Annotated in this window: 126 protein-coding genes, 4 tRNA genes and 2 pseudogenes (1 of these 132 running past the window's edge); 26 read left to right on the top strand and 106 right to left on the bottom strand. The window is 70.6% G+C overall.

Features of this window, described 5'->3' with window-relative positions; all coding sequences use genetic code 11:
- The 3 genes in view from JT362_RS30025 to JT362_RS30015 are tightly spaced (each overlapping or abutting the next) and all read right to left on the bottom strand, a layout consistent with a single transcriptional unit that may run on beyond the window.
- Positions 1–1337, bottom strand: partial view of an MFS transporter gene (locus JT362_RS30025; protein ID WP_260195204.1) — the 5' portion only. Its footprint begins 88 nt before the window's first position; 1337 of the gene's 1425 nt are visible here — the first part of the coding sequence; the start codon lies at positions 1335–1337; its stop codon lies off the left edge, out of view.
- Entirely contained in the window at positions 1334–2767 is a 1434-nt protein-coding gene (locus tag JT362_RS30020) for an FAD-dependent oxidoreductase (RefSeq protein ID WP_260195203.1), read from the bottom strand. The genes JT362_RS30025 and JT362_RS30020 overlap by 4 nt, the downstream gene beginning before the upstream one ends.
- Positions 2764–4791, bottom strand: coding sequence for a molybdopterin oxidoreductase family protein (locus JT362_RS30015; protein WP_260195202.1), 2028 nt, complete (start codon positions 4789–4791; stop codon positions 2764–2766). Before JT362_RS30015 ends, JT362_RS30020 begins: the two co-directional genes overlap by 4 nt.
- A 121-nt stretch (positions 4792–4912) precedes the next feature.
- On the opposite strand from JT362_RS30015, the gene JT362_RS30010 reads away from it, so the two are divergent.
- A complete protein-coding gene (locus tag JT362_RS30010) occupies positions 4913–5431 on the top strand; it encodes a hypothetical protein (RefSeq protein ID WP_260195201.1) in 519 nt (172 codons plus the stop codon).
- 19 nt (positions 5432–5450) lie between these two features.
- Here the strand turns inward: JT362_RS30010 and JT362_RS30005 are convergent, their stop codons facing one another.
- The 4 genes from JT362_RS30005 to JT362_RS29990 all read right to left on the bottom strand — a co-directional run bounded on the left by JT362_RS30005 (position 5451) and on the right by JT362_RS29990 (position 9696).
- A complete protein-coding gene (locus JT362_RS30005; protein ID WP_260195200.1) occupies positions 5451–6239 on the bottom strand; it encodes a TIGR02569 family protein in 789 nt (262 codons plus the stop codon).
- A gap of 30 nt (positions 6240–6269) precedes the next feature.
- Positions 6270–7448 carry an adenylyltransferase/sulfurtransferase MoeZ gene (gene moeZ / locus JT362_RS30000; protein WP_260195199.1) on the bottom strand — a complete coding sequence of 393 codons (1179 nt, stop codon included), beginning with the start codon at positions 7446–7448 and terminating at the stop codon, positions 6270–6272.
- Positions 7449–7628: 180 nt separating this feature from the next.
- Complete coding sequence (locus JT362_RS29995; protein WP_260195198.1) at positions 7629–8645, bottom strand: DUF3152 domain-containing protein; 1017 nt, start codon at positions 8643–8645, stop codon at positions 7629–7631.
- Between the two features lie 64 nt (positions 8646–8709).
- The gene (locus JT362_RS29990; RefSeq protein ID WP_260195197.1) at positions 8710–9696 is read right to left on the bottom strand and encodes an alpha/beta fold hydrolase; all 987 of its coding nucleotides are present in this window, start codon (positions 9694–9696) and stop codon (positions 8710–8712) included.
- 136 nt (positions 9697–9832) lie between these two features.
- Between JT362_RS29990 and JT362_RS29985 the strand changes: the two genes are divergently transcribed.
- Both JT362_RS29985 and JT362_RS29980 read left to right on the top strand, forming a co-directional pair.
- Complete coding sequence (locus JT362_RS29985) at positions 9833–10468, top strand: TetR/AcrR family transcriptional regulator (RefSeq protein WP_260195196.1); 636 nt, start codon at positions 9833–9835, stop codon at positions 10466–10468.
- Between the two features lie 16 nt (positions 10469–10484).
- A complete protein-coding gene (locus JT362_RS29980) occupies positions 10485–11186 on the top strand; it encodes a TetR/AcrR family transcriptional regulator (RefSeq protein ID WP_260195195.1) in 702 nt (233 codons plus the stop codon).
- A 13-nt stretch (positions 11187–11199) separates the two neighbouring features.
- On the opposite strand, the gene JT362_RS29975 is transcribed toward JT362_RS29980, so the two are convergent.
- Both JT362_RS29975 and JT362_RS29970 read right to left on the bottom strand, forming a co-directional pair.
- Complete coding sequence (locus JT362_RS29975; RefSeq protein WP_260195194.1) at positions 11200–11427, bottom strand: DUF3107 domain-containing protein; 228 nt, start codon at positions 11425–11427, stop codon at positions 11200–11202.
- Between the two features lie 46 nt (positions 11428–11473).
- Positions 11474–12124 carry a ferritin-like fold-containing protein gene (locus JT362_RS29970; RefSeq protein ID WP_260195193.1) on the bottom strand — a complete coding sequence of 217 codons (651 nt, stop codon included), beginning with the start codon at positions 12122–12124 and terminating at the stop codon, positions 11474–11476.
- A gap of 233 nt (positions 12125–12357) precedes the next feature.
- Here JT362_RS29970 and JT362_RS29965 point away from each other — a divergent pair, with 233 nt between their 5' ends.
- The 3 genes from JT362_RS29965 (at position 12358) to JT362_RS29955 (ending at position 16334) form a co-directional block, all read left to right on the top strand.
- Positions 12358–14004 carry a DEAD/DEAH box helicase gene (locus JT362_RS29965; RefSeq protein WP_311202766.1) on the top strand — a complete coding sequence of 549 codons (1647 nt, stop codon included), beginning with the start codon at positions 12358–12360 and terminating at the stop codon, positions 14002–14004.
- Between the two features lie 6 nt (positions 14005–14010).
- Positions 14011–15387 carry an Rv3212 family protein gene (locus tag JT362_RS29960; RefSeq protein WP_260195192.1) on the top strand — a complete coding sequence of 459 codons (1377 nt, stop codon included), beginning with the start codon at positions 14011–14013 and terminating at the stop codon, positions 15385–15387.
- 101 nt (positions 15388–15488) lie between these two features.
- Positions 15489–16334, top strand: coding sequence for an alpha/beta fold hydrolase (locus tag JT362_RS29955; RefSeq protein WP_260195191.1), 846 nt, complete (start codon positions 15489–15491; stop codon positions 16332–16334).
- 31 nt (positions 16335–16365) lie between these two features.
- On the opposite strand, the gene JT362_RS29950 is transcribed toward JT362_RS29955, so the two are convergent.
- Positions 16366–16716, bottom strand: a complete 351-nt coding sequence (locus tag JT362_RS29950; RefSeq protein WP_260195190.1) for a hypothetical protein — start codon at positions 16714–16716, stop codon at positions 16366–16368.
- A 5-nt stretch (positions 16717–16721) separates the two neighbouring features.
- Complete coding sequence (locus JT362_RS29945) at positions 16722–17546, bottom strand: RecB family exonuclease (RefSeq protein WP_260195261.1); 825 nt, start codon at positions 17544–17546, stop codon at positions 16722–16724.
- Positions 17547–17661: 115 nt separating this feature from the next.
- On the opposite strand from JT362_RS29945, the gene JT362_RS29940 reads away from it, so the two are divergent.
- Entirely contained in the window at positions 17662–18531 is an 870-nt protein-coding gene (locus JT362_RS29940; protein WP_260195189.1) for a hypothetical protein, read from the top strand.
- Here JT362_RS29940 and JT362_RS29935 read toward each other — a convergent pair.
- The 4 genes from JT362_RS29935 to JT362_RS29920 are packed head-to-tail and all read right to left on the bottom strand — an operon-like array spanning position 18518 to position 20833.
- The gene (locus JT362_RS29935; RefSeq protein ID WP_260195188.1) at positions 18518–19129 is read right to left on the bottom strand and encodes a MarC family protein; all 612 of its coding nucleotides are present in this window, start codon (positions 19127–19129) and stop codon (positions 18518–18520) included. The genes JT362_RS29940 and JT362_RS29935 overlap by 14 nt on opposite strands.
- 58 nt (positions 19130–19187) lie before the next feature.
- Positions 19188–20051, bottom strand: a complete 864-nt coding sequence (locus tag JT362_RS29930) for a PHP domain-containing protein (RefSeq protein WP_375546579.1) — start codon at positions 20049–20051, stop codon at positions 19188–19190.
- 38 nt (positions 20052–20089) lie between these two features.
- Positions 20090–20650 carry a PH domain-containing protein gene (locus tag JT362_RS29925; protein WP_260195187.1) on the bottom strand — a complete coding sequence of 187 codons (561 nt, stop codon included), beginning with the start codon at positions 20648–20650 and terminating at the stop codon, positions 20090–20092.
- Between the two features lie 18 nt (positions 20651–20668).
- On the bottom strand, positions 20669–20833 hold the full coding sequence (locus tag JT362_RS29920) for a hypothetical protein (protein WP_260195186.1): 165 nt from the start codon (positions 20831–20833) through the stop codon (positions 20669–20671).
- A 148-nt stretch (positions 20834–20981) separates the two neighbouring features.
- On the opposite strand from JT362_RS29920, the gene JT362_RS29915 reads away from it, so the two are divergent.
- The gene (locus tag JT362_RS29915; protein ID WP_311202765.1) at positions 20982–21413 is read left to right on the top strand and encodes an NUDIX hydrolase; all 432 of its coding nucleotides are present in this window, start codon (positions 20982–20984) and stop codon (positions 21411–21413) included.
- 501 nt (positions 21414–21914) lie between these two features.
- Here JT362_RS29915 and JT362_RS29910 read toward each other — a convergent pair.
- Both JT362_RS29910 and JT362_RS29905 read right to left on the bottom strand, forming a co-directional pair.
- Complete coding sequence (locus JT362_RS29910; RefSeq protein ID WP_260195185.1) at positions 21915–23030, bottom strand: DUF2332 domain-containing protein; 1116 nt, start codon at positions 23028–23030, stop codon at positions 21915–21917.
- A gap of 5 nt (positions 23031–23035) precedes the next feature.
- Complete coding sequence (locus JT362_RS29905) at positions 23036–23542, bottom strand: MaoC family dehydratase (RefSeq protein ID WP_260195184.1); 507 nt, start codon at positions 23540–23542, stop codon at positions 23036–23038.
- A 273-nt stretch (positions 23543–23815) separates the two neighbouring features.
- On the opposite strand from JT362_RS29905, the gene JT362_RS29900 reads away from it, so the two are divergent.
- The 3 genes from JT362_RS29900 to JT362_RS29890 all read left to right on the top strand — a co-directional run bounded on the left by JT362_RS29900 (position 23816) and on the right by JT362_RS29890 (position 25485).
- Positions 23816–24892: a magnesium and cobalt transport protein CorA gene (locus JT362_RS29900; protein ID WP_260195183.1), complete on the top strand. Its 1077-nt coding sequence runs from the start codon at positions 23816–23818 to the stop codon at positions 24890–24892.
- 80 nt (positions 24893–24972) lie between these two features.
- Positions 24973–25104: a hypothetical protein gene (locus JT362_RS29895; RefSeq protein WP_260195182.1), complete on the top strand. Its 132-nt coding sequence runs from the start codon at positions 24973–24975 to the stop codon at positions 25102–25104.
- A gap of 15 nt (positions 25105–25119) precedes the next feature.
- Positions 25120–25485 carry a VOC family protein gene (locus JT362_RS29890; RefSeq protein ID WP_260195181.1) on the top strand — a complete coding sequence of 122 codons (366 nt, stop codon included), beginning with the start codon at positions 25120–25122 and terminating at the stop codon, positions 25483–25485.
- A gap of 7 nt (positions 25486–25492) precedes the next feature.
- On the opposite strand, the gene JT362_RS29885 is transcribed toward JT362_RS29890, so the two are convergent.
- The 3 genes from JT362_RS29885 to eccB all read right to left on the bottom strand — a co-directional run bounded on the left by JT362_RS29885 (position 25493) and on the right by eccB (position 28828).
- Positions 25493–26746 carry a WXG100 family type VII secretion target gene (locus tag JT362_RS29885; protein ID WP_260195180.1) on the bottom strand — a complete coding sequence of 418 codons (1254 nt, stop codon included), beginning with the start codon at positions 26744–26746 and terminating at the stop codon, positions 25493–25495.
- The gene (locus JT362_RS29880) at positions 26746–27063 is read right to left on the bottom strand and encodes a hypothetical protein (RefSeq protein ID WP_260195179.1); all 318 of its coding nucleotides are present in this window, start codon (positions 27061–27063) and stop codon (positions 26746–26748) included. Before JT362_RS29880 ends, JT362_RS29885 begins: the two co-directional genes overlap by 1 nt.
- 85 nt (positions 27064–27148) lie before the next feature.
- On the bottom strand, positions 27149–28828 hold the full coding sequence (gene eccB, locus JT362_RS29875; RefSeq protein ID WP_260195178.1) for a type VII secretion protein EccB: 1680 nt from the start codon (positions 28826–28828) through the stop codon (positions 27149–27151).
- A 563-nt stretch (positions 28829–29391) separates the two neighbouring features.
- Between eccB and eccE the strand changes: the two genes are divergently transcribed.
- The 4 genes from eccE to JT362_RS29855 all read left to right on the top strand — a co-directional run bounded on the left by eccE (position 29392) and on the right by JT362_RS29855 (position 33769).
- Complete coding sequence (gene eccE / locus JT362_RS29870) at positions 29392–30582, top strand: type VII secretion protein EccE (protein WP_311202764.1); 1191 nt, start codon at positions 29392–29394, stop codon at positions 30580–30582.
- On the top strand, positions 30579–31313 hold the full coding sequence (locus tag JT362_RS29865) for a hypothetical protein (protein WP_260195177.1): 735 nt from the start codon (positions 30579–30581) through the stop codon (positions 31311–31313). Before eccE ends, JT362_RS29865 begins: the two co-directional genes overlap by 4 nt.
- A gap of 248 nt (positions 31314–31561) precedes the next feature.
- Entirely contained in the window at positions 31562–33124 is a 1563-nt protein-coding gene (locus tag JT362_RS29860; RefSeq protein ID WP_260195176.1) for a S8 family peptidase, read from the top strand.
- 141 nt (positions 33125–33265) lie between these two features.
- On the top strand, positions 33266–33769 hold the full coding sequence (locus JT362_RS29855) for a hypothetical protein (protein ID WP_260195175.1): 504 nt from the start codon (positions 33266–33268) through the stop codon (positions 33767–33769).
- Here the strand turns inward: JT362_RS29855 and truA are convergent.
- The 43 genes from truA to JT362_RS29640 all read right to left on the bottom strand — a co-directional run bounded on the left by truA (position 33760) and on the right by JT362_RS29640 (position 59376).
- On the bottom strand, positions 33760–34533 hold the full coding sequence (gene truA / locus JT362_RS29850; protein ID WP_260195257.1) for a tRNA pseudouridine(38-40) synthase TruA: 774 nt from the start codon (positions 34531–34533) through the stop codon (positions 33760–33762). The genes JT362_RS29855 and truA overlap by 10 nt on opposite strands.
- 62 nt (positions 34534–34595) lie before the next feature.
- Positions 34596–35342, bottom strand: coding sequence for a 50S ribosomal protein L17, sunset domain variant (rplQ, locus tag JT362_RS29845; RefSeq protein WP_446014141.1), 747 nt, complete (start codon positions 35340–35342; stop codon positions 34596–34598).
- The gene (locus JT362_RS29840; RefSeq protein WP_260195174.1) at positions 35342–36400 is read right to left on the bottom strand and encodes a DNA-directed RNA polymerase subunit alpha; all 1059 of its coding nucleotides are present in this window, start codon (positions 36398–36400) and stop codon (positions 35342–35344) included. Before JT362_RS29840 ends, rplQ begins: the two co-directional genes overlap by 1 nt.
- An 89-nt stretch (positions 36401–36489) precedes the next feature.
- Positions 36490–37095, bottom strand: a complete 606-nt coding sequence (gene rpsD / locus JT362_RS29835) for a 30S ribosomal protein S4 (RefSeq protein WP_260195173.1) — start codon at positions 37093–37095, stop codon at positions 36490–36492.
- A gap of 23 nt (positions 37096–37118) precedes the next feature.
- On the bottom strand, positions 37119–37526 hold the full coding sequence (gene rpsK / locus JT362_RS29830; RefSeq protein WP_260195172.1) for a 30S ribosomal protein S11: 408 nt from the start codon (positions 37524–37526) through the stop codon (positions 37119–37121).
- An 18-nt stretch (positions 37527–37544) separates the two neighbouring features.
- The gene (locus JT362_RS29825) at positions 37545–37724 is read right to left on the bottom strand and encodes a hypothetical protein (RefSeq protein WP_260195171.1); all 180 of its coding nucleotides are present in this window, start codon (positions 37722–37724) and stop codon (positions 37545–37547) included.
- On the bottom strand, positions 37721–38101 hold the full coding sequence (gene rpsM / locus JT362_RS29820) for a 30S ribosomal protein S13 (RefSeq protein WP_260195170.1): 381 nt from the start codon (positions 38099–38101) through the stop codon (positions 37721–37723). The genes JT362_RS29825 and rpsM overlap by 4 nt, the downstream gene beginning before the upstream one ends.
- Before the next feature lie 162 nt (positions 38102–38263).
- Positions 38264–38377 carry a 50S ribosomal protein L36 gene (gene rpmJ / locus JT362_RS29815; RefSeq protein ID WP_010148647.1) on the bottom strand — a complete coding sequence of 38 codons (114 nt, stop codon included), beginning with the start codon at positions 38375–38377 and terminating at the stop codon, positions 38264–38266.
- 19 nt (positions 38378–38396) lie between these two features.
- Positions 38397–38618 carry a translation initiation factor IF-1 gene (gene infA / locus JT362_RS29810; protein ID WP_005166804.1) on the bottom strand — a complete coding sequence of 74 codons (222 nt, stop codon included), beginning with the start codon at positions 38616–38618 and terminating at the stop codon, positions 38397–38399.
- A 230-nt stretch (positions 38619–38848) separates the two neighbouring features.
- Entirely contained in the window at positions 38849–39079 is a 231-nt protein-coding gene (locus JT362_RS29805) for a DUF397 domain-containing protein (RefSeq protein ID WP_260195169.1), read from the bottom strand.
- A complete protein-coding gene (locus JT362_RS29800; protein WP_260195168.1) occupies positions 39033–39893 on the bottom strand; it encodes a helix-turn-helix domain-containing protein in 861 nt (286 codons plus the stop codon). Before JT362_RS29800 ends, JT362_RS29805 begins: the two co-directional genes overlap by 47 nt.
- A 92-nt stretch (positions 39894–39985) precedes the next feature.
- A complete protein-coding gene (map, locus tag JT362_RS29795) occupies positions 39986–40753 on the bottom strand; it encodes a type I methionyl aminopeptidase (RefSeq protein WP_260195256.1) in 768 nt (255 codons plus the stop codon).
- A 35-nt stretch (positions 40754–40788) separates the two neighbouring features.
- Complete coding sequence (locus JT362_RS29790; RefSeq protein ID WP_260195167.1) at positions 40789–41349, bottom strand: adenylate kinase; 561 nt, start codon at positions 41347–41349, stop codon at positions 40789–40791.
- A complete protein-coding gene (gene secY, locus JT362_RS29785) occupies positions 41346–42647 on the bottom strand; it encodes a preprotein translocase subunit SecY (protein WP_260195166.1) in 1302 nt (433 codons plus the stop codon). The genes JT362_RS29790 and secY overlap by 4 nt, the downstream gene beginning before the upstream one ends.
- 183 nt (positions 42648–42830) lie before the next feature.
- Positions 42831–43619, bottom strand: coding sequence for a hypothetical protein (locus JT362_RS29780; RefSeq protein WP_260195165.1), 789 nt, complete (start codon positions 43617–43619; stop codon positions 42831–42833).
- 94 nt (positions 43620–43713) lie between these two features.
- Positions 43714–44163: a 50S ribosomal protein L15 gene (gene rplO, locus JT362_RS29775; protein ID WP_260195255.1), complete on the bottom strand. Its 450-nt coding sequence runs from the start codon at positions 44161–44163 to the stop codon at positions 43714–43716.
- Positions 44160–44345 carry a 50S ribosomal protein L30 gene (gene rpmD, locus JT362_RS29770; RefSeq protein ID WP_260195164.1) on the bottom strand — a complete coding sequence of 62 codons (186 nt, stop codon included), beginning with the start codon at positions 44343–44345 and terminating at the stop codon, positions 44160–44162. The genes rplO and rpmD overlap by 4 nt, the downstream gene beginning before the upstream one ends.
- A 4-nt stretch (positions 44346–44349) precedes the next feature.
- Entirely contained in the window at positions 44350–44994 is a 645-nt protein-coding gene (rpsE, locus tag JT362_RS29765) for a 30S ribosomal protein S5 (protein WP_260195163.1), read from the bottom strand.
- A 31-nt stretch (positions 44995–45025) separates the two neighbouring features.
- The gene (gene rplR, locus JT362_RS29760; protein ID WP_375546578.1) at positions 45026–45421 is read right to left on the bottom strand and encodes a 50S ribosomal protein L18; all 396 of its coding nucleotides are present in this window, start codon (positions 45419–45421) and stop codon (positions 45026–45028) included.
- Positions 45422–45423: 2 nt separating this feature from the next.
- The gene (gene rplF, locus JT362_RS29755; protein ID WP_260195161.1) at positions 45424–45963 is read right to left on the bottom strand and encodes a 50S ribosomal protein L6; all 540 of its coding nucleotides are present in this window, start codon (positions 45961–45963) and stop codon (positions 45424–45426) included.
- Between the two features lie 16 nt (positions 45964–45979).
- Positions 45980–46378 carry a 30S ribosomal protein S8 gene (rpsH, locus tag JT362_RS29750; protein ID WP_260195160.1) on the bottom strand — a complete coding sequence of 133 codons (399 nt, stop codon included), beginning with the start codon at positions 46376–46378 and terminating at the stop codon, positions 45980–45982.
- A 61-nt stretch (positions 46379–46439) separates the two neighbouring features.
- Positions 46440–46625, bottom strand: coding sequence for a type Z 30S ribosomal protein S14 (locus JT362_RS29745; RefSeq protein WP_260195159.1), 186 nt, complete (start codon positions 46623–46625; stop codon positions 46440–46442).
- A gap of 1 nt (position 46626) precedes the next feature.
- A complete protein-coding gene (rplE, locus tag JT362_RS29740; protein ID WP_260195158.1) occupies positions 46627–47190 on the bottom strand; it encodes a 50S ribosomal protein L5 in 564 nt (187 codons plus the stop codon).
- A 2-nt stretch (positions 47191–47192) separates the two neighbouring features.
- Entirely contained in the window at positions 47193–47528 is a 336-nt protein-coding gene (gene rplX / locus JT362_RS29735) for a 50S ribosomal protein L24 (protein ID WP_260195157.1), read from the bottom strand.
- A 1-nt stretch (position 47529) separates the two neighbouring features.
- The gene (rplN, locus tag JT362_RS29730) at positions 47530–47898 is read right to left on the bottom strand and encodes a 50S ribosomal protein L14 (RefSeq protein WP_260195156.1); all 369 of its coding nucleotides are present in this window, start codon (positions 47896–47898) and stop codon (positions 47530–47532) included.
- The gene (gene rpsQ / locus JT362_RS29725; RefSeq protein ID WP_260195155.1) at positions 47895–48176 is read right to left on the bottom strand and encodes a 30S ribosomal protein S17; all 282 of its coding nucleotides are present in this window, start codon (positions 48174–48176) and stop codon (positions 47895–47897) included. The genes rplN and rpsQ overlap by 4 nt, the downstream gene beginning before the upstream one ends.
- Positions 48173–48421 carry a 50S ribosomal protein L29 gene (gene rpmC / locus JT362_RS29720; protein WP_075133140.1) on the bottom strand — a complete coding sequence of 83 codons (249 nt, stop codon included), beginning with the start codon at positions 48419–48421 and terminating at the stop codon, positions 48173–48175. Before rpmC ends, rpsQ begins: the two co-directional genes overlap by 4 nt.
- Positions 48421–48840: a 50S ribosomal protein L16 gene (gene rplP / locus JT362_RS29715; protein ID WP_260195154.1), complete on the bottom strand. Its 420-nt coding sequence runs from the start codon at positions 48838–48840 to the stop codon at positions 48421–48423. Before rplP ends, rpmC begins: the two co-directional genes overlap by 1 nt.
- A 3-nt stretch (positions 48841–48843) precedes the next feature.
- Positions 48844–49701: a 30S ribosomal protein S3 gene (rpsC, locus tag JT362_RS29710; protein WP_260195153.1), complete on the bottom strand. Its 858-nt coding sequence runs from the start codon at positions 49699–49701 to the stop codon at positions 48844–48846.
- Positions 49701–50126 carry a 50S ribosomal protein L22 gene (gene rplV / locus JT362_RS29705; RefSeq protein ID WP_260195152.1) on the bottom strand — a complete coding sequence of 142 codons (426 nt, stop codon included), beginning with the start codon at positions 50124–50126 and terminating at the stop codon, positions 49701–49703. Before rplV ends, rpsC begins: the two co-directional genes overlap by 1 nt.
- A gap of 17 nt (positions 50127–50143) precedes the next feature.
- Positions 50144–50425: a 30S ribosomal protein S19 gene (rpsS, locus tag JT362_RS29700; protein ID WP_184815358.1), complete on the bottom strand. Its 282-nt coding sequence runs from the start codon at positions 50423–50425 to the stop codon at positions 50144–50146.
- A gap of 21 nt (positions 50426–50446) precedes the next feature.
- Positions 50447–51283, bottom strand: coding sequence for a 50S ribosomal protein L2 (gene rplB / locus JT362_RS29695; protein WP_260195151.1), 837 nt, complete (start codon positions 51281–51283; stop codon positions 50447–50449).
- A gap of 34 nt (positions 51284–51317) precedes the next feature.
- Positions 51318–51614 carry a 50S ribosomal protein L23 gene (gene rplW / locus JT362_RS29690; protein ID WP_075126581.1) on the bottom strand — a complete coding sequence of 99 codons (297 nt, stop codon included), beginning with the start codon at positions 51612–51614 and terminating at the stop codon, positions 51318–51320.
- Entirely contained in the window at positions 51611–52276 is a 666-nt protein-coding gene (gene rplD / locus JT362_RS29685) for a 50S ribosomal protein L4 (RefSeq protein WP_260195150.1), read from the bottom strand. Before rplD ends, rplW begins: the two co-directional genes overlap by 4 nt.
- Complete coding sequence (gene rplC, locus JT362_RS29680) at positions 52273–52926, bottom strand: 50S ribosomal protein L3 (protein ID WP_260195149.1); 654 nt, start codon at positions 52924–52926, stop codon at positions 52273–52275. The genes rplD and rplC overlap by 4 nt, the downstream gene beginning before the upstream one ends.
- Positions 52927–52939: 13 nt before the next feature.
- On the bottom strand, positions 52940–53245 hold the full coding sequence (gene rpsJ / locus JT362_RS29675; protein WP_020668427.1) for a 30S ribosomal protein S10: 306 nt from the start codon (positions 53243–53245) through the stop codon (positions 52940–52942).
- Between the two features lie 231 nt (positions 53246–53476).
- Positions 53477–54670: an elongation factor Tu gene (gene tuf / locus JT362_RS29670; RefSeq protein WP_260195148.1), complete on the bottom strand. Its 1194-nt coding sequence runs from the start codon at positions 54668–54670 to the stop codon at positions 53477–53479.
- A gap of 119 nt (positions 54671–54789) precedes the next feature.
- Positions 54790–56889, bottom strand: coding sequence for an elongation factor G (fusA, locus tag JT362_RS29665; protein ID WP_260195147.1), 2100 nt, complete (start codon positions 56887–56889; stop codon positions 54790–54792).
- A gap of 46 nt (positions 56890–56935) precedes the next feature.
- Positions 56936–57406 carry a 30S ribosomal protein S7 gene (rpsG, locus tag JT362_RS29660; protein ID WP_260195146.1) on the bottom strand — a complete coding sequence of 157 codons (471 nt, stop codon included), beginning with the start codon at positions 57404–57406 and terminating at the stop codon, positions 56936–56938.
- Position 57407: 1 nt separating this feature from the next.
- On the bottom strand, positions 57408–57782 hold the full coding sequence (gene rpsL / locus JT362_RS29655; RefSeq protein ID WP_030473471.1) for a 30S ribosomal protein S12: 375 nt from the start codon (positions 57780–57782) through the stop codon (positions 57408–57410).
- A 289-nt stretch (positions 57783–58071) separates the two neighbouring features.
- Positions 58072–58617, bottom strand: coding sequence for a DinB family protein (locus JT362_RS29650; RefSeq protein WP_260195145.1), 546 nt, complete (start codon positions 58615–58617; stop codon positions 58072–58074).
- Between the two features lie 82 nt (positions 58618–58699).
- Positions 58700–59104: a type II toxin-antitoxin system VapC family toxin gene (locus tag JT362_RS29645; protein ID WP_260195144.1), complete on the bottom strand. Its 405-nt coding sequence runs from the start codon at positions 59102–59104 to the stop codon at positions 58700–58702.
- Entirely contained in the window at positions 59101–59376 is a 276-nt protein-coding gene (locus JT362_RS29640; RefSeq protein WP_260195143.1) for a type II toxin-antitoxin system Phd/YefM family antitoxin, read from the bottom strand. The genes JT362_RS29645 and JT362_RS29640 overlap by 4 nt, the downstream gene beginning before the upstream one ends.
- 101 nt (positions 59377–59477) lie before the next feature.
- Here JT362_RS29640 and JT362_RS29635 point away from each other — a divergent pair, with 101 nt between their 5' ends.
- The gene (locus tag JT362_RS29635) at positions 59478–59942 is read left to right on the top strand and encodes a DUF1203 domain-containing protein (protein ID WP_260195142.1); all 465 of its coding nucleotides are present in this window, start codon (positions 59478–59480) and stop codon (positions 59940–59942) included.
- Between the two features lie 160 nt (positions 59943–60102).
- On the opposite strand, the gene JT362_RS29630 is transcribed toward JT362_RS29635, so the two are convergent.
- From JT362_RS29630 to rplJ, 15 genes are all read right to left on the bottom strand, one after another.
- Positions 60103–64002, bottom strand: coding sequence for a DNA-directed RNA polymerase subunit beta' (locus JT362_RS29630; RefSeq protein WP_260195141.1), 3900 nt, complete (start codon positions 64000–64002; stop codon positions 60103–60105).
- A gap of 50 nt (positions 64003–64052) precedes the next feature.
- Positions 64053–67544: a DNA-directed RNA polymerase subunit beta gene (gene rpoB, locus JT362_RS29625; protein WP_260195140.1), complete on the bottom strand. Its 3492-nt coding sequence runs from the start codon at positions 67542–67544 to the stop codon at positions 64053–64055.
- Between the two features lie 293 nt (positions 67545–67837).
- Positions 67838–68875, bottom strand: coding sequence for a DUF4106 domain-containing protein (locus JT362_RS29620; protein WP_260195139.1), 1038 nt, complete (start codon positions 68873–68875; stop codon positions 67838–67840).
- A 19-nt stretch (positions 68876–68894) separates the two neighbouring features.
- Positions 68895–69500, bottom strand: coding sequence for an Rv1363c family protein (locus JT362_RS29615; protein WP_260195138.1), 606 nt, complete (start codon positions 69498–69500; stop codon positions 68895–68897).
- A 21-nt stretch (positions 69501–69521) separates the two neighbouring features.
- Complete coding sequence (locus JT362_RS29610; RefSeq protein ID WP_260195137.1) at positions 69522–70793, bottom strand: MCE family protein; 1272 nt, start codon at positions 70791–70793, stop codon at positions 69522–69524.
- A complete protein-coding gene (locus JT362_RS29605; RefSeq protein ID WP_260195136.1) occupies positions 70793–71968 on the bottom strand; it encodes an MCE family protein in 1176 nt (391 codons plus the stop codon). Before JT362_RS29605 ends, JT362_RS29610 begins: the two co-directional genes overlap by 1 nt.
- Positions 71965–73158: an MCE family protein gene (locus JT362_RS29600; protein ID WP_260195135.1), complete on the bottom strand. Its 1194-nt coding sequence runs from the start codon at positions 73156–73158 to the stop codon at positions 71965–71967. The genes JT362_RS29605 and JT362_RS29600 overlap by 4 nt, the downstream gene beginning before the upstream one ends.
- Positions 73155–74138: an MCE family protein gene (locus JT362_RS29595; RefSeq protein ID WP_260195134.1), complete on the bottom strand. Its 984-nt coding sequence runs from the start codon at positions 74136–74138 to the stop codon at positions 73155–73157. Before JT362_RS29595 ends, JT362_RS29600 begins: the two co-directional genes overlap by 4 nt.
- Complete coding sequence (locus JT362_RS29590) at positions 74135–75169, bottom strand: MCE family protein (RefSeq protein WP_260195133.1); 1035 nt, start codon at positions 75167–75169, stop codon at positions 74135–74137. The genes JT362_RS29595 and JT362_RS29590 overlap by 4 nt, the downstream gene beginning before the upstream one ends.
- Complete coding sequence (locus JT362_RS29585) at positions 75166–76500, bottom strand: MCE family protein (RefSeq protein ID WP_260195132.1); 1335 nt, start codon at positions 76498–76500, stop codon at positions 75166–75168. The genes JT362_RS29590 and JT362_RS29585 overlap by 4 nt, the downstream gene beginning before the upstream one ends.
- A complete protein-coding gene (locus JT362_RS29580; RefSeq protein WP_260195131.1) occupies positions 76497–77336 on the bottom strand; it encodes an MlaE family ABC transporter permease in 840 nt (279 codons plus the stop codon). Before JT362_RS29580 ends, JT362_RS29585 begins: the two co-directional genes overlap by 4 nt.
- A gap of 2 nt (positions 77337–77338) precedes the next feature.
- On the bottom strand, positions 77339–78133 hold the full coding sequence (locus tag JT362_RS29575; protein ID WP_260195130.1) for an MlaE family ABC transporter permease: 795 nt from the start codon (positions 78131–78133) through the stop codon (positions 77339–77341).
- Positions 78130–79266: an ABC transporter ATP-binding protein gene (locus tag JT362_RS29570; protein WP_260195129.1), complete on the bottom strand. Its 1137-nt coding sequence runs from the start codon at positions 79264–79266 to the stop codon at positions 78130–78132. The genes JT362_RS29575 and JT362_RS29570 overlap by 4 nt, the downstream gene beginning before the upstream one ends.
- Positions 79267–79413: 147 nt before the next feature.
- Positions 79414–79806 (bottom strand): 50S ribosomal protein L7/L12, encoded by a 393-nt coding sequence (rplL, locus tag JT362_RS29565; protein WP_260195128.1) that lies wholly within the window; start codon positions 79804–79806, stop codon positions 79414–79416.
- A gap of 30 nt (positions 79807–79836) precedes the next feature.
- On the bottom strand, positions 79837–80370 hold the full coding sequence (rplJ, locus tag JT362_RS29560; protein WP_260195127.1) for a 50S ribosomal protein L10: 534 nt from the start codon (positions 80368–80370) through the stop codon (positions 79837–79839).
- Between the two features lie 253 nt (positions 80371–80623).
- On the opposite strand from rplJ, the gene JT362_RS29555 reads away from it, so the two are divergent.
- Positions 80624–81466: a hypothetical protein gene (locus tag JT362_RS29555; protein WP_260195126.1), complete on the top strand. Its 843-nt coding sequence runs from the start codon at positions 80624–80626 to the stop codon at positions 81464–81466.
- Between the two features lie 100 nt (positions 81467–81566).
- A complete protein-coding gene (locus JT362_RS29550; protein WP_260195125.1) occupies positions 81567–82460 on the top strand; it encodes a S1 family peptidase in 894 nt (297 codons plus the stop codon).
- 189 nt (positions 82461–82649) lie between these two features.
- Here JT362_RS29550 and rplA read toward each other — a convergent pair whose 3' ends face one another.
- From rplA to JT362_RS29525, 5 genes are all read right to left on the bottom strand, one after another.
- Entirely contained in the window at positions 82650–83369 is a 720-nt protein-coding gene (rplA, locus tag JT362_RS29545; protein ID WP_260195124.1) for a 50S ribosomal protein L1, read from the bottom strand.
- 62 nt (positions 83370–83431) lie between these two features.
- Positions 83432–83866, bottom strand: coding sequence for a 50S ribosomal protein L11 (gene rplK / locus JT362_RS29540; protein WP_260195123.1), 435 nt, complete (start codon positions 83864–83866; stop codon positions 83432–83434).
- A 33-nt stretch (positions 83867–83899) separates the two neighbouring features.
- Complete coding sequence (nusG, locus tag JT362_RS29535; protein WP_260195122.1) at positions 83900–84775, bottom strand: transcription termination/antitermination protein NusG; 876 nt, start codon at positions 84773–84775, stop codon at positions 83900–83902.
- A 63-nt stretch (positions 84776–84838) separates the two neighbouring features.
- A complete protein-coding gene (gene secE, locus JT362_RS29530; RefSeq protein WP_260195121.1) occupies positions 84839–85297 on the bottom strand; it encodes a preprotein translocase subunit SecE in 459 nt (152 codons plus the stop codon).
- A 42-nt stretch (positions 85298–85339) separates the two neighbouring features.
- Positions 85340–85412 (bottom strand) — tRNA-Trp (locus JT362_RS29525).
- Between the two features lie 152 nt (positions 85413–85564).
- On the opposite strand from JT362_RS29525, the gene JT362_RS29520 reads away from it, so the two are divergent.
- A complete protein-coding gene (locus JT362_RS29520) occupies positions 85565–86782 on the top strand; it encodes a pyridoxal phosphate-dependent aminotransferase (protein WP_260195120.1) in 1218 nt (405 codons plus the stop codon).
- A gap of 245 nt (positions 86783–87027) precedes the next feature.
- On the top strand, positions 87028–87789 hold the full coding sequence (locus tag JT362_RS29515; protein WP_260195119.1) for an IclR family transcriptional regulator: 762 nt from the start codon (positions 87028–87030) through the stop codon (positions 87787–87789).
- Between the two features lie 9 nt (positions 87790–87798).
- Here JT362_RS29515 and JT362_RS29510 read toward each other — a convergent pair whose 3' ends face one another.
- The 16 genes and pseudogenes from JT362_RS29510 to JT362_RS29435 all read right to left on the bottom strand — a co-directional run bounded on the left by JT362_RS29510 (position 87799) and on the right by JT362_RS29435 (position 100938).
- Positions 87799–88200: a MaoC family dehydratase gene (locus JT362_RS29510; protein WP_260195254.1), complete on the bottom strand. Its 402-nt coding sequence runs from the start codon at positions 88198–88200 to the stop codon at positions 87799–87801.
- 5 nt (positions 88201–88205) lie between these two features.
- Positions 88206–88655 carry an FAS1-like dehydratase domain-containing protein gene (locus tag JT362_RS29505; protein WP_260195118.1) on the bottom strand — a complete coding sequence of 150 codons (450 nt, stop codon included), beginning with the start codon at positions 88653–88655 and terminating at the stop codon, positions 88206–88208.
- Positions 88656–88820: a 50S ribosomal protein L33 gene (gene rpmG, locus JT362_RS29500; protein WP_260195117.1), complete on the bottom strand. Its 165-nt coding sequence runs from the start codon at positions 88818–88820 to the stop codon at positions 88656–88658.
- A 29-nt stretch (positions 88821–88849) separates the two neighbouring features.
- Positions 88850–88922 (bottom strand) — tRNA-Met (locus tag JT362_RS29495).
- A gap of 190 nt (positions 88923–89112) precedes the next feature.
- Positions 89113–89185: transfer RNA gene (locus JT362_RS29490), tRNA-Thr, on the bottom strand.
- Positions 89186–89252: 67 nt separating this feature from the next.
- Complete coding sequence (locus tag JT362_RS29485) at positions 89253–91889, bottom strand: putative bifunctional diguanylate cyclase/phosphodiesterase (protein WP_260195116.1); 2637 nt, start codon at positions 91887–91889, stop codon at positions 89253–89255.
- A 161-nt stretch (positions 91890–92050) separates the two neighbouring features.
- Positions 92051–93007: pseudogene (locus JT362_RS29480) on the bottom strand (winged helix DNA-binding domain-containing protein).
- A 107-nt stretch (positions 93008–93114) separates the two neighbouring features.
- Positions 93115–94269 (bottom strand): type I restriction endonuclease, encoded by a 1155-nt coding sequence (locus JT362_RS29475; RefSeq protein WP_260195115.1) that lies wholly within the window; start codon positions 94267–94269, stop codon positions 93115–93117.
- 49 nt (positions 94270–94318) lie between these two features.
- Positions 94319–95113, bottom strand: a complete 795-nt coding sequence (locus tag JT362_RS29470; RefSeq protein ID WP_260195114.1) for a WXG100 family type VII secretion target — start codon at positions 95111–95113, stop codon at positions 94319–94321.
- Complete coding sequence (locus JT362_RS29465; RefSeq protein WP_260195113.1) at positions 95110–95415, bottom strand: WXG100 family type VII secretion target; 306 nt, start codon at positions 95413–95415, stop codon at positions 95110–95112. The genes JT362_RS29470 and JT362_RS29465 overlap by 4 nt, the downstream gene beginning before the upstream one ends.
- Positions 95412–95810, bottom strand: coding sequence for a YbaB/EbfC family nucleoid-associated protein (locus JT362_RS29460; RefSeq protein WP_260195112.1), 399 nt, complete (start codon positions 95808–95810; stop codon positions 95412–95414). The genes JT362_RS29465 and JT362_RS29460 overlap by 4 nt, the downstream gene beginning before the upstream one ends.
- The gene (locus tag JT362_RS29455) at positions 95800–96504 is read right to left on the bottom strand and encodes an ESX secretion-associated protein EspG (protein ID WP_260195111.1); all 705 of its coding nucleotides are present in this window, start codon (positions 96502–96504) and stop codon (positions 95800–95802) included. Before JT362_RS29455 ends, JT362_RS29460 begins: the two co-directional genes overlap by 11 nt.
- Entirely contained in the window at positions 96501–96833 is a 333-nt protein-coding gene (locus JT362_RS29450) for a hypothetical protein (protein ID WP_260195110.1), read from the bottom strand. Before JT362_RS29450 ends, JT362_RS29455 begins: the two co-directional genes overlap by 4 nt.
- 1 nt (position 96834) lies before the next feature.
- On the bottom strand, positions 96835–97983 hold the full coding sequence (locus JT362_RS29445) for a WXG100 family type VII secretion target (protein ID WP_260195271.1): 1149 nt from the start codon (positions 97981–97983) through the stop codon (positions 96835–96837).
- Positions 97984–98009: 26 nt separating this feature from the next.
- Positions 98010–100181, bottom strand: coding sequence for an XRE family transcriptional regulator (locus JT362_RS29440; RefSeq protein WP_260195109.1), 2172 nt, complete (start codon positions 100179–100181; stop codon positions 98010–98012).
- 673 nt (positions 100182–100854) lie between these two features.
- Positions 100855–100938 (bottom strand) — tRNA-Tyr (locus tag JT362_RS29435).
- 140 nt (positions 100939–101078) lie between these two features.
- Here JT362_RS29435 and JT362_RS29430 point away from each other — a divergent pair.
- Positions 101079–101570, top strand: coding sequence for a YajQ family cyclic di-GMP-binding protein (locus tag JT362_RS29430; protein WP_260195108.1), 492 nt, complete (start codon positions 101079–101081; stop codon positions 101568–101570).
- Between the two features lie 90 nt (positions 101571–101660).
- Entirely contained in the window at positions 101661–102542 is an 882-nt protein-coding gene (gene rfbA / locus JT362_RS29425; RefSeq protein WP_260195107.1) for a glucose-1-phosphate thymidylyltransferase RfbA, read from the top strand.
- A gap of 6 nt (positions 102543–102548) precedes the next feature.
- On the opposite strand, the gene htpX is transcribed toward rfbA, so the two are convergent.
- From htpX to JT362_RS29405, 4 genes are all read right to left on the bottom strand, one after another.
- Complete coding sequence (gene htpX / locus JT362_RS29420; protein WP_260195106.1) at positions 102549–103415, bottom strand: zinc metalloprotease HtpX; 867 nt, start codon at positions 103413–103415, stop codon at positions 102549–102551.
- A gap of 99 nt (positions 103416–103514) precedes the next feature.
- Entirely contained in the window at positions 103515–104276 is a 762-nt protein-coding gene (locus tag JT362_RS29415) for a siderophore-interacting protein (RefSeq protein WP_260195105.1), read from the bottom strand.
- On the bottom strand, positions 104276–105433 hold the full coding sequence (locus JT362_RS29410; RefSeq protein ID WP_260195104.1) for an MFS transporter: 1158 nt from the start codon (positions 105431–105433) through the stop codon (positions 104276–104278). Before JT362_RS29410 ends, JT362_RS29415 begins: the two co-directional genes overlap by 1 nt.
- Complete coding sequence (locus JT362_RS29405; RefSeq protein ID WP_260195103.1) at positions 105430–105987, bottom strand: ArsR/SmtB family transcription factor; 558 nt, start codon at positions 105985–105987, stop codon at positions 105430–105432. The genes JT362_RS29410 and JT362_RS29405 overlap by 4 nt, the downstream gene beginning before the upstream one ends.
- Positions 105988–106090: 103 nt before the next feature.
- On the opposite strand from JT362_RS29405, the gene JT362_RS29400 reads away from it, so the two are divergent.
- Positions 106091–106414, top strand: coding sequence for a VOC family protein (locus tag JT362_RS29400; protein WP_260195102.1), 324 nt, complete (start codon positions 106091–106093; stop codon positions 106412–106414).
- Between the two features lie 47 nt (positions 106415–106461).
- Here JT362_RS29400 and infA (JT362_RS29395) read toward each other — a convergent pair whose 3' ends face one another.
- The 3 genes from infA (JT362_RS29395) to ddaH form a co-directional block, all read right to left on the bottom strand.
- A complete protein-coding gene (gene infA, locus JT362_RS29395) occupies positions 106462–106683 on the bottom strand; it encodes a translation initiation factor IF-1 (protein ID WP_260195101.1) in 222 nt (73 codons plus the stop codon).
- Entirely contained in the window at positions 106673–107434 is a 762-nt protein-coding gene (locus JT362_RS29390; RefSeq protein WP_260195100.1) for a GNAT family N-acetyltransferase, read from the bottom strand. The genes infA (JT362_RS29395) and JT362_RS29390 overlap by 11 nt, the downstream gene beginning before the upstream one ends.
- A gap of 182 nt (positions 107435–107616) precedes the next feature.
- Positions 107617–108450: a dimethylargininase gene (gene ddaH, locus JT362_RS29385; protein ID WP_260195099.1), complete on the bottom strand. Its 834-nt coding sequence runs from the start codon at positions 108448–108450 to the stop codon at positions 107617–107619.
- A 74-nt stretch (positions 108451–108524) separates the two neighbouring features.
- Here ddaH and JT362_RS29380 point away from each other — a divergent pair, with 74 nt between their 5' ends.
- From JT362_RS29380 to JT362_RS29370, 3 genes and pseudogenes are all read left to right on the top strand, one after another.
- The gene (locus tag JT362_RS29380; protein ID WP_260195098.1) at positions 108525–108974 is read left to right on the top strand and encodes an Lrp/AsnC family transcriptional regulator; all 450 of its coding nucleotides are present in this window, start codon (positions 108525–108527) and stop codon (positions 108972–108974) included.
- 11 nt (positions 108975–108985) lie between these two features.
- Positions 108986–109747: an enoyl-CoA hydratase gene (locus tag JT362_RS29375; protein ID WP_260195097.1), complete on the top strand. Its 762-nt coding sequence runs from the start codon at positions 108986–108988 to the stop codon at positions 109745–109747.
- 132 nt (positions 109748–109879) lie between these two features.
- Positions 109880–110102 (top strand): annotated as a pseudogene (locus JT362_RS29370) (2-oxoacid:acceptor oxidoreductase subunit alpha); the annotation flags it as partial.

Below are 110102 nucleotides of genomic sequence, written 5' to 3'. Positions count from 1 at the left end.
AACACCACGTAGCCGCCGAGGAACACCCACAGCGCCGGCACCGGCCAGTCCGCGCCGCCGTCCAGGGCGGCCTGCCGGAAGACCAGCTGGATGGCGAACCCGCCGAACGCCCCGACCGCGCCGGCGATGCCGATCACCGCAGCCGCCTCGCGCTTGTACCGCAGCGCGGTGGCCGCCGGCGCGAGCCCGTTGGCGGCCGCGTCCCGGCGGCCCAGCTCGCCGAAGATCACCGGGATCATCCGGTAGGTGGAGCCGTTGCCGGCGCCGGAGAGCAGGAAGATCCCCAGGTACGCGCCGAAGAACAGGGCGAAGCTGTGCGCCTGCACCCCGGCGACGGCGAGCGCGGTGCAGCCGGTCATGCCGGCGAAGCAGCCGAGCGTCACCCGCGCGCCGCCGAGCCGGTCGGCGAGCCAGCCGCCGAGCGGGCGCGCGACCGAGCCGACGAGCGCGCCGACGAACCCGAGCCCGGCGAGGTGGGTGGCGACGAACGGGTGCGCGGCCAGGAACTCCGGGAAGGTGCTGCGGATGACCAGCGGCAGCGCGAACGAGTACCCGATGAACGACCCGAACGTGCCGACGTACAGCAACGACACGATCCACGTCTGCCCGTGCCGCAGCGCGGACACGTACGAGCGGGTGTCCGCGCGGGCCTGGGTGAGGCTGTCCATGAACAGCCACGCGCACACCGCGGCCACCACCACGAACGGGATCCAGACCAGCCCGGCGTTGGCCAGCCGCACCTGTCCCGAGGCCGCCACCGGGACTCCGGCGACCACCACCAGCGGCACGACGAGCTGCACCACCGCGACCCCGAGGTTGCCGCCGGCGGCGTTGAGGCCGAGCGCGAAACCCTTGCGCCGCTCGGGGTAGAAGAACGAGATGTTGGCCATCGACGAGGAGAAGTTGCCGCCGCCGACCCCCGCGGTCGCCGCGCACGCCAGCAGTACCCAGAACTGGGTGTCGTGCGTCTGGGCGGCGAGCCACCCGCCGGGCACGACCACGGCGAGCAGGGTCGACGGCACCAGCAGCAGCCCCGCGCTGACCGTCGTCCACAGCCGGCCGCCGAACCGGGGCACCGCGAACGTGTAGGGGATCCGCAGTGCCGCGCCGACCAGGTTGGGCACGGCGGTGAGCCAGAACGTCTCCCCCAGCGACATCGGCAGCCCGGCGGCGTCGAGGTTGAGCACGACGACCGACCACAGCACCCAGATCGCGAACCCGAGATGCTCGGCGAACACCGAGAACACGAGGTTGCGCCGCGCCACCCGCCGCCCGGTGGCCGCCCAGAACTCCTCGTCGTCGGGCTCCCAGCGCTCGATCCACCGCCCGCGCCTCATCGCGTCGGGTCCGTGTCGGCGAGCCAGGTGGCGATGACGCCGACCGCGTCCCGGCAGCCGCCGCAGCCGGTGGTGGCTCGGGTGCTGGTGGCGAGGTCGGCGGCGGAGCGGGCACCGGAGCGCCAGGCGGTGACCAGGGCCCGCTTGGTGACCGTGTTGCAGCGGCAGATGGTGGCCGACGCGGGCAGGTCGACCGGGCTCGCCGGCTGCCCCGACCCGGCGCGGCCCAGCAGCAGCGCGAGCCGGTCGGCCGGCGCTGGCGCGCCCCGGTCGTAGAGCTGGGTGATGGCGGCCGCCGCGTCCGGGGCGCCGAGCACGATCGCGCCGGTCACCCGTTCCTCGCGCAGCACGAGCTTGGCGTACCGGCCGCGGGCGGCGTCCTGCAGGCAGAGCACCTCCGCGTCGGCGTCGTCCACGTCGGTGTGCACCTCGCCGAGCGCGGCCAGGTCGACGTCGCGGGCCTTGAGCCTGGTCACCACGGGCGTGCCCCGGTACCGGGCGGCCGGGTCGGTGCCGGTGAGCAGGTCGGCGAGCACGGCGGCCTGCTCCCACGCCGGCTGCACCAGCCCGGACACCGTGCCGGGGTGGCGGGCGCAGTCGCCGAGCGCGTGCACCCTCGGGTCGCTGGTGCGCAGGGCGTCGTCCACCACGATCCCGCCGTCGACGGTGATCCCGGCCGCCGCCGCGAGGGTGGTCTCCGGCCGCACCCCGGCGGACACGACCACCAGGTCGGCCGGCACCAGGCCGCCGTCGGCGAGCTTGAGCCCGTCGCCGGGCAGGTACCTGGCCGCGGTGACGCCGAGCCGGGTCTCGATGCCCAGGGTGGCCAGCGTCGCGGCCAGCACCCGCCCGGCCGCCGGGTCGAGCTGGCGTTCCATCAGGTGCCCCACCGGGTGCACGACGGTCACCAGGTTCCCCCGGTGCGCGAGGCCACGAGCCGCCTCCAGCCCGAGCAGCCCGCCACCGAGCACGGCGACCGGCGCGCCCGGCCGGGACGCCGCCAGGATCGCGGCGCAGTCGTCCAGCGTGCGGAACGCCACCGCTCCGGGCGCGAGCCCGCCGTCCACGACCAGGCCCTCCACCGGCGGCAGCCACGGCCGGCTCCCGGTAGCCAGCACCAGCACGTCGTAGTCCACAGTGGACCCGTCGGTGAGCGTGACCCGGCGCGCCGCCCGGTCGACGCCGGTCACCGAACCGGCACGCAGGTCGACGTGGTGCCGTGCCGGCCAGCTGGGATCCTGCAACCGCACCGAGTCCGTGCGGAGCGACCCGCCGAGCACTCCCGACAGCAGCACCCGGTTGTAAGCGGGGTGCCGCTCCTCCCCGACGACCGTCAGCGCCACCCGCGCGCCGTCCGGGTCACGCCGCCGGACCTCCTCGGCCAGCCGCGCACCCGCCATCCCGTACCCGACAACGAGAACGTGTCTCACCGAACCTCCACAGGGGACAGTCGACCGGCGCACACCTTGAACTCGGGCATCCCGCTCACCGGGTCCAGCGCGGGGTTCGTGAGCAGGTTCGCCCGCCCCTCGCCGGCGAAGTGGAACGGCAGGAACACCACGTCCGGCCGCATCGACGCGACCGCCCGCACCCTGGCCACCACCGACCCGCGACGCGACGAGACCAGCGCGGAGTCCCCGTCGGCCAGCCCCACCCGCGCGGCCGTGTCCGGATGCACCTCCACGAAGCACGACGGCACCGCCGACGCCAGCTCCGGCACCAGCCGGGTCTGCGCGCCGGACTGGTAGTGCGCCAGCACCCGGCCGGTGGTCACCACCAGGGGGAACTCGTCGTCCGGTGCCTCGGCCGGCCCGGAGTGGTCCACCGGCGCGAACCTGGCCCGCCCGTCCGGGTGCGCGAACGAGTCCAGGAACAACCTGGGCGTCCCCGGGTGATCGACCCGAGGCACCGGCCAGTGCAGGGCCTCCCCCGCACGCAGCCGGTCGTAGGTCACGCCCGCGTAGTCCGCCGGGCCACCCGCCGACGCGCGCCGCAGCTCGTCGAACACGGCCTCCGCGTCGGCCGGGAACCGCGCGGCCGGCTGGCCGAGCCGGACCGCGAGACCGGCCAGCACGTCCAGGTCGGTCCGTACCTCCGCCGGCGGGTCGACCGCCTTGCGGCGCAACAGGATGCGGCCCTCCAGGTTGGTCAGCGTGCCGTCCTCCTCGGCCCACTGGGTGACCGGCAGCACCACGTCCGCGTGCCGCGCGGTCTCCGACAGCACCACGTCGGCGACCACCAGCAGGCCCAGCCCCGCCAGCCACCCGGTCACCCGGCCCGCGTCCGGCGCCGACACCACCGGGTTCGACCCGAACACCAGCAGCGCCCGCGCGTCCGAGTCGAGCAGCTCGGCCGCCGACGGCCCCGGCCCGGGCAGCGAGTCCGGGTCGACGCCCCACACCCCGGCGACGTGCGCCCGCGCGGCCGGGTCGTCGAGGCGCCGGTACCCGGGCAACTGGTCGGCCTTCTGCCCGTGCTCGCGCCCGCCCTGCCCGTTGCCCTGCCCGGTCAGGCAGCCGAACCCCGACCCGAGCCGCCCCGGCAGGCCGAGCGCGAGCGCGAGGTTGATCCAGGCGCCGACCGTGTCCGTGCCGCCGGCGTGCTGCTCGGTGCCGCGCGCGGTGAGCACGTACGCGCTCCCGGCCTCGGCGAGCAGGGCGGCGGCCCGGCGCTGGTCCGCGGCGGCCACCCCGGTGACCCGCTCGACGCGTTCCGGCCACCACGCCGCCGCGATCCGCCACGCGTCGTCGAAGCCGGTGGTGCGCTCGGCGACGTAGGCCTTGTCCAGGTGCCCGTCGGCGACCACCGCGTGCAGGACGCCCAGCGCGAGCGCGAGGTCGGTGCCGGGTGCCGGCTGGAGGTGCAGGGTGGCGGCCTCGGCGGTCGGCGTGCGGCGCGGGTCGACGACGACCAGCTCCGCGCCGGCCAGGTGCTGGGTGAACGGCGGCATCGTCTCCGCCGGGTTCGCGCCGGCGAGCAGTACCGCGCCGGCGCCGGCGAGGTCGGAGACCGGGAACGGCAGTCCCCGGTCCAGGCCGAACGCGCGCGTCGACGCGGCGGCCGCCGAGGACATGCAGAACCGGCCGTTGTAGTCGATCCGCGCGGTGCCGAGGGCGACCCGGGCGAACTTGCCGAGCAGGTAGGCCTTCTCGTTGGTCAGCCCGCCGCCGCCGAACACCGCGACCGCGTCCCGGCCGTGCGTGTCCTGGAGGGCGCGCACCCGCCGCGCGACGGTGTCCAGCGCGGTGCCCCAGGAAGCCGGGCGCAGTTCGCCGCCGGTGCGTACCAGCGGCGTGGTCAGCCGCCCCGGCGAGTCCAGTACCGCCGCGGCGGTCCACCCCTTCTGGCAGAGGCCGCCCCGGCTGGTGGGGAACTCGCGCGGCGCGACGGTCGTCCCGGTGAGTCGCATCCCGCACTGGAGCGCGCAGTAGGGGCAGTGCGTGTCGACCGGCATGCGGCTGACGCTAGGGAGCGCGTGTTAACCCGGGATGCGGCAGTGTTTCCGGTGCGAGACATTGCCCGCGCACGACGCCCGGGCCGGTGGTGAGCCAGGTCGCGACCCCAGGGGAGGACGGATGCCGAGACAGCTGGCCGGCGTGTGGGTGATCGGGTCGGTGTTGATGGGCACGCTCGCGGTGCTGTTCACCCTCGACCGGGGGCCGCTGCCGTTCCGGCCGCTGGCCGCGCTGCCGGTCGTCACCCTGGTCGGGGTGTTGGGGGTGGCGGCGGCGCTGGTCGCGGCGCTCGGGCTGCTCGCGTGGGGGACGCCGGGGGTGTCGTGGCTGCCGGAGACCCCGCGCGGCAGGGTCCTGTGGGTGGTGCTGGTCGCCGTCGGCGGGGTGGCCGGCTGCGGGTTCCTGGCGGCGGTGACGTTCGCGGTCGGTCTGCCGCTGGACGCGCAGCTGGTGCTCGGCTACGTCGCGGGCGGGCTGCCGTTCGCGCTGGTCGCGGCGATGCTGGTGCGTCCGGCCGCGGTGAACGTGGCCGCGGTCGTGCTGGCCGGGGCGCTGGTGGTCGCCGGGTTCGTGGTCGCCCCGGCCGGCCTCGTGCGGGAGTGCGCGGGCCTGCTGGTCCTGCTGGTCACCACCTGGTGAACCGACGCGGTCGCGCCGGTCACAGCGTGGTGATCCGGTGTGCGGCGCGTTCGAGGCCGCGCAGGGACTGTTCGGTGGAGTGCGGGTGCAGGGCGTGCACCGCGAGCCGGAACAGCAGGGCGTGCAGCAGCGCCTGCGACCAGTCCGGCAGGTGCGCCCAGCGACGCAGGATGCCCGGATCGGCACCGCCCCAGGCCAGCGCGTCGACCACCACCACCGCGGCCGCCCACTCGGGCGGGCGGTGGTACGGGGTGAAGTCGACGATCCCGGGCGCGGCGGCGCCGGCGAACAGCACGGTGCCGAACAGGTCGCCGTGCACGATCTGGGGTCGCGTCCGCAGCGGCTGGCGCCCGCCGGCGAGCACGTCGAACAGCCGGCCGCCGAGCGCCGGGTTCAACGGGGCCTCGTCGGTGCCGGCGGCGACCCGGTCGGCCAGCGCGAACACGTCGGCGCGGGCGGCCAGGAACCGGGGCACCGGCAGGTCACCGATGGCGTGGTGCAGCCGCAGCGACGCGGACACGATCTCGTCGTAGCGCGGCTCCGGGCGGCCCTCGACGAACCGGAACGCCGCCCAGCCGCCGACGACCCAGCGCCCGTCGCTGGCGCGCAGCGGACGGGCGACGCGCAGGTCGGGCACCTGCAGGTCACCCAGGGTCTGCGCGACCCAGGACGCCTCGGCCGGGTTGGTCACCGGCCGCAGGGCGATGTCGCCGCACCGCCACCGCGGCCCGACCTCGACGTACTCCGGCTCGATGTCCTTGGCGCCGAAGGCCGCGCGCACGTGCTGGGGTGGCTGGGACGCGGTCACGACCCAGCACGCTACCCGCCCGGACGCCGCTCAGTAGGTAGGCAGGCTGGGGTCGACGTCCCGCGCCCAGCCGAGCACCCCGCCGCCGACGTGCACCGCGTCGCCGAAACCCGCCTTGTGCAGGGCCGCGAGGGCCTCCGCCGAGCGCGCGCCGGACTTGCAGTGCAACACGATCGGCTTGTCCTGCGGGAGCTCCGCGAGCGCCTCGCCGGACAGGATCCGGTCCTTCGGCACGAGCACGGCGCCGGGGATGTTCACGATCTCGTACTCGTGCGGCTCGCGGACGTCGATCAGCGCGAAGTTCTCGGCCCGGTCGAACTTGTCCTTGAGCTCCTTCGGGGTGATCGTGTGGCCGGCGGCGGCCTGCTGGGCGTCGTCGGACACCACGCCGCAGAACGCGTCGTAGTCGATGAGGCCCTCGATCGGCTTGGACTCGGGGTCCTTGCGGATCTTGATGGTGCGGTACGACATCTCCAGGGCGTCGTAGACCATCAGCCGGCCGAGCAGCGGCTCGCCGATGCCGGTGAGGAGCTTGATCGCCTCGGTGACCATGACCGACCCGATCGACGCGCAGAGCACGCCGAGCACGCCGCCCTCCGCACAGGAGGGGACCATGCCGGGCGGCGGGGGCTCGGGGTAGAGGTCGCGGTAGTTGAGACCCTGGCCGTTGGGGGCGTCCTCCCAGAACACGCTGACCTGGCCCTCGAACCGGAAGATCGAGCCCCAGACGTACGGCTTGCCGAGCAGCACGGCGGCGTCGTTGACCAGGTAGCGGGTGGCGAAGTTGTCGGTGCCGTCCAGGATCAGGTCGTAGCCGCGGAACACGTCCAGCGCGTTGTCCGAGGTCAGCTGCTCCTGGTGCAGGTTGACCGTGACGAACGGGTTGATCTCGGCGACCGACTCCTTGGCCGACACGGCCTTGGGCTTGCCGACGTCCGAGACGCCGTGGATGACCTGGCGCTGCAGGTTCGACTCGTCGACCACGTCGAAGTCGATGATCCCGAGCGTGCCGACCCCCGCGGCGGCCAGGTACAGCAGCGCCGGGCTGCCCAGCCCGCCCGCGCCGACCACCAGCACCTTGGCGTTCTTCAGCCGTTTCTGCCCGTCCACCCCCACATCGGGGATGATCAGGTGCCGGCTGTAGCGGGCGACCTCGTCCTTGGTCAGCTCCTCGGCCGGCTCCACCAGCGGCGGCAAACTGCCTGCCATGGTCTCCTCCTCGACACGGTGTGCGGTACTCCCCAGTCTGCTCGGTACAACGCCGCCGTCCCACGGGAGCTCCCCCCCCCCCCACCCCCCCCCCCCCCGCCGGGCCGCCCCCCCCGGGGCGGGGGGGGCCCCCCCCCCCCCCCCCCCCCCCCCCGCGACCGGAACGTACGACTCGCGGGGTCAGGCGGGGCGGGCCTGGGGGTTGGGCCAGGCGTTGTAACGACACGTCTTGCCGTCGGCCTGGACCGGGTCGGCGTTGCCCACCTGGTCGTTGAGGCGGGCGACGTAGTCGTTGGCGACGCCGAAGGTCTGCTGCATCATCACCGGGGCCAGGGCGCCGTTCTTGGCGCAGCCGACGTGGCCGTTGTCGAAGGCGTGGCCGATCTCGTGGTTGATCGCGTACTGCCGGTACGTGCCGATGTCGCCGCCGAACGCGACCGCGCCGCGCACCCAGCGGGCCAGGTTGATCATCACGCGGCTCTCGCTGCTGCGCCAGCAGGACGACTCGTACTTGATCGAGTACCCGCAGTAGTCCGGCTGGTGGATGGTCTCCGGCGTGGCCAGCGTCATCCGGACGTCTGGTTCCTCGGCCTCGCCGTCGATCCGCTGGACCGACACCTGGCCGGTGGCCGCCCAGCCGCGCGGGTCGGCGAGCGTCGTGTCGACCAGCGACGCGAACGAGTCCTTGCCGCCGTAGGGCGCCAGGTCGATCCCGCGCTCGATCTCGATCGTGTACGTGAACAGCTCGCCGCCCGTGCCGACGCGCTCGCCGCGGCCGGGCACGATGTCGAACTCGCCCTCACCCGCCTTCGGGTACGGCGCGCCCTTCGGCAGCTCGGCGGTCGGGATGTTCAGGTTCGGCGGGACCGCGGGCTGCTCGGTGGCCTTCGGGTCCGCCGGGGCGGGCGCCTCGGGGTCCTGCTCGCCGCGCACCGCGGAGATCTGGTCGGCCCGCGCGGGCGTGCCATCGTCGTTCGCGGTGTCGATGAACACCAGCACGGTGACCGCCACCAGCACCGGCACCGCGTAGATCCGCCAGCTGTAGGTCGCGAGCAGGCCACGCAGCCCGCGCTTGCGGGTCCTGCGCCGCCGCGCGGGCCCCGGCTCGTCGCCGTCCGGCCGCCACGACGCCGCGAGCGGCTGCGCCGAGGTACGGCGCGCGCTCGCGCGGTGCCTGTCCTGGGCGCGCTTCGTCACGGCGCCCAGAATGCCACAGGTTGATAACGACGCGCCGACGAACCGGTGACTCGGATGGCCCAGGTCACCAGCGGCCGGCTGCGACCTCCTCCCACATCCCGAGCACCGCGCGGGCCACCGTGCCCGGCCGTTCCATCTGCGCGACGTGCCCGGTGCGCGGCAGCACGAGCAGCCGCCCCCTGGGCAGCAGCCGGGCTGTCCTCGGCGCCTTGCGCACCGTGACCAGCTTGTCCGCGGTCCCCCACACGACCAGCGCCGGGGCCTCGATCCTGGGCGCCAGCGTCCACAGTGACCGCGACCTGGGCACCAGCCAGGTCCGGAACAGCCCGAACGTGCTGCGCGCGAGCGCAGGGTTCGCCCAGACCAGCTTCTCCCGCTCCTCGAACTCCCTGGCCGCCTCCTGCCTGCGCGACTCCGGCACCCGGTCCGGCTCGGCGAAGCACAGCCGCAGCAGCCGCATCACCCGCGTCTCGACGTCCTCCTGCGCCAGCCGTCTGCGCACCGCGGGCCCGACCAGCGGCAGGAACGCCAGCGGCAGCCGGGGGTCGGACATCCTGGACGTGAACGGCCGCAGGTCCGGCATCGCCGGCGAGATCAGCGTGAGCGTGCGCACCAGGTCGGGGTGTCGCGCGGCGAGCAGCACCGCGATCGCCCCACCCATCGAGTTGCCGAACAGGTGCACCGGCCCGACACCCAGACCTCGGATGAATCGGGCGGCCGTGTCGGCGTGCGCGGGCATCGAGTAGTCGAACCCGTCCGGCGGCTCGGTGCGCCCGAACCCCGGCAGGTCCACCGCGATCCCCGGCACGTACCCGGACAGCTGGCCCGCGAGGTCGGTCCAGTTCGTCGCCGAGCCGCCAAGCCCGTGCAGGTAGACCGCCGTCGACTCGGCGTCCGGTGGCCCCGGCGTGCGCCGCACGTGCAGCGTCACGCCTCCCGACGTCTCGTCGCCGCCCGGCCAGGGCGGGGTGGAGCCGTCCACCGGAGGAAGCAGCGCGTCGGACAGGGGAACATGGGTAACCGGAGATCGGGTCGTGGCGCTGGTACTCATCCTCCCAGTGTCCCTGACGGGCCAGGACACGGGCGGACGATCGCGGACGATCATTACCGGCGAGTAAGGTCATATCACCCGCACGGGTCGGTGACCCCGGCTCGCAGGAGGAGTGACACGCGTGGGAGGCGGCAGGATGTCGGAGACGGTGCAACACGGCGCGCAGGCCAACCGGGCGGCCAGGCTGCCCAGGACCGCGCGGCGGGCGCAGCTGCTCGAGGCGGCGCAGGACGTCTTCGCCCGCAACGGCTACCACGCGGCGGCGATGGACGAGATCGCCGAGCGCGCCGGCGTCAGCAAGCCGGTGCTCTACCAGCACTTCCCCGGCAAGCTCGAGCTGTACATGGCGCTGCTGGAGATCCACGTCGACGAGCTGATCTCGCGGGTCACCGACGCCATGCAGTCCACCACCGACAACCGGGCGCGGGTGCGCAACGCGGTCAGCGCGTACTTCGACTTCGTCGACGGCGAGAGCCAGGCCTACCGACTCGTCTTCGAGTCCGACCTGCGCGGCGAGCCGGCCGTGCAGGCCGCGATCGACCGCGGCACCGACGCCTGCACCGCGGCGATCACCGCGACCATCACCGCCGACGCCGGCCTGGACGAGGAGCGCGCCCAGCTGCTCGCGGTCGGCCTGGTCGGGATCAGCCAGGTGGCGGCCCGGTCGTGGCTGTCGAACAACCGCACGATGCCCAAGGACGAGGCCGTCGGCCTGATCTCCACGCTGGCCTGGAAGGGCATCGGCGGCGGTTTCCCGCTGCAGAGCCCGTAGGGCTACCGTTGGGGGAATGTCCGACAACACTGGGGACGCCCGGCGCGACCGTTGGAGATCGCACCGGGCGGCACGCCGGGCGGAGTTCGTCGAGGCCGCGATGCGGGCGCTCGCCGAGCACGGCCCGGACGTGGGCATGGACCACATCGCGGCCGAGGCGGGCGTGACCAAGCCGGTGCTCTACCGGCACTTCGCCGACAAGGCCGACCTGTTCGTCGCGCTCGGCCAGCGCGGCACCGAGATCCTGTTCGACCGGCTCATCCCGGCCATGAACAACGAGGAAGCCCCGGTCCCGCGCATCCGCAAGAGCCTGGACGCGTTCTTCTCCACCGTCGAGGAGCACCCGCACCTGTACCGGGTGCTGATCCGCCGCAGCTTCGCCCGCGCCCCGGTCGAGCAGGACATCGTCGCCGAGGACAAGGAGCTGATCGCCAACGCGCTCAGCGCCCTGCTCGGCGACTACCTGCGCTCGATGAACATCGACTCCGGCGGCGCCGAGCCGTGGGGGCACGGCATCGTCGGCATGGTCCAGAACGTCAGCGAATGGTGGCTGGAACGCCGCACGATGAGCCGCGACGCGGTGGTCGAGTACCTGACCGAGATCATCTGGTCGGCGATCGACGGCTTCACCCGCGCGCACGGCATCGTCCTGGACCCGAACAAGCCGCTCGAGGTGAACAAGGTGGTCAAGCTCACCCCGACCAGCGACGCCGGCTGACCAGGCCGGCCGACTACGCGGTCGCGAAGCCCACGCGGCGGCTGTCGGCGGAGCCGATCTCGACGTAGGCGATCCGCCCGGACGGCACCACGTACCGGCGCCCCTTGTCGTCGACAAGGCTGAGCGTCCCGGCGGAGTCCTTCAACGCGCCCGCGACGAGGGACTCGATCTCCTCCGGGGACTGGTTGCTGTTGAGCACCAGCTCCCGCGCGGTGTCCGCGACTCCGACCTTGACCTCCACGCTGACCTCCGCCTCGACGCACTACACAACGCTGACCCGCACCAGGCTAGCCGAGACCGAGCGCGGTCATCCGCCTGCCATGTGCCTGCTGCAACCGCCGGAACAGCGCCGCGATTCCCGCCAGGTCACCCGTTCCGGTGACGATCAGCTCCGCGAGCCCGTCCCGCTCCGCCACCACGTACTGCGCCTGGGTCAGCGCCTCCCCCAGCAGCCGCCTGCCCCACAGCGTCAGCCGGTCGCGCACGGTCCGGTCCTGCTCGATGGCCGCCCGCACCTCCCGCTCGGCGAACGCGGAGTGCCCGGTGTCGGCCAGCACCTCCACCACCAGCGACCGGGTGCCCTCGTCGAGCCAGGTCGCGATCTCCCGGTACAGGTCGGCCGCCAGCCCGTCGCCCACATAGGCCTTGACCAGCGACTCCAGCCAGGATCGGGGCGCGGTGGAGGCGTGCCAGGTGTCGAAGTGGCCGATGAACGGCCGCATCGCGTCCTGCACGTCGACCCCGTGCTCGGCCAGGAACCGCTCGATCCGCGTGTAGTGGCCGATCTCGGCCGCCGCCATCGCCGACAGCGCTGCCCGGCCGGGCAGCGTCGGCGCGGTCCGCGCGTCCTCGGAGAGGCGGTCGAAGGCGGAGAGTTCGCCGTAGGCCAGTACGCCGAGGAGGTCGACGATCCCGGGGGCGATGGGCGACTCGCTCATGGGGCTGAGGGTATCGGCACGCCGGAGAAGGTAGACTGACCAGGACGCACGCGTTAGACGCGGCGTCCACGAGGGTGTGCGCGCCCCGCCGGCCCTCCCGCACGACACGACATGAGCGTGCGGTCGAGCGGCCCGTCCAGGGCGGAGCGCGCTGGACGACTAGGGAGAAACTCATCACCGTCTCGACAGAAAACAACACGACCGACAATCAGGAGAACCCCGAACTCGACGCCGTGACGCTGGAACACAGCGAGGCAGGCGTCCCAGAGACCGACACGTCCCACCCGCTCCAGTCCGGCGCCCCGGTGCGCAACGACTCCCCCACGTTCGCCGAGTTCGGCGTGCGCGAAGAGGTCGTTCGGGCGCTCACGGAGGCGGGCATCGAGCGGACGTTCGCCATCCAGGAACTGACGCTGCCGCTGGCGCTGGCCGGCGAGGACGTCATCGGCCAGGCCCGCACCGGCACCGGCAAGACGCTGGGCTTCGGCGTCCCGCTGCTGCAGCGGCTCACCAGCCCGGGCGACGGCACCCCCCAGGCACTCGTCGTGGTGCCGACCCGCGAGCTGTGTCTGCAGGTCACCCACGACATCACCGACGCCGGCAAGCACCTCGGCGTGCGGGTGGAGTCGATCTACGGCGGCCGCCCGTACGAGCCGCAGATCGCGGCCCTGCGCAAGGGCGTGGACATCGTCGTCGGCACTCCGGGCCGGCTGCTCGACCTCGCCGAACAGCGCCACCTGGTGCTGGGCAAGGTCGGCGCGCTGGTGCTCGACGAGGCCGACCGGATGCTCGACCTCGGCTTCCTGCCCGACATCGAGCGGATCCTGCGGATGGTTCCGGACGAGCGGCACACCATGCTGTTCTCGGCCACGATGCCGGGCCCGATCATCACGCTGGCCCGCACGTTCCTGCACCGGCCGACGCACATCCGCGCCGAGGAGACCGACGCCGGCGCGATCCACGAGCGCACCCGCCAGTTCGTCTACCGGGCGCACTCGCTGGACAAGATCGAGGTCGTCGCCCGCGCGCTGCAGGCGGAGGGCCGCGGCCTGACGATGATCTTCAGCCGCACCAAGCGCACCGCGCAGAAGGTGGCCGACGACCTGTCCGATCGCGGATTCGCCGTCGCCGCCGTGCACGGTGACCTGGGCCAGGGCGCCCGCGAGCAGTCGCTGCGCGCGTTCCGCTCCGGCAAGGTGGACGTGCTGATCTCCACCGACGTCGCGGCGCGCGGCATCGACATCGACGACGTGACGCACGTCATCAACTTCCAGTGCCCCGAGGACGACGGCACCTACGTGCACCGGATCGGCCGCACCGGCCGGGCCGGGCGCGAGGGCGTCGCGATCACGCTCGTCGACTGGGACGAGGAGCCGCGCTGGAAGCTGATCAGCGACACGCTCGGCCTCGACCTCCCCGAGCCGGTGGAGACGTACTCCACCTCCGAGCACCTCTACACCGACCTCGGCATCCCGGCGGGTTCGACCGGCCGGCTGCCGCTGGCCAAGCGCACCCGCGCGGGTCTGGACGCGGAGCCGGAGGAGGACCTCGGCGGCCGCTCCCGCGGTCGGGGCAAGGGCCGCAACCGCAGGCGCGGCGGCGACGCCGACGGCCCGGCGCGCACATCCGCGCACACGACCGACGGCGAGGGCGGCGAGCAGCGCAGGCGCACCCGCAGGCGGCGCCGTGGCGGAGTCGAGGTCGGCCAGCAGGCCGAGCAGGCCGCCGAGACGTCGAACGCGCCGAGCACCGCGCCGTCGAGCCGGTCGGACCGCCCGGCCAGGCAGCGTCGGCGCCGGCGCAGCCGGGGCGGCGCCGACGGCGCCGAGGCCCGCGCCGAGGCACCGAACACGAGCGAAACAGCGCCTTCGGCAGACTGACTCCCCGTGAGGAACCGCATCGGGGACGAGGACGTGCTCGAGGGCGACGAGCCAGAGTACGAACCGGTCGAGCGGTCCCGCTTCCACCGCAAGCGGGACCTGGCCGCGGCGGCGTTGATCACCGTCGCCGCGGTGGCCGGCGGCCTGCTGCTGTGGCAGGGCAGCGACAGCCGGGCCACCACGTCGACCACCCACGACGCCCCGGTCACCTCACCGGCGGCGCCCACCGCGTTCCCGCCGTCGCTCGCCGAGTCCTGGCGGGCACCGAGCCCGGCCACGCCGGTGCCGGTCACGGCAGGCCCGGCGGTGGTCACCGGCGAGGGCGGCGACGTCATCGGACGCGACCCGGTCACCGGCGAGGAGCGCTGGCGCTACAGCCGCGGCCTTGACCTGTGCACCGTGACCTCGGCCTGGTCGATGGCGGTCGCGGTGTACGCGCGGACGGAGAACCTGCTGCCCGCCGACGACCCGCGCAAGGCGGGCGGGTGCAGCGAGATCACCGCGCTCGACCCGGCCTCCGGGCAGCGCGGCCGGGACGACGACGGCCGCCCCGACCTCGGCCAGCGCAACTCCGACGCCGAGCTGGGCACCCGGCTGGTGTTCGACGGCAGCTACCTCACCGCGACCGGCGACCGGCTGCTGCACACGTACCGCTCGGACCTGGTGCTGACCATGGAGTACGGCCGGGTGCCGACCCTGGTGAACGCGGACCGGCAGCCGAGGACGGGCTGCGACTACGGCTCGGTCGCCGTGGAGGAGGGCCGGATCGGGGTGATCGAGCGCTGCCCGGACGACCCGAGCGACCGGCTGACCGTGTACCGCGCCACCGGCGACGACAGCTCCGAGGAGCCCGAGGTCACGTTCAGCACGGCCATCGGCGTCCGCGGCTCGCGGGTGCTCGCGCTGAGCGACGAGTGCCGGATCGGCGTCGACGAGGGCCAGACCCAGCTGTGCACGGTGGCCGTCGCGCCGGACCCGGCCCGGCTGCTCGTGTACGACGAGGAGGGGGCCGTGGTGGCGCGGCACCCGCTGTCGCTGGCGCCCGGCGACCTGCCGGCCGAGGACCCGCCCGGCAACGTCGTGCCCGTCGCCGAGGCACCGGGCGCGGTGTACTGGTTCACCGGTTCGCGCACGATCGCGCTGGCCAAGGCCGACCTGCGGCCACTGTGGACGGTCGAGAACGCGGTCGGCCCCGGCACGCTGTTCGCCGGCCGGATGCTGGTGCCGGTGCGCGGCGGGATCACCGTGCTGAACCCGGCGACCGGTGAGGTGCGGGGCACGATCCCGGTCGACCGGGGCGGGTACGACGGCGTGGTCACGATGTCCTCGAGTGGGCCGATGGTGTACGAGCAGCGCGGTGGCACGCTGGTGGCGCTTCGCTGACGTTCAGCCCAGCTCCACAGCGCTTCCACGGATCGTGCGGGACACTGGAGTCCGTGAGCCAGCTACCGCCGTCACAGATCAGTCCGCACCGGGGACGACGCGTGGAGCTGCCCAGCCGGTACGGGCCGGTGGCGGCGCTGAGCGCGCGGGCGCCGGAGCCCGGCGGGCATCCGGCGCCGATCGCGCTGCTGGTGCCCGGGTACACCGGGTCCAAGGAGGACTTCGCGCCGCTGCTCGACCCGATCACCGATGCCGGCATGCACGCGATCGCGATCGACCTGCCCGGGCAGTACGAGTCCAAAGGGCCGGACGACGAGGCGGCCTACCTGCCGGCCGCGCTCGGTGCCGTGCTGGCCGAGCTGGTCGGCAAGCTGTCCGCGGAGGGCAACCCGGTGCTGCTGCTCGGCCACTCGTTCGGTGGCCTGGTGGTGCGTGGCGCGGTGCTGGCCGGCGCGCCGGTCGCCGGGCTCACGCTGATGTGCACCGGCCCGTGCGAGCTGCCGGACGGCCCCCGGCGCAAGGCCCTGGAGCTGGGTGAACCGGCGATCCGCGAGCACGGCATGGACGCGGCGCTGCGGCTGCGTGAGGAGCTGGACCGGATGCTGCCGGGTCGTCTCGCGCCGGCGCCGGAGCTGGCGACGTTCCTGCGGCAGCGGTTCCTGAGCACGCTGCCGGCCGGGCTGCTCGGCATGGCCCGCGGCCTGCGCACCGAGCCCGACCAGGTCGCCCCGCTGGCCAGGACCCTGCACACCTCGGGCATCCCCTGCCTGGTGACCTGCGGCGAGGGCGACGACGCCTGGCCGGTGTCCACCCAACGCGACATGGCCGACCGGCTCGATGCCGACTTCGCCGTGATCCCCGGCGCCCGCCACTCCCCCAACGTCGAGAACCCGAGCGCCCTGCTGAACACGCTCCTCCCCACCTGGCGTTCCTGGCTCACCGCCTAGGGAGACGCCCTGAAGGTGACCTTCGGGGCGTTCAGGCCCACCAGAGGAACCACATGGTGGCGCCGGTGACGGCCACGACGCCGAGGGCGGCCACCGTGGCGGCGGCGCCGGTCGCGCGGTCGGCCACGCGCTGGACGAGGACGGCCAGGACGGCGGCGCCGAGGTGGCCGAACACCATCGCCGGGCCGGGACCGGGCACGCCGCGGACCCAGGCCAGTACCTGGAAGACCAGGACCACGACCGCCAGCACGCACAACCCGACCGTCAGTGCCCCGGCCAGCTCTCGCCCGAAGCCGCCGCGCCGGCGGCTCGGGGCGGATGGCCCCAGGGCCACGGTGGTGGCCCCGGATGCGGCCAGGGGGACCGTCGGTGAGTTGTCCACGCTGTCTATCCCTTCACCTCGTCGGCGCGCACGAGCAGCGCCCACGGCTCGGCCTGCGGGCCGGCGGCCTGCCCTTCGGGACAGCTGCGCCGGAAGTCGCACCACGAGCACTGCCGCCCCACGCGGGGCGGGAACAGCACGTCGGCGTCACCGCCGGCGTCGAGGGTATCCGTCGCGAGGGCGAACTCCTCGGCCGCCTCCTCCGCCCTGACGCGGTGCCTGGTCAGCGACTCCTCGGTGTGCTCCCAGGCCGCCACCGTCCCGGACGGTAGATGGTGCAGCTCAACACGGCGGCACGGCCGGCGCAAGGTCCGGCGGGCGGCCAACACGTAGAGTGCCAGCGCCTGTGACCCTCTGGCGTCGTCGGTCGTGAGCGCGGTACGCCCGGTCTTGTAGTCGACGATGACCAGCTCGCCGTCCCGCTCGTCGATCCGGTCGACCCGGCCCTCGGCGACGATCGTGCCGACCGGCGCGGACACCCACCGCTCCAGCCCGATCGGGTCGTCGGTGACGTCGATCTCGCTGACGTAGTCGGCCACCCAGCCGCCGGCGATGTCGCGGTAGGTGGCGGCCTGCGTCGGCCCGGCGAAGCCGTCGTCGTTCCAGTGCCGCCCGACGAGCGCGGCCGCGACCTCGGGCGTGCGGCGCGACACCGGCAGCTCGAAGAACGCCCGCAGCGCGTTGTGCACCACGGCGCCGAGCGTGCTGTGCGCGAACGCGCCCCCGCGCGGCGGCGTTGGCCGGTCGACGTAGGCCATCCGGTACCGGCGCGGGCAGTCCACCCAGGTCGCGACGCGGGACGGGGTGACCTTGATCAGCTTGCGCGGCATCGCGTCGAACCCGAGTTGCACCCCTCAACGGTAGAGGAGCCCACCGACAGTTCCCGCGCGACCGCAAGCGGCCACCCCGGGAGCCCTCCTGGCTCGGAGTTCTAGGCTCGGACCCATGCCTCCCTGGCTCGTCATCGTGCTGGTCGTCGCGGTGCTGGTCGCCGCCGCCGTCGTACTCGGGCGCCGGAAGCCCGCCGTCCGGCCGGCCAGGAGCGACCGGCCACCGGACGTCATCGACGACCTGCTGGCCCTGCGGTCCCGCCTGGCAGCCGACTCCGACAACCCGAACGTGCGCCGCCGGCAGGCCATGGAGCGGGCTGGGCGGCCGCTGCCCGACGACCCGGCGACGGCCGAGCTGGTCGCCGGCGTCCGCGACCGCTACCGCGTGGGCACCGGCCCCTGGGCGGACCGCGCCGCCGACACCCGGCGTGACCTGGAGGCCGCTGGCGAGACGGGACTGCGCGCGGCGGCCTGGATCGTGGCCAGGTCGGTGGCGGACCTCCGCTGGGAGGTCACCTTCTGGACCGAGAACGCCGGTCTGCCCCCGGCCGCCGACACCCGCGCCGGGATCGCCCAACTGGACCCCTCCGACCCCAACCCGTACAACACGCTCAGCGGTCTGCACCCCAGGATCCACCTGGTGGCCGCGGTCGGGCTGCTCACCGAGCACCCACGCGCGGAGGTCACCGGCGAGCTGACGGACCTGCTGGAGCTGTGGTTCGCCTATGCCGAGCGGCAGTACCACCTGCGTGACGGGGACATCGAGGTCCTGCAGGCGCTGGTCCGCTGCTACCTGGCCAGTCCCGGCCCGACGCACCCCGCTTTCGTCGTCGAGCTGGCCGGTCAGGACGTGACCCGTCCGGTGGTGAACGTGGGCCAGTCCTTCTCCCACGTCGAGAACGGCATCACCTACGTGGACCCGGTGTTCCACGACGACGGCACGTTCGACCTGTCCGCGCTGGCGCGGGCGGCTACGAGCCGATGAACCCGCGGACCGAGTCGGCGATCAGCTGCACCGCGATCGCGGCGAGCAGCAGACCGGCGATCTTCGCGAGCAGCGTGATGCCGCTGTCCTTGATCACCCGGATCAGCCCGGTCGAGTAACGCAGGCACAGCCACAGCACCAGGTGCACGGCCAGGATCGCGCAGGCGAGCGCCACGTAGGAGCCGGTCTCGCCCTCGGCCTGCCGGACGAACACGATCGTGGCCGCGATGGCACCCGGCCCGGCGAGCAGCGGGGTGCCGAGCGGCACGAGCGCCACGTTGACGTCGTCGACGGCCTGCGGCTCGGCGGTGGCCCGGCCGGTGAGCAGGTCGAGCGCGATCAGCAGCAGGAGCAGCCCGCCGGCGCCCTGCAGGGCGGGGATCCCGATGTGCAGGTACGACAGGATCGCCTCGCCGCCGATGGCGAACAGGCTGATCACACCGAGCGAGACCAGCACGGCCTGCCGGGCCGCCCGCAGCCGTGCCGGCTTGCTGCGCCGGCCCACCAGGCTGAGGAACACCGGCACCGTGCCCGGCGGGTCCATGATCACCACGAGGGTGATCGTGACCTCCGCGAACAGCCGGAGGTCGAACGTCACTGTTCCGCCTCCCCTGGCTGTTCCCCTGAGGTGACGGTTGAGGTCGACGGAAGGTGACTCACGACCCCACCACGACCGCCACCCCGGTCGCCCGCTCGGCGATCGCGTCGAGCTGGTCGGGGGCGGTGGTCTCCTGGCCGAGCCGGATCACCTTGTTGGTGCCGTGGTAGTCGCTGGAGCCGGTGGCGATCAGGTCGAGGTCGGCGGCCAGGCCACGCAGCTCGGCGCGGGCGGCGTCGTCGTGGTCGGGGTGGTCGACCTCCACGCCGTGCAGGCCGACGCCGGCGAGCTCCTTGATCACCTCGGCGGTGACGGTCGGGCCCCGGTGGTGCGCGAAGGCGTGCGCGAGCACGGTCACGCCGCCCGCCTTGGCGATCATCTCGATCTGCTCGTGCACCGAGGTGCGCGAGCTGGGCAGGTAGTAGCGGCCGCGGTCGTTGAGGTAGGTCGCGAACGCCTCGTCGACGCTGGCGACGACGCCGGCCTGCACGAGCGCCCTGGCCAGGTGGGGCCGGCCGGGGGTGGCGTCCGGCGGCAGCCCGCCGAGCAACGCCGCCGGGTCGATCGGCAGCCCGTCCTCGGCCATCTTCTCGGCGATCGAGGTCAGCCGGGCGCGGCGGAGGTCCCTGGTGCGCGCGTACTGGGCGACGACGGCCTCGGCCTCCGGGTCGAACAGGTAGGCCAGCAGGTGGACCGAGCAGTGGCCGCCTCTGCCGTCGGGGCTCACACACGACAGCTCGGCGCCGCGGATCAGGCGCAGGCCGGGCGGGAGCGCCTCGACGGCCTCGGCCCAGCCCGAGGTGGTGTCGTGGTCGGTGATCGCGACAGCGGACAGGCCGGCGGCGGCCGCGTTGGCGACGAGCTCGGCGGGCGTGTCGGTGCCGTCGGACGCGGTCGAGTGGGTGTGCAGATCGATCCTCACAGGGTGTATTCAACGTGAGGGGGTCGAGGTTGTTCCGGTCAGCCCACCTTCGAGCGCTTCTTGGCGAGGCGTTGGGCGCGGATCATGGAGAAGCGGGCGGCCTGGGCTTCCTTGTCGCCGAAGACGAGCTGGGAGATGGCGTCGTAGACCTGCTCGGCCTTGGGCAGGTACTCGAGCCGGTTCAGCGCCTGGATCTGGCCGGCGGACTCGACGACCATGGTGCCGTAGCCGAGGATGCGACCCATGAGCGGCCGCTCGTAGGTGAGGTCGGTCACCTTGCCGATGGGCATCATCAGGACCTTGGTGGTGATGATGCCGGTGGTCATCATCATGCGTTTGTCGGTGACCACGATCCGCTCGACCCACCACATGAGGACGACGTAGGCGAGGCGGAGCACCACGAACAGCGCCGCGTACCAGAGGATGTTCTGCAGCAGCCACATCGAGGGCGGCAGCAGGTACGAGATCATCACCGCGACGGCGAGCAGGGCCACCGCCTCGAAGAGGTCCCAGGCGAGGGAGGCCCAGTGCAGGCGCACCCGGATGACTCGTCGTTCCGTGTCCAGCAGGTACTCGTCGGAATCCCGTGGCGCGAACATGGTACAGACGGTACCGGTTTATGTCTGGAACACCGAGCGTACGAACGTGATGACTGCTTCGGCCGCGTCCTTGAGGGTGTTCAGGATCGAGGTCACCAGCGCGGCCGACTGGACCGGTTGGGTCACCAGGAAGAACACCACCAACGCAGCGCCGGAAATTATCAGTGCCTTCTTGACATTCACCGCAACTACTCCGTGTCCTGGGCGATCGGCGATCGTCGGTTGCTGACAAACCTTTGCAACACTTGTACCGCACCTGGGGGCCGAACGGGAGCCCAGTCCCGCTCTTGGGGCAGTGGCCGGGTGTGCTAGCCCGTTTTGGCTACGTACCGTGATCGGATCGAGGGTGGAGGTTCCGATGATCAGGTGTGTCGGCGGGATCGTTCATGACGCAGCGGGACGGCTCCTGCTCATCCGCCGCGGCCGCCCGCCGGGCGAGGGTCTCTGGTCGCTCCCGGGCGGCCGCGTAGAACGTGACGAGACCGACCACGAAGCCCTGGTTCGAGAGTTGCTCGAGGAGACCGGTTTGCACGTGCTACCAGGGAAACTGGTCGGGACCGTACACCGCCCCGCGCCCACCGGCACCTTCGAGATCCACGACTACGCCGCGACCGTCACAGCCGGTTCCCTACACCCCGGCGACGACGCCACCGAAGCAGCCTGGCTAAACGCCACCCAGTTCCACACGATGGAGCGAACCGGCACCCTGGTCCCCGAACTGGCGAACACACTCCGTGACTGGAACGCCCTACCCCACCCTTGACCCACCCACGACCACCGGCGCCCCACCACAAAAGCCCCAAATACGCAAGACCCCCAAACGAACGATTACCAACGAAAGGCTCCATTCGCTGGTAGAGGGTCCCCCGATTTCCACTCTACCGACCAGCACCGACAGTTTCCGACCCCAGGAAACACGCACGAGCCCCACCCTCCCCACCCGCGAGTCGTACGCTCCCGTCCCGCGAGTCGTACGCTCCCGTCCCGCGAGTCGTACGCTCCCGTCCCGCGAGTCGTACGCTCCCGTCCCGCGAGTCGTACGCTCCCGTCCCGCGAGTCGTACCGTCCCGGCGCGCGAGCCCCACCCCTCCCGGAACGTACGACTCACCGACCCGGAGCGTACGACTCGCGAACCGCGCGAGTCGTACGTTCTCGTCGCGCGAGTCGTACGTTCGCGGGTCGCGAGGCGGGCGTTCGCGGGCTGTGCGGGTCCGTACTCACGGGCTGCGAGGTTCGGGGCCGTGAGGTTCGGGGGCGGGCGGCGTCAGGCGAGCCACTCCATGCGTTCGCCGTGTAGGGCGGTGCGGGCGAGGGCGGTGGCGTGCGGGGTGCCGTTCGCCCAGCGCACGAGGCCTAGGACGCCGAACGTGGGCTCGCCTTCGGCCGGTTGTAGCTCGTCGCGGTGGGGTAGGAGGGTGGACAGGCCGGCGGTGTAGCCCTCCTGGCTCACCCACCACAGGGGGCGCCGCTCGGCCAGGCGGCGCAGTTCGGTGAGGAACTCCTGCCTGCGCTCCTCTGTGAACTGCCACAGCACGTTCGACGTCAGTACGACGATCGGCTCGTCCGCTGGCACGCGGTCGGCTACGGCCGCCAAATCGTCGACGGCGTCACCTGTCACCAGGTCGGGTGGGGACTTACGTTGCGCCGCGGCGGCGGCTCCGAAGAGGCGGAGGCGCTCCGGCTGGTCGGGCCACACGCACGCCTCCAGCCAGGCGTACTCCTCCTCGTCGGTCAGGTCGACCGGGCTCGTGTCCATTCCGATCCTGGTCGCCACGGCCAGCTTCTTCGGGATCGTCGGGAGGTTCGCGCCGGGGGCCAGGGCCAGGGCGCAGTGCAGACCGACCGTCGAGCGGGTGGGGCCCGCGGCCAGTTGTCCTGCCTGTTGGGTCTGGTAGCGGTACGAGTACGCCGCCAGGCCGAGCAGCAGGCCGGCGCTCGTGCCGACCTCCAGCAACGCCACGGGGGCACCGGCTTGGCGGGCGGCGATCGCGACCGCCGGGTAGAGGAGCGCGGCTCGGCGGACCTCGTTGGTCTGGGTCACGCGCGTACCGATCAGTGACCTCACCCGATCGGCTCGTTCGACCACGAACGTGTGGAAGACCTGCCACGTCTCGCTGTCGGGGCCGCAGTTGCCGCCGAGCGACGGGTAGTACCTCGTCAGCTCGTGGAACGGCTCGGCCTGCAACACCCGCTGTACGGCGGCGAACAGCAGCGTGGGGTGCGCCTTCTCCTCGGGCGCCGCGGTCAACAACCCCGCCACCTCGTCGGTTTCGGCGGCGTGCCCGGCAAGATGGCTGTAGAGCGGGGAGACGGCTGCCGCCTCGTCGTCCGCGAACCTCCGCAGACGTCGGCGGATCTGCTCCAGCGTCGCGGCGCTCATGGTGCTCAGTCTGCCCGAGGCTCCGGGCGGGCGGGTTGTTCGCCACCCCTCGACTCGCCGTAGGAGCGTTTGGGCACCATCACCTTCCGGCGGAACGTACACACCACAGTGCCGTCCTGCTTGTAACCGCGCGTCTCCACGTACACGACGCCGCGGTCGTCCTTCGACCTCGACGGGGTCTTCTCCAGCACCTCGGTCTCGCCGTAGATCGTGTCGCCGTGGAAGGTCGGCTTCACGTGCCGCAGCGACTCGATCTCCAGGTTCGCGATCGCCTTCCCGGACACGTCCGGCACGGACATGCCGAGCAGCAGCGAGTAGACGTAGTTGCCGACCACCACGTTCTTCCCGAAGTCCGTCGTGTTCTCGGCGTAGTTCGCGTCCAGGTGCAGCGGGTGGTGGTTCATGGTCAGCAGGCAGAACAGGTGGTCGTCGTACTCGGTGACCGTCTTGCCCGGCCAGTGCTTGTAGACCGCGCCGACCTCGAACTCCTCGTAGTACCGACCGAACTGCACGATTGCCTCCGTCGATCCGCCGCCGACCGTCCGAACTCAGCGCAGTCTGCCAGGTGGGGTACCCTCGACAACTGGTGTGTGAGCCACAAGACCCGAGGAGGTGAGGACGCGTGAGCGAACCGCATAACCATGACGGCGCGACTGGTAGCAGTATGACCCGCGTCCTCGCTGGAAGGGTCTCCCGCTAGGGGGCAACCCGCGGATTCCGGCCGGACGCTCCGGCGCCGGAGATCTCTGGCGCGTCGCAACCCGACGTTCATCGCTGGAGGACACATGCCTGCCATCCGCCCGCTCGGCGGCCGTCGAGGCCGGTCGAACCGCGCGACCCCCGCCCCGGTCACGGCCGCGCGGTCCGCGCACGTCATCGACTGCGCGGTGTACGTGGATGGCAAACGCTTGCCCGGCCGGTTCTCGCACGCCGACGCGGTCGCCGAGGTACGCGGTCGGCGCGACGGCTTCGTGTGGATCGGGCTGTACGAGCCGGACGAGCAGCAGATCCAGGGCATCGCCGAGACCTTCGGACTGCACGAGCTGGCCGTGGAGGACGCGGTCACCGCGCACCAGCGCCCCAAGCTCGACCGGTACGAGGAAACCCTGTTCATGGTGCTCAAGACCGTCCGCTACATCGAGCACCAGTCCCCCACCACCGCCAACGAGATCGTCGAGACCGGCGAGATCATGGCGTTCCTCGGCAGGAACTTCATCGTCACCGTCCGCCACGGCAAGCACTCCGGCCTCACCAAGCTCCGCGAGGAGATGGAGGCCGAGCCGGAGCGGCTGCGGATCGGCCCGGCCGCGGTGCTGCACGGCATCGCCGACCGCGTCGTGGACAGCTACCTCGCGGTCAGCGAGTCGTTCGAGAACGACATCGACGTGATCGAGACCAGCGTGTTCGCGCCGCGCAGCCCCATCGGCGCCGAGCAGATGTACCTGATGAAGCGGGAGATCCTGGAACTGCGCCGCGCGGTGCTGCCGCTGGCCGTGCCGCTGCGCCGGCTCGCCGAGGGCTACACACCGCTGGTGCCCGAACAGGTCCGTTCGTACTTCCGCGACGTCGACGACCACCTCACCACGGTGTCCGACCGCGTCGCCAGCTTCGACGAGCTGCTCACCACGCTGGTCGACGCCACCCTCGCCAAGATCAACCTGCAACAGGCCGCCGACATGCGCAAGATCACCGCCTGGGCCGCGATCATCGCGGTGCCGACGATGGTGGTCGGCGTGTACGGCATGAACTTCGACTACATGCCGGAGACCCACTGGCGGTTCGGCTACCCGCTGGTGATGACCGTGATCCTCGGCGCCTGCCTGATCCTCTACCGAATATTCCGCCGGAACCGATGGCTGTAGCTGGGCCGGCCGCACCGTCGCGACCCGCTCAGCCATCCCACGTGGCACTCCGCCCGCCCTGCCGATGGGAGGTTCCCGCAATGACCCGGCTGCTCGCCAACCCCCGCTTCTGGGTACTCGCCTTCGTTCTCACCTGGCTCGCCGTGATCACCGTGCTGATCGCCGTGGGACCCGACATCGACCCGACCGGCGCCGGCGCGCCGGAACACTAGATTTATCGTGGGCCGATGTCGTCGATCAGACAGGTCCAGATCACCTTCGACTGCGCGGAACCCGAGCGCCTCGCCCGCTTCTGGAGCCAGGTGTTGGGCTACACGGCGGACGCGGACTCCGCCGCCGATCCCGAAGGGGTCGGCCCTCGGCTGTACTTCCAGCGCGTTCCCGAAGGCAAGATCGTCAAGAACCGGGTGCACATCGACGTTCGGGTCGGTACCGGGATGGTGGGTGCGGAGCGCCTCGCCGCGCTCGAGGCCGAGTGCGCACGGCTGGTCGCGCTCGGCGCGGTCCGCGAGCGGCTGCTGCCCGCAGACGAGGAGAACGAGTCCTGCATCGTGATGCGGGACATCGAGGACAACGAGTTCTGCCTGGACTGAGCCGCCGTCACTCGTCGTCGGCGCCGATGATGGGCGCGGACGCCTTCTCCGGCTCGCCGAAGATCTCGGTGGGGTCGGCGACCACCCGGCTGCGGGACTGGTGCTCGCCGTTCTGGGCGCCCTGCCCCATGGCGCCCATCATGCCCATCGGCATCATCCCGCCCATCGGCCGGCCGGCACCGCCGCCACCACCGCCCGAGGACGAGGTGGCCACCGGCTGCTCCGGCTTCGTGGTCGGCAGCTGCTCGGTCGCGAACGTGTAGCCGCCGGGGCCGCTCGGCCCGGACGGGCCGCCGGCCGACGCGCCGCCACCGCCGCCGCCGAAACCGCCCGCGCCGCCGCCCCCGACGCCGCCACCGCCACCGCCCATGCCGGTGGCGGACGGGTCGGTCTTCGGGTCCGGCTTGGGCTCCTCGGGCGGCTTCGGCTGCTCGAAGGTCCAGTTCTCGGCGGGGAAGGTGTGCTCCATCCGGAACTGCTCGAACGCCGCCGACCCGTCGATGCCCTCGCAGAGCCGCACGAACGCCTCGAGGATCTCGCGGACCGCCTCGAACAGCTCCTTCGTCGGCCTGCGCATCAGGTCGAGGTACTGGCGGGTGCGCTCGTCGCCGGCCACCGGCCCGACCATCGCATCCGAGGCCGCCTCGGCCGTGTCCCCGAGCACCGCCGCGAGCTGCATGACGATCTCGCGGATGCCGTCCGCGGTGACGTCCAGGACGTCGGCCAGGCCGAGCATCGCGTCGGTCAGGTCCTGACCGGCCAGGCCCATCTTCTGCATGTAGGCGATGAACGAGTCGGCGGCCTCGCCGTCCCACGCGGCGTCGAGCTTGCCGAGCGGGCGGTCCAGCGACTCGGTCACCTCGCGGGCGGCGTCGCCGACCAGGCGCCAGCGCTCGGCCTCGGCGTGCAGGTCGCTCCACCGGCCGACGACCGGCGCGAAGTACTCCTCGACCGGGTCCGGCACGCCGAGATCACGCGCCAGGCGGGACAGGTAGTCCAGGTGCCCGGCGAAGCGGTCGGCGACCTCACCGCCGTCCGGTCCGCCCGACGAGCCGCGCGGCTCGGGCACCGGCAGGATCCGCGCGTCCGCCGCGTCGGGGGCCGGCGGGATCCGCGCGTCCGTCCCGTCGGGGACGTCGGCGGCCGGCGGGGAGGTGGGCGCGGTGTTGGCCTGGGACAGGTCGGCCGCCCGCGCCCGCAGCGCGTCGGCGGCGGCCAGGACGGAGTCGGGCTCGACCGGAGCGGAGGTGGTCTCGGTCATCAGCGCCCCGCCTCGCCTCGGGTCAGGGTGGCCGCGCCGTCCTCGTCGGTCTCCACGTACTTCTTCGTGACCTCGTTCAGGCCGGTGGACGCGGAGTTCAGCGCCGCCACCGCGCGCGCCAGCTGGTCACGCAGGTGGGTCGCGGTGCGCGCGTAGGCCTGGGTGGAGTGGACGGTCCGGCCCAGCTGACCGAAGGACTCCTCGGTCAGCGGATCCGTCGCCATCGTCCGCGTGCCCTCGTCCAGCGCCTCCGCGCTCGCGGCGGTGAGCTTGGCGTAGCCGCCCACCCAGGCGGCGTCGAACTTGATCCCGGTCACGGGTGGCACCTCTCGGCCGGCTGTCACGTCAGGTGGTCCGACGATAAGCGAGCCGTCCTGGTTCCCGTACCACCGAAAGTCGGGGTCAGCCTCCGCCCGACTGGCCGGCACCGCCGCCGCTCGGCTGTTCCTGCCCGTCCTCGGTCGGGTACACGCCCTGCTCGACGTCCACCGAGTCGAAGCTCTGCTGCGCGTCGTCCGCGGACAGCGACGCCCCGTCCGGCAACAGCCCGATGATGCTCCTCGGCGCCGGCAGCTGGTCGGACAACCCGAGCACCGCCGCCGTCGTCGAGTCCGGGATGCCGTACTTCACGCCTCGGTCCGACACCAGCGTGATCTGCCCCTTGTCGAAGTCCGCCGACGACGTCGCCTGCCGCACCACGGCGCCGTGCCCCGGCGGCATGTAGAACCAGTCGATCCGCACCCCGTCCGCGCTCGGCGAGGAGATCCGCACCGGCTTGGGATCGCCGGGGATCACCTTGCCGATGTAGACCGCCGTGCGCGCCTCGCGGTTGACGCCCTCGCCGACCGTCTTCCAGCTCAGGCAGGCCACCGGGAAGTTCCGCGCCTCCAGCACCTCGGTGCGGCTCTCCGGGAACGTCGAGTCGTCGATCCGGTCCTGCTTCTCGGCGGCGGAGATCACCTCCGGGCTGACCGCCACGATCTCGGCACCCTCGCTGTTGGTGAACCGCAGCAGGTCGGCGGTGGTCTCCTTGATCTGCTCGACGCCGTCCCGGTGCACCACGTAGAACTGCGGCTCGCTGGCCGCGCGCTGCACCTGGAACACCGAGCCGACCTTCTCCAGGTCCGAGTCGCCCAGGTCGACGTCCGCCTGTTCGCCGACCGTGCCGGTGACCCCCGGCGCGGTCAGCTCGGCCTTCTCCGGGATCGCGTTGAGCAGGCCGACGCTGATCTCCCTCGGCTCCAGGCCGGACAGGTCGAGGGCGTTGCGTACCGCGCTGTCCGACAGGTCGACCTCGGCCCGCACCGCGCTGGTGTTCGGCAGGTTCGCCGAGCCGGGTGTCCGGTACACCAGGTACGCCGGCTGTTCGGCCGGATCCTGTTCCGCCGACTCCGCGTCCAGCCGCACCAGCAGCGACTCGCCCTGGGCCAACTGCTCGCCCAACTGGTCGACCCCGGCCATCACGGTCGTCTCGGAGTTCTTCGCCGTCGGGTCGTTCTCGTCGACGTTCTCGTCCGAGCCCTCCCGGTTCAGCTGTGTCTCGTCGCACACCGTCCACGGTGGACCGACCCGCTGGTCCTTGCTGGGCAGGAGCCCCGGACCGCCGGGGATGCCGGACAGCCTGCCCCGCGGGATGTTGCGCAGCTCGTTGTCGTCGATCACCTCCGGCGCGACGACCTGGACGTTGGTGGCCGCCGCGGTGCCTGGACCGTCCGAGCCGCTCGGGCCCTGGCTGTCATCCTGCTTGCGGGCGTGCAGCAGCAGCCGCGCGGAGGCGAGGTCGAACACCGGGATCAGCTGCTTCTCCGGCTGCGCGATCATCACGTAGACCTGGCCGGACGGCTTGCCGATGACGATGCCGTCGGAGTTCGGCGCCGTCGGCTTGGGCGACAGGATCCCCCAGATCAGGAAGCCAAGCATGCCGAGCGCGGCGAGGCACACCCCCACGATGGTCGCTCGCGAGTGCGTGCGCATGGGGTCGTGCAGCATCACCGCGTCCTTGCGGACCAGCGCGGACTGCATCCGGCGCAGCACGAAGCGATACGCCTGGACTTGGGACTTGGTAGTCGGTGTCGATGGCATTCCGGCCTCTACAGCTCCCCACTCGCGGTACCGTTCCGCAGGATAGACCCAGCGCCCCCGGTCGCATGCCGCTATCGGCACAATCGACGGGACGGGCGCGTTCAAACACGAGGGGAAGATTCGAGCGGATGTCGGTGCGCACTCCTCCACACCAGGGCAGGACGCCTCCACCGGGCCAGCCGCCGAGACCACCCGGCCGCGGGGGCGGACCAGTCGGGAACGGGCCCCAGGGGCCGCAAGTACCTCAGGGACCCCGAGGCCCTGGTGGCCCAGGAGGACCCGGTGGCCCAGGAGGTCCGGGTGGCCCCAGTGGTCCGGGAGGCCCCAGTGGTCCGGGAGGCCCCAGTGGTCCGGGAGGCCCCGGCGGGCCGGGAGGTCCTGGCGGGCCGGGAGGTCCTGGCGGTCCCAGCGGGCCTGGCGGTTCCGGGCCGGGTGGGCCGGGTGGTCCCAGCGGGCCGGGGGGTCCGGGTAGCCCGCCGTCCGGAGCGCGGCCGGCTCAGCCGCCGCGGCCGCCGCTGTCGGCGCGGCGCCGCACCAGCGGGGCCAGCCTCGGCGTGCTGCCGGTGTCCAACCTCGTCGTGGTGGAGCTCGCGGTCGCCGTCGGCCTGGTGCTGCTCGCCATCGACAACACCAACATCATGGCCTACGTCGCGATCTTCATCGCGCTCGTCGGCCTGGTCATCGCCGCCATTCGCTGGCGCGGCCGCTGGTTCACCCAGTGGATCAAGCTGACCATCAAGTACGCGTTCCGCCAGCACGCCCGGGTGTCCAAGGCCACCAACCCGATCAGCATGGAGCAGATCGCCGCCGAGGAGGGCACCCCGGTCACCGGACCGGACGACCCCCGGGTCAGCCTGCTGCGCCTGGCCGTGCCCGACCTCGTCGTCGCGCACGGCACCGACCACGAACGCCGCCCGCTCGGCCTGGCCTGGCACGAGGGCACCTGGACCGCGGTGCTGCTCGTCGACCCGGCGCCCGCGCTGGTCACCCAGGTCGGCGGTTCGCCGAACCTGCCGCTCGGCGCGCTCGCCCCGTGTCTGGAGGACCGGGGCGTGGTGCTCGACGCCATCCAGGTCATCTGGCACTGCTACCCCGGCAGCGCCGCGCTCCCGCCGAACTCGCCCGCGCTCGCCTCGTACATGGAGGTGCTCGGCCCGCTGCCGGCCGCCGCGCGCCGCACCACCTGGGTCGCGGTCCGGCTCGACCCGCGCCGCTGTCCCGCCGCCGTGCGGGAACGCGGCGGCGGTGTGCTCGGCGCGCACCGGGCGCTGATCGGCGCGCTGTCCCGGGTGCGCAACGCGCTGGAGTCCCGCGGCGTGCCCACCCGCCCGCTCGATCCGGACGAGCTGCTCAAGGCCGGCATCTCCTCGGCCGAGCTGACCGCGGTCGCCGGCTCCAACCAGCGGGTCGCGCTGCGTGAACGCTGGACCGGCGTCACCGCGGCCGGGGTGGGGCACGCCAGCTACGCCATCACCGGCTGGTCGCGGGGCAAGACCGCGCAGAGCCTGAACGCGCTCACCGGCGTCCGCGCGCTGTCCTCGACCGTGGCCGTGTCGATCGCCCCCGGCGGCGAGGACGGCAAGGTCGGCCTGCGCGGCCTGGTCCGGGTCAGCGCCCGCACCCCCGGCGAGCTGGAGTACGCCGACGGCCGCCTCACCGCGATCTCCGACCGGCTCGGCGTCACCCTCACCCCGCTGCGCGGGCTCCAGGTCGCCGGCCTCGCCGCCACACTGCCGTTGGGAGGCCGAGCATGAGTACGGGTGGGTCGAGCAGGCTGCTCGACGCGCAGAACGCGACCGGGCTCAGTCAGGAGTTCGTCGTCGACGCGGCCATGCTCGACGCGGTCAGCCCGAGTGGTGACCGCGGCGGCATGATGCTGGGCTCCGGCCTGCAGGGCGAGCCGCTGACGATCTCCGCGCTGCGCAACGCGCCGACCAGGATCGTGCTGGTCGGGGGTCTCTACCTGGCCCGGCAGGTGGCGCTGCGCGCGATGGCCGTCGGCGCCTGGGTGGTCGTCGCCACCGGGCGGCCCGCGGCCTGGCAGGTGCTGCAGAAGGCCGCCGGCAACGGGCCGGACGGGCGGCCGGCGCCGCTGGTGCAGATCCGCAGGCTCAGCCCGGTCGAGCTGCCCCGGCCGTCGGAGGACGGGCCGCTGCTGGTGGTGCACGACGGCGGGCCGACCCCGCAGGAGCTGTTCCCGCCGCGTTCACCGTGGCAGACCACGGTCTACGTGCTGCCGTACATGCACCCGCAGGCCGGTGCCACCGCGAACGCCGCCGACCTGGTGCTGCTGCAGCGCCTCCCGGTCGGCCAGGCGCAGCTCGCCGCACGGATCTGGCGGCTGCCGCCGCCGATGGTGCACCAGCTGACCAACCTGGCCGACGACCAGGTCGTCGCGCTCGGCCGGAACCTGTGGAAGCCGCTGCGGCTGGTCACCACCCAGAAGGAGCAGGCAATCCTCGGGCCGGTGCGACGCGGCGACTGATCAACGGTGTCCGGAAAGCGGACGGGACGCGGCAAACGGCGGCACTTGCTGCGCCTGACGGCTGATCCCGTTCCCAGCGACCGTCCAAAATGTTCATAAGTCGCCCGCTGAACACGTTCGACTCTCTTGTGTAACCGTCGCCCGGCGGCAAGTGTGGAGTTTGTTCGCACGCGAACGATCCATCTCCCACCGCATCGGCCCCATCGAGGGCTGGGGCCGATGCGCCCTGCACACGAGGAGAGCCAGTAATGCGACACTTCCGGGGCAAGTCGGTCGGCCGGCTAGCCGGAATCGGTCTCGCCACGGCGGCGGCCACCGGTCTCGCGGTGCTCACCGCGGCGCCGGCGTCCGCCGCCGAGGGGACGGTGCTCGGCACCGACTCGGCCACCGCCATCGACAACAGCTACGTCGTCGTGTTCAAGAACGGCGTCCAGGCCCAGGTGGACAGCACCGCGGCCGAGTACGGCGCCAAGGTCACCCACCGCTACAGCAGCGCGCTGCGCGGGTTCGCCGGCACCATGAGCGAGCAGGCCGCCAAGCGGCTCGCCGCCGACCCGGCCGTCGACTTCGTGCAGCAGAACCAGACCGTGTCGATCTCCGCGGACCAGCCGAACCCGCCGTCGTGGGGCCTGGACCGCATCGACCAGCGCGACCTGCCGCTGGACGACAACTACTCGTACGCGACCGGCGCGAGCAACGTCACCGCGTACGTCATCGACACCGGCATCGACTTCGACCACCCCGACTTCGGCGGCCGGGCCAGCTCCGGCTACGACGCCATCGACGGCGGCTCCGCCGACGACTGCCACGGGCACGGCACGCACGTCGCCGGCACCGTCGGCGGCTCGTCGTACGGCGTGGCCAAGGAGGTCGAGCTGGTCGGCGTGCGGGTGCTGAACTGCTCCGGCTCCGGCACCACCGCGCAGGTCGTCGCCGGCATCGACTGGGTGACCGACAACGCGCAGGGCCCGGCCGTGGCCAACATGAGCCTCGGCGGCGGCGCCGACACCGCGATCGACTCGGCCACGGAGGCGTCGATCGCCTCGGGCGTGACCTACGCGGTGGCGTCCGGCAACTCGTCGGCCAACGCCTGCAACTACTCGCCGGCCAGGGTGCCCGACGCGCTCACGGTGAACGCGTCGAACTCCTCGGACGCCCGGTCGTACTTCTCCAACTACGGCACGTGCACCGACATCTTCGCGCCCGGCGAGGGCATCACCTCGGCCTGGCTGAACGGCGGCAGCAACACCATCAGCGGCACCTCGATGGCCAGCCCGCACGTGGCGGGCGCGGCCGCGCTGTACCTGTCGGCGAACCCGTCGGCGTCGCCGCAGGCCGTGGCCGACGCGCTGACCAGCTCCGCCACCTCGGGCGCGATCTCGAACCCGGGCTCCGGCTCGCCGAACCTGCTGCTCTACACCGGCGGCGGCACCGACCCGGGCCCGGACCCGGACCCGACCGGCTGTGACGCGGTGTCCAACACCAGCCGGGTGTCCATCCCGGACGCCGGCCCGGCGGTGACCAGCCCGATCACCATCTCCGGCTGCGAGGGCGCGGCGTCCTCGTCGGCGAGCGTGTCGGTGGACATCACCCACACCTACCGCGGTGACATCGTGATCGACCTGGTCGCGCCGGACGGCTCCACCTACCGGCTGAAGAACTCCAGCGGGTGGGACGGCGCGAACAACATCAACGAGACGTACACGGTCAACCTCGGCTCGGAGCAGGCCAACGGCACCTGGCGGCTCAGCGTCCGGGACGTGTACCGGTACGACACCGGCCGCGTGAACGGCTGGACGCTCGACCTCTGACCGGCTGACCGGGAAGACACCGAGCGGCGCGTTCCCCCGGACGCGCCGCTCGGTGCTGTCGCCTGACAGCTAACGGCCGTGCCGGTCCGGCCGCGCGGCCGGCGCGGGACACTGGTCGCCACAGCCGGACGACAGGAGCCGATGGTGACCGACCTTGGCGCGCTGGTGGGCACCTACCCGACCAACTACCGCCGCCGGATGACGGGTGCGGTGGTGCTGCTGCTCGCCGGCGTGGTGCTGACCCCGCTGGCGACCGTGCTGCTGGTGGCGACCGACGAGCGTGCCGGGAAGGTGGCCACGACCGGTGATCCGCTGCTGCTGCCGATCGTCCTGCTGGCGTTCGGGGCCGGGCTGCTGCTGATGGGGGTGGCCATCGGCGTGTGGGCGCTGCGCAGCCGGGGCGAGGTGTTCCGGCTGCACGAGCACGGGCTGGTGCACGACCGCACGGGCACGTCCCGGACGATCCGGTGGACGGACCTCGACGACGTCGTCGTCAACCAGGGGCGGGACAACGCGCTGGCCCGGTGGGCCGGGGGTGACGTCAGCTGCGTGCTCAAGGTCCGCGGTGGCGCGAACGCGACCATCACCGGGCTCACCGAGAACGCCGGGGAGCTGGTGGCGCGGGTGCGGCGCACTCAGGAGTGAGTGCGGACGTTCCTGGTTCGCTCGGCCCTGGCCGCCAGCTCGTCGTCCGGCGGGTAGTCGACGGCGACCAGGGTCAGGCCGTGCGCGGGGGCCACGGTGACCGCGTTCGCCCGCTCGGTGGCCGTGAGCAGGGACGCGGGCCAGTCGGCCGGCCGGCGGCCCTCCCCCACGGCGGTCATGGCGCCGACCAGGCTGCGGACCATCGAGTGGCAGAACGCGTCGGCCGACACCGCCGCGACCAGTACGCCGTCGGCGTCGCGGGTCCAGGTCAGGCGCTGTAGCTCGCGGATCGTGGTGGCGCCCTCGCGGCGCTTGCAGAACGCCACGAAGTCGTGCTCGCCCATCAGGCCGGCCGCGGCCTCGTTCATGGCGTCCAGGTCCAGCCGGCGGGGCCAGGTGACCGTGTCGGTGCGGCGCAGCGGGTTCGCGGCCCACGGCTCGTCGCGGATGCGGTAGACGTAGTGCCGGCGCAGTGCCGAGAACCGGGCGTCGAACGCCGGGTGCGCCGGCGTGACCGCGGTGACCCGGACGTCGGCCGGCAGGGCGCGGGTCAGCCGGTCCCGGAACGCGCCCGGATCGTGCAGGTCGCAGTGCGCCACCTGGCCGAGAGCGTGCACGCCGGCGTCGGTGCGGCCGGCGACCGTCAGGCGGACGTCCTGGCGCAGCACCATCGACATGGTGTCCTCCAGGATTCCGCACACCGTGCGGCGGTCGGGCTGCCGGGCCCAGCCGGAGAACTCCGTGCCGTCGTAGGCGATGTCCAGGCGGAAGCGGGCGAGCCCGCCACCCCGGGAAGGAGTGGCGGGCTCGCTCGATGGATTCGCGGTCAGGACTCGGTGTCCTGCTCGGCGTCCTGGTCGCCCTCCGGCTTGGTGAAGCCGGCCTTCTCCGCGTCCTCCTCGGTCCTGAACCAGACCTCGGCGACGGTGCGGTCGTAGTGCGAGCCGCCCGGCACGTGGTACTTCATCGAGTCGGCGTTGCCCTTGATCGGGAAGCCCTCCGGCTCGGAGCCGTCCTCCAGCGCGACATGGCTGCCGGCGCCGTAGGGGTGCTCGTCGTCGGACTCGCTCTCCTCGACCTCGACCGCCTCGGAGGTGGCCTCCTCGGCGACCGCGGTCTCCGCCGCGGGCACCTCGGTGGCCGTCTCCTCGGAGGCCTTCTTCTCGTCGGCGGCGAAGCGGGTCTTGCGCGCGGCCTCGGCCTCGGCGGTGACCGTCTTCTCCTGCACGAGCTCGATGACGGCCATCGGCGCGTTGTCGCCCTTGCGGGGCAGCGTCTTCATGATCCGCGTGTAGCCACCGTTGCGGTCGGCGAAGAACGGCCCGATCTCGGTGCAGAGGCGGTGCACGACCTCCTTGTCCCGGATCACCTTCATGATCATCCGGCGGTTGTGGAGGTCACCCACCTTCGCCTTGGTGATCAGGCGCTCGGCGTACGGCCGCAGCTTCTTGGCCTTGGCCTGGGTGGTGGTGATCCGGCCGTGCTGGAACAGCGACGTGGCGAGGTTCGCCAGCATCAGCCGCTCGTGGGCCGGGGAGCCGCCCAGGCGGGCGCCCTTGGTTGGCGTGGGCATTACAGCTGCTCCGTCTCCGCGTAGTCCTGGCCATCGTCGTGGCTGGCATCGCTACCGCCGACCGAGTCCGACCAGGCCTCGCTCGAGTAGTCCGAGGCGGCCGTGGTCGGGTCGAACCCGGGCGGGCTGTCCTTGAGCGCGAGGCCGAGGCCGACGAGCTTCATCTTGACCTCGTCGATCGACTTCGCACCGAAGTTGCGGATGTCCAGCAGATCGGCCTCGCTGCGCGACACCAGCTCACCCACGGTGTGGATGCCCTCGCGCTTGAGGCAGTTGTACGAACGCACGGTGAGGTCGAGGTCCTCGATCGGCATCGCGTAGGCGGCGATGGTGTCCGCCTCCTGCGGCGACGGACCGATCTCGATCCCCTCGGCGTCCACGTTCAGCTCGCGGGCCAGGCCGAACAGCTCGACCAGCGTCTTGCCGGCCGACGCGACCGCGTCCCGCGGGGTGATCGACGGCTTGGTCTCGACGTCGAGGATCAGCCGGTCGAAGTCCGTGCGCTGCTCGACACGGGTGGCCTCGACCTTGTAGGTGACCCGCAGCACCGGCGAGTAGATCGAGTCGACCGGGATCCGGCCGATCTCGGCGCCGGCCTGCTTGTTCTGCACGGCCGGCACGTAGCCGCGGCCGCGCTCGACGACCAGCTCGATCTCGAGCTTGCCCTTGCCGTTCAGCGAAGCGATGTGCAGGTCCGGGTTGTGCACGGTGACCCCGGCCGGCGGCACGATGTCGCCGGCGGTGACCTCGCCCGGGCCCTGCTTGCGCAGGTACATGGTCACCGGCTCGTCCTCCTCGGAGGAGACCACGAGCTCCTTGAGGTTGAGGATGATGTCGGTGACGTCTTCCTTCACGCCCGGCACGGTGGTGAACTCGTGCAGCACGCCGTCGATGCGGATGCTGGTCACCGACGCGCCGGGGATCGAGGACAGCAACGTGCGCCGCAGCGAGTTGCCGAGCGTGTAGCCGAAGCCCGGCTCCAGCGGTTCGATGGTGAACCGGGAGCGTGTCTCGTTGACCGGCTCCTCGCTGAGCGAGGGCCGCTGAGAAATCAGCACTTTCCTGTTTCCTTTACCTCAGGGGCGACCGCTATTTGACGCCCACCGATGTGACCGGGAAGGCGGCCGGAGCCGCCCTCCCGGGTGGATCACTTCGAGTAGAACTCGACGATCAGCTGTTCCTGCACGGGCACGTCGATCTGCGCGCGCTCGGGCAGCTGGTGCACGAGTACCCGCAGGTTGCTCTGCACCACCTGCAGCCAGCCCGGGATCGGACGGTCGCCGAAGGACTCCTTCGCGACGACGAACGGCAGCGTGTTCACCGACTTCGGCTTCACGTCGATGATGTCGAACTTCGACACCTGGTAGCTCGGCACGTTGACCTTCTTGCCGTTCACCAGGAAGTGGCCGTGGCTGACCAGCTGCCGGGCCTGCCGGCGGGTGCGGGCCAGGCCCGCGCGGTACACCACGTTGTCGAGCCGGGACTCGAGCAGCTGCAGCAGCGCCTCGCCGGTCTTGCCCTTGGTGCGCGCGGCCTGCTCGTAGTAACGGCGGAACTGCTTCTCCAGCACGCCGTAGGTGTAGCGGGCCTTCTGCTTCTCCTGCAGCTGGAGCAGGTACTCGCTCTCCTTGATCCGGCCCCGGCCGTGCTGGCCGGGCGGGTAGGGGCGGCGCTCGAAGGCGCGGTCGCCGCCGACGAGGTCAACCTTGAGGCGACGCGACTTGCGGGTCGCGGGGCCGGTGTAACGAGCCATTGGTTTCTACTCCTCCCCTGCCCCTAGACCCGACGCCGCTTCGGCGGCCGGCAGCCGTTGTGCGGCTGCGGGGTGACGTCCTGGATGGTGCCGACCTCGAGCCCGGCGGCCTGCAGCGACCGGATCGCGGTCTCCCGGCCGGAGCCGGGGCCCTTGACGAACACGTCGACCTTGCGCATGCCGTGCTCGGCCGCCTTGCGGGCGGCGTTCTCGGCGGCCATCTGCGCGGCGAACGGCGTCGACTTGCGGGAGCCCTTGAAGCCGACGTGGCCGGAGGACGCCCAGCTGATCACGTTCCCGGTCGGGTCGGTGATCGAGACGATGGTGTTGTTGAACGTGCTCTTGATGTGCGCGTGGCCGTGAGAGACGTTCTTCTTTTCCTTGCGCCGGACCTTCTTGACTCCGGCGCCCTGGCGGGACTTGGGTGGCATTGCTTCGAGGTGCTCCTGTTAGCGAGAAGTCGGGGTGCTGGTGGCCTCTTCGGCGCGGCTGTCCGTGCGGCGGATCGTGCCCGCGTCGCGGTAGAGGTCGCGGAGAGCCTGCGGCCGCGCGCTGCGGGGTGCGACCTGCAGCGCCACGAACTGGCGGTTGCGTCGCCGCTGGGCGACGACCGAGACGACCGAGCTCACTTCTTCCCAGCCTTCTTCTTGCCGGCGACGGTCTTCTTGGGGCCCTTGCGGGTGCGGGCGTTGGTCTTGGTCCGCTGACCGCGCACTGGCAGGCCACGACGCCAGCGGAGGCCCTCGTAGCAGCCGATCTCGATCTTGCGACGGATGTCGGCGTTCACCTCGCGGCGCAGGTCACCCTCGACGCGGTAGTTGCCCTCGATGTAGTCGCGGAGCCTGGTGACGTCCTCGTCGGACAGGTCCTTCGCCCGCAGGTCCGGGCTGATCCCGGTGGCGGCGAGCAGCTCCTTGGAGCGCGTACGGCCGATGCCGTAGATGTAGGTCAGCGCGATCTCCATCCGCTTCTCGCGGGGGAGGTCGACGCCAGAAACGCGTGCCATATCTCCTCGTTCTGGTCACTTCCAGGTCTGCTCCCCAGCCGCCCCGGTGTCACCCGGGCCCCGGCCTGGTCCGGGGGTGAACCGAGCCCGTGTGGCTCGGCAGGTCTGGGAAGGGCATCTGTTGTTGTGGTGCGTCCTAGCTGGCCCGCGACGGTTTGGTGATCAGCCCTGGCGCTGCTTGTGGCGCAGGTTCTCGCAGATCACCATGACCCGGCCGTGACGGCGGATCACCTTGCACTTGTCGCAGATCTTCTTGACGCTCGGCTGGACCTTCACGTCCCTGTTTCTCCTGGCCCTACTTGTAGCGGTAGACGATTCGGCCGCGGGACAGGTCGTAGGGCGACAGCTCCACGACCACTCGGTCCTCCGGCAGGATGCGGATGTAGTGCTGCCGCATCTTGCCGCTGATGTGTGCGAGGACCTTGTGTCCGTTCTCCAACTCGACACGGAACATCGCGTTGGGGAGCGGCTCCACCACACGGCCTTCGACCTCGATGGCCCCGTCCTTCTTGCCCATGTCCTCCGCGTTTCGCTTGCTGGTCATACGCATACCGCCCTGCATGTCCCCCACGGGCGATACGCATGACGGAAACGGCGCAATACGAATGCGCCACCGAACCAGTGTACGCGCCCCCTTGACAGCCCTGAACCCGCCCCACCCGATCGGGGCAGATCAAAGCCCCGGCGACATGACCTGCAGGTCAGGGGCCATCCGGGGCTATGCGTTACTCACACGCTACCGACGGGTCACCTACCCGCGGTAGCCAGGAACCCCCGCCAAGCGGCGTTCTCGAAGGCGAGGGTCGGGCCGCTGGTGTTCTTGGAGTCGCGTACAGCCACCCCGACAGGAACGAACGCCACCTCGACGCAGTTCCCGTCGGGAGACGAGCTGTAGCTGCTCTTGCGCCACGCCACCTCGACGCAGTCGCCGTCAGGTGCCTCGCTGTGACTGCTCTTCCGCCAGGTGCTCAGGAGCATCGGGAGAGACCTCCGGTCGGTCGAACTCGCTCGCCAGGGCGGCGAGCATCTCCCTCGATTCTCCTCTACTCAACGCCATCTCTCCGAGCCGGTCTCGCAGCAGGCGGAACGAGTCCACGCACTCCTGATCCTCCAAGAAGAAGCCCATCTTCCCGTGCTCCAGGTAGACCAGTGGCTTGTGGCTTTCGTAGTGGAACAGCACGAACGAGCCACCGTGCACCGAACGCGCTCCCAGCGACGATGGCACCACCCGAACGGTGATCGACGGTCGCCCGGCGACCAACACCAGCTTGAGCAACTGCTCGTTCATCACCCGGTTGCCGCCCACCGGGAGCCGCAGCGCCTGCTCGTGAATGAAGAACTCGAACGGTCGATCGCTCAGCAGCCGCTGACGCTCCATCCGCAGGTTCACCAGCCACGGGCTGCCGTCTCCGATGAGTTCGGCGGCGTACTCCTGTGTCTGCAGCATGCCCGGCACGACCAGCGGGTTGTAGCTCGTCGACGAGTCGGCCTGGGTCTCGTGGAAGATCAACGTGCTCGAGCGTTTCGACATCCAGAAGCCGGGTGCGCCCGGGTCGCGGCACATGTCGAGCAGTGCTTCGATCTCGTGCGCTCGCATGCCGCAGTGCGCGCCGTAGCGCACCACGTCGATCTCGCTGATCGGCGCCAGGCCGTTCTCCACCCGGGAGATCTTGCTCGGCGACCAGCCCAGCCGGTCCGCCAGCACGTGCGCCGGGATCTCCATGTCCTCGCGGTGTGTGCGCAGCTCGTCGGCCACTTCGCGGACCTGCGCGGGTCCCATCACTTGTCCCATACGCGCACGCTAGCCCCGCAGAAACCCGCACACGAGGCACGCCACCGGAAGTCCACCCGATCGACGCAGCCTTGCGGGGCGCGCAATGCGATTCAGGGCGCGGTGAGGACCCAGGGGCCGTCGTCGGTGACCGCGACGGTGTGCTCCCAGTGCGCCGCGCGGGAGCCGTCGGCGGTGACGACCGTCCAGCCGTCCTCCAGCTCCTCGTTCTCCTCGCCACCCAGAGTGAGCATGGGTTCGATGGCGATGGCCATCCCGACCCGCAGGCGGGGGCCTCGGCCCGGCTTGCCGTGGTTCGGCAGGAACGGCTCCATGTGCATCGCCCGGCCGATGCCGTGGCCGCCGTACTCGCGGATGATGCCGTAGCGGCGGCCGTCGGCCCGTTCCGCCGCGTGGACGGCGGTTTCCACGGCGTGCGAGATGTCGGTCAGGCGGGCGTCGGGGCGGACCGCGGCGATGCCGGCCTCCATCGCGGCGCGGGTCGCGTCGGAGAGCAGCTGGTCGGCCTTGGCGGGCTCGCCGACGAACAGGGTCACCGCCGAGTCGCCGTGCCAGTCGTCGAGGATGGCGCCGCAGTCGACCGAGATCAGGTCGCCGTCGGCGAGTACCTGGTCGGGGCTGGGGATGCCGTGGACGATCTGGTGGTTGACCGACGCGCAGATGCTGGCGGGGAAGCCTCGGTAGCCCTTGAAGCTCGGGACCGCACCGGCGTCGCGGATCGTCTGTTCGGCGATTTCGTCCAGGTCGGCGGTGGTCACGCCGGCGCGGACGGCCGAGGTGACGTTCGCCAGGGCGCTCGCGACGACGCGGCCCGCCGCCCGCATCGCGTCCAGCTCCGCGGGTGACTTCAACTCGATCATGCGACCGCGCAGCCTGCTGAGCAGCCCACCACGGGTCACGTCCGGTCCGGGGCGCGCAGGGCCGTCAGCACCCGCTCGGTGACCTCCTCGACGCCGCCGACCCCGTCCACCGTGACCAGGATGTCGCGGTAGTAGTCGAGCAGCGGCGCGGTCTCCGAGCGGTACACGCCCTGCCGGTGCCGGATGACGTCCTCGGTGTCGTCGGCGCGGCCGCGGGAGAGCAGCCGGCCGACCACGACCTCCTCGTCGACGTGCAGCTGCACGACGGCGTCGAGCTTCTTGTCCACGTCGGCGAGGTACTTGCCGAGCACGTCGGCCTGGACCACGTTGCGCGGGTAGCCGTCGAGCAGGAAGCCGGCGTCGGTGTCCGGCTCGCCCAGCCGCTCGATCACCAGCTGGTTGGTCACCTCGTCCGGCACCAGTCGGCCGGAGTCGAGGATCTGCTTGACGCTGACGCCCAGCTCGGTCCGGTTGTCGATGTGCGCCCGGAAGAGGTCCCCGGTGGAGATGTGCGGGATGGACAGCTTCTCGCTCAGCACGGCTGCCTGGGTGCCCTTGCCCGCACCCGGCGGACCAACGAGGAGAAGACGTGTCACTTGAGGAACCCTTCGTAGTTGCGCTGCATCAGCTGGCTCTCGATCTGCTTCACGGTGTCGAGACCAACGCCAACCATGATCAGTACGGCGGCTCCGCCGAAGGGGAAGTTCTGGTTCTGACCGTCGCCGGTGAGGTCCAGGAAGAAGTTCGGCAGCACGGCGATGATGCCGAGGTAGATCGACCCGGGCAGGGTGATCCGGCTCAGCACGAAGCTGAGGTACTCGGCCGTCGGACGGCCCGGCCGGATACCTGGGATGAAGCCGCCGTACCGCTTCATGTCGTCAGCACGCTCGTTCGGGTTGAACTGGATGCTGATGTAGAAGTAAGTGAAGAAGATGATCATCGCGAAGTAGAACGCGATGTGCACCCAGTCGCTCTGGCTGGTCAGGTGGTCGGCGACGAAGCGTGCCCACCAGCTGTTCGTGTCGCCGGCCAGGCGGGTGATCAGGTCGGGCAGGTACAGCAGCGACGACGCGAAGATGATCGGGATGACGCCGGCCTGGTTGACCTTCATCGGCAGGTAGGTCGAGGTGCCGCCGTACATCCGACGGCCGACCATGCGCTTGGCGTACTGCACCGGAATGCGGCGCTGGCCCTGCTCGAGGAACACAACGGCGACGATGATCAACAGTCCGAACAGGCAGACGATGCCGAACACGAGCCCGCCGGCGTTCTGCAGGATGTTGCCACCCTCCGCCGGGATGCGGGCCGCGATGTTGACGAAGATCAGCAGGGACATGCCGTTGCCGATGCCGCGCTCGGTGATCAGCTCACCGAACCACATGATCAGCGCGGTGCCCGCCGTCATCGTGAGGACGATGATCGCCAGCGTGAACACCGTGCTGTCCGGGATGACCGGGTCCGGGCACTCGCCGAACAGCTGGCCGCGATCGGCCATGGCCACGATGCCGGTGGCCTGCAGCACGCCAAGACCGATGGTCAGGTAGCGCGTGTACTGCGTGAGCTTGGCCTGCCCGGACTGGCCCTCCTTGTGCAGCTGCTCGAATCGGGGGATGACCACGCGCAGCAGCTGGATGATGATGCTCGCGGTGATGTAGGGCATGATCCCCAGCGCGAACACCGACAGCTGCAACAGCGCACCACCGCTGAACAGGTTCAGCAGCTGGTAGATGCTCTGGTTGTCGACACCCTCGATGCACTTCTGGATGTTCGGGTACGACACACCCGGCGAGGGCAGCATCGCGCCCACCCGGTAGACCGCGACGATTCCGAGGACGAACAGGATCTTGCGGCGCAGGTCCGGCGTCGCGAGAGCCGAGCGGAAGGCGCTGAGCACGCAAGGACCTCCTCGGAGTCACCGGCGCTCTGGCCGGTGATCGGCTTTGCCGGTCGTTACCCCGGCCGAAACTTGGACTGGACGCCAGGGTGCTGGCAGACCAGAACCGCTTCGGGCGGCAGACCTCCCGAAGCGTGTCCCGACTTTAACAGCACGACAAGGGGCGCTTGCACCCCCCGGCGGTTATGGACCGTCGTTGGGCCGGTCGGCCGATTCGCTTCCCGCGCTCGGCTCCGCCCCGGACGTCGCCGGACCGGCGAGCGGGGCCAGTCCGGTGGGTGGCGGCGGAACGTCGACGGCGTGCCGGACGTACGGCTGCTCCGGCACCTCGACGTCCGGCCGCGGGCTGTCCTGGACCGGCTGACTCACCGGTTCCCCCTGGTCAGGCGACTGAACGGCGAAACCCATCGGCGGGGTGGCCAGGTCGGCCTCCGGCAGGACGGGCTCCTCGCGCCCACGCAGGAAGGCGGCCACGGCGGCGCCGAGCGCCAGCCCGACCGCGCCGCCCAGCAACCACAGGCCCGGCGCCGCGGACGTGCTGACCGTTCGGTCGTCCGTGGGGGGCAGGAAGTCGAACATCTCGCTGAGGCGCGACGCCATCAGCACCACCGACCACACGACGCCGGCGAGGAACGCGGCACCCACCGCGCTCAGCAGACCGGCCACCCTGGTCGCGGCCGAACTCCGCGCCGTCGCGGACACGATCGCCGCGCCGAGCAGAACGGCCGCGCAGAACATCAGCGGATACCCGGTGTGCGGCGCGAGGAGCAGGTTCGGGGCGATTTCGGAGCCGACGGTGGTCTCGACACCCCAGTTCGTCAGGTGAACGGTCGCCTCCATGTTGCTCCCCGAAACCGACAGCTCGAGGGTGAACACGTTCACGAACGTCGAGACGAGGACGAGCAACCCCGCGGCGACCGTCCCCAGGATCGCGAGCCCCCGGAGCCGTCCCGCGCCTGCCATGGCGTGCATACCACCGATCATCCCAGGTGGCGGAAACGTCGGGAAGTGGACGCACGAACGGCCGGCAGGGGGGTCCCTGCCGGCCGTTCGGGGTGGAGCGTGCCTACAGCGTGGTGGCGGAGCCGCCGGCCGCGCCGAGCTTCTCCTGGGCGCTCTTGGAGAAGGCGTGGGCGGTGACGTCCAGCTTCACGCCCTCCAGGTCTCCGTTGCCGAGGACCTTCACGAGCTGGTTCTTGCGGACCAGGCCGTTCGCCACGAGCTCGTCGACGCCGACCGTGCCGCCGTCCGGGAAGACGCGGGCGATGTCGCCCACGTTCACCGGCTGGTACTCGGTGCGGAAGCGGTTCTTGAAGCCGCGCAGCTTGGGCAGCCGCATGTGGATCGGCATCTGGCCGCCCTCGAAGCGCGCCGGCACGTTCTTGCGTGCCTTGGTGCCCTTCGTGCCACGGCCGGCCGTCTTGCCCTTGCCGGAGGCCTCACCGCGACCCACACGGGTCTTCTCGGTCTTGGCCCCCGGTGCCGGGCGCAGGTGATGGATCTTGATCGCCATCAGTCGTTGACCTCCTCGACGGTCACCAGGTGGCGAACCGTGTGGATCAGGCCGCGGACCTGCGGGGTGTCCTCCCGGAGGGTGGACTGGCGGATGCCCTTCAGGCCCAGCGTCCGCAGCGACTCACGGTGGTTGCGCTTGGTCCCGATGGTGCTCCGGACCTGCGTCACCTTGAGCTGTGCCATGGTGTCACACCCCCTGACCGGCGACCCGCGCCCGCAGCATGCCCGCCGGGGCCACGTCCTCCAGCGGCAGGCCGCGGCGTGCCGCGACCTCCTCCGGACGCTGCAGACCCTTCAGCGCCGCCACGGTGGCGTGCACGATGTTGATCGCGTTGTCGCTGCCGAGCGACTTGGAAAGCACGTCGTGCACGCCGGCGCACTCCAGCACGGCACGCACCGGGCCACCGGCGATGACACCGGTACCGGCGCTGGCCGGACGCAGGAGCACGACGCCGGCGGCCCGCTCGCCCTGGATCGGGTGCGGGATGGTGCCGGCGATCCGCGGGACCTTGAAGAAGTTCTTCTTCGCCTCCTCAACGCCCTTGGCGATCGCGGCCGGCACCTCCTTCGCCTTGCCGTAGCCGACACCGACCATGCCGTCGCCGTCGCCAACCACGACCAGCGCGGTGAAGCTGAACCGGCGACCACCCTTCACGACCTTGGCGACCCGGTTGATGGCCACCACGCGCTCGAGGTGCGGGGTCTTGTCCTGGGCCGCCCCGCCACGGCCACCGTCGCGACGGTCCCTGCGGTCCCGGCGGTCACCGCGGTTGTCGCGGTCACCACCCTGGCCGCCCTGGCCGCCGCCGAATTGCCGCGAACGTCCCGGCATCAGGCGATCCTTCCCGTCTTGTGCGTGTACATCAGAACTCCAACCCGCCCTCGCGGGCGGCGTCGGCGAGGGCCGCGATCCGGCCGTGGTAGTCGTTGCCACCCCGGTCGAACACGACCTTCGAGACACCGGCGCTCTTGGCCCGGTCGGCCACCAGCGCGCCGACCCTCGCCGCGCGCGCCTTCTTGTCGCCGTCCATGGCCCGGACGTCCGCCTCGAGGGTGGACGCCGACGCCAGGGTGTGCCCGACCAGGTCGTCGACCAGCTGGACGACCATGTGCCGGGACGACTTGGTGACCACCAGGCGCGGACGCTCCGCGGTGCCGCTGACCTTCTTGCGGACCCGGAAGTGCCGGTTCGTCTTGGCCACCCGGCGCCGGGTCGAGATGTCCCTGCCGACGGGCTTCCGCTTGGTTTCGGTGCTCATGATCACTTACCCGTCTTTCCGACCTTGCGGCGGATCTTCTCGCCCGCGTAGCGCACGCCCTTGCCCTTGTACGGGTCGGGGCGGCGCAGCTTGCGGATGTTGGCGGCGATCTCGCCGACGCGCTGCTTGTCGATCCCCTGGACGGAGAACTTCGTCGGGCTCTCCACCGTGAAGGTGATGCCCTCCGGCGGGCTGATCTTGACCGGGTGGCTGTAGCCGAGCGAGAACTCCAGGTCCGTGCCCTTCATCAGCACGCGGTAGCCGACGCCGTGGATCTCGAGCTTCTTCTCGTAGCCGTCGGTGACACCGACGACGAGGTTGTTCACCAGCGTCCTGGTCAGGCCGTGCAGCGCGCGGTTGCGGCGCTCGTCGTCCGGGCGCCGGACCTCGAGCGTGCCGTCCTCGGCGCGCTCGACGGTGATCGGCTCGGCGACCGTGTGCGCCAGGGTGCCCTTGGGGCCCTTCACGCTGATGTCCTGGCCGCTGATCGTCACCTCGACGCCGGACGGGACCGGGATCGGCAGCTTTCCGATGCGAGACATGTTCCTCTCCCTCCCGTCACCAGACGTAGGCGAGGACTTCCCCGCCCATCCGCTGCTTACCGGCCTGACGGTCGGTGAGGAGGCCCGAGGACGTGGAGATGATCGCCACGCCAAGGCCGCCGAGCACCTTCGGCAGGTTGGTCGACTTCGCGTACACCCGCAGACCCGGCTTGGACACCCGGCGCAGGCCCGCGATGCTGCGCTCCCGGTTCGGGCCGTACTTCAGCTCGACGACGAGGTTCTTGCCCTTCTCGCCGTCCTCGCTGCGGTAGCCGGCGATGTAGCCCTCGCGCTGCAGGATCTCGGAGATGCTCGCCTTGAGCTTGGAGTGGGGCAGAACGACCTCGTCGTGATACGCCGAGTTCGCGTTGCGCAGACGGGTCAAGAAGTCTGCGATCGGGTCGGTCATCGTCATGGTGACCTGTGCACCTTTCTCGCCATGGTTCCCTCGCGGGCCTTTGGCGATCCTGTGGTTACTACCAGCTGGACTTGTTCACGCCGGGCAGCTGACCGCGGTGCGCCATGTCGCGCAGGCACACCCGGCACAGGCCGAACTTGCGGAAGACCGCACGCGGCCGGCCGCAGCGCTGGCACCGGGTGTAACCCCGGACCTTGAACTTCGGCTTCTGCGCGGCCTTGTGAACCAAAGCCTTCTTGGCCATGTCAGCTCTCCTTGAACGGGAAGCCCAGCCGCCGCAGCAGCGCTCGGCCTTCCTCGTCGTTGATCGCGGTGGTGACGACGGTGATGTCCATGCCCCGCTGCCGGTCGATCGAGTCCGGGTTGATCTCGTGGAACATCGACTGCTCGTTGAGGCCGAACGTGTAGTTGCCGTTGCCGTCGAACTGCTTCGGCGACAGACCGCGGAAGTCGCGGATACGCGGCAGCGCGATCGTCAGCAGCCGGTCGAGGAACTCCCACATCCGGTCGTTGCGCAGGGTCACCTTCGCACCGATCGGCATGCCCTCGCGCAGCTTGAACTGCGCGATGGACTTGCGCGCCCGGCGGAGCTGCGGCTTCTGGCCGGTGATCAGCGACAGGTCGCGGACGGCGCCCTCGATGAGCTTGCCGTCGCGGGCGGCGTCGCCGACACCCATGTTCACCACGGCCTTGACCACACGCGGCACCTGCATCGCGTTGGCGTAGGAGAACTCCTCCCGCAGACCGGCCACGATCTCCTCGTGGTACCGCGTCTTCAGGCGCGGAGCGATCTTCTCGGCGGTAGTCATGATCAGACCCGCTTCGCCTTTCCGTCCTTGTCCAACCCGGCCTTGCCGCGGGCGACGCGGACCTTGTTGCCGTCCTCGTCGATCTCGTAGCCGACCCGGACCGCGTTGCCGTCGACCACCAGCATCACGTTGCTGACGTGGATCGACGCCTCCTGGGTGACGATCCCGCCGCTCTGCGCGCCGCGCTGGTTCTGGCTGATCCGGGTGTGCTTCTTGATCCGGTTCACGCCCTCGACCAGGATCCGCTCGGTCTTCGGGTAGGCCTGGATGACCTTGCCCTTGGCGCCCTTGTCCTTGCCCGCGACGACGACGACCGTGTCGCCCTTCTTGATCTTCATGTCAGAGCACCTCCGGAGCCAGCGAGATGATCTTCATGAACCGCTTGTCGCGCAGTTCGCGACCGACCGGTCCGAAGATGCGGGTCCCGCGGGGCTCGTTGTCCTGCTTGATCAGCACGGCGGCGTTCTCGTCGAAGCGGATGTACGAACCGTCCGGGCGGCGCTTCTCCTTGGCCGTGCGGACGATGACCGCCTTGACGACGTCGCCCTTCTTCACGTTGGCGCCCGGGATCGCGTCCTTGACCGTGGCGACGATGATGTCGCCGATGCCCGCGTAGCGACGAGCGGAGCCGCCGAGCACGCGGATGCAGAGGATCTCCTTCGCACCCGTGTTGTCGGCGACGCGCAGTCGCGACTCCTGCTGGATCACTTTGCCCTCTCCAAGATCTCCACCAGCCGCCACCGCTTGGTCGCCGACAGCGGGCGGGTCTCCATCAGCAGCACGCGGTCGCCGATGCCGGCCGTGTTCTCCTCGTCGTGCGCCTTGACCTTGGTCGTCGAGCGCATGACCTTGCCGTAGAGCGGGTGCTTCTTACGGTCCTCGAGCGCGACCACGATCGTCTTGCTCATCTTGTCGGACACGACCAGGCCCTCGCGGACCTTGCGGCGGCCACGCTCCTGCTGAGTCGTCTCAGTTGTCTCGCTCATGCGGCACCCTCATCACTGGAAACCTCGTCCGGGGACACCGAAAGACCCAGCTCACGCTCACGCATGACGGTGTAGATCCTGGCGATGTCGTGCCGGACCGTGCGGAGCCGGCGGTTGTTGTCCATCTGCCCGGTCGCCATCTGGAAGCGAAGGTTGAACAACTCCTCCTTCGACTCCCGCAGACGCAGCACGAGCTCCTCGTCGTTGAGCTCACGCAGCTCGGACGCCTGGGTTCCCGCGGCCATCAGAAGTCACCACCCTCACGCGTCACGATGCGGCACTTCATCGGAAGCTTGTGGATCGCACGGGTCAGCGCCTCACGCGCCACCGCCTCGTTCGGGAAGCTCAGCTCGAACATGACCCGGCCGGGCTTCACGTTGGCGATCCAGTGCTCCGGCGAGCCCTTGCCGGAACCCATGCGGGTCTCGGCGGGCTTCTTGGTCAGCGGACGGTCCGGGAAGATGTTGATCCAGACCTTGCCGCCACGACGGATGTGCCGGTTGATGGCGATACGAGCGGACTCGATCTGCCGGTTGGTCACGTAGGCCGGCGTGAGCGCCTGGATCCCGAATTCACCGAACGTGACCCGGGTACCGCCCTTCGCGGCGCCGCCCCGCTTGGGGTGGTGCTGCTTGCGGTGCCTGACCTTGCGTGGGATGAGCACTGCTCAGCCCTCCCCGTTGGTGTTGGTAACGGCGGCCTCGGCCCCGTTCACGGCGGGGGCGGCCGTCTCGGCGGGCGCGGAGCCGGACGCGGGGGTGTTCTCGGCCGCGGCCCGGCCTGCCTCGGTGCTGGTCGCCGTGGTGCCGGACGACCCGGAACGGCGCCGGTTCGGGCGCTCCCGCCGCGGCGCGCGCTCCTGCGGCGCCTGCGAGCGGGACTCCACCTCACGGCGGCCGCCGACCACGTCGCCCTTGTAGATCCACACCTTGACGCCGATCCGGCCGAACGTGGTGCGGGCCTCGAAGAAGCCGTAGTCGATGTCGGCGCGCAGCGTGTGCAGCGGCACCCGGCCCTCGCGGTAGTGCTCGGAGCGGGACATCTCGGCGCCGCCGAGACGGCCGCCGCACTGCACCCGGATGCCCTTGACCTGCGGGCTGCGCATGGCCGACTGGATGGCCTTGCGCATCGCGCGACGGAAGGACACGCGGTTGGACAGCTGCTCCGCGGTCACCTGGGCGACCAGCTGGGCGTCGGCCTCGGGGTTCTTCACCTCGAGGATGTTCAGCTGCACCTGCTTGCCGGACAGCTTCTCCAGCTCGCCCCGGATGCGGTCGGCCTCCGCGCCGCGGCGGCCGATGACGATGCCCGGCCGGGCGGTGTGGATGTCGACGCGGACCCGGTCGCGGGTGCGCTCGATCTCCACCTTCGAGATCCCGGCCCGCTCCATGCCCTTGGACAGGAGCTTGCGGATCTTGACGTCCTCGGCCACGTACTCCGCGTACTGCTTGTCGGCATACCAGCGGGACTTCCAGTCAGTGGTGATCCCGAGCCGGAAGCCGTGCGGGTTGATCTTCTGACCCACTAGCTGGCACTCCTCTTCGCACTGGGCTTGCGACCCTTGGCCGCCTTCTTCGGCTCCGGCTTCGGCCGCGACTCCACCTCGACGGTGATGTGGCTGGTCCGCTTCCGGATCCGGTACGCGCGACCCTGCGCCCGCGGCCGGAACCGCTTGAGCGTCGGGCCCTCGTCCACGTAGGCCGCGCTGACCCAGAGCGTCTCCGGGTCGAGGTCGAGGTTGTTCTCGGCGTTGGCCATGGCGCTCGCGAGGACCTTCGCCACCGGCTCGCTCGCCGACTGCGGCGCGTACCGCAGGACGTTGAGCGCCTCGTCGGCACTGCGGCCCTTGATGAGCTCGACCACCCGGCGCACCTTCATCGGCGTGGCGCGGACGTAGCGAGCCCGAGCGATCGCGCGCGGAAGCTCTTCCACGGCGGTCTCGTTACTCATCGGTTACTCCCTGTGTCCTAGCGCCTGCGCGCCTTGCGGTCGTCCTTCACGTGGCCCTTGAAGGTCCGGGTCGGGGCGAACTCGCCCAGCTTGTGCCCGACCATCGCCTCCGAGATGAAGACCGGGACGTGCTTGCGGCCGTCGTGCACCGCGATGGTGTGGCCGAGCATGTCCGGGATGATCGTGGACCGGCGGGACCAGGTCTTGATCACGGTCTTCTTGCCGGACTCGTTCAGCGCGTCCACCTTCTTGAGCAGGTGGTCGTCGACGAACGGGCCCTTCTTCAAACTCCTAGGCATCTGTCACTCCCTCCTGCTCTGTCAGCGCTTCTTGCCGGTACGGCGGCGGCGGACGATCATCCGGTCGCTCGGCTTGCCCTTGTGGCGGGTGCGGCCCTCCGGCTTGCCGGCCGGGTTGACCGGGTGACGGCCACCGGAGGTCTTGCCCTCACCACCACCGTGCGGGTGGTCAACCGGGTTCATCGCGACACCGCGGACGGTCGGGCGCTTGCCCTTCCACCGCATGCGGCCCGCCTTGCCCCAGTTGATGTTCGCGTGCTCCGAGTTGCCGACCTCGCCGATCGTGGCGCGGCAGCGGACATCCACGTTGCGGATCTCGCCCGAGGGCATCCGCAGCTGGGCGTTCGGGCCCTCCTTGGCGACGAGCTGCACACGCGCGCCGGCGGAGCGGGCGATCTTGGCGCCGCCGCCGGGCCGCAGCTCGATCGCGTGGATCACGGTGCCGACCGGGATGTTGCGCATCGGCAGAGCGTTGCCCGGCTTGATGTCCGCGCCCGGCCCGTTCTCCACCCGGTCGCCCTGGCGGAGCTTGTCCGGCGCGATGATGTAGCGCTTCTCGCCGTCGGCGTAGTGCAGCAACGCGATGCGGGCGCTGCGGTTCGGGTCGTACTCGATGTGCGCGACCTTGGCCGGCACACCGTCCTTGTCGTGCCGGCGGAAGTCGATCAGCCGGTACGCGCGCTTGTGCCCGCCGCCCTTGTGCCGGGTGGTGATCTTGCCGTGCACGTTGCGGCCGCCCCGCCCGTGCAGCGGGCGGATCAGCGACTTCTCCGGCGTCGACCGGGTGATCTCGGCGAAGTCGGAGACGCTCGAGCCACGACGCCCTGGCGTCGTCGGCTTGTACTTGCGAATGCCCATCTCTACGCAGTCCTCTTGGTCTCTACTCGCCGGATCAGGCCGGTCCGCCGAAGATCTCGATCGGCTTGCTCTCCGCGGAGAGGGTCACGATCGCCCGCTTGGTGTCCTTGCGCTTGCCGTAACCGGTGCGGGTGCGCTTGCGCTTGCCCTGCCGGTTCAGCGTGTTCACGCTCACCACCTGGACGCCGAAGACCTTCTCGACCGCGATCTTGATCTGGGTCTTGTTGGCGTTGGGGGCCACGACGAACGTGTACTTGTTCTCCTCGAGCAGCCCGTAGGACTTCTCGGAGATCACCGGCGCGAGCAGTACGTCGCGGTGGTCGGGGATCACTTGTCGTCCTCCTTCGCGGCCTTCGTGCCGCCCTTCACCGGGCCGGCCAGGAACGCCTCAAGGGCGCTGCGCGAGAACACGACGTCGTCGTTGACCAGCACGTCGTAGGTGTTGAGCTGGTCGGGCGAGATCACGTGCACGCGCTCGAGGTTGCGCACCGACTTCCAGTTGGCTTCCTCGACGCGGGTGAGCACGACCAGCACGTTGCGCGCCTCGCTGACCGTGGCCAGGAACGCCTTGGCGGACTTGGTGGACGGCGCGTCGCCGTCGACCAGGTCGCTGACCACGTGCACCTGGCCGGCGCGGGCCCGGTCGGAGAGGGCCCCGCGCAGGGCGGCGACCTTCATCTTCTTGGGGGTGCGCTGGGTGTAGTCGCGGGGGGTCGGGCCGTGGACGACGCCACCACCGGCGAACTGCGGCGCGCGGGTCGAGCCCTGACGGGCGCGGCCGGTGCCCTTCTGCCGGTACGGCTTCTTGCCACCGCCGCGGACCTCGCCGCGGGTCTTGGTGTCGTGCGTGCCCTGGCGGGCCGCGGCCTGCTGGGCCACGACGACCTGGTGCATCAGGGCGATGTTCGCCTGCACGTCGAAGATCTCGGCGGGCAGCTCGACGGTGCCGTCGGTCTTGCCGGCCGGGGTCCTCACCTCAACGGTGGTGGTCACTTCTCATCACCCTTCGCGGCGGTCTTGAGGAACACCACGCCGCCCTTTGGACCGGGGATGGCGCCCTTGACCAGGATCAGGCCCTCGTCGGCGTCCACCTGGTGCACCTTGAGGTTCTGGGTGGTGACGCGGACGTTGCCCATCCGGCCGGCCATGCGCAGGCCCTTGAACACGCGGCCCGGGGTGGCGCAGCCGCCGATGGAGCCGGGCGAGCGGTGCTTGCGCTGGGTGCCGTGCGAGGCGCCGAGGCCCTTGAAGCCGTGGCGCTTCATCACACCCGCGGTGCCCTTGCCCTTGCTGGTGCCGGTGGCGTCGACCACGGCGCCGGCCTCGAACACCTCGACGGTGATCTCCTGGCCGAGCTCGTAGGTGTCGGCGTCGGTGGTGCGCAGCTCGGCCAGGAAGCGGCGCGGGGTCACGCCGGCCTTCTCGAAGTGGCCGGTGCGCGGCTTGTTCACCTTGCGCGGGTCGATGGCGCCGAACGCCAGCTGGACCGCGGCATACCCGTCGTTGTCCTGGGTACGGACCTGGGTGACCACGTTCGGTCCGGCCTTGACGACGGTCACCGGGACGATCCGGTTGTTCTCGTCGAAGACCTGGGTCATCCCGAGCTTCGTGCCCAGGATCCCTTTCATCTGCCGGGAAGACATTAGTGCTCAGGCCTCACTGGATGTTGACGTCGACGCTGGCCGGGAGGTCGATGCGCATGAGGGCGTCGACCGTCTTCGGCGTCGGGTCGAGGATGTCGATCAGACGCTTGTGCGTGCGCATCTCGAAGTGCTCGCGCGAGTCCTTGTACTTGTGCGGCGAGCGGATGACGCAGTACACGTTCTTCTCGGTGGGCAGCGGCACCGGCCCGACGACCCGGGCGCCAGTGCGGGTGACCGTCTCGACGATCTTCCGCGCGGAGCTGTCGATCGCCTCGTGGTCGTAGGCCTTGAGCCGGATGCGGATCTTCTGTCCCGCCATGGTGGCTTGCCGTCCTTATCGTTAAGACTCGTGCCGCTCCGGTCCACGCGGTCGGGTGTGTCGCGCCCTACGCACAGACCGGCCCCTTGGACTTGAGTCCTTGGAGGTGGTCATGATGGCCTCGCCGCCGATACAACCGCGACGAGCAACCTGTCAAGGATGCCACACGCTCGCGCGGCACCCATAACCGGGGCCCCCAGGTCAGTCGGCCTGGGGGCCCCGGAAGGGAAACTACTTGATGATCTTGGTGACGCGACCCGCGCCGACGGTCCGGCCGCCCTCGCGGATGGCGAACCGCAGACCCTCGTCCATGGCCACCGGCTGGATCAGCGCGACGGTCATGGCGGTGTTGTCACCGGGCATGACCATCTCGGTGCCCTCGGGGAGGGTCACCACGCCGGTCACGTCGGTGGTGCGGAAGTAGAACTGCGGACGGTAGTTGTTGAAGAACGGCGTGTGCCGGCCGCCCTCGTCCTTGCTCAGGATGACGACCTGGGCCTCGAAGTCGGTGTGCGGCGTGGTGGTGCCGGGCTTCACGACGACCTGGCCGCGCTCGACGTCCTCACGCTTGGTGCCGCGCAGGAGCAGACCCACGTTCTCACCGGCGCGCGCGTCCTCGAGCGTCTTGCGGAACATCTCGATCGCGGTGACGGTGGTCTTCTGGGCCTTCTCCTTGATGCCGACGATCTCGACCTCTTCCATCGGCTTGAGGACACCGCGCTCGACGCGACCGGTGACCACGGTGCCGCGGCCGGAGATGGTGAACACGTCCTCGACCGGCATCAGGAACGCCTTGTCGGTGTCGCGCTCCGGCTCCGGGACGTTGTCGTCGACCGCGGTCAGCAGCTCCAGGACCGAGTCGCCCCACTTCTCGTCGCCCTCCAGCGCCTTGAGCGCGGAGACGCGGACGACCGGCAGGTCGTCACCGGGGAACTCGTACTCGGTCAGCAGCTCGCGGACCTCGAGCTCGACGAGCTCCAGGATCTCCTCGTCGTCGACCATGTCGGACTTGTTCAGAGCCACGACGATGTACGGCACGCCGACCTGACGGGCCAGCAGCACGTGCTCCTTGGTCTGCGGCATCGGACCATCGGTCGCGGCGACCACGAGGATCGCGCCGTCCATCTGGGCGGCACCGGTGATCATGTTCTTGATGTAGTCCGCGTGACCCGGGCAGTCAACGTGCGCGTAGTGCCGCTTCTCGGTCTCGTACTCGATGTGCGCGATCGAGATCGTGATGCCGCGCTGCTTCTCCTCCGGCGCCTTGTCGATCTCGTCGAACGGCGTGAAGGGGTTCAGCTCGGGGTACTTGTCGTGCAGAACCTTGGAGATGGCCGCGGTCAGCGTGGTCTTCCCATGGTCGATGTGACCGATGGTCCCGATGTTGACGTGCGGCTTGGTCCGCTCGAACTTCGCCTTCGCCACTTCTCTCGTCCTCCTGGACTTGTAATTCTCCGTCGACCTGGAATCGGACGACAGTATGTTCTGGGTCAGTTGTGCGGAACCATAGAGGGCACTACCCACGCAGCCCGCACCGGATTCACTTACTCGCCGGTTGCCTTGGCGATGATCTCCTTCGCGACGTTCGCGGGAACCTCCGCGTAGGAGTCGAACTGCATGGAGTAGTTCGCCCGGCCCTGGGTCCGCGACCGGAGGTCGCCGACGTAGCCGAACATCTCCGACAGCGGCACCAGCGCCTTGACGACGCGGACACCACTGCGCTCATCCATGGCCTGGATCTGGCCACGGCGTGAGTTCAGGTCGCCGATGACGTCGCCCATGTACTCCTCGGGCGTGGTCACCTCGACCGCCATCATCGGCTCGAGCAGCGCCGGGCTCGCCTGCCGCGCGGCCTCCTTGAGGGCCATCGAGCCGGCGATCTTGAACGCCATCTCGGAGGAGTCGACCTCGTGGTAGGCACCGTCGAGCAGGGTCACCTTCAGCCCGACCAGCGGGTAGCCGGCCAGCACGCCGTACTGCATGGCGTCCTGGGCGCCGGCGTCCACCGACGGGATGTACTCGCGCGGGACGCGGCCACCGGTGACCTTGTTCTCGAACTCGTACAGCGCGCCGTCCGTGGTGGCCAGCGGCTCGAGCTTGATGATCACCTTGGCGAACTGGCCGGAGCCACCGGTCTGCTTCTTGTGCACGTAGTCGTACTTCTCGACCGTCTTGCGGATGGTCTCGCGGTACGCCACCTGCGGCTTGCCGATGTTCGCCTCGACCTTGAACTCTCGGCGCATCCGGTCGACCAGGATGTCCAGGTGCAGCTCGCCCATGCCGGCGATGATCGTCTGACCCGTCTCCTCGTCCTGGTTGACCCGGAAGGTCGGGTCCTCCTCGGCGAGCTTCTGGATCGCGGTCGAGAGCTTGTCCTGGTCGGCCTTGGTCTTCGGCTCGATGGCCACCTGGATGACCGGCTCCGGGAAGGTCATCGACTCGAGGACGATCTTGTCGTTCGGGTCGCACAGGGTGTCGCCGGTGGTGGTGTCCTTCAGGCCGATCACCGCGTAGATGTGACCGGCGAGGGCCTCCGTGACCGGGTTCTCCTTGTTGGAGTGCATCTGGAAGATCTTCCCGATGCGCTCCTTGCGGTCCTTGGTCGAGTTGATGACCTGGGCGCCGCTGTTGACCTTGCCCGAGTAGACCCGGACGTAGGTGAGCTTGCCGAAGAACGGGTGCACGGCGATCTTGAACGCCAGCGCCGAGAAGGGCTCCTCGGTGGTCGGCTTGCGGAAGGCCGGGGTCTCCCCGTCCAGCAGCAGGCCCTCGACCGGCGGCAGGTCCGTCGGCGCGGGCAGGTAGTCGATCACCGCGTCCAGCATCGGCTGGACGCCCTTGTTCTTGAAGGCCGAGCCGCACAGCACCGGGTAGGCGGTGCCCTCGGCGACGATCCTGCGGATGCCGTGCTTGATCTGGTCGACGGTGAGTTCCTCGCCGCCCAGGTAGGCCTCCATCAGCTCGTCGTCGGTCTCGGCGACGGCCTCGATCAGCTGCTCGCGGTACGTGGCGGCCTGCTCGGCGAGGTCGGCCGGGATCTCCTCGACCGCGTAGTCCTCGCCCTTCTTGACCTCACCGCGCCAGGTCAGCGCGCGCATGTTCACCAGGTCGACGACGCCGATGAATTCGCTCTCGGCGCCGATCGGCAGCTGGAGCGGCAGGGGCTTGGCGCCGAGACGCTCGGCGATGGTGCGGATGGTGAAGTAGAAGTCCGCGCCGAGCTTGTCCATCTTGTTGACGAAGCAGATGCGCGGGACGTCGTACTTGGTGGCCTGCCGCCAGACCTGCTCGGACTGCGGCTCGACCCCCTCCTTGCCGTCGAAGACCGCGACCGCGCCGTCGAGCACCCGCAGGTTGCGCTCCACCTCGACGGTGAAGTCGACGTGACCCGGGGTGTCGATGAGGTTGATCTGGTGGTCCTTCCAGAAACAGGTCGTCGCGGCGGACGTGATCGTGATGCCGCGCTCCTGCTCCTGCTCCATCCAGTCCATGACGGCGGCGCCGTCGTGCACCTCGCCGATCTTGTAGCTGATCCCGGTGTAGAACAGGATCCGCTCGGTCGTCGTGGTCTTGCCCGCGTCGATGTGGGCCATGATCCCGATGTTGCGGACCTTGGCCAAGTCGGTAAGCACGTCCTGTGCCACGGGTGTCTTCCCCTGTCTCAATAAACGTTGGTGCGGATCTGGAACGTCACCAGCGGTAGTGGGCGAAGGCCTTGTTCGACTCCGCCATCTTGTGCGTGTCCTCGCGGCGCTTGACGCTCGCCCCGAGACCGTTGCTCGCGTCGAGCAGCTCGTTCATCAGGCGCTCGGTCATGGTCTTCTCGCGGCGCTGCCGGGAGAAGTTGACCAGCCAGCGCAGCGCGAGGGTGGTCGAGCGACCGGGCTTGACCTCGATCGGCACCTGGTAGGTGGCGCCACCGACGCGGCGGCTCTTCACCTCGATGGTGGGCTTGACGTTGTCCAGCGCGCGCTTGAGCGTGACCACCGGGTCGGTGCTGGTCTTCTCGCGAGCGCCCTCGAGGGCCTCGTAGACGATCTTCTCGGCGACCGAGCGCTTGCCGTCCCGCAGCACCTTGTTGACCAGCTGGGTGACCAGCGGGGAGCTGTAGACCGGGTCGGAGATCAGCGGCCGCTTGGCAGCAGGTCCCTTACGAGGCATCTCAGCTCTTCTCCTTCTTCGCGCCGTAGCGGCTGCGAGCCTGCTTGCGGTTCTTCACGCCCTGGGTGTCCAGTGAGCCGCGGATGATCTTGTAGCGGACGCCGGGCAGGTCCTTCACCCGGCCGCCGCGGACCAGGACCATCGAGTGCTCCTGCAGGTTGTGGCCCTCACCAGGGATGTAGGCCGTGACCTCGATGCCACTGGTCAGCTTGACGCGCGCGACCTTACGGAGCGCGGAGTTCGGCTTCTTGGGGGTGGTGGTGTACACGCGGGTGCACACGCCACGCCGCTGCGGGCTTCCCTTGAGGGCCGCCGTCTTCTGCTTGGCGACCTTGTCCTGGCGGCCCTTACGGACCAGCTGCTGGATCGTGGGCATGGACCGGCTTTCTCTACTGGTGTAGCTACTGCTGTGGTCGGTGCTGCTTCGCGTCCCCGCCGCTGCCCCGCTCGGATCACGAGGTCGGGCGTGTCGCCCTTCCCCGTAACGCTCGCGCAGGATTGAATCATCCCTACGAGGCTCGGGAGGAACTCCGCGGTTACTGCCGGGTGTCCACTACGGGTGGACCTCCGCGCACAGGCACGCGGATCGACCCGACCTTGGCCGGGCGCGAGTACCCAAGATACCTGGCGCCCGAAAAGCGGTCAAAACCGGGGGCTACCTGTGCTCAACGCGCGGCGTGCGCGGACTGTTCCCGGCCGGTGACGTCGAACAGGTGGTGCACCGGGTCGTGGATGAAGTACCGGGCGAGCGTACCGACGGTGAAGTGCGCGCCGTCACTCCGCCTGCCGGGCCGTTCCCACTGCGAGCCGCTGACCTGGGCGAATCGTACCGCGAGGTGCTCGGCGGCGTCGATCAGCTCGGCGGCGACGACGGCCGGGTCCTGGTCGGCGTAGCGGTCGGCGAGGGCGGTGGCGTCCTGGTCCCAGTTCGGGAAGTGCGGCTGGTCCTCGGTGAGCATCAGGTGCAGGCGGTCGGCGAAGACGCGGCAGACGTCGCGGACGTGGCAGGCGTACTCGATCGGCGACCACCGGTCGGGTCGCGGCCTCGGCCGGGGGTCACCGTCGGCGAGGACGTCCCGCCACGCCGTCGCGTTGGCCCGCAGCAGCGTCGGCACGTCCTCGGGCCGCAGGCGGCTGGTGTCGAGGCCGCAGTCGGGGCACGGCCGCCTCAGCACCCACGTCCAGTCCTTGGTGTCCGGCGTGATCGTCACGCACCGAGCTTCGACCACGGCGGGCGCCGGCACCAGCGACTACCTGCCCTTTCCCGGCCAGATCCAGCCAGTGGCGCCAGGACTAGCCGCCGGGGGCGACCACGCTCAGCCCGACCTCGGCGGCGCACAAGCTCAGCCGCTTGTCGTAGGTCACGAAGGACGACACCGACTTACCCGATGCGACAAGGACATCCGCGGTGGCCAGATGGATCGCATCCAGGGACCGGAGGTGCGGCTCCGTGTACGCGGCAGCCGTGGCCCGCACCGAGGCGTCCATCTCGATGCGGTTGATCTGAGCGAGGATGTTGGGCATCGCCGCCAGCCGGGCCGGTGAGCTTCGACGCAGCGCCCGCGCCACCTCCACCTCAGCGAGCTCGGTGGTCACGACGATCGAGTCGGACTGGTCGTTCAACCAGTTCGAGAGCGGCACGCTCTCGTCCTCCGGGCGGATGAGCTTGACGATCGCGCAGCTGTCCAGATAGATCACGTGCGCTCCTCGTCCCGGAGCTGACGGATGAGCACGGCGGCGTCCACGCCGGGTTCGACCTCGCCCTCCGGCGGCAGGAACGGACCGGGTCGAGTCGCCGGAATGACCCGGCCGGCTGCGATTAGGTCGTCCAGCTCTCCTGGAGTGCTGGCCGGGACGAGGCGGGCGATGGGCTTGCCGCGGTTGGTGATCTCGACGGACTCGCCGGCTTCCACACGGGCCAGGACACCGGCGGTGTCCTGGTTCAACTCGCGGATGGGGACCTGCTCCATGAGCCCGATCCTACTATCAATGTAGTACTTCGATCGGGCATCGCACGGACGAGGGCCGATTGTCGCCAGCGTGACGATTTGCGGAGCGTCAGGATGGCGCCATGACCACCGCCTTCCGCGTCCATGCCCTGCCCGCCGAGCTGCTGGACCGCCTCCGCGTCAGCGGCGTCGACGACCTCGGGAACGCCGTGGAGCGCCTGACCGCCGCCGGTGGCGAGCCCGTCCGCTGCTGCCTGCGCGACGCCGAGGCCGGCGAGGCGCTCCTGCTCTTCGGCTACCAGCCGCCACTTCCGGCCAGCCCCTACCGCGAGACCGGCGCCGTCTACGCCCACGCCGAACCCTGCGCCGGCCGGGCGCGGCTCGACGGGTACCCGCCGGCCTGGCGCGGGCGACCCCAGGTGCTCCGCGCCTACGACGATCGCGGCTGGATCCACGACGCCCGGGTGCACGACGGGCACGCCCCGGAGACCGTGGTCGCCGACCTGCTCGCCGACCCAGCGGTCGTACGCGTGCACAGCCGCAACGTCGCCTACGGCTGTTTCATGTTCACGATCACCCGTTCGTGAGCCTTCGCCAGCACTGCGGCCGATCCCGCGGTGCTCGTCGGCTCGTCGCCCATCCACGCGTTCGCCTCGATCACCACGTTCGTGTGGAGCGACATCACCCCAGCTGAGAAAGCCGGGAGCCCCCGACCAGCACGGTCGAGGGCTCCCGGGGAAACCGGTGTTACCGGTAGTCGCGGCCGAAGTCGTAGTCGTCCAGGGGGACGGCTGCGCCCGTGCCGGTACCGAACACGTCCGGGGTGTAGTAGCCGTCGTCGTAGCTCGGGATGGCGTAGGCGGCCACTCGGGCTTCCTCGGTCGGCTGGACCTGGATGTTGCGGTACTTGTTGATGCCGGTCCCCGCGGGGATCAGCTTGCCGATGATCACGTTCTCCTTCAGGCCGACCAGCTTGTCCGACCGGCCGTTGATGGCGGCGTCGGTCAGGACTCGCGTGGTCTCCTGGAAGGAGGCGGCGGACAGCCAGCTGTCCGTGGCCAGGGAGGCCTTCGTGATGCCCATCAGGACCGGGCGGCCCGAGGCCGGCTCGCCGCCCGCGGCGACGACCCGACGGTTCTCCGACTCGAAGTCGGCCCGCTCGACCAGGGCACCTGGCAGGAACTCCGCCGACCCGGAGTCGAGGATCGTGACCCGGCGCAGCATCTGCCGGACGATGACCTCGATGTGCTTGTCGTGGATCGACACGCCCTGTGCCCGGTACACCTTCTGGACCTCGTCCACCAGGTGCAGCTGGGCCTCCCTCGGCCCCATCACGCGCAGGACCTCGTGCGGGTCGGGCGTGCCCTCGAGCAGCTGCTGACCCACCGACACGTGGTCGCCGTCGGCCAGCGGACCGGTCGGCAGCACCGCCAGGCGCTGGCGCTTCGACAGCTTGTCGAAGATGATCTCCTCGCTCCCGTCGTCCGGGATCAGGGTGATCTTCCAGAACCGGTCGCCGTCCTCGATCCGCACCCGGCCGTCGACGTCGGCGATGGGCGCCTTGCCCTTCGGCACGCGGGCCTCGAACAGCTCCTGGACACGCGGCAGACCCGTGGTGATGTCGTCACCGGCGACGCCACCCTGGTGGAAGGTACGCATCGTCAGCTGCGTGCCCGGCTCACCGATGGACTGCGCCGCCACGATGCCGACCGCCTCGCCGACGTCCACCAGCTGGCCGGTCGCCATGGACCGCCCGTAGCAGGTGGCGCACACGCCGACCGCCGACTCGCAGGTCAGCACGCTGCGGACCTTGGCCTTCGTGACACCCGAGGTGATCAGCTTCTCGATCGCCGGGTCGCCGAGGTCGTCACCGCGGTTGAGCAGGACGTTGCCGTCCGCGTCGGTGACCTCGTCGGCGATCGTGCGCGCGTAGACGCTGGTCTCCACGTGCTGGTCACGCAGGACGGTGCCGTCCGGGGTGGCCTCGCCGATCGTCATGTTGATGCCGCGGGTGGTGCCGCAGTCGATCTCGCGCACGATGACGTCCTGCGACACGTCCACCAGACGCCGGGTCAGGTAACCCGAGTCGGCGGTACGCAGCGCGGTGTCGGCCAGACCCTTGCGGGCACCGTGCGTGGCGATGAAGTACTCCAGCACCGACAGGCCCTCACGGAAGTTGGCCTTGATCGGACGCGGGATGTACTCACCCTTCGGGTTGGACACCAGACCACGCATCCCGGCCAGCGACCGGACCTGGGTCATGTTGCCCGCCGCACCCGACTTCACGATCGTCGGGATCGGGTTGTCCTCCGGGAAGTTGGCCTCCATGGCCTCGGCGACCTCCTCGGTCGCCTGGCCCCAGACCTTGACCAGCTCGTTGTTGCGCTCCGCGTGGGAGAGCTGACCGCGCTGGTACCGCTTCTCGACGGCGTCGGCCTTCTTCTCGTACTCGTCCAGGATCTCCTGCTTGCGCGGCGGCACCACCACGTCCGAGATGGCGATGGTGACGCCGGAGCGGGTCGCCCAGTGGAAGCCGGCGTCCTTGAGCTTGTCCAGCGTCCGCGCCACGGTGACCATCGGGTACCGCTCGGCGAGGTCGTTCACGATCGCGGCCTGCCGCTTCTTCGGCATCGGCTCGTTCATGAACGGGTAGTCCTCCGGCAGGAGGTCGTTGAACAGCACCCGGCCCAGCGTGGTGCTGGCCAGCCACGGCTGACCCGGCTCCCAGCCCTCCGGCTTGTCGGCCGAGTTCGGCGCGCGGTCGGTGATCCGCACCTTGATCGGCGACTGCAGGTCGATCGCCTTGCGGTCGAAGGCCATGATCGCCTCGGCCGGCGAGGAGAACGCCAGGCCCGCGCCGACGCCGTCCTCCTTGAGCCGGGTGAGGTGGAACAGGCCGGTGACCATGTCCAGTCGCGGCATGGCCAGCGGACGGCCGGACGCCGGCGACAGGATGTTGTTCGACGACAGCATCAGCACCCGGGCCTCGGCCTGCGCCTCGGCCGACAGCGGCAGGTGCACCGCCATCTGGTCACCGTCGAAGTCGGCGTTGAACGCCTCGCAGACCAGCGGGTGCAGCTGGATGGCCTTGCCCTCCACCAGCTGCGGCTCGAAGGCCTGGATACCGAGGCGGTGCAGCGTCGGCGCGCGGTTGAGCATCACCGGGTGCTCGGTGATGACCTCTTCCAGCACGTCCCACACGGCCGGCCGCGCGCGCTCCACCATCCGCTTGGCGGACTTGATGTTCTGCGCGTGGTTCAGGTCGACCAGCCGCTTCATCACGAACGGCTTGAACAGCTCGAGCGCCATCGCCTTCGGCAGACCGCACTGGTGCAGCTTGAGCTGCGGGCCGACCACGATGACCGAACGGCCGGAGTAGTCGACGCGCTTGCCGAGCAGGTTCTGCCGGAACCGGCCCTGCTTGCCCTTGAGCAGGTCGGACAGCGACTTCAGCGGCCGGTTGCCCGGGCCGGTGACCGGACGACCGCGGCGGCCGTTGTCGAACAGCGCGTCGACGGCCTCCTGCAGCATCCGCTTCTCGTTGTTCACGATGATCTCGGGCGCGCCGAGGTCGATCAGCCGCTTGAGCCGGTTGTTCCGGTTGATCACGCGGCGGTACAGGTCGTTCAGGTCGGAGGTGGCGAACCGGCCACCGTCGAGCTGGACCATCGGCCGCAGGTCCGGCGGGATCACCGGGATGCAGTCGAGGACCATGCCCATCGGCGAGTTGCCGGTGGTGGAGAACGCCGCGACGACCTTGAGCCGCTTGAGGGCGCGGAGCTTCTTCTGCCCCTTGCCGTTGCGGATGGTGTCGCGCAGGTTCTCCGCCTCCGCCTCGACGTCGAAGTCGGCGGCGAGCTTCTGGATGGCCTCGGCGCCCATGGCACCGGTGAAGTAGTCGCCGTAGCGGTCGATGAGCTCGCGGTAGAGCACCTCGTCCGCGATCAGCTGCTTCGTGTCCAGCTTGGTGAAGGTGCTCCAGATCTCCTCGAGCCGGTCCAGCTCGCGCTGGGCCCGGTCGCGGAGCTGGCGCATCTCCCGCTCGCCGCCCTCCTTGACCTTGCGGCGGACGTCGCTCTTGGCACCCTCGGCCTCGAGCGCGGCCAGGTCGGCCTCGAGCTTCTGCGCCCTGGCCTCGATGTCGGAGTCGCGGCGGTTCTCGACCTGCTTGCGCTCGACCCCGATCTCGCTCTCCAGGGTCGACAGGTCCTCGTGCCGCTGCTCGGTGTTCACGCCGGTGATCACGTACGCGGCGAAGTAGATGATCTTCTCGAGGTCCTTCGGGGCCAGGTCGAGCAGGTAGCCCAGGCGCGAGGGCACGCCCTTGAAGTACCAGATGTGGGTGACCGGCGCGGCCAGCTCGATGTGGCCCATCCGCTCGCGGCGCACCTTGGCGCGGGTGACCTCGACGCCACAGCGCTCACAGATGATGCCCTTGAAGCGGACGCGCTTGTACTTGCCGCAGTAGCACTCCCAGTCCCGGGTGGGGCCGAAGATCTTCTCGCAGAAGAGTCCGTCCTTCTCGGGCTTGAGGGTCCGGTAGTTGATGGTCTCTGGCTTCTTCACCTCGCCGAAGGACCACTGGCGGATGTCGTCCGCGGTCGCCAGGCCGATGCGAAGCTCGTCGAAGAAGTTCACGTCAAGCACGTGGGGTCTTCCTTCTTTCCCTTAAAGCCAAAATCGAGGAGGCGGACAGCTCACTGCACGACGTCGTCGACGCTGGGCGACTCGTTCCTGGACAGGTTGATGCCCAGGTTCGCCGCCGCACGCTCGAGGTCCTCGTCGTCGCCGTCGCGCATCTCGATCGCGGCGCCGTCGCTGGAGAGGACCTCCACGTTCAGGCAGAGCGACTGCAGCTCCTTGAGCAGCACCTTGAACGACTCCGGAATGCCGGGCTCCGGAATGTTCTCGCCCTTGACGATGGCCTCGTAGACCTTGACCCGGCCGAGGACGTCGTCGGACTTGATCGTGAGCAGCTCCTGCAGCGTGTACGCGGCACCGTAGGCCTGCATCGCCCAGCACTCCATCTCACCGAAGCGCTGGCCACCGAACTGGGCCTTACCGCCGAGCGGCTGCTGGGTGATCATCGAGTACGGACCGGTCGACCGGGCGTGGATCTTGTCGTCCACCAGGTGGTGCAGCTTGAGGATGTACATGTAGCCGACCGCCACCGGGAACGGGAACGGCTCGCCGGAGCGCCCGTCGAACAGCGTCGCCTTGCCGTTGCCGCCGACCATCCGCTCGCCGTCCCGGTTGGGCTTGGTCGAGCCGAGCAGACCGGTGAGCTCGTGCTCCTTGGCGCCGTCGAACACCGGGGTCGCGGTGTGCGTGCCCGGCTGCACCTCGTACAGGTCCTCCGGCAGGTCCTTCGCCCAGTCCGGGTTGCCCTCGATCTTCCAGCCCTGGGAGGCCAGCCAGCCGAGGTGCAGCTCGAGGATCTGGCCGATGTTCATCCGTCGCGGCACACCGTGGGTGTTCAGCACGACGTCGACCGGGGTGCCGTCCGGCATGAACGGCATGTCCTCGGCGGGCAGCACCTTGCCGATGACGCCCTTGTTGCCGTGCCGGCCGGCGAGCTTGTCGCCGTCCTGGATCTTGCGCTTCTGCGCCACGTACACCCGGACCAGCTCGTTCACGCCCGGGGGCAGCTCGTCCTCGTCCTCGCGGGAGAACACCCGGATGCCGATGACCTTGCCGGTCTCGCCGTGCGGCACCTTCAGCGAGGTGTCGCGGACCTCGCGCGCCTTCTCGCCGAAGATCGCGCGGAGCAGGCGCTCCTCCGGGGTCAGCTCGGTCTCGCCCTTCGGGGTGACCTTGCCGACCAGGATGTCGCCGTCGCCGACCTCGGCACCGATGCGGATGATGCCGCGCTCGTCGAGGTCGGCCAGGACCTCCTCGGAGACGTTCGGGATGTCCCGGGTGATCTCCTCGGCACCGAGCTTGGTGTCGCGGGCGTCGATCTCGTGCTCCTCGATGTGGATCGAGGTGAGCACGTCGTCCTGGATGAGCCGCTGCGAGATGACGATGGCGTCCTCGTAGTTGTGGCCCTCCCACGGCATGACCGCGACGAGCAGGTTCTTGCCGAGCGCCATCTCACCGTTCTCGGTGCACGGCCCGTCGGCGATGACCTGGCCCTGCTGGACCCGGTCGCCCTCGGACACGATCGGCCGCTGGTTCACGCAGGTGCCCTGGTTGGACCGGCGGAACTTGTGCAGCGCGTACGTGCGGCGGGAGCCGTCGTCGGCCATCACCGTGATGAAGTCGGCGGACAGCTCCTCGACCACACCGTCCTTCTCGGCCACCACGACGTCGCCGGCGTCGACCGCGGCCCGCAGCTCGGTGCCGGTGCCGACCAGCGGCGACTCGCTGCGCAGCAGCGGCACGGCCTGACGCTGCATGTTCGCGCCCATCAGCGCGCGGTTGGCGTCGTCGTGCTCGAGGAACGGGATCATCGCGGTCGCGACGGAGACCATCTGCCTCGGCGAGACGTCCATGTAGTCCACGTCGAACGGCTCGATGAACTCGACCTCGCCGCCCTTCTTGCGGACCAGGACGCGGTCCTCGGCGAAGTGGCCCAGCTCGTCGAGCGGCGCGTTGGCCTGCGCGATGACGTGCCGGTCCTCCTCGTCGGCGGTCAGGTAGTCGATCTGGTCGGTGACCTGACCCTCGATGACCTTCCGGTACGGCGACTCGATGAAGCCGAACGGGTTGACCCGGCCGTAGCTGGACAGCGAGCCGATCAGGCCGATGTTCGGGCCTTCCGGCGTCTCGATCGGGCACATCCGGCCGTAGTGGCTGTGGTGGACGTCCCGGACCTCCATGCCGGCGCGCTCACGGGACAGACCGCCCGGGCCGAGCGCGTTGAGCCGGCGCTTGTGCGTCAGGCCCGCGATCGGGTTGGTCTGGTCCATGAACTGGGACAGCTGCGAGGTGCCGAAGAACTCCTTGATCGCGGCCACCACGGGGCGGATGTTGATCAGGGTCTGCGGCGTGATGGCCTCGACGTCCTGGGTGGTCATCCGCTCGCGGACGACGCGCTCCATGCGGGACAGGCCGACCCGGATCTGGTTCTGGATCAGCTCGCCGACCGTGCGGATGCGCCGGTTGCCGAAGTGGTCGATGTCGTCGACCTCGACCGGCACCTCCTTGCCGTCGATCGTCATCGACGTCTCGCCGGCGTGCAGGCGGACCAGGTACTCGATCGTGGTGACGATGTCGTCCTCGGTGAGGACGCCCTGGTCCTGCGGCAGGCTCAGGCCGAGCTTCTTGTTGGCCTTGTACCGGCCGACCTTGGCCAGGTCGTACCGCTTGTCCTTGAAGAACAGGTTCTCCAGCAGCGTCTGCGCGGACTCCTTGGTCGGCGGCTCGCCGGGGCGCAGCTTGCGGTAGATGTCGAGCAGCGCCTCGTCGGTGCCGGCGGTGTGGTCCTTCTCCAGGGTGGCCAGCAGCGTCTCGGAGAAGTGGAACCGCTCGCGGATGGCCTCGGTGGTCCAGCCGAGGGCCTTGAGCAGCACGGTGACCGGCTGACGGCGCTTGCGGTCGATCCGGACGCCGACGGTGTCGCGCTTGTCGACGTCGAACTCCAGCCACGCACCGCGGCTGGGGATGACCTTGACGCTGTAGACGTCCTTGTCGGTGGTCTTGTCGACGCTGGTGTCGAAGTAGACGCCGGGCGAGCGGACGAGCTGGGAGACCACGACACGCTCGGTGCCGTTGATGATGAAGGTGCCCTTGTCCGTCATGACCGGGAAGTCACCCATGAACACCGTCTGGCTCTTGATCTCGCCAGTGGAGTGGTTGGTGAACTCGGCGGTCACGAAGAGTGGCGCCGCGTAGGTCATGTCCTTGTCCTTGCACTCCTCGGTCGAGGCCTTGACCTCGTCGAAGCGCGGGTCGGAGAAGGAGAGGGACATCGAGCCGGAGAAATCCTCGATCGGCGAGATCTCGTTCAGGACCTCTTCGAGGCCGCCGACCGGGTTCTCGTCGCCGGCGTCGACGCGGCGCTGGAACCACGCCTCGTCGCCGGTGAACCACTGGAACGATTGGGTCTGCAGGTCGAGCAGATTGGGTGTGCTGAGAGGCTCACGGATCTTCGCGAACGAGACCCGGAGGGGCGCTCCAGGGATACCCGAGTTCGACATGGTGGAGTTGGTCGCAGCAGTGGCCTTGGTCGCGCGGGAGACTGCCAAGATGCGTCCTTCCAGGACTATGTGCGGTCGAGCAGCCTTGTTAGCAACTGTAACTAAGCTGGTCAGGGGTGCGGTCGTGCCCAACAGTCTAGGGCATGCGAAAGTGGGCAGCGCAAAGGGGCAGTCTAGCCGGTTAGCCGGCGACTGTCCAGGCCCGCACTCAACCGTCCTCCCACCGATGGTCCGCGCGCTCGGTGACTAGCGTGACCCCGCGACGTCGGTGAGTCAAGATGCCGCGCCAGGATCTCATCGCGTTTCCGGCCCGACGTCAGCGGATGTTCAGCGGGACTTGCTCAGCACTTGGGTGCGGACTCGCCGTTGACCAGGGCCTGGTCGAACATGTTGAAGCCGGTGATCTTCCAGGTGTCGCCCTCGCGGTGGGCCGAGACGCCGATCATGGCGTCGCCGCCGCCGGACTTGTTCGTGTCGACTCGGGTGGAGACCTGGTCGATGAAGACCAGTGCCTCGGCGCGGTCGCCGTCGAGGCGGACCACGCCGATGTCGCGGACCGCGGTGGCGATGATGATCTTCTGCTTCGGGGCGAGCTTCTTGATCTGGCCGAAGAGCTGGTCGTACTCGCAGCGGGCCGTGCCGGCCAGCACAGACTCGACGGCCCGCTGGGTGCTGGCGAGGTCGGTGTAGTTGTAGCTGAACGTGTCCTCGATGGCCGAGGTCAGCTGGCCGATCACCTCGCTGGTGGTGGCCGAGTCGGTCAGCGCGGTGTTGTTGTCGGCGCTGTGCACGGCCTGGGCTTCGCCGCGGAACCAGAAGCCGAGGCCGGCGATCACGACGGCCACCAGGGCGAGGACGCCGGCCACGGCGTACCGGTTGACGGTGCTCCGGCGGGGGGCGGTGGCGGGCTCGCGGGCGGCGGCCTCGGCCTCGGCGGCGGTGAGGTCGGCGGGACGGGCCGTGCCGGCGGCGCGGCGCTTGCCGGCGGGACGGTGGGTCGGCTCGGGGGCCTCGGGCTGCGCGGACTCGGACTCGGACGCGGGCTGGGCTGGCTCGGGCTGGGCCGGCTCGGGGTCGGCGGGCTCGGCGGGCTCGGCGTCTTCGAGGTCGGTGGGCTCGGGGTCCTCGGTGGGCTCGGTCCACTCGTCGGGGCCGGGAGCGTACGACTCGCGCGACGGGAACGTACGACTCGCGGGACGGGAAGGTACGACTCGCGGGGGGTCCTGGGGGTCGAGGGTGCCGGAGACGGACCCGTGCTCGGGGGGCTCGGCGGGGGTGTCGGGGGGTGGGGTGGGGCGGTTGTGGCCGGCTACCTTGCGGCGGCGGACGGGTGGGGTCTGGGACGGGTTCGGGGTCGGGCGGCGGCGTGAGGGGGGCACGGCTCGGGGTCCTTTCGGGCTACTGGCCGGGCGGGGCGTACGGGACCGGGCCGATGGCGTCGAGCTTCCAGCCTGCGTCGGTGCGGGTCAGGCTGGCCTCGATGCGCAGGTACTTCTGGGTCGGCTCGCCGTCCCCGTTGGACACCGTGGTGGCGACCGCGGCTATCACGGTGGCCTTGCCGGCGCGCTCGTCGAGTTCGCGGACGGCGGCCGAGCGGATCTCCGCCTTGCTGACCGCCTTCGCGTCGCGGATCTGCTGCTTGTTCTCCTCGGTGAGCTTGGTGACCTCGTCGTGCAGGGTGCCGGTGGTGGCGTCGGCCCAGTTCGCCAGGTGCTCGTCGACCTCGCGGTGGTCCATCGTGTTCATCGTGACGATCGCGGCCTGGGCCACCCGGTCGACCTCGTCGCGGGCGCGGGAGTACTCCAGGCCGTCGTCGTTGGCGGCCTGGACCCAGGCGACGCCGAACCAGCCGGCCACCGCGACCGAGGCGACCAGCAGCGCGACCGCGGCGGTCAGCACGATCGCCGGCAGCTTCGACGAGCGGGCCGGCTCCTCGGCGGCCGGGTCGTCCTGGTCGCGGGCGGGCTCGGCGCCGTCCGGGTCGTGGTCGGCCGGGGAAGTCATAACACTCCAGGGTAAGGGCGGTCAGCCGGGCAGTCCGAGCAGGGCGGCCAGGCTGGGCTGGTCGGCACCCGGCAGGGTCAGCGTGCCGGGCAGGCTACCCGGCGCGAGCGCGGCGTTCGGCGTCCCGCCGCCGGGGGCTGGTTCGCCATGCGGCTGCTCCGGCGGCTGCTGGGGCTGGCCACCGTAGGGCGCGTTGGCCGAGCCGCGCACGTTGATCGGGCTGCCGGGCGGCTCGGCGCAGTAGGTGTTCGGCGGCACCGGGTCGCCGGTGCTGGAGCCGTCGGTGCCGTCATGTCTGCGGGTCCCCTCGTAGCCGCGCACGCACGGCGGCGGGTTGAACAGGTTGAGCACGAGCCCGAGGTGCACCTGGCCGGGGTCCGCGCCGAGCAGGCCCTGCCCGGACGCGCTGAACAGCGGGTACGACACCAGCGCGTACTCCAGGCCGTCCTTGCGCAGGGCGAGCATGTCCGAGGTCGTCAGCAGGTTCGCGAACAGCGTCGACAGCCCTGGCCCCGATTCGCGGAGCAGGTTGGTCACCGCGTTCGCGGCCTTCGGGGTGGACTCGATCAGCCGGCGCAGGTCGGGGTCGGAGCTCCTGAGCTGCTCGGACAGCAGGGCGAGGTCGCCGGCGAACGACTTGATGTTGCCGGCCTGCTCGTTCTGGGTGTCCAGCACGGTGCCGCCGTCGTTGATCAGCGCGATCGTCTCCGGCAGGTGCTCGGTGGCCATCCTGGTGAAGTCGGTGGTGCTGTCGAGCAACACCCGCAGGTCGTCGCCGGTGCCGGCGAACGCCAGGTTCAGCTCGTCGACCACGGTCCGCAGCGACTCGGTCGGCACCGAGCTGGCCAGCGCGTCCAGATCGCGGATCAGCACGTCGGTGCGCACCGGGGTGCTGCTGCGCTCGGCGTCGATCTGGGACGCGGCGGACAGGTACGGGCCGGAGTCGTCCCTCGGCCGCAGGTCGACGTACTGCTCGCCGACCGCGGACCGGTTGGCCACCACGGCGTCCAGGTCGGCCGGGATCGGCGGCGCCTCCGGGTCGATCTCCAGGTCGACCTGCAGGCCGTCCTCGGTGAGCCGGATCTCGCCGACCCGGCCGACGTTGTACCCGCGGTAGGTGACCTCGGCGTTGCTGAAGATGCCGCCGGACTCCTCCAGGTTCAGCTTCACCGTGTAGCCGTCGGCGCCGAACACCTTGCCGAGGTCGGTGAACCGGAACAGCGCGTACACCACCGCGACCACCGCGATCACGAAGAACGCGACGACCTGCAACCGCACTCGCTTGGTCAGCATCAGCCACCCCCGCCGAGGATGCCGTCGAGAATCCCCGCCAGCCCGCCGGGGTTGCCACCGGAACCGCCGTCGGACGGGGTGCCGCCGATGACCGGCACGTCCAGCTGGGGCCCGCCGGCGCCCTCCTGCCCGCCGACCAGGTCACCGACGATCGGCACGTCCTCCAGCGGGTTGCGCCTGCTGCGGGACAGGTTGTCGATGATCGTTCGCAGGTTCAGGTCCATCTTCAGGTACAGGTTGAAGTAGTCGCCCTCGACGCCCTGCACCGCCTCGTCGGTGAACGGGATCGTGAACAGCAGCTCCAGCGCCTTGGGCAGGTTCGCACCGGCCTCGCCGAGCTTGCGCAGGGTCGGCGTGAGCGCCTTGAGGTCGGCGACCAGGTCCTCCTGGGCGGAGTTCACGGTGTCCACCGCCACGTCGGACAGCGACTGCAGTGCCTGCAGCATGGTGACCAGCTGGGTGCGCTGGTTGGTGAGCACCTCCAGGCCGGGCCCGAGGGTGTCGATCGCGCCGGCCAGCCGGTCCTTCTCGTCCCGGAGGGTGGCGGCCAGCTTGTTGACCCCGTCGATCGCGCGGGTGATGTCGGACTTGCTCTCGTCCAGGGTCGCCACCAGCGTGTCGACGCTGTTCAGGGTGCGCCGGATGTCGGTCTCGTTGCCGGCCAGGGCCGCGTTGAGCTCCTGGGAGATGTTCTGCAGCTGCTCGACGCCGCCACCGTTGAGCAGCATCGACAGCGCGCCGAGCACCTCCTCGACGTCGGTGTTGCGGTTGGTGCGCTCCAGGGGGATCAGCGCGCCGTCGTCGAGGCGGCCGCGGACCTTTTCCGGCGGCGGCGCGGACAGCTGCACGTACTTCTCCCCCAGCAGGCTCGACTGGCGCAGCATGGCCAGCGCGTTGGCCGGGAGCTCGACGTCGCGGTTGACCCGCATGGTGACCTCGGCGGTCCAGCCGTCCGGGGCGAGGGTGATCTCCTCGACCCGGCCGACGGCGACCTCGTTGACCTTCACCGCTGACTGCGGAACCAGGTCGAGCACGTCCCGGAACCTGGCCTTGACCGTGTACGGGTTCTCGCCGAGGTCGGCGCCGCCGGGCAGCGGCAGGTCGTAGATGCCGGTGAACGAGGAGCAGCCGGACAGGGCGAGCACCGCGGCCAGCACGGCGACCAGGCGCTTCATCGGCTGCCACCCTCTTCCATGCCGTAGACCTGCGCGAGCGGCAGCGGGATGGGCGGCATCTCGCCGGCCTCCAGCGCGGTGATGATCTCCTGCGTGGACGGCAGCGGCACCAGGCCCTCGACCACCGGCGCGAGGGTGTCGCAGGTGTCGGCCAGGGTCGGCGGCAGCTCGGCCGGGGTGCCCTGGCGGACCAGCCGGCAGATCATCACGATCGGCGGCTGGGACAGCTCGTTGAGGTCGGGGCGGGCGTCGAGGGTGCCGGACGAGCCGTTGTAGGCGTTGATGATGTTGGACAGCGCGACCGGCGCCACGTCGAGCACCTCGGCGAGCGCGGCCCGCTGGTCGACCAGCACCTGGGTCACCGACGCCAGCTTGTCGACGTTCGACTTGAGCCGGGTGCGGTTGTCGTCGATGAACCGCTGCACGGCGCCGAGCGCGACACCGAGCTGCTTGACCGCGGCGCCCAGGTCGCCGCGCTCGTCGGCGAGGAACGAGGCGACGTCGGCGGCCTGCTCGCTGAACCTGTTCACCTGCTCGTCGGACGCGGCCAGCGCGGAGGTGAACTTCTGCAGGTTGTCGACGGTGGCGAACAGGTCCTGGTCACTGCCGGACAGCGTGTCGGCCAGCTTGGACAGCTGGGTGATCGTCTTGTTCAGCGCCGCGCCGTTGCCGTCGAGGTTCGCCGCGGCCGTGTCCAGCAGGTCGGACAGGGCGCCGTCCGCGTTCGCGCCGTTGGGGCCCAGCGTGCGGCTGACCCGGTTGAGGCTCGCGTACAGCTCGTCGACCTCCAGCGGGGTCGCGGTGCGCTCGCGGTCCAGCACGGTGCCCTCGGCCATCACCGGGCCGCCGGTGTAGGCGGGGGCGAACTGCACGTACCGGTCGCTGACCAGGGACGGCGCGACGATCACGGCCTTGGCGGTGGACGGGATGTCGACGGACCGGTCGACCAGCATCTCCACCCGCACCAGGTCGCCCCTGGGCTCGACCGAGTCCACGTGGCCGACCTTCACGCCGAGCACCCGCACGTCGTTGTCCTCGTAGAGGCCGACGACGCCGGTGAACACCGCCGCGTAGCGCCGCTGGTTGGCGTCCAGCAGCACCCACCAGAGCGCGGCGGCCACCACCAGCGCCAGCACGATCGCGATGGTGACGCCGCGGGTCAGGTCCCGACCGAGGCGGGTGGCGCTCATGCCAGACACCCCTTCGGGTTGATCGAGCCCGTGGACGGCGGGACGAGGCCGCAGATGTAGTTGTCGAACCAGCGGCCGTTGCCGACGGCGTTGTTGAACAGGCGCACGAACGGCGCCATGTTCTGGATGCCCTGGCTCAGCGCGTCCCGGTTCCGCATCAGCATGCCGGTCAGCTGGTCGAGGCTGTCCAGCACCGGCCCCAGCTGCTCGTTGTTGTCGTCGACCAGGCCCTTGAGCTCGGTGGCGAGCCGCTGGGTGCCCTCCAGCAGCGCGCTGATCGCGTCCCGGCGCTTGGACACCTCGTCGAGCAGCAGGTTGCCGTCCTCCAGCAGCTTGACCACCTCGGCGTCCCGGTCGGCGAGGGTCCTGCTGATCTTCTTGGTGTTGTCGAGCAGCTGGGCGAGCTGGGCGTCCCGCGAGGAGATCGTCTTCGACAGCGCCTGCAGGCCGGTCAGCGCGCCCTTCACGTCGTCCGGGGTGTCGGCGAACGTGTCGGCGATGACCTCGAAGCTCTGCGCGAGCTGGACGGTGTCGATCCGGTTCGTGGTCTCGGCGAGCCCGCGGAACGCCTCCAGCACGTCGTAGGGCGCGGTGGTGCGGGCCAGCGGGATGCGGTCGGCCGGGTCGAGCACCTCGCGGCCGTCGGGGGCGAGCGACAGGTACTTCTGCCCCAGCACGGTCTTGATCTTGATGGCGGCCGAGGACCGGTCGCCGAGCCAGGCGTCCTTCACCTTGAACGTCACGACCACGCGGTCGCCGTCCAGCTCGACGTCGTTCACCTCGCCGACCTTGACCCCGGCGATCCGCACCTCGTCGTCCGGCTGCAGCCCGGCGGCCTCGGAGAACTCGGCGCTGTAGCTGGTGCCGCCGCCGATGATCGGCAGGTCGTCGCTGAACATGGCCACGGTGAACGCGAGCCCGAGCACGACGAGCCCGGCGATCCCGATCGGGATGGGGTTGCGGGAGCTGAACGATCTCACCGGGTGCACCTCCCCGCGGCCGCCTCGGAGAGCGGGACGTCGATCGGCTCGGTGATGATCCCCGGGATGGCGACCGAGCCCTCCATCGAGCAGAGGTAGAAGTTGAACCAGGAGCCGTGGCTGACCGTGCGGGTCAGCTTCGCGGTCTTCTCCGGCAGGAACTGGATGAAGTGCTCCACCACCTGCTCGCTGTCGTTGAGGTTGTTGACCAGGCCGCCGAGCGCGTCGATGTCCTTCTTCAGCGGCTCGCGGGCCTCGTCGAGCAGGCCGGAGGTGGTGTTCGCGAGCCCGCCGAGCGCGTCGATCGCGTCGCCGATCGGCTCGCGGTCCTGAGCCAGCCCGGACACCAGCCGCTGGACCTGCACGACCAGGTCGGAGAGCTTGTCGCCGCGGGAGTTGATGGTCTCCAGCGCGGTGTTGAGGTTGTCGATGACCTGGCCGATGACCTGGTCCTTCTCGGCGATCGTCGAGGTCAGCGACGCGGTGTGGGCGAGCAGCGACTCGACGGTGCCGCCCTCCCCCTGCAGGACCTGGATGATCTCGTAGGACAGCTGGTTGACGTCGTCCGGGGACAGCGCGCGGAACAGCGGCTTGAACCCGTTGAACAGCTCGGTCAGGTCCAGCGCGGGCCTGGTCTGGTCGATCGGGATCGTCTCCCCCGGCTCCAGCACGTCGTTGGGGTCGCCGCCCGCGCCCTGACCGAGCGAGACGTAGCGCTGGCCGATCAGGTTGCGGAACTTGATCTGCGCGGTGACCGACGCCGGCAGCGTGCGCTTCGCGTCGACCTCGAACTCGACCTGGGCCTGGGTGCGGTCGACGATGCTGACCTCCTCGACCTGCCCGACCCGTACGCCGGCGATCCGCACGTCGTCGCCGGGCTCCAGCTGGGTGGCGTCGGTGAACCGGGCCAGATAGGTGTCGGTCGAGCTGAGGTTGACGTTGGCGATGCTGATCGCGAGCACGGCGGTGGCGGCCACCGTGACCACGGTGAAGATGGCCAGCTTGACCAGCGGCGCGACGATGCCCCTCACTTGAACGTCACCTCCGCCCCCCGGTAGAGCGGGCCGACCAGCAGGCTCGACCAGGCCGGCACGTCCGACGGCTCGACGCCGAGGCTCGGCGCCAGGAGCTGGGCGAGGAAGTCCCGCTCGGCCGGTGAGTTCGGCAGCGAGCCAGAGCCGGTCGCGGAGGATGGCGCGGTGTTCGACGGCGGCAGGACGCCGTCCTGGACGGAGCGGTTGGCCGGGCCGTGCGAGGTGCCGTCTCGCAGCGGGCCGTCCGGGGGCTGGTCGGGGAACGGGGTCGGGAACTCGTCCGGGTCGTAGCAGCGCGGGCCGCGGTGCTCGTCGAACTCGGGCTCGTCCTTGCCCGGCTCGTACGGGCCCTTGTTGACCACGACCTCGATCGTCGCGTGCAGGCCCGGCTTGTCGGTGCCGCGGCCGAACACCGGGGCGGCGAGGTCGACCAGGCCGGCCATCTGCTCCAGGAAGCACGGGTAGGACGGCGAGTACCTGGCCAGCAGCTCCAGGGTGTCCCGGGAGCTGTCGGACAGCCGGATCAGGTTGTCGGAGTTGGCCCGCAGGAAGGACTCCAGATCGCGGCTGGACGTGGTCAGGTCGGCGAACAGGGCGCGCAGGTTCGCGCGCTGCTCGTGCACGGTCCGGGAGGTCACCGAGAGGTCCTCGAGCGCGGCAACGAAGTCCGGCACCGCCTCGGTGTAGGTGTCGCTGACCTCGACCAGGGCCTCCAGGTCCTCGGTGAGCTGCGGCACGTGCGGGTTGATCTCGTCGACCAGCTTGCCCAGGTCGACCAGGGTCCGGCCGAGCTGCTCGCCCCGGCCCTCCAGCGCGGTCGAGATGGCGGTCAGCGTGGTCGACAGCTTCTGCGGCTGCACCGCCTGGAGCACCGGCAGCAGGTGGTCCAGGGCCTGCGACAGCTCCACCGCGGGCGCCGAGCGGTCCTGCTCGATCCGGTCACCCTCGCTCAGGGTCGCCTCGACGGGGTCCTCGGGGATCTGCAGCGCCACGTACCGGTCGCCGAACAGGGTCTTCGGGATGAACCGGGCGGAGACGTTGCGCGGGATCACGTCGACCTTGTCCGGGTCGAGCGCGAGTTGCAGCTCGGCGCCCTGGGCGGTCGGGGTGATCTCGCGGATCTCGCCGACGAGCAGCCCGCGGACCTTCACGTCGCCGCGCACGTCGAGCTGGTTGCCGACCTCGTCGGTGCTCAGCGTCACCCGCACCACCGGGCTGAACGCCTTGTTGTAGACCGCGACGGACAGGCCGACCAGCGCCGCGATCACCACGATGAAGCCGACGCCGAGCAGCCGGCGCCGGATCGTTGCCATTCTGGTCGACCTCATCCGGCGATCCTCACGGTGATGTTCGTGCCCCAGACGGCGAAGCCGATGAAGAAGTTCAGCAGCGCCGCGGTGACGATCGTGGTCCGCACCGACCGGCCCACCGCGATGCCGACGCCGGCCGGGCCGCCGGACGCGCGGTAGCCGTAGTAGCAGTGCACCAGGATGATCACGATCGCGAAGATGAGCACCTTCCCGAAGGACCAGAACACGTCCTCCGGGGGTAGGAACAGGTTGAAGTAGTGGTCGTATGTGCCGGCCGACTGCCCGTAGAAGTAGACGATGATCGTTCTGGACGCCAGGTAGGACGACAGCAGGCCGATGATGTAGAGCGGGATCACCGCGATGAAGCCGGCGATGATCCTGGTCGTCACCAGGAACGGCAGGCTCGGCACGCCCATCACCTCGAGCGCGTCGATCTCCTCGGAGATCCGCATGGCGCCGAGCTGCGCGGTGAACCCGGCGCCGACCGTGGCCGACAGCGCGAGCCCCGCCACCAGCGGCGCGATCTCGCGGGTGTTGATGTAGGCCGAGGCGAACCCGGACAGCGCCGCGGTGCCGAGCTGGTCGAGCGCGGCGTAGCCCTGCAGGCCGACGACCGTGCCGGTGAAGACGGTCAGGCCGACCATCACGCCGATCGTGCCGCCGATGACCGCGAGCGCGCCGGAGCCGAAGCTGACCTCGGCCAGGATCCGCAACGTCTCCCGCAGGTAGCGGCGCAGCGTGCGCGGGATCCAGGCGAGCGCGCGCAGGTAGAACGACAGCTGGTCGCCGAGGGTGTCGAGCCAGTTCAGCGGCGCGTTCGCGACGCGCCTCGCGGTGTCCCCGATGGAGGGCATGGTCAGCTCCCCTTCGGCGGGACGACGGTCAGGTACACGGCGGTGAGCACGAAGTTCACCAGGAACAGCAGCAGGAACGTGATCACCACGGACTGGTTGACCGCGTCCCCGACGCCCTTCGGCCCGCCCTTGGGGTTCAGCCCGCGGTAGGCGGCGACGACCCCGGCGATGAAGCCGTAGATCAGTGCCTTGATCTCGCTGATCCACAGGTCCGGCAGCTGCGCGAGCGCGGAGAAGCTGGCCAGGTACGCGCCCGGCGTGCCGCCCTGCAGGACGACGTTGAAGAAGTAGCTGCCGAGCACGCCGACCACCGAGACGAGGCCGTTGAGCAGCACCGCGATCACCATCGCGGCCAGCACCCTCGGCACCACCAGCCGCTGGATCGGGTTGACGCCGAGCACCTGCATGGCGTCGATCTCCTCGCGGATGGTCCGCGCGCCCAGGTCGGCGCAGATCGCCGACCCGCCGGCGCCGGCCACCATCAGCGCGGTCACCAGCGGCGCGGCCTGCTGGATGATCGCCAGCACCGCGGCGGCGCCGATGAAGGACTCGGCGCCGAACTGGCGGATCAGGTTGCCCAGCTGCAACGCGACCACCGCGCCGAACGGGATCGCGACCAGCGCGGTCGGCAGGATCGTCACGCTGGCGATGAACCAGCACTGCTGGATGAACTCCCGGAACTGGAACGGCCGCCGGAAGGTCTGCACGATGACGTCCAGGCCCAGGGCGAACAGCCGGCCGGTCTGTCGGAGGGCGCCGGCTCCCGGGAAGGTGGCGGAGGTCGTGCCGGCTGTCATGGACCACCGCGCCAGTCGGACCTGGGCAGGTTCGCCACCTCGGTGTCCAGGGTGCCCTCCGCGGGCTGCCACTCCTGGTTCCTCGGTCGCGGACTGGGACGGCGGTTGCCCAGCGTGGCGTGGACGCCGGACTGGATGCCGTAGCGGTCGCGCTCCTCGGGGGTGAGGGAGTCGATGATCCCCTCCCGCGCGCTCGGCGGCAGGGTGTGCAGAATTTGCATCACCCGGTCCTTGCGGCGCCGGACCGCCTGGCGCTCCGGCAGGCCGGGCGTCGGCTCGACCTGGGGGACGACGCCGCGCACGTCGTCGGTGCCGCCGTCGTGGTGGCCGGCGTCGATGTGGGCCTGCTCGGCGGCCATGGTGGCCTCGTCCTTCTCCTCGGACATGCCGATCGGCCCGATCCGGCTGCCGTTCAGGAACTGCTTGACCGCCGGCTCGTCGCTGGTCAGCAGCACCTCGCGGGGCCCGAACATGACCAGCTCGCGGCGGAACAGCATGCCGATGTTGTCCGGCACCGTGCGCGCCAGGTTGATGTTGTGCGTGACGATCAGGATGGTGGCGTCGACCTGCGCGTTCAGGTCCATCAACAGCTGGGAGATGTAGGAGGTGCGGACCGGGTCGAGGCCGGAGTCCGGCTCGTCGACCAGGATGATCTCGGGGTCGAGCACGAGCGCGCGGGCCAGGCCGGCGCGTTTGCGCATGCCGCCGGAGATCTCCCCGGGGAGTTTCTTCTCCGCCCCGGTCAGCCCCACCATGTCGAGCTTCTCCAGCACGATCCGGCGGACTTCGGACTCGGACTTGCGGGTGTGCTCGCGCAGCGGGAACGCGGCGTTGTCGTAGAGGTTCATCGAGCCGAACAGGGCGCCGTCCTGGAACAGCACGCCGAACAGCTTGCGGATCTCGTAGAGCTTGCGCTCGGAGCAGGTGACGATGTCGACGCCGTTGATCTCGCACCGGCCGGCGTCCGGCTTGAGCAGGCCGATCATCGACTTGAGGAACACCGACTTGCCGGTACCCGACGGGCCGAGCATCGCGCTGACCTCACCCGGCGGCAACGTGAGTGAGACGTCCCGCCAGATGGTCTGCCGGCCGAAGGACTTCGTCAGACCCTCGACGACCACCTCGGCGCCCATCGAACCTCCTGCGACTTCCGGTTACACGTCGGTGCAACGAGCCAGGAGCCGAGAGGTTACTGCCCAGTTAAGTCCCCCGACCCTGGAAAGCGTTCAGGGCCGGCACCATAGCGGTACCGGCCCTGAACAGAGCAAATCAGCGTGCCGTCACTTGAGGGAGACGGTCGCGCCGGCGCCCTCCAGCTTCTCCTTGGCGGCGTCGGCGGCCTCCTTGGCGACCTTCTCCAGGACCGGCTTGGGCGCGCCCTCGACCAGCTCCTTGGCCTCCTTGAGGCCCAGGCCGGAGACGACCTCGCGGACGACCTTGATGACCTGGATCTTCTTGTCACCGGCGGCCTCGAGGACGACGTCGAACTCGTCCTGCTCCTCGGCGGCCGGGGCGCCGCCGTCGCCGCCCTGGACCGGGCCGGCGGCCACGGCCACCGGGGCCGCGGCGGTGACGTCGAAGGTCTCCTCGAACTGCTTCACGAAGTCCGAGAGCTCGAGGAGGGTCATCTCCTTGAACGCGTCGAGCAGCTCGTCCGTGCTCATCTTCGCCATGTCGGCGTTCCTTTCTCGAAAAGTGGGGTGTTAGCTCTCGGCGGGGGCCGCCTGCTCCTTCTTCTCCTGCAGAGCCGCGGCGAGACGGGCCACCTGGGACGCCGGCGCGTTGAACAGGCCGGCGGCCTTGGTGAGGTTGCCCTTCATGGCGCCCGCCAGCTTGGCGAGCAGCACCTCGCGGGAGTCGAGGTCGGCGATCTGGTCGACCTCGGCCACCGTCAGCGGCCGGCCGTCCATGTAGCCGCCCTTGACGACCAGGCCCTTGTTGTCCTTGGCGAAGTCGCGGATCGCCTTCGCGGCGTCCACGGGCTCGCCCTCGACGAACGCGATGGCGGTCGGGCCGACGAACAGGGCGTCCAGGCCCTTCACCTCGGCCTTCTCCGCCGCGCGCTTGACCAGGGTGTTCTTCGCGACCCGGTAGCTCGTCCCCGTGCCGAGAGCGCGACGCAAGGTGCTCAGCTGGGACACGGACAGGCCGCTGTACTCGGTGACAACGGCAGCCGAGCTGTTGCGGAACTTGTCCGCGATCTCAGCGACGGCCTCAACCTTGTCTGCCTTCGCCATGGTCGCCTCCTCTCTGTGGCGTGAACCGCCTGTCGAGGACCCCCGGAGACGACGAACGCCCCGGCGCGGGGGCACGGGGCGTGGGAGCGCGCTGGCGCTCGACAACCTCGTTCTCCCTGCGCGGGCCGCCCTGTCGGGAGCCTTCGTCCGCTTACGCGGAGACCAGCGGTCTTCGGTAGAACCGTCGACAAGAATACGTGGTGGTCGCGGCGCCGTTCCAACCACCCCCGCCTGGTACGGCATCATGGGAGCCGTGGCCGACAACTCGTACCCGCCGCCGGGTCCGCCCGGCGACGAGCCGACGCCACCGCGCGGCGAGCTGATCCTCCCGCCGCCGCAGCCGCCGGCCCAGCCGCCGGTGGCTCGGCAGCCGTCCGAGCCCGCGCCCCTGGATCCCGACGAGTTCCGGCAGTTCCAGGAGTTCAAGCAGTTCCAGGAGCTGATGCGCCAGCAGCGGGAGCAGGGCGTACCGCCCGGGCTGCCGCCGGGCTGGGGTCCGCCGCCCCGGCAGAACCCGGTCAAGCGGGCGCTGCGCGCGGTCGGCGGCAAGATCGCCACCGCGGTCATCGTGGTGCTGCTGCTCGTCGCCGCCGGGTACCTGGCCATCGACTACTTCCTCGGCGGCCCGCCGGCCCAGCCACCCGCCTCGCAGATCGGCGGCCGGCAGCAGGAGGGCACCCTGCTGTTCGAGGAGAACCCGCGCGCGGCCGTCCAACGGGTGTACGACGACGTGGCGCAGGGTGACCCGGAGTCCGCGTGCGGGCGCTTCACCGAGGAGGCCAGGGCCGACTTCGCCGAGCACTTCGCGAGCTACGGCGACACCTGCGAGGAGGTCGTCGCTGGCCTGAACGCCGAGGTCGTGCCCGGGCAGAAGTCCGAGTACGCGAACCCGGCGGAGATGACCTCGGTGACCAGGGGAACCACCACCGACTCGGTCACCGTCAGCTCCTGCACCATCGGTGTGCAGGGCGGTCCGCCGCTCGGCCGGATGACCGTCACCCGCGACTGGAACTCCAAGGGCACCAACCAGTGGATCGTCACCGCGCACGAGGCGGAGACGTGCACCGGCGTGCCCAGCGTCCCGACGACGTCCTGAACCGGCACCGCGTCCTCCTCGTATCGGTAGTGGGGCATCCCACTACCGAGGAGGTCGCGAAGTGCGCGCCAAACACCGTCCAACGAGCAGGAAAGGCCTGGTGGCCGGGGCTTCCGCGGTCGCGGTCGCGGCGCTGGTCGCCGTCCTGCTGCCGCAGGCCCAGGCCGAGCGGAACACGTCACCCGTGCCGAGGCCGTCGGACCGGGACATGGCGATGACCACGCTCAACCAGCTCCGGCAGGACCGCATCCCCGGCACCGCTTGGGCGGTCGACCCGAGGACGGACCGGATGATCGTCACCGCCGACGCCACGGTGACCGGCGACACCTGGGACGCCCTGGAGAGCACGGTCGACACGCTCGGCGAGGACACGGCCAAGCTGCGCCGCACACCCGGCGAGCTGAGCCTGTTCGCCGAGGGCGGCGACGCCATCTTCGCCGGCGGCGGGCGCTGCTCGCTCGGCTTCAACGTCGTCACCGGCGACGGCACCCCTGGCTTCCTGACCGCCGGGCACTGCGGCGTGATCGCCGACGAGTGGTCGGACTCGCCGGATGGCGCCCCGATCGGCACCGTGCGGGACGCCGTGTTCCCCGGCGAGGGCGACTTCGCCCTGCTGACCTACGACGACCCGGCCGTCGACGCACCCAGCGCCGTCGACCTGGGCGACGGCGAGCTGTTCCCGATCGAGGAGGCCGCCGACGCGGAGATCGGCAGGCGGGTGTTCCGGATGGGCAGCACGACCGGCCTGTTCGACGGCGAGGTCACCGGCCTGGAGGCCACCGTGAACTACCCGGAGGGCACCGTCACCGGCCTGATCCAGACCACGGTGTGCGCCGAGCCAGGCGACAGCGGCGGCCCGCTGTTCACCGAGAACGGCGAGGCCGTCGGCCTCACCTCCGGCGGCGCCGGCAACTGCACCACCGGCGGCGTCACCTTCTTCCAGCCGGTGACCACCGCCCTGGCCGCCGTCGACGCCCAGATCCTCCCCCAGTAAACCCCGCGAGTCGTACGCTCCCGTCCGGCGAGCCGTACGCTCCCGTCCGGCGAGCCGTACGCTCCCGGAACGTACGACTCGCGCGACCGGAACGTACGACTCGCGCGACGGGACGGTACGACTCGCGGATAGTGGAACGGCGCCCCACGAGGTTGTCCTCGCGGGGCGCCGTTTCGCGTGTGTGCTGGGTCAGGCGACGGGCTCGTCGGCCAGCATGTTGCGGGTGCGGGCCGGGTCGACCGGGATGCCGGGGCCCATGGTGGTGGAGAAGGTGACCTTCTTGAGGTAGCGGCCCTTCGCGGCGGAGGGCTTGGCGCGGAGGACCTCGTCGAGGGCGGCCGCGTAGTTCTCGACCAGCTTCTCCTGGTCGAAGGAGGCCTTGCCGATCACCAGGTGCAGGTTCGACTGCTTGTCCACCCGGAAGTTGATCTTGCCGCCCTTGATGTCGGCGACGGCCTTGGTGACGTCCGGGGTCACGGTGCCGGTCTTCGGGTTCGGCATCAGGCCGCGCGGGCCGAGGATGCGCGCGATGCGGCCGACCTTCGCCATCTGGTCGGGGGTCGCGATCGCGGCGTCGAAGTCGAGCCAGCCACCCTGGATACGCTCGATCAGGTCCTCGGCGCCGACCTCGTCCGCACCCGCGGCGACGGCCTCGTTGGCCTTGTCACCGGTGGCGAACACGATCACGCGCGCGGTCTTGCCGGTGCCGTGCGGCAGGTTCACCGTGCCGCGCACCATCTGGTCCGCCTTGCGGGGGTCGACCCCGAGCCGGATGGCGACCTCGACGGTCGCGTCCAGCTTCACCCGGGACGTCTCCTTGGCGAGCTTCGCGGCCTCGAGCGGCGAGTACAGCCGGTCGCGGTCGACCAGCTCGGAGGCCTGACGGTAGGCCTTGCTGCGCTTTGCCATGTCTGATTCCAATCAGGAAGTGGTAGCGGGCCGCGCCCGGCCCTCCCACGCGTTCTGGTTACTCAGTCGCCGACGGTCAGACCCATCGACCGGGCGGTGCCGGCGATGATCTTGGCCGCCTGGTCGACGTCGTTGGCGTTGAGGTCCGCCTTCTTCGTCTCGGCGATCTCGCGCACCTGGTCCCAGGTCACCTTGCCGACCTTGTTGCGGTGCGGCTCGCCGCTGCCCTTGTCCACACCAGCGGCCTTGAGCAGCAGCTTCGCCGCCGGCGGGGTCTTGAGCTTGAAGTCGAACGAGCGGTCCTCGTACACGGAAATCTCGACCGGGACCACAGTGCCCCGCTGCGACTCGGTCGCGGCGTTGTACTGCTTGCAGAAGTCCATGATGTTGACGCCGTGCTGACCCAGCGCGGGACCCACCGGGGGCGCCGGGTTGGCCTGGCCTGCCGTGATCTGCAACTTGATGATCGCGGACAGCTTCTTCTTCTTGGGTGGCATTTCTATCCCTGCTCGATTACGTGTCTGCGTTCGTCAGATCTTCGAGACCTGGTTGAACGACAGCTCGACCGGCGTCTCCCGGCCGAAGATCGACACCAGCACCTTGAGCTTCTGCCCGTCGGCGTTGACCTCGCTGATGGTCGCGGGCAGCGTGGCGAACGGGCCGTCCATGACGGTGACCGACTCGCCGACCTCGAAGTCGACCTCGACCGCGGGACCCTTGGCCGGCGCGGCCGCCGCGCCCTTCCCGGCCGCCGCCGGCTTGGCCTCCTCCACCTGCGGAAGGAGGAACTTCAGCACCTCGTCGATGGTCAGCGGCGACGGCTTGGACGTCGCGCCGACGAAGCCGGTGACCCCGGGGGTGTTGCGCACGGCGGACCAGGACGGGTCGTTCAGGTCCATCCGGACGAGGATGTAGCCGGGCAGCACCTTGCGCTGGACCTGCTTGCGCTGGCCGTTCTTGATCTCGGTGACCTCTTCCGTCGGCACCTCGACCTGGAAGATGTAGTCCTCCATGTCCAGGGTCTGGATTCGGGTCTCGAGGTTGGTCTTGACCTTGTTCTCGTAGCCGGCGTAGGAGTGCACGACGTACCAGTCGCCCGGCGCCCGGCGCAGCGCGTCGCGCATCTCGGCGACCGGGTCGGCCGGCTCCTCCTCGGCCTCCTCCACCGCGACATCGGTGTCGGCGTCCTCGACGTCGTCGGCCGGGGTGTCCTCGGCCGCCTCGTCGGACGTGTCGTCGGCGACGACCTCGGCCGTGTCCTCGGTGGTGTACGCAGCGGGCTCGTCGGCCTGCGCCTCGGTGTCCCCGACCGCGTCCTCCGCCGTGTCGGCCGTGTCGTCGACGCGCAGCGCCGCCTCGGCCTCGTCGAGGGTGGTCGGCTCCTGGCTGCCGTTCTCGGAGCTCACTGTTCGGTCTCGCTTCCTTTCATCGATAACGCGCCCGATGTCACGTGGCCGCGAACGCGCGGCTCAGCCGAACAGCGCGGACACGCCCTGGGAGAGCGCGAGGTCCAGCCCCGCGATCAGGGCAACCATGAAGGCCACGAAAACCAACACGACAGCCGTGTACGTGATCATCTGCTTGCGGGTGGGCCAGATGACCTTGCGGAGCTCGGCCACCACCTCGCGCAGGAACCGGGCGATCCGCGCGAACAGGCCGGGCTGCTCCTTGCGGTCCCGTGACGGCGTCGGCCGGCCCTTGTGCTCGCCGGTCTTGCGCTCGCCGCCCTTGCTCTTCGGCCGCGGCCGGGACTTGTCGTCGGCCTTGGCCTCGGCCTTGTCCGACTTCTTGTCGCCGGCTTGCGCGGCGTCCTTGCGCGCGGCGGGGCGAGCGGACGCGCGGCGTTCCCGCCGTGCGGCGGCGGTGACCGGACGAGACGGGCGCTCCTGTCCCTTGTCCCGATCCTTGTCGCGGTCGTCGTCAACCACGCCAGTTCCTCCGCTCGATGGATCTCGCACCTTGCGCTGACGCAGGGGTGACAGGACTTGAACCTGCAACCTGCGGTTTTGGAGACCGCTGCTCTGCCAATTGAGCTACACCCCTATTGGACGCAGTCGACCCACCCCACTGTCCCTCGTGGGGCTGGTCGACAACTTCCAAGTTCAAGAGTGTACGGCAAGCGTCCGCACGCCCCGCAACCGCGCCCTCCCGAGGCCGCGATGACGTCCATCCGGCCGATCTGCGACGATTCCCCCATGGTCGCAGACAGCACTGTCACCAGGATCTCCGCGCGGATCGGCGGCATCGCCGAGTCCGCCACGCTCGCTGTGGACGCCAAGGCCAAGGCTCTCAAGGCGGCCGGGCGACCGGTCATCGGCTTCGGCGCGGGCGAGCCGGACTTCCCGACCCCGCCCGCCATCGTGGAGGCGGCGATCGAGGCCGCCAAGGACCCGCGCAACCACCGCTACACGCCCGCCGCCGGCCTGCCCGAGCTGCGCGAGGCGATCGCGGCCAAGACCGCGCGGGACAGCGGCTACGAGGTGCTGCCCGGCCAGGTGCTGGTCACCAACGGCGGCAAGCAGGCCGTCTACCAGGCCTTCGCCACCCTGCTCGACCCGGGCGACGAGGTGCTGCTGCCGGCGCCGTACTGGACCACCTACCCCGAGTCGATCGCGCTCGCCGGCGGCGTCGCGGTGCCGGTGGTGACCGACGAGTCCACCGGCTACCTGGTGTCGGTCGAGCAGCTGGAGGCGGCCCGCACCCCGCGCACGAAGGTGCTGCTGTTCTGCAGCCCGTCCAACCCGACCGGCGCGGTCTACCCGCGCGAGCAGGTGGAGGCGATCGGCCGCTGGGCGCTGGAGCACGGCATCTGGGTGATCACCGACGAGATCTACGAGCACCTGACCTACGACGGCGTCGAGGCCGCGTCGATGCCGGTGGTCGTGCCGGAGCTGGCGAACACCTGCATCGTGGTGAACGGGGTCGCCAAGACGTACGCGATGACCGGCTGGCGGGTCGGCTGGATGATCAGCCCGGCGGACGTCACCAAGGCGGCCGGCAACCTGCAGTCCCACCTGTCGTCGAACGTGGCGAACGTGTCCCAGCGCGCGGCCCTGGCCGCCGTCGCCGGCCCGCTCGACGCGGCGCACGAGATGCGCGAGGCGTTCGACCGCAGGCGGCGCACGATCGTGAAGCTGCTGTCGGAGATCCCCGGCGTCGACGTGCCGACCCCGCAGGGCGCGTTCTACGCCTACCCGTCGGTGAAGAACCTGCTGGGCAAGGAGATCCGCGGGACCCGCGTGGAGACCAGCGTCGACCTGGCGGCGGCGGTCCTGGAGCACGCCGAGGTGGCCGTGGTTCCCGGCGAGGCGTTCGGCACGCCCGGCTACTTCCGCCTGTCCTACGCCCTCGGTGACGAGGACCTCGCCACCGGCGTCACCCGCATGGGGGACCTGCTGCGCGAGGCCCGGTAGGCCAAGTGCCCTGAACGGCACCGTCGACACCGTCGGCGCCGTTCAGGGCGTTTCCGGCGGGGTCCGGGCCGGCGTCCGGTGTGTCCTGCTGTGTGTCCGAGGTGTCTCCGAGGTGTCTCCGCGGTGTCTCCGTTGTGCGGAGTCGCCCGAACACGAGCAACATGTGCTTCGAGGCTCGCATCGGTGCCGCGCGCGCGGAAGCGGCAAGTTTTCAGATGGCGACAATCCTCGCGGGACGGTGACGGATGCGCGAACGAGTGCCAGAGCCGTCCGACCTCGTCCGCTCGGTGTCCAGGGCCTTCCGGATCCTCGAGGAGGTCGGTGCCGAACCCGGTCCGCTGACCGTCAAGGCGATCGCCCGGCGCTGCTCGCTGAACCTCTCCACGACCTACCACCTGGTGCGCACCCTCACCTACGAGGGCTACCTGGTGCGTGACCAGGACGGCCGGTACGACCTCGGCTCGGCGGTGGCGCTCCGGTTCCACGACCTGCAGGCGTCGTTCGGCCAGCCGCCGGAGGCGCGGGAGGTGCTGCGGCACCTGTCGGCGACCACGCGCCGCACGGCCTACCTCGCGCGGATCGTGGCGGGGCGGGTGGTGATCACCGACCTGGTGGAGGGCCCGGAGTCGCCGTACCTGGAGGACCTCGAGGTCGGCCTGAACGTCGCCGCGCACGCGACCGCGCTGGGCAAGGTGCTGCTCGCCTCGCTCCCCCGCGCCCGGCGGATGGCGTACCTGGCCGAGCAGGGCATGCGCCGGTTCACCGCGCGCACGGTGGTCGATCTGGACGAGCTGGAGACCGAGCTGGCCGGCGTGTACGCGGGCCGGCCGGTGCTGGAGCACGGCCAGTTCCGCGACGGGGTCTCCTGCGTGGGGGCGCTGGCACGCCGGCGCACGGACGCATGGGCGGTGGTCGCCTCGACCCGGGCGGAGGAGCTCCCGCCGGAACTCATCTGGCACACCAAGCGCGCGGCGGCGGACCTCACGGAGGCCTGCGGAGTGCCCTGAAGGTGACCCTCAGGGCAGTCGGACGACCGCGACGGCCTTGCCGAGGACTGCCTTGCCGTCGAACTTGGCGGTGATGTCGACGCGGGCGGTGCCGTCCTCGCGGACCTCGCGGACCTTGCCGGTCAGCTCGACACACGCGCCGGTGTCGTCGTTGGGCACGATCACGGGCCGGATGAAGCGGGCGCCGTACTCGATCAGCGCGCCGGGGTCGCCGAGCCAGTCGGTGACCAGCCGGCCGGCGAGGGCCATGGTCAGCATCCCGTGCGCGATCACACCGGGCAGGCCCACCTCGTCGGCGACCTTCTCGTTCCAGTGGATCGGGTTGAAGTCGAGCGACGCGCCGGCGTAGCGGACCAGGTCGGCCCGGGTGATCCGGACGGAGAGGGGCGGCAGCTCGGTACCCACGGCGATCTCGGTCACTCCGGCCCCCGCACGACCAGCTGCGCGCGCGCGACGACGACCCGTTCGCCGTCGACGGTGTCCACGTCGACCCGGAGGTTGAGGAAGTCGTTGCCGGCGCGGTTCATGATCCCGTCGATGTGGGTGACCACGGTCAGCCGGTCACCGGCCCGCACCGGGCGCTCGTGGGTGAACGACATGTCCCCGTGCACCATGCGGTCGTAGTCGAGCCCGAGCTCCGGGTCGTTGACCAGGGATTCGAGGGAGAACTTGCCGAACAGGATGGTGGCGAAGGTCGGCGGGGCGATCACGTCCGGGTACCCGGCCGCCTCGGCGGCCTCGACGTCCCGGTACATCGGGTTCGGGTCGCCGATGGCGTCCGCGAACTCCCTGATCTTGGCCCGCCCGACCTCGTAGGCCTCCGTGCGCGGGTACGCGTGACCCGCGTACGACGGGTCCAACGGCACCTAGCGGGTTTCCTTGTGCGTGCGGTGCGTGCCGCAGTTCGGGCAGAACTTCTTCATCTCCAAGCGGTCCGGGTCGTTGCGCCGGTTCTTCTTGGTGATGTAGTTGCGGTGCTTGCACTCCTCGCACGCCAAGGTGATCTTCGGTCGTACGTCGCTGCCAGCCACGGCCTTGCCTCTCTCTCCTGCGTAACGCGTAGCGGTGGCCGGACTTGAACCGGCGACACAGCGATTATGAGCCGCTTGCTCTACCGACTGAGCTACACCGCCATACCCAACCCGATGGACCCAGAACCCAACGGACACGGTCCCCTTCAACCGCACCACATCCGGGCAACCGCACCACATCCGGGGGTCCAGGGGGCTTGCCCCCTGGCTGGGGCCTGGGGGCTCGGCCCCCAGAATAACAGCGAGCAAGCCAGGTCCACGCCGCAGCGTGGACACACCTCTCCCACTTGCGAGCCCCAATACGGAATCGAACCGTAGACCTTCTCCTTACCATGGAGACGCTCTGCCGACTGAGCTATTGGGGCGTGCTCTTCCCGCTTGAGCCGAGATGACTGTACATGGCCCGGGTCGAGGCCCGAAGCAGGGGGTCCCCTACGACAGCAGGGTCAGCACGGTCTCGTCCCGCAGTCCTCTGGCCTGGGCGGTCCTGGCCCGCAACCACGCCTCCAGCCGGTCCTCCGACAGCGGCCGGGAGATCAGGTAGCCCTGCGCCACGTCGCATCCCATCGCGGCCAGCTGGTCCCGGGCGGTGTCCTCCTCGACGCCCTCCGCGACCACGACCAGCCCGAGCGAGTGACCCAGCTCCACGATCGAGCGAACGACCGCCAGGTCGCCGAGATCGCTGCCCATGCCGAACACGAAGCTCTTGTCGATCTTCACCTCGTCCACCGGGAGCTGGCGCAGGTAGGCCAGCGACGAGTACCCGGTGCCGAAGTCGTCGACCGCCAGTACGACGCCGAGCGTGTGCAGCCCGCGCAGCACCGGCAGCGCCCGCTGCGGGTCGGCCATCACGCCGGACTCGGTGAGCTCGAGCGTCAGCAGCTCCGGCGGCACCCGGTGCCGCTCCAGCGCGCCGGCCACCAGCTCCGGGAAGTCCAGGTTCGCCAGGCTCCGCACGGACAGGTTGACCGCGACGCCGATCCGCAGGCCCCGGTCCATCCACGCCCGGATCCGCACGAGCGCCTTGTCGAGCACGAAGTCGGTCAGCGCGTCGACCAGCCCGGCGGCCTCGACGGCCGGAACGAACTCGTCCGGGTCGAGCCGGCCGAACTCCGGGTGCACCCAGCGCACCAGCGCCTCCACCCCGAGCACCTCGCGGCTGGGCAGCGCCACCTTCGGCTGGTAGTGCACGCTGACCTGCCCGGTCTCCAGCGCCTGCCGGAACTGGGTGACCAGCTGGAACCGGCGCAGGAACATCTGCCCCATGCTCGGCGCGTAGGCCCGCACCCGGTCGCCGCCACTGCGCGCGGCCCGCAGCGCCACGTCCGCGCGCTTGAGCAGCTCGTCGACGTCCGGCTCGACGCCGGCGCCGTCCCGCGGGGCGCCAGCGGCGTCGGAGAACACCACCCCTTCGGACGTCGCCGGGGACGAGTAGCCGACGACCACGCCGGCCTCGACGGTCAGCCGGTCCACCGGGTAGGGCACGGACAGGCTGGCCACGAGCAGCTCGGCGACCTCGTGCGCGCGCTCGAAGTCGGCGCCGACGAGCAGCGCGGCGAACGCGCCGCCCTCGAGCCGGGCCAACGGGGTGTCCTCGCCGAGCGCGTCCCGCAGGCGGCGCCCGGCGGCGATCGTGATCCGGTCGTACCAGGCGTAGCCGAGGGCGTCGCTGATCGCGGGCTGCACCTCGAGGTCGACGCGCAGCACCACCGAGCCGGGGTGGGTGGCGAGCAGCTCGGTGGCGAGCTGGCGGAAGCCGGGCCGGTTGTGCAGGCCGGTGAGCGGGTCGTGGTAGGCGTCGTGCCGCAGCGTGGCGAGCAGCCGGCGGTTGTCCAGTGCGGTGGCGAGGTGGCTGGCGGTGGTGCCGATCATCCGCAGGTCGGCCTGGCCGAAGCCGCGCCAGCGGGACAGCTTGTCGTGCGCCTCGACGACGCCGAGCAGGTGGCTGGCGCTGCGCAGCGGGACGACCAGGGCCTCCTGGGCGCCGCGCTGGACGAGCGCGTGCCGGATCTCGGGCAGGGCGTCGAGGCGGCGGAAGTGCCGGACGTGGGAGCCGGGGAGCCGCAGCAGCGCGTCGGCCCGCTCGGCCGGCTCCGGCTCGGCCGGCAGCTCGTCCCCGGCGACGACGGTGTGCATCGGGGCCTGCGGGTCGAACCGCAGCCGCAGCACGACGCGGGCGGCACCGAGTTGGTCCCGGATCCGGTTGGCGACGCCGAGCCAGTCGTCGGTGCGGACCGCGGTGGCGGCGTCCTGCCCGGTGGCCGGCCGGGCGGCCGCGCGCCGGCCGGAGCGCGCGACGATCAGGCTGACCTCGGACAGGGCTTCGAGGTCGCGCTGTTCGCGGAGGAGGCCGGAGTAGGCGAAGTAGAGCGCCCAGACGCCGGCGAGCAGGGCCAGCACGAGCGGCCAGCCGTAGGCGACGTTGGTGGCGACCTCGTAGCCGACGACGCCGACCGAGGCGTTGACCAGGCCGAGGACGAGGGTGCGCGAGACGAGCCGGGTGGCGGCGCCGAACCGCATGCGGCGGCCGAGGATGTGCACGGCGAGCAGGGCGAGCAGGGTGCTGGCGACGGGTGCGCTCAACGCGCCGGTGAAGGCCGCGAGCCAGCGGGGTCCGGTGCCCTGCAGTGCGGAGCCGACGACCGTGAAGACGGAGAAGGCGGCGGTGATCTCCAGGATCTCCGCGCCCGTGTTGTAGAGGACGCGGTCCTGCACGCGCCGGGCGAGCAGCGTGCCGACGCCCGCGATGAGGTGCGCCGCCAGCACGACCTGGAAGGGCGCGACGAACAGCCCGATGGCGAGCGGGATCTCGGTGAAGGAGATGGTCCAGGAGACCCCGCCGCGGACGTCGATGTTGACCGAGACCTGCTCGACGACCAGGAAGGCGAGGACGAGCAGGAGCCCGATCCCGATGAGGTCGGCGGAGGGGGTGAGCGGCAGCCACCAGGAGACGAGCAGCGCGGCGGCGACGCTGATGACGAGGACGAGGACGGAGAACTGCCCGAAGCGCCGGTCGACCGTGGGGTCCGGTTGGAGGTCGGGGACGCGCTCGTGGGCCGTGTCGGGCATGCACTCTCCTCGGCCGTCCGGGCGACAACCAGGTCAGGTAACTGCTCGCACAGTGACGAAGTCACCCGAACGGGCGCGTCACGGTCGCGTTACTGTACCCCGTTCGAGCGAAGAATCCGACTGTGCTAAGAGGACATCACTACCGAAACTCGAGCACGGACTCAGCTGGTCGAGGTTCGCACCCCGAGGAATCGTCCGAGGTCAACCACCTCGTTACCGATTGCGCCGGAAATCTTCCGCCAAACGTCGAGTTCAACGCGAAGAACGTCACCCTTGACGTGGCTCCGCCAGGTTCCGACCACGAGCCCGCCGTGCACGACGGCCGGCATCACGAACCCCCCACCAGCCTGTATCCGGTTCGCGAACGGGTTCGGCACCGCCAACTCCCGCCCCCGGTACCCGAGCAGATAGGCGTCGAAGTGCCCCACCAGCCGGACGGTTGAGGTGTCATCTATCTCACCCTCCGCCTTCAGCACGAACGCCTCCCGCCCGTCCGCGTCGACGGTCTCGGTGAGATCCCCGATCGCCGCCAGCACCCGCCGGGCCCACGTGACCGGCGGCCCCGACCAGGCGCCGAGATCCCCGGCGGTGGCCGGCGCGTAGCCCGCGAGGTACCGCCGAGCCAGCGTCGCCAACGCCTCGTCCGGCTCGACACGCGGAAGGCGGCCCATCAGTACGTAGGTCGGCTCGTCGTTCGCCGTGTCCGGCCCTCGGCAGACGAGGCCCACGTTCGCCCCCCAGGCCAGCAGGTCAGCGGGCGCCTGACCAGTCGGATCCAGCTCGACCCCGCACTCGCGGAGTCGCTCCACCAGCACCCCCCGAGTGGTCGGCTCGCCGAGGACGGTCTCCAACGCCGTAGCCGCCCGCTCCAGCAAGGCGTCGTCGAGCCCCGACCGCCGGCGCCGCGGCGCTCCCCGCGCCGCGAAGTAGCTCCCAACCGCCGCGTGCACCCAGGCAGGTCATCGACGGCGACCAATGTGCAGCGTCCCCCGCATCGCCCAGGTCCGCACCACGCAGCGGCTTTGAACGGCAGCACCCACGTTCCCCGCCGTCAACCCCGAACTCCGCCCCCAAACCCCGAGCCGGTTCGCCCGAACGTCCTGCGCCTGCAACCCCACCACCCGCCGCACCACACCACCGACGGAAGAAGCCCGCTCCACCCCCAGCCCCTGCCGAGCCACCCGAGCCCGCCGAACCTGATCAGCACCCAACCGCCGCACGTGGCTCAGGCTGTCACAACCGACTCCGACCCCTCGGTGACGACGTCGATCACGCCGGGTTTGGTGAGGTACCGGACAACCGTCTTCCGCAGGTACTCGGCATGTCGGTAGATGTCCTCGACGTCGTCGATGGGGATGCGGGTCTCGACCTTGTTCTCGTCGAACACGCCGAGGTACTTCTTCGACCGGTTGAGCCAGAGCCGCGCGATCGGCTTGCGGTTGTTGTCGTCGAGCAGCACGCCGCAGTAGGTCTTCGTGTCCCGTGCTACCACTCGGGATACCGGTACCTCGCTGCAGACGATCGCTCGGACGATCCGGTAGCCCTCGATCTCGTCGTCGGTGGTGACGATGTCACCGTTGGTCTCGACCGGCTCCGGGCTCTGCTCCTCGGCCGGCGCCGGTTCCACCTCCGATGAACCGCTGGACACGGTGACGTACGCGTCCGGGCCGCCAAGGGCGTTCTTGAGGCGGTCGTTCACCTGCTCGTTCAAAAACTGCCGGGTGGCCTTGGCGACCAGGGGAACGAACTGTTCGCGCACCCGCTGGGTGAACGACCCATCGTAGACCCGCGTCGTCAGGAACTTGACCCATTCGTCCTCTGGCTGTTTGAACTGTGCGGCGAGCACCCGCTTGAGCTGACCGATGTACTTCAACTCGCCGGCGGCACTGATCACCGAGTCAAGGTCGAAGGACTCCTTGGTGAGTTTCGCGAGCTCCGGCAGCAAGGTCTCGTCGAGAGCGGAGAAATCGAGTACGAGAAAGGGTTTCGCGTCCATCCGGTTCGGCGCGTCGAGGTCGGTGTAGAACTGATAGACCTCGCCGTTGGTCAGAATCGCGATGCGGGCGTTGGTCACCGCGAAATAGCGGAAGAGTTGAGAAGCGTGCTCGATCCGAAGGGGATCGTTGACCTTCTTCACCTCGACGAGCAGCTGGATCTTCCCGTCGTGGGCTACGGCGTAGTCGATCTTCTCGCCCTTCTTGAGCCCCACGTCCGCGGTGAACTCCGGGATGACCTCGGCCGGATTGAAGACGTCGTACCCGAGAACGGTGCTGATGAACGGCATGACGAAGGCGTTCTTGGTCGCCTCCTCGGTCTCGATGCCGGCTTTCTGCTTCCGCAGCTTCAACGCCAACGCCTGCGTCCGCTCGGCGATGTCCATCTCGACCTCCCAGGTGATTACCCCTCAGTCGCGATCGGAGGTGTGCGCGTTACGCGGTGCTTCCCGAACCCACAACACCGGCGCGCACGCTCGCGTCGGCGGTGATGCTCTGGTGGCTGATGCTGGTCAGGGCCTGCTTGATCAGGTCGACTACGGCCAGGCCGCCCTGGACGAGCTTGAGCAGGTTCTGGCCGCTGGCCACCAGCGCGGCCAGTTTGCCGGCGATGCGCAGCGCGTACGAGACGGCGATCCCGACGCACGGGGGGATGGCTTCGACGACGCTCTGGCCGAAGGTCTCCCCCGCCCGGGCCACCGCCTGGGTCATGATCGGCACGATCTGTGAGACCGCCTCCGCGATCAGCTGGGTGACCTCGGCGATGGCCTGCGCCACCACCTGACCCGCCCCGATGATCGCGCTGCCCACGGTGTTGCTCGCCTCGCCGAGGCCGGCGACGCCGTCCGCGTGCCGTGCCGCGGAATCCCGGTACTCCGTCGCGGCCGTGCCGGACCAGTCGGACGTCTGCGCACTGGTCGAGTCCTTGTACGAGCCGGCGACGCCAGCGACGTCCCGGCCGGCGTCGCCGAAGTCCTGGGCGCCCGAGGTGATCGACGCCGACTCCCCGCCCTGGAGCTGGGTGAGCGGCTCGCCGAGGAACGACACCAGCGGCGCGAACCAGCCGAGGCCGGCCGCGGCGAGGCCGGTCAGCGGGTTGAGGGTCGAGCCGAGCAGGCCGAGTGGCGCACCCGGCACGCCGAGTCCCGGTGACACCCAGCCCTTGGCGCGCACGGCTTCGTCCGTCGCCCTCAGCTCGGCGGCGAGTTGGGCGGTGTTCGTGTCGGTCATCGGGGGTACTCCTCCGTCAGGTTGGTGGCGTTGGTCTCGTCGGTGTTCTGGTAGGCGGCGGCCGTGCGGGTCAGGCCGTCGCCCAGCTCGGCCACCGAGGACGACGCGTCGGTGATCGTGTTCGCCACCCGGGCCATGGCGTCCTGCACGCCGGCCGCGAGGAACCGGGCGAACACCCCGAGCGCGAGGTCGGTGAGGCCGCTCGGCAGCCGCCCGCCGATCGCGGACAGCTCGTCGGCGACGTCACCGACGTTGCCCGCGTGGCCCCGCAGCTGGTCCAGGTCGACGTCGAAGTGCGTCATCGGGTGACCTCCGGGTTGGCGAAGTAGTCGTCCTCGTCACGGTTCCTCGGCGCCGGCGCGCCGGCCGGCAGGTGCTGCCTGATCACCTCGAGCGCGGGACCCTCGCCGAAGAACTCGGCCGAGATGCCGGCGACGCGCGCACCGGCGGCGTGCCGGGCCCTGCGCGTGGTGTCGACGATGAGCCGGGACAGCTCGTCGGACTCGAGGGCGCGGGCGGCTGGCGTGAGCGTCAGGTCCTCGAGCACGCCGCTCGCGCCGACCCTCACCTCGACCTCACCTCGGGGCGAGGACGCCGTGCCGCCCACCTGCCGCAGGCGCGCACCGGCCTCCTCGGCGCGCGCGGCGATCTCGCTGATCCGCTTGTCGTACTGCGCGAGCCACTGTTCAGTATCCATCTCGTTCCCTTCTGGCGATCATCGACAGGTTGTCGAGCGTGTGCCGCAGTTCGTTGTGCCGCAAGGCATTGACGCTGGTCCAGCCGTCGTCGGCGCGATGCACCCGCAGCCGGCCGCGTGGACCGTCCAACCAGGACAGTCCGGTTCCGGACCGGCCGGCGTCGCGGCGGGACGCGCCGAGTTGTCCGGCGCCGGTCAGTTCGGGGAGCAACCGGCCGAGCTCGTCGAGCACCTCGGGGTCGGGGTCGTCCGGCGGCAGCGTGACCGGCATGGTGGTGGCCGTTCCGACCTCGGGCACCAGCCCGGCCAGCTCGTCGGCCAGCGCGTGCTGGGCGATCCGCCGGACCAGCACGCCGTTCTCCGCCAGGTCGCCGGTCAGCGGCTGGCGGCAGAACAGCGCCCAGGACCGGTAGACCAGCGCCACCACACCGACCGCCGTGCCGGGGCCGGCCAGCACCAGGTCGACCGTGCCCCGGTGCTCCCGCAACGCCGTGACCACCTCGGCCGCGACGCCGAGCGGCCCGCGTTCGCCGGCCAGCCCGCGCGCTCGCAGGGTCATGCCGGCGCCGGCCAGCAGCACCTCCCGCTCCCCCGCGATCCGGCCGAACTCCGGCACCCGCAACGGAAACGGGAACCGGACGCCGGCGTGCGCGGCGAGCAGGTCCAGCTCGACGAGCCCGAAGCGGGTGGTCACTCCGCGCGCTCCTCGCCGGAGAGCTCCCACGCGACGTCGCGGTCGCCGTCCTGGTACCGGTGCACGGTGGCCCGCAGCGCCTGGTGGTAGCTGGCCAGTTCCGTGTCGGCGGCGCTGACCTCGCCGGTGAGCCCGGTCGGGCCGGCCGCCTCCCGCAGCCGCGCCGCCAGGTGCAGCGCGGGCGGCGCGGTGCCGAGCAACGGCCGGTGCTCGGCCAGCCGCTCCGCCGAGGACACCAGCCCGTTCGTCTGGTCCCCGATCCCGGTCAGCGCCTTGACCTGCGCGAACAGCTCGTCGGCCAGGACCTCGAAGCCGTGCGGGGGTGACATGTCAGAGGCCAACGTTGCGCTCCCGGTCGGTCACGTCCCCGATCACCGGGGCGCTCGTGCGCTCGTCCAGCGTGAACAGGCCGCTGTCCACGTGGGGCAGGCGGTTGTGGTGGGGTTTGTCCTCGTCGTCGCCGTTCCTGGGGACCATGCCGGGTGACATGAAGCCGCCGGGGCCCATCGCGCGCCGGGCGCCCGGGTCGGCGAGCGGACCGCCGCCCAGCACGCCCCGCACGGGCCCGGGGCCGGCTCCCACCAGCCCACCCGGACCCGGCGGGGCGCCCCCGACGAGCCGGTCCCACGCCACACCGCCCGTCGCGCCCCCGCCGAGTCCGCCGATCCCGCCGAGCGCACCCGTGGACGCCGCGGCCCCGCTGGTCGTCGTCGTCCCGTCCGGCCCGTCCACCTGGTACGTCCTGGACGTGGTGGCGTCGGGCCGCGCCGGCACCACGTGCCGGACGCTGTCCCGCAGGCTCGCCTCGTAGCGTTGCATCACGGCCACCGCCTCGGCCTTCGACGCACCCGCCACCGCGTCGGCGGTGAACACCCGGGCGCCGCCGACGATCACCGCCTGGAGGGGCGGCAGCGGTCCGGCGCCGACCGCGCTCGTCATCAGCGTCATCGGATCGGGTGGCGGCGGTGGCATGGTGTTCCTGGCGTGGGCCAGCGCGTCACCGGCGTCGGCGGCCGCCTTCTGCACCGTGCCCGCCCTGGCCCCGGCGTTCCAGATCTTGTCGGACAGTTCCGCGAGCCGGCCCGCGGCGAGTTCGGCCGCGCGGCCCTGCCAGTGCGACCGCAGCGTGGTCGCCTCCCGGCGCAACGCGTCGGCGAAGCCGGTCAGCTCGGCGCTGTGCCGCCCCCACTCGGCGGCCACCGTGCCGACGTCGCCGACGTCGGCGTCCTCCCACAGCATCCGGTACAGCTGTTCGTGGCTGTAGGCGTTCCAGTTCGTACCGCCCGGCGGGGCGGGCGAACCGAGGAACTCCGCCCACACGCTGTCCAGCGCGTCGGTCAGGGTCTGGGCGAGCGTCCCGAGCGGCCCGTCCGGACTCAGGACGGAGGTGACCGCGCTCGTTAGGTCGTCGACGGTTTCGAACACACCGAGGACGGTGGCGTGGACCGGTGGCGCCGACCAGGACTTGGCACCGGACATCTGTGTCCGGTAGAGAAAACCGCAGGTCAGGCCGTGTCGGCCAGGTGGGTCTGGAGGCGGGCGTGCCGGAACTGGTAGACCGCGCCGACCTGCCGCAGCACGCCGCGCCGGTACGCGTCGTCGAGGAACGCGGACACCGCCCAGGGCAGCCGCCCGGTCAGCGGCAGCCAGATCCGCGCGAACACCACCCACTGCCCCCACGCGGTCAGGCTGGTCCCGATCGCCAACCCGATCACCGGGCTGATCACGACGACGAGCGGAATCGCCAACGGATGCAGGTCCCCGACCAGGAACGCGATCACCAGCAGGTACGCGGTCCCGAGTACGAGCCCGCCGCCGAGGAACTGGACCACCACGGTCTTCCGGTTGGTCCGCAGCAGGTCGGCCGGCCGCACGACGGACCTGATGTCGACCGGGGCCTCGAAAACGGCCATCAGGCCCCACCCGAGGCCGGCCAGCGCCCCCAGTCCGACCCCGGTCCCGAACGCGCCGAGGAACCCGAACCCGACGAGGCCCAGGGGGTCGAGTCCGGCGGCACCCGCGGCCCCCAGCACCAGCCCGAGACCGACGCCGCCCGCCGTCCCGGCCGCGAGCCGGGGCACGAACGTCGACCGCAGCTGCCGCGCGCCGCCCCTGGCCCGCAGCCGGACCCGCGACGGCTCGAACGCCCCGCCGCCGAGGGTGATCCCGGCGCCGTGCACGAGTCCGAGCGCCAGCCCGAACGCGGTCCAGTTGCCGAAGAAGGCGACGAGCCCGATGGTCCAGCTCCCGCCGAGGAGCGTGTTCACCGTTCCGAGCAGGGGTCCGGTGGCCAGCCCGACGGCCAACCCGGACACGAGCCCGACGACGAGCGCGCGGAAGCGTCGGCGCATCCCGCCGCCCAGGTGCCACCAGGCCAGGTCGTGGGTGCCGAGCCGGTCGAGGTGCCGGGCGAGGTACCCGAGCCAGCCGCGGGTGCGGTCCGGGTCCCAGCGCGGGTTTCGGTAGACGGTGGGGACGAAGGTGGCGAGCAGGTGGTCCTCGAGCGCGTACTGGCTGCCGAACCGGGCGGTGTCGAGGAGTTCGGCCGGGTTCCCGGCGGCGGGGTCGCTGTAGATGGTGCGGGCGAGGCTCACCATCAGCGGGGTGGTCAGCACCGCGCGGAGGTTGACGGCGGCCGGGCGCTCGGGATGGTCGCGCAGCTCGTCCAGGACCGGGTTCCAGACGTTCGCGCGGGTGGTGCGCGGGAGGTAGTCGACCAGGTCGGTGACGGTGAGGTCGGTCAGCCGCACGGCCGCCGCCGCGGTGAGCGCGTCGACACCGGCGACGGCCGCGTACTCGCCGGGCCGGCTGGTCAGCAGCAGGGGCATGGTGGTGACGTTGAGCGCGTCCAGGGCGGCCCGGTGCAGGCCGGCCGCGAGCTCGTCGAACCCGTCCAGCACCGGGAGGATGAGGCCGGCCTCGACCAGCGCGTCGGCCAGGTTCGTTCCGTCCGCACCGGTGGCGGCGAGCCCCGGATGATCGCGGATCAGCTGACCCGCGAGCCACTCCCGAAGCCCGGTCCGAGTCGGATCCCACGACCCGAGACCGAAGACGACCGGCACCGCGTCGCCCCGGGTGCGGGTCCGCAACAGATCGAGAACGAACCGCACGGCGAGTACGGACTTGCCCGAGCCGGCACGCCCGAGCACCACGAGCCGCCCGGACGGAACCCGCCGGTATACGTCGGCGATCTCCGGCAGGCGCCCGTCCAGGTCCAGGGCTGCCGCCGTCGCGCCGGGTGGCGTGCGGCAGATGTTCTCCCAGTGGTCCATGACGTTGTCGGGCGCGAGCTGCCAGCGGACCGGGAGCGGGGTGGGGTCCTGGATCCGGCGTTGCTCCTCGTCCTCGCGAAGGGGTTTGCGGACCGCGTGCGCGAGCTCGTCACAGGCGTCCGCCAGCCTCCGCTCGAACGCCGACTCCGGCCGGTTCGCGTTCACCGCCGGTTCCGCCACCACACGCCCGTCAGCCGCGGCGAGCAGCCGGGCCCGGTCGTCCTGGTCGAGGTTCAGCGCGTCGCCGAGCAGCCGCACGGTGTCGAGCTGCGGGTTGGCACTGGCGCCGGTCTCCAGTCGCCGAACGGTCCGCACCGACAGGCCGGTGCGTTCCGCCAGCTCCTCCTGCGTCAACCCCGCCCGCCGCCGCGACCCCCGAAGCAGCCCACCGAACTGGCCAGTCACACGCCGCACCCTATCCAGCGCGAACAGCCACCGGGCCGTGTTGGTGAGAGTCGCGATGCGGCTACGCGCGCTTGCCAAGACCAGGCAGGCCACCGCTCACGGTCCAGACGCTGCCACCGCGGGAAGCCTTTCGCGCTTTGCCCTTCGGCTTTCGCGTGGGCCTCGGCTTCGCATCCGGTTTGACTAGTTTGATTCGCGCGTGCGACTTCGGAGCGGGATTCCGCTTTCGCGTGGCCTCCCGGTCGTACGATCGGGCGATCATCAGGGCCTGCTCTTTTGTACGAGCACCCGTAACCCTCCAGAGCAGGCGTAGGAGTGTGTCCCTGTATGCGCTCGCCGCGGCTCCAGTGGCCCGGCGATACTCCTTGTATTCCCGGTACACCTTGAGCACGTCGTGCTTGTGTCGCTCGAAGCCATTCGTCCCCACGAAACCACCTCTCACAGGTATTCGTGGGGATGTGGCGTTCTGTTTCAATCCCAGCGGACCTGAGCCGTGCACCTCAGCCTGTGACGGTGGGTACTTGGAACCAAGGCACCCAGGTGACACGCGACCATCCTCGGGCAAGACAGTTATGGCCCTGAGCGCAACTCGCACCCAAGGCCATACCAAAGGATCAACTTCTCGTCTGGCTGTTGATCTCGTCTTCAGTTGTCCTGCCTGGTCGGACCAGGCTGGTGGCGGGTGAAGGGTTCGAACCTTCGTAGCTTTCGCGACAGATTTACAGTCTGCTCCCTTTGACCGCTCGGGCAACCCGCCGGTGACCGGTCGGAACCGGACGGGCGAAACCATACCCAACGGTGTCGGGCGGTCGCCAACCGGTATCCCGCCGACGCTCGGCGGGCGGCGGTAGCATCCCGGTGGGGAGGTCCAGGCTTCTAGGTGGAGGTGCGTGTCAGGTGGCGGACCCGTCGTTCGACGTGGTGAGCAAGGTGGACCGGCAGGAGGTCGACAACGCGCTCAACCAGGCGGCCAAGGAGCTGTCCACGCGCTTCGACTTCCGGGGAACCGGAGCCTCGGTGAAGTGGGCCGGCGAGGAGGCCGTCACCATCGAGGCGGAGACCGAGGAGCGGTGCCGGGCCGCGATCGAGGTGTTCAAGGACAAGCTGATCAAGCGGAACATCTCGCTGAAGGCCTTCGACGTGGGTGATCCCACCCCTTCCGGGAAGGTGCACAAGGTCACCGGGACCATCGTGCAGGGCATCGCCTCCGACAAGGCGAAGGAGATCGCGAAGAAGATCCGGGACGAGGCGCCCAAGGGCGTGCAGGCGCAGATCCAGGGCGACCAGCTCCGCGTCTCCGGCAAGAAGAAGGACCACCTGCAGGACGCCATCGCCCTGCTCAAGGAGTCCGACTTCGGGATCGCGCTCCAGTTCACCAACTACCGCTGATCGGCGGCTCGAAGGCGGCGGCGGACGACCACGACACCCGGCTACGGTGTTCGAGGTCCCACGTAGTCGAGTGACGGGTTGAGAACGCTGATGAAGGGCATCATCCTCGCGGGGGGAAGCGGCACCCGGCTGCACCCGATCACGCAGGCCGTCTCCAAGCAACTCCTGCCGGTCTACGACAAGCCGATGATCTACTACCCGATGTCGGTCCTCATGCTGGCCGGCATCCGGGACATCCTGATCATCTCCACCCCCAACGACCTGCCGAACTTCCGGCGGCTGCTCGGGGACGGACACCAGTTCGGCATCTCGCTGAGCTACGCCGAGCAGCCGCAGCCGAACGGGCTGGCCGAGGCGTTCATCATCGGCGAGGACTTCGTCGGGGACGACGACGTCGCGCTCGTGCTGGGGGACAACATCTTCTTCGGGGCGGACTTCTCCGCCCTGATGGCCGACTACGTGCACGGGATGGACGGGGCCGTGCTCTTCGGCTACCCCGTCAAGGACCCGCAGCGGTACGGGGTCGGCGAGGTCGACGCCGACGGCACGCTCATCTCCATCGAGGAGAAGCCGGCCGAGCCCAAGTCGAACCGGGCGATCACCGGGCTCTACTTCTACGACAACGACGTGGTCAAGATCGCGAAGTCGCTGGAGCCGTCGCCGCGGGGCGAGCTGGAGATCACCGACGTCAACATGCACTACCTGCGTCAGGGGCGCGCGCGGCTGCTCGACCTCGGGCGCGGGTTCGCCTGGCTGGACACGGGCACGCACGACTCGCTGCTGGAGGCGGGGCAGTTCGTGCAGGTGCTCGAACACCGGACCGGCGTGCGGATCGCCTGCCTCGAGGAGATCGCGCTCGAGCGGGGGTTCATCGACGCCGACCAGTGCCTCGAACTCGGCCGGAAGCTCGCCAAGTCGGGTTACGGGGAGTACGTCATGTCCATCGCGCGCGCGGCGGGGGCCACCGGCTAGACCCGGCTAGAAGCCCTGGCGGCGGGCCATCTCCTCCAGGCGGCGGATGCGGTCGGCGATCGGCGGGTGCGTGGAGAACATCCTGGCCGCACGCTCCCCGGGGCGGAACGGGTTGGCGATCATCAGGTGCGACTGGGACACGACCCTCGGCTCGGGCGCCAGCGGCGCCACCCGGGTGCCGTACTCCAGTTTGCGCAGCGCCGACGCCAGGCCGATCGGGTCGCCGGTCAGCTCCGCGCCGGACTGGTCGGCCTGGTACTCCCGCGACCGGCTGACCGCCATCTGCACGATGCCGGCCGCGACCGGGCCGAGCAGCGCCAGCAGCAGCATCGCGATCGGGTTCGGGCGGTCCTCGTCGGAGCCGCCGAACAGGCCGGCGAACATCGCCAGGTTGGCCAGGACGCTGACCACGCTGGCCAGGGCGCCCGCGACGCAGGAGATCAGGATGTCGCGGTTGTAGACGTGGGACAGCTCGTGCCCGAGCACCGCGCGCAGCTCACGCTGGTCGAGCAGGTCCAGGATGCCGGTGGTGCAGCACACCGCCGCGTTGCGCGGGTTGCGGCCGGTGGCGAACGCGTTCGGGGCCTGGGTCGGGCTCACGTACAGCCTCGGCATCGGCTGCCGGGCCGAGGTCGCCAGCTCGCGCACGATCCGGTACATCTCCGGCTGCTCGGCCTGGGACACCGGCCTCGCCCGCATGGCCCGCAGCGCCAGCTTGTCGGAGTTGAAGTAGGCGTAGCCGTTCATCAGCAGCGCGAGGCCAAGTCCGATGAACAGCGCGGTGCGGCCGAACAGCGAGCTGATCAGGATGATCAGCGCGCTCATGCCGCCGAGCAGCAGCGCGGTCTTCAACCCGTTGTAGTGCCTGTGCACTTCCGGCGCTCCTCCACCAACTCCTGTGACTGTCGTGGACTCCTCGCCGTACAACGTCGTTCCGGGCACCTGAGTTCCGATTCGCGTCGAATGCGCAGGTCAGCTGCCGGGGGCGCCGCGCCGCCAGTAGGTGGTCGGCCGGACCTGGCGGCGGTCGAATCCGCGCTGGTCCAGCAGGTGCGCGCGCAGTTCGACCATCGACGACCGCTCCCCCGCGAGCCAGGCGTCGACCCGGCCGTCCGGCAGCTCCGCGGCGGCGACGGCGGCGGCCAGCGAGCCGCCGTCGGCGCGGTGCGTCCAGGTGACCGGAGCGGGCAGGGGCTGCTCCTCGGCGGCGTCCTCGACCTCGACGAACACCCTGGTCACGGCGTCGTCGGGGAGCACGTCGAGGATGGCGGCGATGGCCGGGAGCGCGGTCTCGTCCCCGGCGAGCAGGTGCCAGTCGGCGGTCGGATCGGGCTGGTAGGCGGGCGACGGGCCGACGAGGATCAGGTGGTCGCCGGGGGTGGCGCGCTTGGCCCAGTCGGAGGCCGGGCCGGGGGCGTCGTGCAGGACGAAGTCGAAGTCGAGCTCGTGGGCGGCGGGGTCGTGCCGGCGGATGGTGTACGTCCTGGTCAGCGGGCGGTTCGTGGACCACCTGGCGCGCGCGTCCTCGAGCGTCTCCGGCGGGGGGACGTCGTCGGGGTAGAAGTACAGCATCACGTTCTGGTCGGTGCCGGCGCTGACGAACCCGGCGAGCTCGTCGCCGCCGACGGTGACCCGGACCAGGCGGGGGGTGACCTGCTCGACCCGGCGCACCGGGACCCGCCAGAGGCCGGTCTCCTGCCGGCGGGAACGCCTGCGTGCGGTGTTGGTACTCATCACCGGCCATTTTCGCCGATGAGCACCAAAGCTCCGCCCACCAGGTAGCCGGCCGCCTGTACGTCGAGGATCGGCGGCCAGGTCGCGGTCCAGCCGGCGATCAGCATGCCCGCGGCCGTCCCCAGCGCGATCGCGGCGAACGCGGTGCTGGTCAACCGGCCGACCGCGGCGGGTGGCACGGCACGTTGCAGCGTCGACACCAGCCCCGTCGCCGCGACCACCGACGGCACGCCGACCAGCACGAACAACCCGACGTACACCCCGAGGCCGGCGCCGAACCCGTGGGCGTGCCAGCCCACCGCGGACACGACACCGAACGTGACCGCTCCCCACCCGTACATCTGCGTGGGTGACACCCGCCTGGCCAGTACCGCGATCCCCAGCCCGGCCAGGAGCCCACCGACCGCCTGCACCCCACGCAGCAGCCCCACCCCCTCCGGCCCGGCCCGCAGCACGTCGAGCACGAACGGAACGAACAGCACCAGGAACATGCCCTGCGCCGCGGCCATCAGCACCATGGCCGCGCCGACCACCCACAGCCGCCGGTTCCGCCGGATCAGGTTCAGCCCGTCGAGCCACTCCCGCACGGCCGGTCGGCGATCGGCCGGCGCACGGCCACGGTCGCCGAACGGCACCACCAGCGCGCCCGCCGCGGCCAGCAGCACGACCACGTACCCGCCGACCACCAACCCGATGCCGCCGAGCGCGAACAGCAGGCCGCCCAGCCAGGCCCCGGCGAGCCGGGCGACGTTGCCGGCGGAGGCGAGCATCCCGTTGGCGGCGGTGACCCGCTCCGGGGCGACGAGCGCGGGCACGAGCGCGGTGCGGGCGGGTTCGAACACGGCGGCGAGCGCGGCCTGCGCCGCCATCACGAGGTACCAGCCGGCGCCGTCGACCACCAGCAGCGGCAGCGCGACCACGGCCTGGCCGAGGCAGACGAGCAGGAGCAGCAGACGCCGGTCGGCGCGGTCGGCGAGCACTCCGGCGACCGGGCTGAGCACGACGGCCGGAACCATCCCGACGATCATCATGGCGGCGGTGGAGGCGGCCGAGCCGGTGCTCTGGTAGACGAGGACCGGCAACGCGACCTGGAGCATCCACTCGCCGGTCTCGGAGCAGAACGCGGCTGTCCACAGGCGGGCGAAGCTCCGGTTCACGCCCGATCCAGGCGGCGGAAGGCGCGGAGCCCGAGGTGGACGGCCCGCGCGTCGTCCGGCGGCGCGGTACGCACGGTGGCGACGTAGGGCCGGACCAGCTCGTCGATCCGGGCGACCAGCTGGCGCAGTTCGTCGGCGGTGATCGTGAGGCCGTAGGTGTCCAGGGCGCCCGCGTCGCGCCACTCGGGCTCGAGTTCGTCGGCGCGGTCGAGGAAGCGCTGGGTGAGGGTGGCCTCCTCGTTGAGCGCGTTGGCGAGGATCGCGCGCCGCGCCGCGTTGGTCGTCGGATCCGCGGCCGGCTCCCCCAGCTCGAGCCCGACGACCGCGGACCGCCATGGCCGCTCCCGTCCGCCGCGCTCGCCGGCCTCCTCGACGAGTCCGAACCGGGCGAGCTGGCGCAGGTGCCAGCTGCAGTTGGAGGCCGTCGACCCGACCGCCTCGGCGCACTCGCTGGCGGTGCGCGGTCCCACGGCCATGAGGTGGCGCAGCAGCGCGGCGCGCAGGGGGTGGGCGAGCGCGCCCATGAGTTCGCTGTCGGTGACGCGGTGTCGCATGATATGAAAGTATCCTTTCGAAAGGTTCCTTTCAAGAGCTTCCGATGAGTTCCGGTCGCGGCAACGGTCTACTTTCTCGGGACGATCGAGAGGAGCCGAGGACGTGGACCTGTACAGCGTCATGGGCGTGAGTGACCGGGCCAGGGCACTGGAGTGGTACGGAGCGTTCTTCGGGCGCCCGGCCGACGAGGTCATCGGCGAGGAACACCTGTGGCAGATCGGCGAGAACGCCTGGATCGTGGTCGATCATCGGGGCGATCGGGCGGGCGGGGCGATGGTCACCCTTGGCGTGACCGACCTCGACGACATCCTGGCCCGCCTCGCCGCGCACGGGATCGAGCACGAGGCGGTGGAGACCTATCCCAACGGCGTGCGGCACGTCGTCGTGCTGGATCCGGACGGCAACAGCCTGTCGCTGGCCGGGTAGCGGGCCGTTCCCGCGGCGGACCGCCGACGGGAACGGCCTTCCGTGCCTCAGGTCCGGTAGCGGAACAGGATTCGGCCCCGGTTCAGGTCGTACGGGCTCAGCTCGACCAGGACGCGGTCGTACGGCAGGATCTTGATGTAGTTCTTCCTGATCTTGCCGCTGACGTGGGCGAGCACGTGGTGCCCGTTCGCCAGCTCGACCGTGAACCGGGCGTCACGCAGGCACTCGACGACGGTTCCCTCCACCTCGATCCCGCCCTTACCGGCCATGGCGCACCAGCTCCAGGGTGCTGTTCGTCCGCCGGGCACCGATGCCATCGAACAGTGCCGTCGCCGCCTCGTTGGTCTCCTTCACCTCGGCCGACGCCGTCTCGATCCCCGCCCGGTGCAGGACGCCGAGCGCGTCGGCCAGCAGCGCGCGGGCGATGCCCCGGCGGCGCCGGTCGGCGCGGACGGCGACCAGGCCGATCCGGGGCAGACGGGTCACCTGGGCCACTCGGATCAGGCCCACGTACTCGCCGTCCTCGACGGCCACGGCGTACTTCGCCGGGTCGTCGGGCGGCCGGACCAGCACCTCGGCCGGCATCTCCGCCCAGCCGACGGTCGCGTCGACCTCGGCGCGGACGACGCGGTCCAGCTCGCGCAGCGGATCGGCTTCGGCGGGCACGATCGTGACCGGGCGAGCCGGGCCGGTGACGCGCGGATCGGTGGGCACGGCGTACTCCCACTCGCGCCGCCGGATCGTGAACCCGGCCTGTCGCCAGGCGGCCAGCGTTTCGTCGTCGGTCTCGTCGACCACGGTGTGCAGCGGTTCCGGCAGGGCGGCGAGCATCGCGTGGGCGAGCTGGTCGAAGACGGAGCGGTGCCAGGCGTCGACGCTGAGGAAGACCCGGCCGTCGGGACGGGTGGTGGTCTCGGCGCGGCCGGTCACCCGGCCGTCGTCCAGCGCGTGCCACAGTCCCGGCTCGACGCGGGTGATCTCCACCGCGGGTTCGCCCGCGGTGAAGCGCGAAGTGTTCATGGGTGGTTGCCTTTCGGGAGTGCCTGCTCGAGGTACTCCCGGCAACCCCTACGTCAGTCGCCCGACCGTGACGACGAGGGGAGCACCCACATCGAAACAGCGTTCATGGGTCTCACCTCCGGGCGTCGAGTCACGGTCGCCGGAACCGTAGGGGCGCGCCGACGTTCCGTCCACCGATTTGTTCAGCCCCGGAGTTCCATCGTGCAGCACTTGGGGCCGCCGCCGGACTTTCGGAGTTCGGAGATGTCGAGGAAGGTGGGGTCGTAGCCGTGGTTGATGAGTTGGTCGGCCAGGTGGGTGGCTTCCATGGGGATCGCTACGTTGCGGCCGTCGGAGACGGCGTTGAGGCCGAGGCACTCGGCGTCGGCGGCGTTGGCGACGATCGCGTCGGGGAAGAGGCGGTAGAGGACGCGTTGGGAGCCGGGGCTGAAGGCTTCGGGGTAGTAGGCGACGTGGGCCCGGCGGTCCGACGTCGCTTCCTGGAGGACGCAGAGCGCGGTGTCCAGGTGGTAGTAGCGGGGGTCCACCAGCTGCAGGGAGATCACGGGGACGCCGAGGATCTCCTGGGCCTCGGCGTGCGCGCCGGGGTCGGTGCGGAAGCCGGTGCCGGCCAGTAGCACCTCGCCGGTCCAGGTGAAGTCGCCTTCGGCCTCGTTCGTTTTGGTCGGCATGGTCACGTCGCGGTAGCCGTGGTCGAGGAACCACCGGCGGTAGTGGTCGGCTTCGGCGGCCCGCTGGGGAGCGCGGAAGCGGGCGCCAAGCACCCGGCCGTCGATGACGGTGCCGGAGTTGGCGGCGAAGACCATGTCGGGGAGGCCCGGTTGGGGCTGGATGAACTCGACCTGATGGCCCCAGCGGCGGTAGGTGTCCGCCAGCTCGGTCCACTCCTTGACCGCCAGCTCCGTGCTCACCGGCTGGCTGGGGTCCATCCACGGGTTGATCGTGTACTCGACCGTGAAGTGCTTCGGCTCGCACATCAGGTAGCGACGCCGGGTCGGCACGCGGGCTTCCGTCATGATTCCAATGTAAGTGCGGGGTTGATCGGCGATCAATGTCGCTTTGGCACCCTCCTGCATGCAGAATGTTGCGTGTGGATGGCTTGGATCAGCGAATCATTTCGCGACTGGTTGCCGATGCCCGCTCGTCGTACTCGGAGATCGGGAAGGCGGTCGGACTCTCCGCTCCGGCGGTGAAGCGGCGGGTGGACCGGCTCCTGGACGAAGGCGTGCTGCGGGGGTTCACCGCCGTGGTCGACCCGGAGGCGTTGGGCTGGGGGACGGAGGCGTTCGTCGAGGTGCACTGCATGGGGAACGTCACTCCGGACCGGATCCGGGCTCGGCTGCTGCCGCTGCCGGAGGTGGTGGCGGCGTACAGCGTGACGGGGGCGGCGGACGCGATCGTGCACCTGCGGGCCGCGAACATCCACCACCTGGAGGACGCCTTGGAGCGGCTCCGAGCGGTGGACATGATCGACCGGACCGTCTCGACCGTGGTGCTCTCGCGGTTGCTGGAGCGGCCGCCAGCGCCCGAGGTGACCTAGAGTTCCCGGCCATGGACGACGTGCTGCTCGAGCGCCGGGACGGGGTCGCGGTGCTCACTCTCAACGTTCCCGACCGCCGCAACTCGATCACGCTGGGGATGGCCGGGCGGATGGTCGAACTGGTGCGGGAGTGTGAGCGGGACGACTCCGTGCACGCGCTCGTGGTCACCGGCGCGCCGCCCGCGTTCTGCGCGGGCGCCGATCTGACCGCGCTCGGGGAAGCCCGGGAGGAGGGGCTGCGGGCGATCTACGCCGGCTTCCTCGCGGTCGCCGACTGTGCGCTGCCGACGATCGCGGCGGTGGGGGGTGCGGCGGTCGGGGCCGGGCTGAACCTGGCACTGGCGTGTGACGTTCGACTCGTGGGCCCGGCGGCGCGGTTCGACGCGCGGTTCCTGCAGTTGGGGCTGCACCCGGGTGGCGGGATGACGTGGATGCTGCAGCGGGTCGTGGGGCCGCAGACGGCGATGGCGATGACCGTGTTCGGGCAGCGGTTCGACGGGGCCGAGGCGGTGCGGACCGGGCTGGCGTTCCGGCAGGTGGACGGGGACCACGCCGCCCTGGTCAGCGCGGCGGTCGAGCTGGCGGGACCGGCGGCGAAGGCGCCGCGTGAGTTGGTCACGACCACCAAGCGAACCCTCCGCACGACGGCGGCCTACGATCGTCACGAGGACGCGGTCGAGACCGAGCTCGTGGCGCAGCTGGCGTCCATGGACACGCCCGCCTTCGCCGAGCTGCTGGCCGCCATGCGCGAGCGCATCTCCCGGCAGGCCTGACCGTCGTCCCAGACTCTGGGAGATCTGACTGTGATGTGGGACCCGCATACCCTGGAGAACAGGGAGACCCACAACGTGCACAGCTAGGCTCGACACAGGCACGTAGCCGTGCGAGAGAGGGACCAGCACAACATGAGTTCCAGCGTGAACGGAGGAAACGGCGAGCTGGGCAGCACCCGGCCCACCCAGGTGACCAAGCTCGACCGCGTGGTGATCAGGTTTGCTGGCGACTCCGGTGACGGTATGCAGCTGACCGGTGACCGGTTCACCTCGGAGGCGGCCGCGTTCGGCAACGACCTGGCGACGCTGCCGAACTTCCCGGCCGAGATCCGCGCTCCTGCGGGCACCCTGCCGG

Source organism: Actinophytocola gossypii (genome assembly GCF_025165815.1).
Lineage (GTDB): Bacteria > Actinomycetota > Actinomycetes > Mycobacteriales > Pseudonocardiaceae > Actinophytocola > Actinophytocola gossypii.
This window is presented reverse-complemented; position numbering and strand designations above follow the sequence as displayed.

Excerpts from the sequence above, each read along its gene's own strand:
- JT362_RS30015 (WP_260195202.1), bottom strand. The coding sequence starts at position 4,791 with ATGCCGGTCGACACGCACTGCCCCTACTGCGCGCTCCAGTGCGGGATG.
- JT362_RS30010 (WP_260195201.1), top strand. The coding sequence starts at position 4,913 with ATGCCGAGACAGCTGGCCGGCGTGTGGGTGATCGGGTCGGTGTTGATG.
- moeZ (WP_260195199.1), bottom strand. The coding sequence starts at position 7,448 with ATGGCAGGCAGTTTGCCGCCGCTGGTGGAGCCGGCCGAGGAGCTGACC.
- JT362_RS29990 (WP_260195197.1), bottom strand. The coding sequence starts at position 9,696 with ATGAGTACCAGCGCCACGACCCGATCTCCGGTTACCCATGTTCCCCTG.
- JT362_RS29985 (WP_260195196.1), top strand. The coding sequence starts at position 9,833 with ATGTCGGAGACGGTGCAACACGGCGCGCAGGCCAACCGGGCGGCCAGG.
- JT362_RS29980 (WP_260195195.1), top strand. The coding sequence starts at position 10,485 with ATGTCCGACAACACTGGGGACGCCCGGCGCGACCGTTGGAGATCGCAC.
- JT362_RS29970 (WP_260195193.1), bottom strand. The coding sequence starts at position 12,124 with ATGAGCGAGTCGCCCATCGCCCCCGGGATCGTCGACCTCCTCGGCGTA.
- JT362_RS29945 (WP_260195261.1), bottom strand. The coding sequence starts at position 17,546 with ATGCCGCGCAAGCTGATCAAGGTCACCCCGTCCCGCGTCGCGACCTGG.
- JT362_RS29940 (WP_260195189.1), top strand. The coding sequence starts at position 17,662 with ATGCCTCCCTGGCTCGTCATCGTGCTGGTCGTCGCGGTGCTGGTCGCC.
- JT362_RS29925 (WP_260195187.1), bottom strand. The coding sequence starts at position 20,650 with ATGTTCGCGCCACGGGATTCCGACGAGTACCTGCTGGACACGGAACGA.
- JT362_RS29910 (WP_260195185.1), bottom strand. The coding sequence starts at position 23,030 with ATGAGCGCCGCGACGCTGGAGCAGATCCGCCGACGTCTGCGGAGGTTC.
- JT362_RS29900 (WP_260195183.1), top strand. The coding sequence starts at position 23,816 with ATGCCTGCCATCCGCCCGCTCGGCGGCCGTCGAGGCCGGTCGAACCGC.
- JT362_RS29895 (WP_260195182.1), top strand. The coding sequence starts at position 24,973 with ATGACCCGGCTGCTCGCCAACCCCCGCTTCTGGGTACTCGCCTTCGTT.
- JT362_RS29890 (WP_260195181.1), top strand. The coding sequence starts at position 25,120 with ATGTCGTCGATCAGACAGGTCCAGATCACCTTCGACTGCGCGGAACCC.
- JT362_RS29885 (WP_260195180.1), bottom strand. The coding sequence starts at position 26,746 with ATGACCGAGACCACCTCCGCTCCGGTCGAGCCCGACTCCGTCCTGGCC.
- eccB (WP_260195178.1), bottom strand. The coding sequence starts at position 28,828 with ATGCCATCGACACCGACTACCAAGTCCCAAGTCCAGGCGTATCGCTTC.
- JT362_RS29865 (WP_260195177.1), top strand. The coding sequence starts at position 30,579 with ATGAGTACGGGTGGGTCGAGCAGGCTGCTCGACGCGCAGAACGCGACC.
- JT362_RS29860 (WP_260195176.1), top strand. The coding sequence starts at position 31,562 with ATGCGACACTTCCGGGGCAAGTCGGTCGGCCGGCTAGCCGGAATCGGT.
- JT362_RS29855 (WP_260195175.1), top strand. The coding sequence starts at position 33,266 with ATGGTGACCGACCTTGGCGCGCTGGTGGGCACCTACCCGACCAACTAC.
- rplQ (WP_446014141.1), bottom strand. The coding sequence starts at position 35,342 with ATGCCCACGCCAACCAAGGGCGCCCGCCTGGGCGGCTCCCCGGCCCAC.
- rpsD (WP_260195173.1), bottom strand. The coding sequence starts at position 37,095 with ATGGCTCGTTACACCGGCCCCGCGACCCGCAAGTCGCGTCGCCTCAAG.
- rpsK (WP_260195172.1), bottom strand. The coding sequence starts at position 37,526 with ATGCCACCCAAGTCCCGCCAGGGCGCCGGAGTCAAGAAGGTCCGGCGC.
- rpsM (WP_260195170.1), bottom strand. The coding sequence starts at position 38,101 with ATGGCACGCGTTTCTGGCGTCGACCTCCCCCGCGAGAAGCGGATGGAG.
- infA (WP_005166804.1), bottom strand. The coding sequence starts at position 38,618 with ATGGGCAAGAAGGACGGGGCCATCGAGGTCGAAGGCCGTGTGGTGGAG.
- JT362_RS29805 (WP_260195169.1), bottom strand. The coding sequence starts at position 39,079 with ATGCTCCTGAGCACCTGGCGGAAGAGCAGTCACAGCGAGGCACCTGAC.
- JT362_RS29800 (WP_260195168.1), bottom strand. The coding sequence starts at position 39,893 with ATGGGACAAGTGATGGGACCCGCGCAGGTCCGCGAAGTGGCCGACGAG.
- map (WP_260195256.1), bottom strand. The coding sequence starts at position 40,753 with ATGATCGAGTTGAAGTCACCCGCGGAGCTGGACGCGATGCGGGCGGCG.
- JT362_RS29780 (WP_260195165.1), bottom strand. The coding sequence starts at position 43,619 with ATGCACGCCATGGCAGGCGCGGGACGGCTCCGGGGGCTCGCGATCCTG.
- rpmD (WP_260195164.1), bottom strand. The coding sequence starts at position 44,345 with ATGGCACAGCTCAAGGTGACGCAGGTCCGGAGCACCATCGGGACCAAG.
- rpsE (WP_260195163.1), bottom strand. The coding sequence starts at position 44,994 with ATGCCGGGACGTTCGCGGCAATTCGGCGGCGGCCAGGGCGGCCAGGGT.
- rplR (WP_375546578.1), bottom strand. The coding sequence starts at position 45,421 with ATGAGCACCGAAACCAAGCGGAAGCCCGTCGGCAGGGACATCTCGACC.
- rplF (WP_260195161.1), bottom strand. The coding sequence starts at position 45,963 with ATGTCTCGCATCGGAAAGCTGCCGATCCCGGTCCCGTCCGGCGTCGAG.
- rpsH (WP_260195160.1), bottom strand. The coding sequence starts at position 46,378 with ATGACGATGACCGACCCGATCGCAGACTTCTTGACCCGTCTGCGCAAC.
- JT362_RS29745 (WP_260195159.1), bottom strand. The coding sequence starts at position 46,625 with ATGGCCAAGAAGGCTTTGGTTCACAAGGCCGCGCAGAAGCCGAAGTTC.
- rplE (WP_260195158.1), bottom strand. The coding sequence starts at position 47,190 with ATGACTACCGCCGAGAAGATCGCTCCGCGCCTGAAGACGCGGTACCAC.
- rplX (WP_260195157.1), bottom strand. The coding sequence starts at position 47,528 with ATGAAGATCAAGAAGGGCGACACGGTCGTCGTCGTCGCGGGCAAGGAC.
- rpsQ (WP_260195155.1), bottom strand. The coding sequence starts at position 48,176 with ATGAGCGAGACAACTGAGACGACTCAGCAGGAGCGTGGCCGCCGCAAG.
- rpmC (WP_075133140.1), bottom strand. The coding sequence starts at position 48,421 with ATGGCCGCGGGAACCCAGGCGTCCGAGCTGCGTGAGCTCAACGACGAG.
- rplV (WP_260195152.1), bottom strand. The coding sequence starts at position 50,126 with ATGAGTAACGAGACCGCCGTGGAAGAGCTTCCGCGCGCGATCGCTCGG.
- rpsS (WP_184815358.1), bottom strand. The coding sequence starts at position 50,425 with ATGCCTAGGAGTTTGAAGAAGGGCCCGTTCGTCGACGACCACCTGCTC.
- rplB (WP_260195151.1), bottom strand. The coding sequence starts at position 51,283 with ATGGGCATTCGCAAGTACAAGCCGACGACGCCAGGGCGTCGTGGCTCG.
- rplC (WP_260195149.1), bottom strand. The coding sequence starts at position 52,926 with ATGTCTTCCCGGCAGATGAAAGGGATCCTGGGCACGAAGCTCGGGATG.
- rpsJ (WP_020668427.1), bottom strand. The coding sequence starts at position 53,245 with ATGGCGGGACAGAAGATCCGCATCCGGCTCAAGGCCTACGACCACGAG.
- rpsG (WP_260195146.1), bottom strand. The coding sequence starts at position 57,406 with ATGCCTCGTAAGGGACCTGCTGCCAAGCGGCCGCTGATCTCCGACCCG.
- rpsL (WP_030473471.1), bottom strand. The coding sequence starts at position 57,782 with ATGCCCACGATCCAGCAGCTGGTCCGTAAGGGCCGCCAGGACAAGGTC.
- JT362_RS29640 (WP_260195143.1), bottom strand. The coding sequence starts at position 59,376 with ATGGAGCAGGTCCCCATCCGCGAGTTGAACCAGGACACCGCCGGTGTC.
- JT362_RS29635 (WP_260195142.1), top strand. The coding sequence starts at position 59,478 with ATGACCACCGCCTTCCGCGTCCATGCCCTGCCCGCCGAGCTGCTGGAC.
- JT362_RS29615 (WP_260195138.1), bottom strand. The coding sequence starts at position 69,500 with ATGACTTCCCCGGCCGACCACGACCCGGACGGCGCCGAGCCCGCCCGC.
- JT362_RS29610 (WP_260195137.1), bottom strand. The coding sequence starts at position 70,793 with ATGCTGACCAAGCGAGTGCGGTTGCAGGTCGTCGCGTTCTTCGTGATC.
- JT362_RS29605 (WP_260195136.1), bottom strand. The coding sequence starts at position 71,968 with ATGAAGCGCCTGGTCGCCGTGCTGGCCGCGGTGCTCGCCCTGTCCGGC.
- JT362_RS29600 (WP_260195135.1), bottom strand. The coding sequence starts at position 73,158 with ATGAGCGCCACCCGCCTCGGTCGGGACCTGACCCGCGGCGTCACCATC.
- JT362_RS29585 (WP_260195132.1), bottom strand. The coding sequence starts at position 76,500 with ATGAGGTCGACCAGAATGGCAACGATCCGGCGCCGGCTGCTCGGCGTC.
- JT362_RS29580 (WP_260195131.1), bottom strand. The coding sequence starts at position 77,336 with ATGCCCTCCATCGGGGACACCGCGAGGCGCGTCGCGAACGCGCCGCTG.
- JT362_RS29575 (WP_260195130.1), bottom strand. The coding sequence starts at position 78,133 with ATGACAGCCGGCACGACCTCCGCCACCTTCCCGGGAGCCGGCGCCCTC.
- JT362_RS29570 (WP_260195129.1), bottom strand. The coding sequence starts at position 79,266 with ATGGGCGCCGAGGTGGTCGTCGAGGGTCTGACGAAGTCCTTCGGCCGG.
- rplL (WP_260195128.1), bottom strand. The coding sequence starts at position 79,806 with ATGGCGAAGATGAGCACGGACGAGCTGCTCGACGCGTTCAAGGAGATG.
- rplJ (WP_260195127.1), bottom strand. The coding sequence starts at position 80,370 with ATGGCGAAGGCAGACAAGGTTGAGGCCGTCGCTGAGATCGCGGACAAG.
- rplA (WP_260195124.1), bottom strand. The coding sequence starts at position 83,369 with ATGGCAAAGCGCAGCAAGGCCTACCGTCAGGCCTCCGAGCTGGTCGAC.
- rplK (WP_260195123.1), bottom strand. The coding sequence starts at position 83,866 with ATGCCACCCAAGAAGAAGAAGCTGTCCGCGATCATCAAGTTGCAGATC.
- JT362_RS29520 (WP_260195120.1), top strand. The coding sequence starts at position 85,565 with ATGGTCGCAGACAGCACTGTCACCAGGATCTCCGCGCGGATCGGCGGC.
- JT362_RS29515 (WP_260195119.1), top strand. The coding sequence starts at position 87,028 with ATGCGCGAACGAGTGCCAGAGCCGTCCGACCTCGTCCGCTCGGTGTCC.
- JT362_RS29485 (WP_260195116.1), bottom strand. The coding sequence starts at position 91,889 with ATGCCCGACACGGCCCACGAGCGCGTCCCCGACCTCCAACCGGACCCC.
- JT362_RS29475 (WP_260195115.1), bottom strand. The coding sequence starts at position 94,269 with ATGGACATCGCCGAGCGGACGCAGGCGTTGGCGTTGAAGCTGCGGAAG.
- JT362_RS29470 (WP_260195114.1), bottom strand. The coding sequence starts at position 95,113 with ATGACCGACACGAACACCGCCCAACTCGCCGCCGAGCTGAGGGCGACG.
- JT362_RS29465 (WP_260195113.1), bottom strand. The coding sequence starts at position 95,415 with ATGACGCACTTCGACGTCGACCTGGACCAGCTGCGGGGCCACGCGGGC.
- JT362_RS29460 (WP_260195112.1), bottom strand. The coding sequence starts at position 95,810 with ATGGATACTGAACAGTGGCTCGCGCAGTACGACAAGCGGATCAGCGAG.
- JT362_RS29450 (WP_260195110.1), bottom strand. The coding sequence starts at position 96,833 with ATGTCACCCCCGCACGGCTTCGAGGTCCTGGCCGACGAGCTGTTCGCG.
- JT362_RS29445 (WP_260195271.1), bottom strand. The coding sequence starts at position 97,983 with ATGTCCGGTGCCAAGTCCTGGTCGGCGCCACCGGTCCACGCCACCGTC.
- rfbA (WP_260195107.1), top strand. The coding sequence starts at position 101,661 with ATGAAGGGCATCATCCTCGCGGGGGGAAGCGGCACCCGGCTGCACCCG.
- JT362_RS29415 (WP_260195105.1), bottom strand. The coding sequence starts at position 104,276 with ATGAGTACCAACACCGCACGCAGGCGTTCCCGCCGGCAGGAGACCGGC.
- JT362_RS29405 (WP_260195103.1), bottom strand. The coding sequence starts at position 105,987 with ATGCGACACCGCGTCACCGACAGCGAACTCATGGGCGCGCTCGCCCAC.
- infA (WP_260195101.1), bottom strand. The coding sequence starts at position 106,683 with ATGGCCGGTAAGGGCGGGATCGAGGTGGAGGGAACCGTCGTCGAGTGC.
- JT362_RS29390 (WP_260195100.1), bottom strand. The coding sequence starts at position 107,434 with ATGAACACTTCGCGCTTCACCGCGGGCGAACCCGCGGTGGAGATCACC.
- ddaH (WP_260195099.1), bottom strand. The coding sequence starts at position 108,450 with ATGACGGAAGCCCGCGTGCCGACCCGGCGTCGCTACCTGATGTGCGAG.
- JT362_RS29375 (WP_260195097.1), top strand. The coding sequence starts at position 108,986 with ATGGACGACGTGCTGCTCGAGCGCCGGGACGGGGTCGCGGTGCTCACT.